Raw genomic sequence first — 112,090 nt, 5'->3', positions numbered from 1 at the left:
GTTCCGGGTTCCTTCCCTCCCCCCGAGGGCATGGCGGGGGCGACGGATCTCGGCCCTGTTCCCCGCGTTCACGTTCGTGCACGGGCAGGGGATGCCCCTTCGAACGGGGACCATAGCGGGTGACCGCGCCGCAGCGGAATGGTGTGAACCACGCCGCCCCGCCAACGGCCGCTGTCATATGCCGCGTTTGCTACCGCAGTTGGACAGGCCGAAGACGCCGCGAGGATGACGAACGTCACGTCTGCGGGGGTACGGCCGCATGATCCACGTGCGATGGGTCACGTGGCCGGTGTCACGGGGCCGTCGGAACCCGCGGCCCCTTGTCTCGGTCCGTGGCCGGATCGGGCCGTACGACGCCCAGGATCGGCATCGAACCTGCCCCGGCGAGCGTCACCGTCCGCCCCGGACGGGGCGCGTGCACCATCGTCCCGTCGCCCACGTACATGCCGACATGGCTCGCGTCGTCCCAGTAGATGATGAGGTCGCCGGGCCGCATGTCCTTGATGTCGACGCGCGTCAGCTGCTGCCACTGCTGCTGCGACGTGCGCGGGATGGCCCTGCCCGCCGACAGCCAGGCCTGAGAGGTGAGTCCGGAGCAGTCGAAGGTGTTCGGACCCTCCGCGCCCCACTGGTACGGCTTGCCGATCTGCGCGGTGGCGTACGCCACGGCCTTGCGGCCCTGCTCGGTCGCCTTGGCCGTGATGTCACCGAGGACGCCGGAGCTCAGCCAGCCGGCCTGGGCCCGGGCGGCGGCCTGCAGCTCCAGCCGGGCCAGTCGCTCCTTCTCCTCCTGCTCGAGCTCGGCCTCCAGCTTCTCGGCCGCCTCGATCTGCTTCTCGATGCGCTGCTGCGCCGCGGCCTTGACCTTGCGGCCCGCCTCCAGCTTCCGCATCTGCACCCGGGCGTCCTCGGCGTACTGCTCCAAGTCCTGCTGGGTACGGGTCATTTCCCCGATGAGCCCCTTGGTGGCGTGCTCGCCCTGGCGGACCCGTCCCGCGCCGTCGAGGAAGTCCTGCGGGTCGTCGCTCAGCACCAGGTGCGCCTCGGGAGGCAGCCCGCCGCCCCGGTACTGGGCGGCGGCCGCGGCGCCCGCGCGGTCCTTGAGGTCGGCCAGCTTCTCCCGGCCCTCGACGATTCTCTTCGCCAGCCGGACGACCTGGGCGGTCTGCAGCTTGGCCTTCTCCTCGGCGGCGTTGTACTCGTCGGTGGCCTTGGCGGCCGCGCGGTACAGCTTCTCGAGCTTCTTGCGGACCGCCTCGAGTTCCTTGTCGCTGGTGACCACGGTGACGCTCGCGGTCGCGCCCGGGTCCTGTGGGGGAGTGGGAGCCGCGAACGCCGTACCGGGCGCGGCCAGTACGGTCACCGCGCAGACCACGGTCACGGCCGCCGTCAGCACCCCGCGTTTGCCCGCCCCCATGCGTGCCACCCCCGCCTGGTTAATCGTCAGTAACTTTTCGCTGCCGGGTGGATGCTGCCATGTCGGAGCGCGAAACGACAGAGGGTGTGGACAACACCCCTTCCGTCACGGTGGTCCCCGTGCGACGGTCATCCCGCCCGTGTGACGTACGGTCGCGCGAGATCGTTCCCGGTCGGAGGGGGTGCGGGGCGGGCTGCCGGGTGCCCCGTGCGAGGGCCGTCACCAGTCCCTGGGCGCCAACGCCTCCCAGCGCACGGTGACTTCGCCCTGACGCCACCGCGCCGGCCCGTCCGTCACCGGCCAGCCGGCCGTGAGGTCCCGCACGGTCCGGATCCAGCGCTGCCGCGCGCCGTAGGCGGCGTAGGGCGCGGCGGCCGCCCAGGCGCGGTCGAAGTCGCGCAGGAAGGCGTGCACGGGCTCGCCGGGGACGTTGCGGTGGATGAGCGCCTTGGGCAGACGCTCCGCCAGGTCCGAGGGGCGGTCCAGGGAGCCCAGCCGAGTCGCGAAGGTGACCGTGCGCGGCCCCTCCGGGCCGAGCGCGACCCACACGTGCCGGCGTCCGATCTCGTCACAGGTCCCCTCGACCAGCAGCCCCCCGCGCGAGCCGGTCGCCGGGTCGGCCGGGGCCAGCCGCGCGCACAGCCGCCGCCAGACGGCGGCGACCTCCGCCTCGTCGTACTGGCGCAGCACGTTCGCGGCGCGAACCAGCAGCGGGCTGCCCGGCACGGGGATCTCGAAGCCCCCGCGCAGGAACACCAGCCCCTCGCGCTCGTACGGCCGTGCGGAGGCGACCCTGGCCGGGTCGATCTCGACGCCCGCCACCCGGGTGCGGGGCGCCACCGAACGCAGCCGGTGCAGCAGCTCCAGAGCGGTCCAGGGTGCGGCGCCGTAGCCGAGGTCGACGGCGAGCGGGTCGGCCGCCCGGCGCAGTTCGGCGCCGTGCGCGGCGGCGATCCAGCGGTCCATGCGGCGCAGCCGGTTCGGGTTGGTCGTGCCGCGCGTCACCGTGCCCACGGGGGCGGAGGCGGGGCGCGGTGTCATGAGGACGAGGGTACGGGGGTACCCGCACCCGGTTCGCGGCGCGTGCGCCGCACGGCCACGCATCGCGCAGTCGAACGGTTGAGCTACTCAAGGCAATGATTCGGTAAAGACAGCCATCGACGGCGCCACGCGGAAATGGGAACGCAACGTTCCGATGTTGACGTCGCCGAGGGAACTACGCCCTCTCTGAGCCGTGCACGCAGCGAGGAGGAACGCCACGTGAGCCAGTACATCGCGAGGCTCGGGCGGCGCTCCCCCGCCGCCCCGCCGCGGCTGCGGCTGCACCGCAGGCCACGCCGCGTGGCGATGCTCTCCGTGCACACCTCGCCGCTGCACCAGCCGGGCACCGGCGACGCCGGCGGCATGAACGTCTACATCGTGGAGCTCGCCCAGCGCCTGGCCGCGATCAACATCGAGGTGGAGATCTTCACCCGGGCGACCACGGCCGCCCTGCCGCCGGTCGTCGACCTCGCCCCCGGCGTCCTCGTCCGGCACGTCGACGCCGGCCCCTACGAGGGCCTCGCCAAGGAGGACCTGCCCGCCCAGCTGTGCGCCTTCACCCACGGCGTGATGCAGGCGTGGGCCGGAAACCGCCCAGGCCACTACGACCTGGTCCACTCGCACTACTGGCTCTCCGGCCACGTCGGCTGGCTGGCCGCCCAGCGCTGGGGCGTCCCCCTGGTGCACGCCATGCACACCATGGCCAAGGTCAAGAACGCCAACCTCGCCGACGGCGACACCCCCGAGCCCGCCGCCCGCGTCATCGGCGAGACCCAGATCGTCGCCGCCGCCGACCGGCTGATCGCCAACACGGCCGAGGAGGCCGACGAACTCGTCCGGCACTACGCAGCCGACCCCGGCAAGGTCGCCGTCGTCCACCCCGGCGTGAACCTCGGCCGCTTCCGCCCCGCCGACGGCCGCGCCGCCGCGCGCGCCCGCCTCGGCCTGCCCCCGGACGCGCTGATCCCGCTCTTCGCCGGCCGTATCCAGCCCCTCAAGGCCCCCGACGTGCTGCTGCGCGCGGTGGCCGTGCTGCTCGCCGAGCGGCCCGAGCTGCGCTCCCGCCTCTGCGTGCCCGTGGTCGGCGGTCCCAGCGGCAGCGGCCTCGCGAAGCCGGAGGGGCTGCAGAAGCTCGCCGCGCGGCTCGGCGTCGCCGACGTGGTCCACTTCCACCCGCCGGTCGGACAGGACCAGCTCGCGGACTGGTTCCGGGCGGCGTCCGTGCTGGTCATGCCGTCGTACAGCGAGTCGTTCGGCCTGGTCGCCATAGAGGCCCAGGCGTCCGGCACCCCGGTGCTCGCCGCCGCGGTGGGCGGCCTCCCGGTCGCCGTGCGGGACGGAGACACCGGCTTCCTCGTCCGGGGCCACGACCCGGCCGCGTACGCGCGCGTGCTGGAGGACTTCGCCGACCGGCCGGAGCTCGCCGCCCGGATGGGCGAGGCCGCCGCCCGGCACGCCCAGTCCTTCGGCTGGGACGCGGCGGCCGCCGCCACGGCCGACGTCTACACGGCCGCGACCCAGGCCCACCGCCGTCACGTACGCTCCCACCATGGCTGACAAGGCGGCGGAAGCAGAGCAGCGGGCGGCGCAGGTCATCGAGGGCGTGCTGAAGGACGCCGAGCTGGAGTGGGAGAGCCCCGCCTCCGGCACCTACGTGGTGAAACTTCCCGGCACCCGCAAACTGTCAACGACGGTCTCCCTGATCGTCGGCCGGCACACGCTGTCCCTCAACGCCTTCGTCATCCGCCACCCCGACGAGAACGAGTCCGGCGTCCACCGCTGGCTCCTGGAGCGCAACCTCAAGCTCTTCGGCGTGAGTTACGCCGTCGACCCGCTCGGCGACATCTACGTCAGCGGCCGGCTGCCGCTGCCCGCGGTCACCCCGGAGGGGGTCGACCAGCTGCTCGGCCAGGTGCTCGAGGCCGCCGACGGCAGCTTCAACACCCTGCTGGAACTGGGCTTCGCCTCCGCCATCCGCAAGGAGTACGAGTGGCGGGTGTCACGCGGCGAGTCCACCCGCAACCTCGACGCCTTCACCCACCTGCTGCAGCGCCCGTCGTCCGGTAACGACCCGGAGTGACCCCCACCAGCCGGCGGAAGTGCCGCGTGAGATGGGCCTGGTCGTAGAACCCGGTGTCCGCCGCCACGGCGCCCGGTGACCGTCCGTCCAGCAGCAGGCGCCGGGCCCGTCCGACCCGCCGGGACATCAGGTACTGGTGGGGTGCGATGCCGTACGCGCCGCTGAACGCCCGTACCAGATGGGCCGGGTGGGCCGACAGCACGGCGCCCGCCTCCACCAGCGTGAGCCCCTCGGCCACCCGCTCGTCGAGCAACTCCCGCAACCGCCGCGCGAGTACGGGATCCGGGCGGCGGGGCGCGGCGCCCTCCCGCGACCGCAGATGCTCCCGCAGCCGCTCCCCGACCAGCGTCAGCCGGCTTTCCGCCTCCAGCTCGTCCCCGGGCCGGACCAGCGCGGCGTGCACCTGCCCCACCCGCCGGCGCAGCAGCGGATCGCGCAGGTCGGGCCGGTCCACGGCGGCCCCGATGAGGTCGTCGCCGAGACGGCTGGAGTCCAGGTACAGCACCCGCTTGCGGAACCCGTCGGCCGTGGCGGGAGCGCCGTTGTGCGGCACGTGGGGCGGCAGCAGGGACACGGTGTCGTGCGGGGTGCCGTGCTCGTGCCGGTCGAGGTCGTACCGTACGGCGCCGTCGTCGACGATGAGCAGCGTCCAGGCGTCGTGGACGTGCATCGGATAGGCGTACTCGGTGAACCGGGCGTGGAACACCTCGACGACACCGGGGACGCGGGGCCGCCAGGCGGAGACCGTCGCCTGGGGCGCCGGGGCGGGAGCTGCCGGGGGGTGCGCCGCCTGGGAACGCGCAGCCTGGGAGGGCATGCAAACAACGTACAAGACGGCGGACGGCCCCGGGCGGCAGTCTCACGGCATGAGCACGAGCACCCGATTCGACACGAAGATCGCCGTCCTGCTGCGCGAGGATCTGGAGCCCTGGCAGCGCCTCAACGTGACCGCCTTCCTGGTCAGCGGCCTGGGCACCCGGATCCCCGAGCTGATCGGTGAGCCCTACGAGGACGCGGACGGCGTCGGCTACCTGCCGATGTTCCGTCAGCCGGTGCTGGTCTTCCAGGGCACCAAGGAGGTCCTGAAGGCGGCCCACGAGCGCGCCCTCGCGCGGGCCCTGCCCCGCGCGGTCTTCACCTCCGACCTCTTCGCCACCGGCCACGACGAGGCCAACCGCGCGGCGGTCCGCGCGGTCGGCACCACCGCCCTGGACCTGGTCGGCCTGGCCGTCCACGGCCCGCGCAACGCGGTGGACAAGACGCTGAAGGGGGCACGGATGCATCCGTGAGGACCGCCGCCCGCGGCGTCCGTGCGCGGAGGCCCTCACCCGGAGGCGTCCGTGCGCGCGTGCGGACGCGGAGGTGCGCGCGTGCGCCGGGGTCCGGGCCGTCCGCGTAGGCTTTTTCCGTGCCCGCACCCCGTCTGCATCGCGTCGCCGTCCTGGTGCTGGAGGGCGCGAAGCCGCTCGACGTGGGGATCCCCGCGCAGGTCTTCACGACCCGCGCGAGCATGCCGTACGAGGTACGGGTGTGCGGGGCGGCGCCCGGCCTGGTGGCCGGCGGCGACGGCCTCGCGTACGCCGTCTCCCACGGCCTGGGCGCGCTGGAATGGGCCGACATCGTCTTCGTGCCCGGGTACCGGTTCCCGGACCGGGAGGACCCGCCGCCCGCCGTCGTCGACGCGCTGATCGCCGCCCACGAGCGGGGCGCGCGGCTCGCCGCCATCTCCACCGGCGCCTTCGCGCTCGCCGCCACCGGCCTGCTCGACGGGCGGCGCGCCACCACGCACTGGCACTACACCCGGGCCCTCAAGGCCCGGCACCCACGCGTCCGGGTCGACGAGAACGTGCTGTTCGTCGACGAGGGCAGCGTGCTCACCTCGGCGGGCGCCGCCTCCGGCATCGACCTGTGCCTGCACATCCTGCGCGGCGACCTCGGCGTGGCCGCCTCCAACCACGCGGCCCGGCGGCTGGTGGCGGCGCCGTACCGCAGCGGCGGCCAGGCCCAGTACGTGCCGCGCAGCGTGCCCGAGCCGCTGGGCGAGCGGTTCGCCGCCACCCGGGAGTGGGCACTGCACCGGCTCGATGACCCGCTCACCCTGGACGTGCTGGCCCGGCAGGCGGGCGTCTCGCCGCGCACCTTCTCCCGGCGGTTCGTCGAGGAGACCGGCTACACGCCGATGCAGTGGGTGATGCGCGCCCGCGTCGACCTGGCCCGCGAACTGCTGGAGCGCTCGCAGCGCAGCGTCGAGCAGATCGCCGCCGACACCGGACTGGGCACCGGCGCCAATCTGCGGCTGCACTTCCAGCGCATCCTCGGCACCACGCCGAGCGAATACCGGCGCACGTTCACGCGGGGGGAGTAGCGGGGCCCTCGTCGGGGCTGGCGGGATACTTGTGAACCATGGCGATCGCGCCACTGTCACCGGCGTCGGCGGCGCGCGAGCCTGGGTGGTGAGAGGAAGGGACACCACTCATGACTCGCATCGCCATCAACGGATTCGGCCGCATCGGACGCAATGTGCTGCGCGCACTGCTGGAGCGCGACAGCGGCCTGGAGGTCGTCGCCGTCAACGACCTGACGGAGCCGGCCGCCCTCGCCCGGCTGCTCGCCTTCGACAGCACCGCCGGCCGCCTCGGGCGCCCGGTGACCGTGGACGGCGACACCCTCGTCGTCGACGGCCACCGGATCAAGGTGCTGGCCGAGCGCGAGCCTGCGCAGCTGCCGTGGGCCGCCCTGGACGTCGACCTCGTCCTGGAGGCCACCGGCCGCTTCACCTCGGCCAAGGCCGCCCGCGCCCACCTCGACGCCGGCGCGCGGAAGGTCCTGGTCAGCGCGCCCTCGGACGGCGCCGACGTCACGCTCGCGTACGGCGTGAACACCGACGCGTACGACCCGGACGTGCACACGATCGTCTCGAACGCCTCCTGCACCACCAACGCGCTCGCGCCGCTGGCCGCGGTCCTCGACGACCTCGCCGGCATCGAGCACGGGTTCATGACGACCGTGCACGCCTACACGCAGGAGCAGAACCTCCAGGACGGCCCGCACCGCGACCCGCGCCGCGCCCGTGCCGCAGGCGTGAACATCGTGCCCACCACGACCGGTGCCGCGAAGGCGATCGGCCTGGTGCTGCCGAACCTCGACGGCAAGCTGTCGGGCGACTCGATCCGCGTACCGGTGCCGGTGGGGTCGATCGTCGAGCTCAACACGACGGTCTCCCGTGACGTCACCCGCGACGAGGTGCTGGCCGCGTACCGCACCGCCGCGGAGGGCCCGCTGGCCGGCGTCCTGGAGTACTCGGAGGACCCGCTGGTGTCGTCGGACATCACCGGCAACCCCGCCTCGTCCATCTTCGACTCGGCCCTCACCCGCGTCGACGGCCGCCACGTCAAGGTGGTCGCCTGGTACGACAACGAGTGGGGCTTCTCGAACCGGGTGATCGACACCCTGCAGCTGCTGGCGCGGGGCTGAGCGCCCGGCCCGCCGAGCACGGAGGGCCGAGCCCCTACCGCGTGCGTGCCCCCTGTCCACGGTGTCCGTGAGCAGGGGGCGCGCCCGTGTGCGTCGGCGGGTGGTGCTCAGGGCGACCGGGCGTTCACGCGCGTCAGGTACAGCCTGCTGTACCGCGAACAGGGGTGCTTCCCTGCGCGACGCCGAACCCCCCGCTCCCTAGCGTGGAGAACGCGGAACGGATCCGCGAACCCGACCCAGGAGCAGCCGACATGACGACCTTCCAGCCCAAGGCGACCGACACCTCCGCCACCCACACGGCCCTCTGGGCCGTCGTGGCCGTCAGCGGCATCGCGAACCTCGTCGCGTCCGTCGCCCAGGCCCCCCTCGTGGTGAACCTGGCCACCGGCCTCCTCACCCTCGCCGCCCTCACCGCCCTCGGCATCCGCCACCTCCGCGCCCGCCAGTACCGCGCCTGAGCGGCGGCCCCGGCGTTCGGACAACCCCGCGGCCCGGCGTCACCTGAGTCCCTTCTGCGGCTCCCTGGCCACCCCGAGACCCTCAACACCCGGAACGTGTCGGCGACATGGCCGGCCGGCGCCCCCACCTGAGGCCCACGACGCCCGCTCGCGATGCGCGCGGTATTCCGTTCCTCGATTGTCCGTCGCATGCCATACGCTGCGTCTTCGGCAGCGTCCAACACCCGTTCGGGTGAGGGGGGACGCGCGGCCTTTCATCCTCATGTCCGGCGCGTACCGGACTTCTTCCTTGGGGGCACATCACTGTGCGCAGGCGCAGCATCGCGACCGCGACGGCACTCGCGGTCGTCCTCAGTTCCGCGGCTCTGGTGGGGGGCACGGCGGCACCGGCGGCGGCCGACTCCGCGAAGGTCCTTCCCGTGAGTTCCGTCAGCGACATGGTCGTCGACGGGGCACACCAGCGGGTCTACGTCTCCGACCCGACCGGCGGAAAGATCGTCGTCACCGACTACAACGGCACCGTCAGGGCCACACTCACGGGTCTGTCCGGGGTGTCCGGCCTGGCCGTGTCCGACGACGGCGGCCAGGTGTACGCCGCCGTGACGAAGGACGACCGGATCGTCTCGGTCGACACCACCACGTACACACAGACGGCGAGTTACCCGGTGGGCGCGGCGCCCGGCGACCTGGAGGTGGTGGACGGCCGCGTCTGGTTCGCCCACGGCGCGGACTTCGGCTCGCTGGACGTCTCCGGTCCCGAGCCCGTCGTGCACCTCGCCCGGCGGGGCGACGGCTTCTCCGGCACGAGCAGCATCCTGGCGTCCGACCCCGCCGTCCCGGGCACCCTGGTGGTCGGTGGCGGCAGTTACGTCGCCGTCTACGACGTCTCCGCCGACGCGGCCGCCCTGCGCGCCACGACGTACACGGGCAGCGGCGTGAAGCAGCTGGACCTGACGCCGGACGGCAAGCAGGTCCTCACCTCCTGGGGAGAGGGCTACGGCTACAGCCTCGGCGCCTACTCGGCCACCGACCTCACCGAGCAGCCGGGCTATCCCATCGAGGCCTACCCGAACGCCGTGCGCATCGCGCCCGACGGCAGCATCGCGGGCGGCAGCTTCTCCTGGTACGACCCCGACGTGCACATCCACCGCCCCGGCGACCCGGTGCCGGTGCGCGAGTACGACTTCCCGAACACGGGCAACAGCAGCGGCGCCGACACCCTCGTGGACGGGGCCCTGGCCTGGGCGCCGGACGCCAGCCGGGTCTTCGCCGTCTCGGTGAACACCTACGGCACCCACACCCTGCGCGCCCTGACCGACCCGACCAAGGAGGTGCCCGCCCTCAAGGTGTCGGCCCCGGCGAAGGCGGAGCGGGCCAAGAAGCTCACCGTCACCGGCAAGCTCACCTCCAAGACGCTCCCGCCCGCCGGGACCGCCCTGACGGTGACGCGCACCGACGTCGAGTCGCCCAAGGGCAGGGCGCTGGCCGCCGCGAGGACGAAGGCGGACGGCACCTTCTCCTTCACGGACACCCCGCCGGCCGGCGGCAGGGTCACCTACAAGGTCGCCTGGGCGGGCGACGCCACGCACGCCCCGGCCTCCGGCGCGGCCGCCGTGGAGGTCTCACGCAAGGCCACCTCGCTGACCCTGAACAACAACGGCAAGGTGTACGCGTACGGCAAGAAGGTCACCTTCACCGCGCACCTCGGCACGACGTACAAGAACCGCACCGTCTCGATCTACGCGGACCCCTTCGGTGCCGACAAGCCGAAGAGGCTGCTGAGGACCGGCAAGGTCAACTCCAAGGGCAACCTGTCGGCGACCGTCACCATGGGCCGTGACACCACCGTCAGCGCGGTCTTCGCGGGTGACGCCCGCTACGCCTCCAAGACGGTGAAGTCCACGGGTTACGCCCGGGTGAGCGTCTCCACCGGCGTCTCCAAGCACTACAGGACGGGCAAGATCGGCTCCACGAAGTACCACTACTTCCGCAAGAACACCGACCCCGTGTTCACCACGACCATGAGCTACTACAAGGGCCGCGCCCAGCGCCTGCAGCTCCAGGTCTGGTACGCGGGCGCCTGGCGCAGCACGGCCGCCGAGTACTTCGCCCTGAACAGCAAGGGCAAGTCGGTCGTACGCCTGGAGGCCCCGGGCGAGTCGGGCATCCGCGCCCGCATCCGCTCGTCGTACATCAACGGCTCCTCGGGCGACTCCGTCAACTCGACGACCCACGGCGCCTGGAAGTACTTCACGTTCACCCGGTGACCCGAGCGCGATGAGAACGCCTCCCACCCGCGCGGTACGCGCGGGTGGGAGGCGGCGTTGTTCGCCCGCCGGCCGTACCGCGCGATCCGCTAAGCAGCTGGTCGGCTCGCGGAGGCCACCGCTCCGACCCGTCCGGGACACCCCCCACTCTGCCGCGGCCGATCCGGCCGAAACACGACGCCCTGGCCATTTGATTGCCGAGGGTGCCGGGCGGCCAAGTACCCGAACTTCTTCCAAACTGACCGACCAGGTGGGGCAGAAGCTGCAGCAGATCGTGCGCCGCGGCAGTAGGCAACTGTGCGTCGGACAGTCGGGGGCGGCGGCCTGGAAGGCGTTTCTCCAGGCGGTGGTGTTGTGGCTCGTCGGCGGGGTGCGGGTTTACGGTCCCGGCGGCGTCAGCCCGAACCGCGCGATGACGTCCGGCAGCCAGTCCGGCCGGCCGAATTCGAGCCCGTACTTGGCCACGAGTGCCGGGATCGCGTCCGCGGACGGCGGCGGGCCGTCGGCGAGCATCTCGGCCATCTCGCGGAAGCAGTGTTCGAAACCGGCCGGGCTGATGATCTCGATCATGCGGGCAGGGACCGAGCCGGCGTTCCACATGGTGTGCAGCTCGCCGCGCGGCTTGGTGATGTAGCCGCCAGGGCCCAGCACGGCTTCACGGTCGCCTGAGCGGAAGCCGATCTCACCTTCGGTGACGATCGAGTACTCGTCCTCGCGGGTGTGCAGGTGCGGCGGCACCAGCGCGCCGACCGGGAACGGGTGCTCGACGACCGACAAGGCGCCGTTGGTATCGGCACCCCAGAGCTTGAAGACCACCCCGATGGAACCGAGGAAGCCCGCGGCGCCCTCGCCGGGGCGGACCACCGTAAGCGGAGGGACCAGTTCCTCGGTCATGACGATCACTCCTCTGACCGATTTCGAGAAACACTGGTGTCCTGCTTAAAAGTGTCCACCCCGGACGCCCTGGGTCGCATCCTGGCGACCTCGACGACGTACGCCTCGTCGGCCTGGGTGACCCGCCGCGGTCGGTCGCAGGACCACCGCGGCTCCAACGCGCCGGACCCCGGTCGTCGAACGGCAGCAACAAGCCCCCTACTCGCGAAAAATCCGCAAGCAGGGGGCCTGATCAGGACCGCTTACTTCTTCTTGCCCTGGTTCTTCACCGCTTCGATCGCCGCCGCGGCCGCCTCCGGGTCGAGGTACGTGCCGCCCGGGGTGACCGGCTTGAAGTCGGCGTCGAGCTCGTAGTACAGGGGGATGCCCGTCGGGATGTTCAGGCCCGCGATGTCGGCGTCCGAGATGCCGTCCAGGTGCTTGACCAGCGCGCGCAGGCTGTTGCCGTGGGCGGCGACCAGGACCGTGCGGCCGGTGAGCAGGTCCGGGACGATCGAGTCGAACCAGTACGGCAGCATCCGGACGACGACGTCCTTCAGGCACTCCGTCTGCGGACGCAGCTCCGGCGGGAGGGTCGCGTAGCGCGGGTCGGAGAACTGGGAGTACTCGGCGTCGTTGTCCAGCGCCGGCGGCGGGGTGTCGTAGGAGCGGCGCCAGAGCATGAACTGCTCCTCGCCGAACTCCGCGAGCGTCTGCGCCTTGTCCTTGCCCTGGAGGGCGCCGTAGTGACGCTCGTTCAGGCGCCAGCTGCGGCTGACCGGGATCCACAGGCGGTCCGCGGCCTCCAGCGCGAGCTGCGCCGTGCGGATCGCGCGCTTCTGGAGGGAGGTGTGGAGCACGTCGGGCAGCAGGCCGGCGTCCTTGAGCAGCTCGCCGCCGCGCGTCGCCTCCTTCTCGCCCTTCGGGGTGAGGTTGACGTCCACCCAGCCGGTGAACAGGTTCTTCTCGTTCCACTCGCTCTCGCCGTGGCGGAGGAGGATCAGCTTGTACGGTGCGTCGGCCATGTGTCCGAGCGTAATAGACGCCCCACACGCCCCGCGCGCCCTGCCCGCCTGGCGGACGGTTGACGGGATCTGTTAATTGAGTGGCCCTCGCGGGCCCCGTCTTCGTAAGTTGTGCCCGCTGCTTCAGCCGCTTACATCACCCGCATCGCTCGCACCACTCACACGTCATCCCGGGCCGGCCCGGGCGCCTTGGGGGGCCACACATGTCAGTCACCGGAGTCAGGCGGGCCGTACGCGAGTCCGTCTCGGGGCTTCCCAGCGCGTTCTGGTGGTTGTGGACCAGCACCCTGGTCAACCGGCTCGGTGCCTTCGTCGCCACCTTCATGGCGCTCTACCTCACCCTCGACCGCGGTTACTCCGCCTCCTACGCCGGTCTCGTCGTTGCGCTCCACGGCCTCGGCGGCGTCATCTCGTCCCTCGTCGCGGGCGTCATGACCGACCGGCTCGGACGCCGGCCCACCCTGCTCGTCGCCCAGACCGCGACCGCCCTGTCCGTCGCCCTGCTCGGCTTCGTGCACCACCCCGTCGCCATCGCGGCCGTCGCCTTCCTCGTCGGCATGGCGGCCAACGCCTCCCGGCCGGCCGTGCAGGCGATGATGGCGGACATCGTGCGGCCGGAGGACCGTATCCGGGCCTTCTCCCTCAACTACTGGGCCATCAACCTCGGCTTCGCGATCTCCTCCGTGGGAGCCGGGTTCATCGCCGAGGTCAGCTACCTCGCCGGGTTCCTGATCGAGGCGGGGATGACGCTGGTCTGCGCCGTCCTCGTCTTCATGAAGCTGCCGGAGTCCCGGCCGGAGAAGCAGCCCGCCGGCCCTGACGGCGCGGAGGACGCCGTCTCCCTGGGGACGGTGCTGCGCGACGGCCGCTACATGGGCGTCGTCGGACTGTCCTTCCTCATCGCCGTGGTCTTCCAGCAGGGCTATTTGGGACTACCGGTCGCCATGGGCGAGGCCGGGTTCACCCCCGCCGACTTCGGCATGGCCATCGCCGTCAACGGCGTGCTGATCGTCGTCCTGCAGCTTCCCGTCACACGGTTCATCGAGCACCGCGACCCGCGACGGCTGCTGATCGCCTCCTCGCTGCTGGCCGGGTACGGCTTCGGGCTCACCGCCTTCGCCGGGTCGGTCGGCGTCTTCGCCCTCACCGTCTGCGTGTGGACGCTGGCCGAGATCGTCAACGCGCCCACCCAGACGGGGCTCGTCGTACGGCTCTCCCCGGTGCACGGACGCGGGCGCTACCAGGGCATGTACACCATGTCCTGGGCGGTGGCCTCGCTCGTCGCCCCGCTGATGTCCGGGTTCGTCATCGACCGCTGGGGCGCCGCGTGGCTGTGGGGCACGTGCGCCGTCGTCGGGACGGTGGCCGGCCTCGGGTACGGGCTGCTGATGCGCGGGCTGCCCGACGAAACGAGCACCGAACGCACCGAGCGGGTGCGGCAGCCGGCGGACACGGTGAAGCGGTCCACGGACGCGGCCACCCGTACGGTCCCGGAGAGCAGCGCCTCCTGACCCCTCCCCTTCCTCCTCTCCGTCACGCCGAGGGCCCCGGCCGCCGTCACCGGCGCCGGGGCCCTCCTGCGGACTGACTCAGCCGCACTGGCACGGGCTGCCCGACTGGCACCCGCAGCCGCACCCCGAACCGCAGCCGCAGGCCGCGATCAGGGTGAGGTTCCTGACCTCGGCGGGTTGCTCGGTCTCGCGCTCCTGCGTGGGGTCGGGCGTCGTGCCGGGGGATTCGGCCATGGGTCCCTCCTCGGGGCTGGGGCCTGCGCACACCTCTCCCCATTGCACGCCCCGCCCGCCGGGCGCATCAACGGCGCATCGGGGGCGGCGGAAGCTCACCCGCGCCCCCGGCCGGCCCCCGCGCCCCCGCCCACCGCGCGCGCCCCCAGCACCCGCGCCTCCACCGCCCGGGCCTCCGGGCTCCCCGCCCACAGACCCGCCCGCGGTGGGACCTCAGCCGGCCTCCACCCCCGGCACCGGAGCGATCTCCGGCTTCAGGTCCGCCTGGATCTCGTCCGCGTGCTCGCCGGTGACCAGGTACACCACCCGCTTGGCCACGGACACCGCGTGGTCCGCGAAGCGCTCGTAGTAGCGGCCGAGCAGGGTGACGTCGACCGCCGTCTCGATGCCGTGCTTCCAGCGGTCGTCCATCAGGTGCTGGAAGAGGGTGCGGTGCAGCAGGTCCATCGCGTCGTCGTCCTGCTCCAGCTGGAGCGCCAGGTCGACGTCCTTGGTGATGATCACCTCGGCCGCTTTCGCCATCAGACGCTGCGCGAGCTGGCCCATCTCCAGGATCGTGGCGTGCAGGTCCCGCGGCACCCCCCGGTCCGGGTAGCGCAGCCGGGCCAGCTTCGCCACGTGCTGGGCGAGGTCGCCGGAGCGCTCGAGGTCCGCCGACATCCGCAGCGAGGTGACCACGATCCGCAGGTCGGTGGCCACCGGCTGCTGGCGGGCCAGCAGGGCGATGGCCCGCGCCTCCAGGTCGTGCTGCAGCTCGTCGACCTTCTGGTCGGCCTCGATCACGCTCTCCGCCAGCTTGAGATCGGCGTCGAGGATGGCGGTCGTGGCGCGTCCGATCGCCGATCCGACCAGCCGGGCCATCTCCACCAGACCGTCGCCGATCGAATCCAGTTCCTCGTGGTACGCGTCCCGCATCGGAATTCCTCTCGTGCGTCTGTGTCCGGGCTGTCCGGGTCCGGGCTCTACGGGGCCTGGGTCCCACCCACGCTCCCACGGTCCGTGGTCCACGCGTCCGGTTCCGTCACCCGGAATGAACCGGCCCTGGCCTGTAGGTGAACTCTGGGCGACGAGTGTCCGAGGTCGCCCGCCGACCGCTGTGGGTACCGCTCGCGCCATGCCTAACCTGGACGCATGGACGTGAACGCGGCGGTCGCCGCAGCGGCAGCGATCGCCGGGCTGCTTACCGGTGTCATCGCCATGCTGGCGTTCCGCGTCAGCGAACGCGAACAGCGCCGCCCCACGCGCACCTCCCTGCACACGGACGCGGTGCTTCCGCCGGGGGTCGACACCGTGCTGTCCGTGCTGCGCTCGTCCGCCGTGGTCCTCGACGAGGCCGACGGCGTGGTGAAGGCCAGCTCCGCCGCGTACGCCCTCGGGCTGGTCCGGGGCGGCAAGCTCGCCGTGGAGCCGATGCTGAAGATGGCCCGGGACACCCGGCGGGACGGCGAGATACGGCAGGTCGAGCTGGACCTGCCGCGCCGGGGCACCGGGCGCGGCGAGGCTCTCGCGGTGTCCGCGCGGGTGGCGCCGCTCGGCTCCCGGCTGGTGCTGCTGCTGGTGGAGGACCTCACCGAGGCCCGCCGTATCGAGGCGGTCCGGCGGGACTTCGTCGCCAACGTCAGCCATGAGCTCAAGACCCCGGTCGGCGCGCTGTCGCTGCTGTCCGAGGCAGTGATGGACGCCTCCGACGACCCGGAGGCCGTGCAGCGGTTCGCCGGGCGCATGCAGATCGAGGCGACCCGGCTGACCAACCTGGTGCAGGAGCTCATCGACCTCTCCCGGGTGCAGAACGACGACCCGCTGGAGGACGCCGAACCGGTCCGGGTCGACGAACTGGTCGCCGAGGCCGTTGACCGCTGCCGGCACGCGGCGGGCACCAAGGAGATCACCATGGCTGCCGCCGGCGCCGCCGACCTGCGGGTCTGGGGCAACCGGGGGCAGCTCGCCGCCGCGCTCGGCAACCTCGTCGAGAACGCGGTCAACTACTCACCCGCCCGCACCCGCGTGGGCATCGCGGTCCGTTCGGTCGCGCAGCCCGGCGGGGACCTGATCGAGATCGCCGTGACCGACCAGGGCATCGGCATCTCCGACAAGGACAAGGAGCGCGTCTTCGAGCGCTTCTACCGCGTCGACCCCGCCCGCTCCCGTGCCACCGGCGGCACGGGGCTGGGCCTCGCGATCGTGAAGCACGTGGCCGCCTCGCACGGCGGGGAAGTCACGGTGTGGAGCGCCGAGGGCCAGGGCTCCACCTTCACCCTGCGGCTGCCCGAGGCGCGTGCGCCCCGCGGCCGGCGGCCGTCCGAGCGGGACGACACCGAGGGCCTCGACGGCGAGGCAGCCGGGATGTCCCACCCCTCCCCCCACGCGTCCGATCCATCCGCGTACGAAACGCTTCCCTCCCCGGAGGTCCTTCCGTGACCCGAGTGCTCGTCGTCGAGGACGAGGAGTCCTTCTCCGACGCCCTGTCGTACATGCTCCGCAAGGAGGGCTTCGAGGTCGCCGTGGCGACCACCGGGCCCGACGGACTCGACGAGTTCGACCGAAACGGCGCCGACCTCGTCCTCCTCGACCTGATGCTGCCCGGCCTGCCGGGCACCGAGGTGTGCCGCCAGCTGCGCGGCCGCTCCAACGTTCCCGTGATCATGGTGACCGCCAAGGACAGCGAGATCGACAAGGTGGTCGGCCTGGAGATAGGCGCCGACGACTACGTCACCAAGCCGTTCTCCTCGCGCGAGCTGGTCGCCCGCATCCGCGCGGTGCTGCGCCGCCGCGGCGAGCCCGAGGAGACCGCCCCGGCGGCCCTGGAGGCAGGCCCCGTGCGGATGGACGTCGACCGGCACGTGGTGACCGTCGGCGGCACCAAGGTCGACCTGCCGCTGAAGGAGTTCGACCTGCTGGAGATGCTGCTGCGCAACGCCGGTCGGGTGCTGACCCGGATGCAGCTCATCGACCGGGTGTGGGGCGCGGACTACGTGGGCGACACCAAGACCCTCGACGTCCACGTCAAGCGCCTGCGCGCCAAGATAGAGCCGGACCCGGGGGCGCCCCGCTACCTGGTGACGGTGCGGGGGCTGGGCTACAAGTTCGAGCCGTAGGCCGCCGCGGCGTCCGTGTGACACGCCGAAGGGCGGGACCCGGCCGGGTCCCGCCCTTCGGCGTGTCGTGTGCGCGTACGGCAGCTCAGTGGCCGGAGGACTCCTGGCTCGCGGAGGCGGCGTCGGAGGGGGTGCCGGCCGGGGCTCCGGACTCCGTGGACCCGTCGCCGGAGGTCTCGTCGCCGGCGGTCTCGCCCTCGGCCTCACCGGTGGCGCCGTCGGCCGGCTCGCCGGAGTTCTCCGCCGACGGGGAGGCGGAGGCGCCCGCGGCGGGGGCCTGGCTCGGACCCCAGCTCTCGAAGAAGTTCTCGGCCGGGAAGACGATCGCCCGCAGGCTGACCTCGCCGGTCTCGCTGAAGGTGAAGGTGATCTTCTGCGCGTTGCCGTCCTGGACGGCCTCGCGGCTGCTGGGCAGGACGGCGGAGGCGTTGCCCTCGCCGCCGAGGATCAGACGGCCGCCGGCCGGGACGACGAGGTCGCCGCCCTCGGCGGGGGTCAGCTCGGCGGTCTTGCCGGTGCCGGGGACGGTGACCGACTCGAGCGTCTGGTCCTTGTCGCCCGAGTTGAAGAGCGTGGCGGAGACGACGGCGGGGCCGGTCGACTCCAGGTCGGGCTGGGTGATGACGGTGGCGTTCTGCACCTGGATGTCGCCGACCGTCGTCGCCGCGTTGTCCGGCTTGATCTGCAGCGTCTGGGCGTTGTTGCCGGCCGCGCACGCGGAGAGCGCGGTGATCGAGAACGCGATGGCGGCGGCGGCGAGGGCGCCGCGTCGAAGGCTGCTGCTCACGGCGGCGGCAACTCCTTGACTCGAGCGTGCGGTGGCGACCGGGTGAAGCCGCCCTAAGTGTCTGTCAGCGGCCTCAGATTACCGAGCCGCCCGCAGGCGGCTGCACCCGGCCCTCCCCACGCCTACCCGGGTCGGGGCCGCGCGGCGTGCCCGCGCGCCCGATGTCACCCGATCACCCGGGTCATGGTCGTGGATCACGCGTCGCTCCTCGGATCCCCTCGCGGGTCGCGGTCGCCGCGCGCACCGGTCCGCCGACGGGGTGCCGCCCCGCCGGTCACGGAAGCCTCAGGTGACCCGGGGTAAACACGCGCCACTTCCGTCCGGACCGACGCGTGATTCACGCGAGCGCGCATTTCGGTGAAGGAATGGGGAGGCCCCGGTAATTGATCACCGGCCGTTGATCCTCACACCGTGTGATCAATTCCGGAATCGACCGGAACCGGCTCGGCTCACCGAACGGAGTAGCGGAAGTCGCGCATCTGGAACCGGACATATGGGTAAGTTCGACCGCTCGTGTGGGGCTCCGGATGGGTGTAGCGTGCGCGTTTCGCTTGCCCCGGAGAGCCGCTCCGACCTGCGAATACCTGCTTCCGCCAGCCGTCCGAAGCACGTTCCTGTCGCTGTTGTCAAGCCCCGAGAATGGCCCTGACCTGCGAAAACGCCATTCAGAAGACGCCGTATCCGTGTTACCCTGGATAGCCACGGAAGGGGTACCTGTCACATGACGTTCAAGGTTGGCGACACCGTGGTCTATCCCCATCATGGGGCCGCGCTGATCGAGGCAATCGAAACTCGCCAGATCAAAGGCGTGGACAAGACCTACTTGGTGCTGAAGGTCGCCCAGGGTGACCTGACGGTACGTGTGCCAGCGGACAATGCGGAGTTCGTCGGCGTGCGTGATGTGGTCGGTCAGGACGGGCTGGACCGGGTCTTCGAGGTGCTGCGCGCGCCGTACGCCGAGGAGCCCACGAACTGGTCCCGTCGTTACAAGGCAAATCTCGAGAAGCTCGCCTCGGGTGATGTCATCAAGGTCGCGGAAGTCGTGCGTGACCTGTGGCGCCGTGAGCGGGAGCGCGGACTCTCCGCCGGTGAGAAGCGCATGCTCGCGAAGGCGCGTCAGATTCTGGTCAGCGAGCTGGCGCTCGCCGAGAACACCAACGAGGACAAGGCCGAGGCGCTACTCGACGAGGTTCTCGCCTCCTGAGTCCTCCGAGTCGAGGCTCCGCCCGCCGCGTGGTCACACCGGCCGTCGGAGCAGCACTCAGAGCACTCAGCACATCGAAATGCCGCGGTGCCCGATGACGTCCATGACGTCGCCGGGCGCTGCGGCATGTTCGTACCCGGACACCGTACGTAGGCTGCACTTGCGCCGTGATGGGGAATGTGTCATCACTCACGTCCCCACCCCGGCGTGCCGGGCCCGGGCGGTCGGACTCGACCAGAGTCACGGAAGGGGCTGGTCAAGGCGTCACGCCCGGCACTTTCCCCGCTCCGGGAGCGGGGCACGCCCAGGCCATACCCACGTAGGCCGAGCCCACAAACCTGACAGGAACCATGTCTGACGATCCGCTCCAGCCGCCCTCGCCGAACCCCGCATCCGGCCGTCCGGCCGTCCGGACAGCGGCCGTCATCCCGGCCGCGGGCCGGGGTGTGCGGCTCGGACCCGGTGCTCCCAAGGCACTGCGCGCCCTCGGCGGCACGCCCATGCTCGTGCACGCGGTGCGCGCGATGGCCGACTCCCGCGCCGTCTCCCTGGTCGTCGTCGTGGCGCCGCCCGACGGCGCGGCCGAGGTCACGTCGCTGCTGGACGCGCACGCGCTGCCCGAGCGCACCGACGTGCTCGTCGTCCCCGGCGGCGAGAGCCGACAGGAGTCGGTGAAGCTCGGCCTGGACGCGCTGCCCGAGGGCTACGACATCGTCCTGGTCCACGACGCGGCCCGCCCGCTGGTCCCGGTGGACACCGTCGACGCGGTCGTGGAGGCCGTACGGGACGGCGCGCCCGCCGTGGTGCCGGCGCTGCCGCTCGCCGATACCGTCAAGCAGGTCGAACCGGCTGCCGCGCCCGGCGACCCGGAGCCGGTGGTCGCCACCCCCGACCGGTCCCTGCTGCGGGCGGTGCAGACCCCGCAGGGCTTCGACCGGGCCACCCTCGTGCGCGCCCACGAGACCGTGAAGCACGACGTCACCGACGACGCCGGCATGGTCGAGCAGCTCGGCCTGACCGTCGTCGCCGTTCCCGGGCACGAGGAGGCCTTCAAGGTCACCCGCCCCCTCGACCTGGTCCTCGCCGAGGCGGTCCTGGCCCGCAGGAGGCTCAACGATGGCTTCTGAGCCGTACCCGCTGCCGCAGGTCGGCATCGGCACCGACATCCACGCCTTCGAGGACGGCCGCGAGCTGTGGTGCGCCGGACTGAAGTGGGAGGGGGAGGGGCCCGGGCTCGCCGGACATTCCGACGCGGACGTCGTCGCGCACGCCGCCTGCAACGCCCTGTTCTCCGCCGCCGGCCTCGGTGACCTGGGACAGCACTTCGGCACCGGCCGTCCCGAGTGGTCCGGTGCCTCGGGCGTCACCCTGCTGACCGAGGCCGCGCGCATCGTCCGCGCGGCCGGCTTCCGCATCGGCAACGTCGCCGTGCAGGTCGTCGGCCCCCGCCCGAAGATCGGCAAGCGCCGGGAGGAGGCCCAGAAGATCCTCTCCGAGGCGGCGGGCGCCCCGGTCTCCGTCTCCGGCGCCACCACCGACGGCCTGGGCTTCCCGGGCAGGAACGAGGGCCTGATGGCGGTGGCGACGGCGCTGGTCGTGCGATCGGGGTGACGGGCCGCCCCCAGGGCGCGGGGAACCGCGCGACCGACCCCACCGGGCCCGCACGTGACATGTGTCCCCGAAACAAAGCGGTGCGCACCGCGCACACCCCCGCGCCTACTACCCTGGTGTCGTGACTATTCGCCTGTACGACACCAGCGCCCGGCAGATTCGTGACTTCACCCCGCTCCGGCCGGGTTGCGTCTCGATCTACCTGTGTGGTGCCACCGTGCAGGCGGCACCCCACATCGGGCACATCCGCTCGGGTCTGAACTTCGACATCATGCGCCGCTGGTTCGCCTACCGCGGCCTGGACGTGACGTTCGTCAGGAACGTCACCGACATCGACGACAAGATCATCACCAAGTCCGCCGAGCAGGGCCGCCCCTGGTGGTCCATCGGCTACGAGAACGAGCGGGCCTTCAGCGACGGCTACCGCGCCCTCGGCTGCCTGCCGCCCACCTACGAGCCGCGCGCCACCGGCCACATCACCGAGATGGTCGAGATGATGCGCGGCCTGATCGAGCGCGGGCACGCCTACGAGGCCGACGGCAACGTGTACTTCGCCGTCACCTCGTTCCCGGACTACCTGAAGCTGTCCAACCAGGAGCTGGACAACCTGCTCCAGCCCTCGGCCGACGGCGAGACCGGCAAGCGGGACCCGCGGGACTTCGCCATGTGGAAGGCGGCCAAGCCCGGCGAGCCGAGCTGGGAGACGCCGTGGGGCCGCGGGCGCCCGGGCTGGCACCTGGAGTGCTCGGCCATGGCGCACAAGTACCTCGGCACCGCCTTCGACATCCACGGCGGCGGCCTCGACCTGATCTTCCCGCACCACGAGAACGAGATCGCCCAGGCCCAGGCCTACGGCGACGAGTTCGCCCGGTACTGGGTGCACAACGCCTGGGTCACCATGAGCGGCGAGAAGATGTCGAAGTCGCTCGGCAACTCGGTGCTGGTCAGCGAGATGGTCAAGCGCTGGCGGCCCATCGTGCTGCGCTACTACCTGGGCACCCCGCACTACCGCTCGATGATCGAGTACAGCGAGGAGGCCCTGCGCGAGGCCGAGTCCGCGTTCGCGCGGATCGAGGGCTTCGTGCAGCGCGTGGTGGAGAAGGCCGGCGGCGTCGTCGAACCGGCCGCCGAGGTGCCGCCCGCGTTCGCCGAGGCGATGGACGACGACCTGGGCGTCCCGCAGGCGCTGGCCGTCGTGCACACCGCCGTCCGGCAGGGCAACAGCGCGCTGGCCGCCGACGACAAGGAGGAGGCGGTCGCCCGGCTCGCCGAGGTCCGCGCCATGCTCGGCGTGCTCGGCCTCGACCCGCTGGACCCGCACTGGGCCGGCGACGGCGACCGCGGGGACGACCTGCACGGCGTCGTCGACACCCTGGTCCGCATGGTCCTCGACCAGCGCGAGGCCGCCCGGGCCCGCAAGGACTGGCCCACCGCGGACGCCATCCGCGACCAGCTCAACCAGTCCGGGCTCGTCATCGAGGACGGCCCGCAGGGTCCGCGCTGGACCCTCGGTCCCCGCTGACGGCCCCACCGGGGACCCGGCGCCCGCAAGATCGAGTGTGCCGTCCGGGCCTTCGGGCGGCACACTGCACAGGCACACCCACAGACACACACGCAGGCGCGCCCACGGACGGGACGCACCGCACACGACTTCACGGAGACGGATACCTCATGGCCGCGAACAACCGCCGCATGTCCGGCAAGAAGGGCGCGCAGGTCGGCAGTGGCGGCCAGCGACGCCGGGGCCTGGAAGGCAAAGGCCCGACCCCGCCCGCCGAGATGCGCAAGGGGCACGCCAAGCAGCGCGCCGCCCAGGCGAAGGCCCGGCGCGTCACGGGCCGCACCCAGCAGCGTCGGGGCGGCGGCCGTTCCACGTCCGAGCTGGTCGTCGGCCGCAACCCGGTCGTCGAGGCGCTGCGCGAGGGCGTGCCCGCCTCCACGCTGTACGTCCAGCAGTTCATCGACAACGACGAGCGGGTGCGCGAGGCGCTGCAGCTCGTGGCCGAGCGCGGCGGCATCAACCTCATGGAGGCGCCGCGCCCGGAGCTGGACCGCATGACCAACGGCCTGAACCACCAGGGCCTGGTGCTCCAGGTCCCGCCGTACGAGTACGCGCACCCCGAGGACCTCGTCGCGAACGCCCACGACGACGGCGAGGACCCGCTGATCGTCGCCCTCGACGGGGTCACCGACCCGCGCAACCTCGGAGCGGTCGTCCGCTCCGTCTCCGCCTTCGGCGGCCACGGCGTGCTCGTGCCGGAGCGGCGCGCGGCCGGCATGACCGCCGGTGCCTGGAAGACGTCGGCGGGGGCGGCCGCGCGCACGCCCGTCGCCCGCGCCACCAACCTCACCCGGGCGCTGGAGGCGTACAAGAAGGCCGGGATCACCGTCGTCGGTCTGGCCGCCGACGGGGAGGCCGAGCTGAGCGCCCTGGAGGTGCTGGACGGGCCGGTCGTCGTCGTGGTCGGCAGCGAGGGCAAGGGACTGTCGCGGCTGGTCGGCGAGACCTGTGACGTGCGGGTGCGGATCCCGATGCCGGGCGGCGCGGAGTCGCTCAACGCCGGTGTCGCGGCGGGCATCGTGCTGTACGAGGCGGCGCGCCGCCGGAGCTGAACACATGTGCGGCTTCGTCACCCGCATGGAGGATTCCGGACGGTCCGGACCGGCTTGACGCGGTCCGGACACATCTGGCCGGTCAAGGCAGTGTCCTAACGCCTTGTCACTCGGTTAGATGAGTGTGGACACCAGAACACCCCGCACACCCACGGGGGACCGCTCGTCGGGACTCGACGACGCTCCCGCGCTGAGCATGGTGAAGGTGCCGAGCGATCCGGCGCAGGTCATCGTCAATCACGCCAGCTTCCGCGTGCAGCTGGGCGTCTCGGCGCGGCACGCCCAATCGCCGCGGATCGCACGGCACCTGAGTGCCGCCGAGGACACCGCCCGGATCCCCGTCGTCACCACCGTGGGCGCGGGACCGACCGCGCCGCGCCGCCGTCCCGTCGTGTGGAGCGGCAGGTCCGCCCCCGACGACACCGGCGCCCACCGGCTGCTCCAGGCCGTACGGCACGGCGGCGTCCGCCACGCCGACGAGCTCACCGACTCCGGCGGCACCCGGGTCATCCCCCAGCCGGGCGTCGGACACGACGGGTACGGCAGGTACGACGACGACACCCAGCCGCTGGAGAGCCCGTTCGTCGGCGCCCAGCGCCGCCACCCCGACGGACCGCTGCTGCCGCCGATGCGCACGGTCGGCAGCGCCTACGACGAGGACGACGGGGTCTTCGACGAGTCCGGGTCCGAGGAGCGGCACGAGGGCACCGGCCGGCGCGCGCGGCGCCACGGCGACGACCCGGCGCGGCACGCGTACTACCCCGGGCGCCGGATGAACCTGGGCGTCGTCCTGCTTCCCCTGCGCGTCTTCCTCGGCGGCATCTCCGTCTACGCCGGGATGAGCAAGCTCTGCGACCCGCTGTACTTCGAGGGCGGCCCGCGCGGGTCCATGGTGAAGTGGCTGCACAGCCTGCACCCGTGGGACGTCGCCGAGCCGCTGCGCCAGTTCGCCCTCGCGCACCCCGTCGGCACCGGGCTGGCCATCGCCTTCGCCCAGGTCGTCGTCGGTGTCCTGACCGTCCTCGGCTGCTGGCAGCGCCTGGCCGCCGGTGCCGGGGCCCTGCTGTCGGCGGCGCTGCTGGTCACCGTCAGCTGGAAGAGCGTGCCCGCCTACGAGACGCCCGACATCATCTTCCTCGCCGCCTGGTCACCGCTGATCATCGCGGGCGCCCCCGTCTACTCCGTCGACGGCAGCCTCGCGGGCCGGGCCTGGCGGCGGCTCGGGCCCCGCGCGGACATCTGGGACCTGCGGCGCTACGTGCTCCGGCGCGGGGCGCTCGTCACGTTCGTGGTCTGCGGCTTCAGCATGCTGGTCGGCGCGCTGCTCGGCGGTGCCGTCCGGGACGCCGACCGGGTCGTCGTGCCGGGCCCCGGCGAGGCGCCCCGCAACGAGCTGCCCGGCTCGCCGCTGCCGCAGGAGTCCGGTGAGCGGAAGAAGGACGAGAAGCGGACGCCGTCCGCGTCGACCTCGCCCACGCAGGGCGCCACGTCCGGCTCGGCGAGCCCGTCGGCCGGGACCAGCAGCACCCCCGGCGCGACCCAGGGCGCGGGCACCACGACGGGGGCGCCCACCCAGACCCAGGGCAGCACCGGACAGGCCCCGCCGCAGCAGTCCTCCCCGGAGGGTGACGCACCGTCCACCACCACCGGCCCGACCTCGGGCGGCGGTGACGGCTCCGGCGGGAGCGGTGGCGACGGCTCGGGCGGGGACGGCGACGGCTCCTCCGGCAGGCCGGGGCTGGTCGGCGGCCTGCTGGGGTAGGCGGACGCCCGGCAGCGGCACGAAGGGGCCCGTACGTCATGACGTACGGGCCCCTTGGTGTGTCAGGGGGTCGGCTCACCGGCTCACGGGCTTCGGCGGTTCAACGGCCCTGTGAGGCGAGCTCCTTGGCGGCCTCGGTGAGGTCCTTGGCGGTGTCGATGGCACGCCAGTAGGAGCCCTGCGGGATGGTGAAGCCGGCCAGCCGGCGCTCGCGCGCGAGGTGCGGGAACGTGGTGCGCTCGTGGTCCCCGCGCTCCGGGAGCAGGCCGGCGAACTCGGGGGAGAAGACGTAGACGCCCGCGTTGATCTCGAACGTCGACGGCGGGGCCTCGATGAAGTCGGTGATCAGGCCGAAGCCGTCGGTGCGTACGGCGCCCCAGGGGAGGCGCGGGCGGGCCAGGGCGACGGTGGCGACGGCGTCCCGCTCGGTGTGGAAGTCGGCCATGTCGCGCAGCGAGAAGCGCGTCCAGATGTCGCCGTTGGTGGCGAACCAGGGGCGGTCCGGGTGCGGGAGGCGGGCGGCGGCGTACTTCAGGCCGCCGCCGCGGCCGAGGGGTTCCGTCTCGACGACGGTGGTGACGGAGACGGGCAGGTCGGTGCTGTCCAGCCACTTCTCCAGCACCTCGGCGAGGTGGCCGCAGGAGACGACGACGTCGGTGACGCCCTCCTCGGCGAGCCAGGTGAGCTGGTGGCCGATGATCGGGGTTCCCGTGCCGGGGATCTCGACCATCGGCTTGGGCCGGTCGTCGGTGTACGGACGGAGCCGGGAGCCCTGGCCGCCTGCCAGGACTACGGCTTGCGTGGGGCGGGACACGGCACGGGGATCGGTCATGCCCGCACTTTACGCGGCCGGGGGCCGCGGACCGTGGGCAGTCCCGGAGCCCGCCCACGGCGGTGTCGCCGGGCTCACGCCCCGGGCGCCCCGGGTGGGCACCCCCGCCGCCCTTGAGGGCCCCGACTGCGGCCGGTCGCGTCCGGCGGCGGGGCGGGGCGGGGCGGGCCGGGTGCGGCTGCGGGGAGCGGGCGTCGGCTGTGGTCCGGGTGCGGTGGTCGCGTGGCCGGGCGGGGACGGGTCGGCGTGGGCCGTACGGGGTCGCGTGGGGGGCGGTGTTCGCGCGGGTCGCGCTTGCGGCGGTGTCGGTGGCCGTCTCACCGGTGCCGGGGCATCCCCGCCGCTGTGTTCCGCGGGCGTCGGGTGTGGCCTGGCGGGGGCAGGGTGTGGCTGAGTGCGGCCCGCTCGTGGGGGCGGGTCCAGCGGTCGGCAGGGCGGGGTGTGCGGGGACGCTCAACTGCTGGCCTGAGGTGGGCACATGGGGCATGCCGGGTGGCATGCGCCCTTCGCGCCGCAGGCCGCAGATCGCGGACGCGCCCGAGCTGCCTGTGGTGGGCAGGCCGGCCACCGGTGCCGTGAGGTGGCGGCCCGTTGTGTGCCGCGTGCGGTGGCTGCCGTGCCGTGTGCCCGGGTGAACGCTCCCGCCGGCGTGGGTGCGGACGGGGGCCGGCTGGTCGCGTCCGGGTGGGGGTGGCCGTGAGGCAGCCGGTGGGCGGGGGCGTCCGGCGCCGGCGGGTGGTTCCGTCGTGCTCGCGGAGCGGGGGCGGGTCAGTTGTTGGCTGTCACCACTCCTGCCGCGAAGGACGTGTCGCAGACCGGGCGGGAGTAGGACTGCGCCTTGGTGGGGCCGTAGACGCGGACCGCGGCCTTGCCCAGCGAACGGGCGATGGAGGCGCAGTGCCTGGCCAGGGACGGGCGGTCGTTCACCGCCTGCTGGAGCTGGGTCAGGGCGGCGCCCGGGTTCTTCTTCTGGAGCTCCATCAGGAGTTGGTCCCGCAGGACGTCCTGGGGCGCGCGGGCGGCCGCCCGCGACGAGGCGCCGGCGGCGGACGTGTCCGCGGCGGTGAGCACCGGACTCGAGGGATTTCCCGACCAGTTGACCCGCGCGACCGCGAGGGTCCCGGACAGCACCAGGACGACGGGCAGGACGAGGGCGAGGGAGCGGCCGATCCGGCGGGCGGGGCCCCGGCCGCGTCGCGTCTGAGGGTTCATGGAGTGCGTCACGCGTGTGAGGGTAGCGTCCGGTAGCCGAGGTGAAACATTCCGTCACCGTTACGGGGGACGGGGAACGCAAAGTTCCGCACACCGTGTTGACGAACGGGGTCGAATTGCCCGAATTGCCGGGGTATTTGTCGACAACGCGAGGGGCCCCGCAGCGCGCTGCGGGGCCCCTCGGCGTCAACCTGCTCAGTCGGACAGGCGCGCACCCGTCGAGGTGGAGAACACGTGGGTCTCGCCGGAGCGCGGCACGACGTGCAGCGTGCTGCCCTTCTCCGGCACCTCACGGCCGCCGACGCGGACCACGAGGTCCTTCGACTCGCCGCCGATCTGCGCGGTGCCGTAGACGAAGGCGTCGGAGCCCAGCTCCTCCACGACGTTCACGGTGACCGCGACGCCCTGGTCGGACTCGGCACCGGCGACGTCGAAGTGCTCGGGGCGGACGCCCACGGTGACGGTCTTGTCGCTGGTCGCGGAGAGCGCGTCACGCTGCACCGGCACCACCGAGTTGCCGAACTTCACACCGCCGTCGGCGACCGGGACCTCGACCAGGTTCATGGCCGGGGAGCCGATGAAGCCGGCGACGAAGAGGTTCGCGGGCTTGTCGTACATGTTGCGCGGGGTGTCGACCTGCTGGAGCAGACCGTCCTTGAGCACCGCGACGCGGTCACCCATGGTGAGGGCCTCGACCTGGTCGTGGGTGACGTAGACGGTGGTGATGCCCAGGCGGCGCTGCAGCGACGCGATCTGCGTACGGGTGGACACACGGAGCTTGGCGTCCAGGTTGGACAGCGGCTCGTCCATGAGGAACACCTGCGGCTCACGCACGATGGCGCGGCCCATCGCCACACGCTGGCGCTGACCACCGGAGAGCGCCTTCGGCTTGCGGTCCAGGTACTCGGTCAGGTCGAGGATCTTCGCGGCCTCCTCGACCTTCTGCCGGATCTCCGCCTTGTTGACGCCGGCGATCTTGAGCGCGAAGCCCATGTTGTCGGCGACCGTCATGTGCGGGTAGAGCGCGTAGTTCTGGAACACCATGGCGATGTCCCGGTCCTTCGGCGGCAGGTGCGTGACGTCGCGGTCGCCGATGCGGATGGCGCCGCCGTTGACGTCCTCAAGCCCCGCGAGCATGCGGAGCGAGGTGGACTTGCCGCAACCGGACGGGCCGACCAGGACGAGGAACTCGCCGTCCGCGATCTCGATGTCCAGGGCGTCGACGGCGGGCTTGGTGGAACCCGGGTAGACCCGGGTCGCCTTGTCGAACGTGACAGTGGCCATGTGAATGGTCCCCTTCTACCGGCAGGAACGTGCCGGACGATCCGAGTAGGAAGGTGATGCCACGACGGGTGTTCCGTTGTGGTGTGGTCCACGCGAGTGAACTGGTTCAGGACGGTACCTGGCGTTCACCTGCTTGTCAGCAGATTCCGGGCTGTGAATTTCGCGGAAACTTTCGATCCTGTTCGTAGCGGTCCGCCAGTACCGCCACCGCCGCGGCGACCGCCCGCCGCAGTCCCGGCGGGCCCAGCACCTCCGCCTCCACGCCGAGCCGCAGCAGGTCGCCCGTGGCCACCGCCTCCGACTCCACCGGCAGCTCCACCTCCACCCAGCCCTCCGTGTCCGGCGGCCCCGCCTCCTCGAGCGCCCGCGCCCCCGCCGCCCCGAACTGCATCGGCAGCAGCTTCCGCCCGCGCGGGGAGAGCCGCAGCCGCGCCGTGTCCTGCCGCAGCGCCGCCTCCAGCCTCCGGGACGTCTCCGCCCAGTACCCGGCCAGGTCGAACCCGGCGGGCCGGGTGAACTTCTCGCCGGTCTCGGCCACCTCCCGGAACCGCGACACCCGGTAGCTGCGCAGCGCGTCGTCCGCGAGCGCGACCAGGTACCAGATGCCGCCCTTCAGCACGAGCCCCAGCGGACGCACCTCCCGCGCGCCCTCCCCGCGCCAGCGTTCGTAGCGGGTCCGCAGCACCCGCCGCTCCCACACCGCCCGCGCGACCACCTCCAGGTACGGCACCGGGTCTGCGTCCCGGAACCAGGCCGGCGCGTCCAGGTGGAACCGCTCGCGCACCCGCCGGGCCTGCTCCGCCGGCGCACCCGGCAGCGCCGCCTCCACCTTCAGCTGGGCGCTCGCCAGGACGGCCCCGAGTCCCAGCTCCCCGGCCGGTCCGGGCAGTCCCGCGAGCACCAGGGAACCGGCCTCCGCGTCGGTCAGCCCGGTGAGCCGCGTCCGGTAGCCCTCCACCAGACGGAAGCCGCCCCGCGGACCGCGTTCGGTGCGCACCGGCACCCCGGCGGCGCCGAGCGCCTCGACGTCCCGGTAGACGGTGCGCACCGACACCTCCAGCACGGCGGCGAGTTCGGGCGCGGTCATCCGCCCGCGGTTCTGCAGCAGCAGGAGCAGGGTGAGAAGCCGGTCGGCGCGCATGCGGCCCATTGTCCGGCCGTACCTGACAGAAGATGTCAGGTACGGCCGGAAAGGTGGGAGGCACGACGTCGACCGACCACGGAAGGGAACACCCATGCCCGTCACCGAGACCACCGGCCACTTCACCTTCGCCGACTGGAAGGAGAACCCGGTCTCCCCGGAGGACTCCTTCCCCCGGCTCGCGCACGCCACGGTGACCAACGCCTTCACCGGCGGCATCGAGGCCGAGGCCACCGTCTGCGACTACGCGATCGCCTACGGGTCCGGCACCACCGGCACCTTCGCCGGGATGGAGCTCGTCACCGGCCGCCTCGACGGCCGGGCCGGCACCTTCGTGCTGGAGGAGCGGGGGCGCTTCGACAGCGACGGCACCGTGCACTGCGCCTTCGAGGTGGTCGAAGGCTCCGGCACCGGGGAGCTGACGGGGCTGCGCGGCACGGGCGGCTTCACCTACCGGCACGGCGAGACGAAGGTGCCGTACACCTTCGCCTACGAGGTGACGCGCTCCTGAATCACGTGCGTGGCCCGGCGAAACCGGCACTGTGTACAGTGGACCGCGCTTCGCGCGCGCCGCGCGTCGCCTCCTTAGCTCAGATGGTCAGAGCAGCTGTCTTGTAAACAGCAGGTCGTCGGTTCGAATCCGACAGGGGGCTCCGGCAACGCCCCGGGCCGGTCTCTCCCCGGCCCGGGTTTCTTCATGCCCTCCGTCACGCCGTACGGCCGCGCAGGCGGCGGGCGATCTCCAGGTCCGCGTCGTCCAGGGGGCGGCATTCCTCGGTCTCCCACAGGCAGTTCTGCAGCACCCGCCCGTACGTCCACGCCCGGCCCCGCGCCCGGTCCAGGCCCAGCACCTCGGTCATCGCGTCGAAGCGCCACTGGACGTCGTCGGGGTCGAAGTTGTTGGCCAGGGCGGGCCACAGGTCGAAGCCGGGGTCGCCGGCCAGCGGCTTGGGGTCGATGGCCAGCCAGGGCGCCCGGTCGGCGGCGAGGACGTTCTCGTCGTGCAGGTCCCAGTGCAGCAGGCGGTCGCCCGGTTCGTCCGCGACCTCGCGCACGGCGGCGGCGCAGTCGGCCACGAGGCGGCGGTTCTCGGGGTCCGGGATGCGCTCCAGCACGGCGGGCGTGCGCTCCAGCATGGACGCGGCGATGTCCCCGAGGCGGCGCATGCCCGCGGGAGCCGGGGTGGTGTGCAGATGGGCCAGGAGCCGCGCGATCACCAGGACGCCCTCGTGCACGTCCGGCCGGTGGGCGAGCATCCGGGAGGAGTCGAGGCGCTCCAGCAGCATGGTGCCGGTCGGCTCGTCGTGGTCGAGCAGGCGGACCGCCCCGTCGCCGTTCCACAGGCGCAGGGCGACCGGCTCGCCCTCGCTCTCGTGGTCGCGGATCTGGAGCTTCAGCACCGCCGGCGTGCCGTCGGCGCGGTCGACCGGGAGGACGAGGGCGCTCACGCCGTGCATGGGCGCCCCGGCCAGGCGCAGTTCCCAGCGGTCCAGGAAACCGGCGGCGAGGTCCGGCAGGGCGGCGATGAAGGCCCGGCCGGCCTCCTTGTTGAACTTGACCTGTGACTCGGCGAGTTCCGCGGGGATGTCGATCACACCTGGCACGGTAGTGCCGTACGGGGGCCCGGCGCGCCCGGTTTCCCGGGCGCCGCACGGCCGCTACGGCTCCAGGACGACCTTGCCGGTCGTCGCCCGGTTCTCCAGGGCCCGGTGGGCGTCGGCGGCGCGGGCGAGCGGGAAGCGGTGCACGGCGGGGGTGAGCCGGCCCGCGGCCGCCTCGGCGAGGGAGCGGGACTCCAGCGTGCGCATCGGGTCGGGGCCGCCTGCCCGGCGCATCATCGCGGGGCCGAGGACGTTCACCGAGACGCCCTCCACGAGGTACGGGCTGTCGCTGCGGACGCCCTGCGACGACCAGCCGAACACCACGTGCCGGCCGCCGGGTGCCAGCAGCCCGACCAGCGTGCGGGCCACGTCACCGCCCACGCCGTCGTACACGACGGTCACCTTGCCCCGGTGGCCCTCCAGCCGCGCGGGCCAGTCCGGGGCGGTGTAGTCGACGGCGAGCCCGGCGCCGCCCCGAGCCACCAGGGCCGTCTTCTCCGGTCCGCCGGCGAGACCGATCACGGTCGCGCCCGCGTTCCGGGCGTACTGCACGAGGAGGGTGCCGAGACCGCCCGCGGCGGCCGGTACGGCGACCACGTCGCCCGGGCCCGGCTCGGCGAACCGCACGATCCCCATCGCCGTACGGCCCGTGCCGATCATGGCGACGGCCTCGGCGAAGTCCAGGCGCTCCGGGACCTCGTGCAGCCGCCCGGCGTCGGCGACCGCCAGCTCGGCGTAGCCTCCGGGGGCGAAACCGAGGTGGGTGACGACCCGCTTGCCGAGCCAGTCGGCGGGGGTGCCCGGGCCGAGCGCCTCGACCACTCCGGCGATCTCACGGCCGGGGATCGTCGGCAGCTCGGCCGGCGCGGGGCCGGGGCCCCGCATGCCCTCGCGCAGGGCCGTGTCGAGGAGGTGCACCCCGGCCGCCCGGGCGGCGACACGGACCTGGCCCGGGCCCGGCACCGGGTCCTCGACCCGCTCGTACGTGAGGTTCCCGGCGGGGCCGAAGGCGTGCAGTCGTACGGCGTGCATGGTGATCCCCCAGGGGCGGTCGCGGGGCGCCCGGTGCGCCGCCGTGACCTCCACGGTGTGACCTCAAGCGTGCTTGAGGTCAAGTGTCGTCCGGCCGAGGACGAGGGAGACGGCCGTCAGGGCGCTGGAGAAGGACACCTCGGAGAGCACGCCCGGCGCGGCGACCCGGTCACCGGCGAGGAAGACACCGTCCCCGCGGTCGACGGCGGGCCGGTCGCGCCAGGTGGTGCCGGGCGGGTCGACGGCTCCGGTACGGCCGTCCGCCAGCGCCTCGCGCCGCCAGGTGACCCGCTCCCGCCATCCCGGGAACGCCAGATCCAGCAGCTCCTCCGCGCGGGCGGTGCCGTCGGCCTTCGAAGCGTCCGGGGCGACGGGGATCTGACCCTGGATCAGCTGTTCGCCGGCCGGGGCGAGGGTGGGGTCCTGCGCGGTGAACCGCTCCAGCCAGCCGGGCGCGTCGAGGTCGGACACGGCGAACGCGTCGCCGCGCCGGGTGCGCAGCGCCAGGTCGACCAGGACGGTACGGCCGCTCGGCCAGGTCAGCGAGGGGTCGCCGAGGAGGCGGCGGGCGGCCTCCAGGGAGGTGGCGACGACCACCGGGGCGCCGGTGGGCACGGTGTCGACGCGGGACAGCGTCTCGATCCGCACCCCCAGGTTCCACGCGCGGGCGGCCATCCTGTCGATCAGCGCGCCCCAGCCGCCGCGCGGGTAGTGCGCCTCCGGCGGCAGCCTGGTGGCCCGGCGCAGCCGCTCGTGCACGAACGCGGCGGACAGCGAGCCGGGGTCGTGGTGGAACAGCGCGACGGCCGAGTAGTGCGCGGCGGCCCGCGCGCCCTCCTCACCGGCGATCCCGGTGGCCCAGGTGAGAAAGTCGGCGTCGACCGGTGCCCGCAGGCCCGGCCGCAGCAGCTTCAGCATCGCGAGCGGCGGGGTGCGGCGCAGTGCGCCCCGGTGGCGCAACCGCAGCCGGGCCGCCTCGCGGGGCGGCAGCGGGGCGAGCGGGTCGAGGAGGCCGCGGCGGCGCAGCCAGGTCCAGTGCGGTCCGCCGTTGTAGAGGGCGTGCGGGCCCTCGTTGGTGCGGTAGGGGCCGTCGGCGGTGCGGGCGCGGCCACCCAGGGTGTGGTGGGCTTCGTACAGGGTGACCTTGGCGCCCGCCTCGGCGGCGGAGACGGCCGCGGTGAGACCGGCGAAGCCGCCGCCGACGACGGTGATGCGGTGCATGGCTGGGTTCTCCCTCGGTCGGGCTCGGTCGGGTGCCGGGGCGGGCGTGCTCCGGCCCTCGTATCCAGGACGCCGGACGGGCGCCGGATGTGACACGCGGGTCGTTCTCGCAGGCCGGGCCGGTTGTCAGTGGCGGGGTGCAGCATGGGCGGCATGGTGCGTGGAGCGGCGGGCGATGCGAAGGTCCGGGCGGCGCGGCGGCCGGAGCTGAGGCTGCCCGCGCTGGAGCGGTACGACGGGGGAGGGCTGGAGCCGGACGGCGACTACGACGGGCTGGAGTTCGACGGCGCGGACCTCGCCGGGCAGGACGGGGGAGGGGCCCGTTTCATGGACTGCGCGCTGCGGGGGTGCGCGCTGGACGAGGCGCGGCTGTCCCGGGCGCGGGTGCTGGACTCGGTGCTCAGCGGGGTCCGGGGGGTGGGCACCGACCTCGCCCGGGCGACCCTGCGGGACGTCGAGCTGACCGACGCGCGGCTCGGCGGCACCCAGCTGCACGGGGCGTCGCTGGAGCGGGTCGTGGTCCGGGGCGGGAAGATCGACTTCCTGAATCTGCGCGCGGCCGTGCTCAAGGACGTGGTCTTCGAGGGCTGCGTGCTGGTGGAGCCGGACTTCGGCGGGGCCCGGCTGGAGCGCGTGGAGTTCGCCGACTGCACGCTGAAGGGCGTGGACCTCTCCGGCGCCGTGCTGAAGGACGTCGACCTCAGACGCGCCTCCTCGCTGGAGATCGCGCGCGGGGTGGACCGGCTGTCCGGGGCGGTGATCAGCACGGGCCAGCTGCTGGACCTGGCCCCCTTCCTGGCGGCGGAGCTGGGGATCGCCGTGGAGGGGTGAGCGGAGCCGGCTCCGGTTCCTCGTGTTCGACGTGGCCTGTCCGGCCGTCTTCGGGCCGGATCACCGACGCATCGTGGAGGCCCGGAGCTGATCGAACGCGTCGACCGCTTTGATCCGTGGTGCCGCGGGGGCCCGGGGGCCGTCAGGAGAGGCGGGGGTAGCGGGACTGGAGGGTCCAGACGGCCGGGTTCTCGCCGAGGTCGTCGTGCAGGTCGGTCAGGTCGGCCAGCAGGTCGTGCAGGAAGTCGCGGGCCTCGCGGCGCAGTTCGGCGTGGGAGAAGGTCAGCGGGGGCTCGGACGCCGGCAGCCACTCCGCCTCGATGTCCACCCAGCCGAAGCGGCGCTCGAACAGCAGCCGGTCGGTGGACTCGGTGAAGTCCAGCTCGGCGTGCTGCGGCCGCGAGGCGCGCGAGCCCGCCGGGTCCCGGTCGACGCGCTCCACGATGTCGCACAGCGCCCACGCGAAGTCGAGCACCGGCACCCATCCCCAGGCTGTGGACAGCTCCCGGTCCGACTCGGTGTCGGCGAGGTAGACGTCACCGCAGAACAGGTCGTGCCGCAGGGCGTGGACGTCCGCGCGGCGGTAGTCGGTCTGCGGGGGGTCGGGGAAGCGGTTGGAGAGGGCGTAACCGATGTCGAGCACGTGGGTGATGGTGTCACGCTCCGGCGACCCGCCCGCCATAGGATCCCGACGTGCGCACCCCCCGCCCCCGCCGCAGCATCGCCGCCGCCCTGCTCGCGGTGGCCCTGACCGCGTGCGGGAGCGGCTCCGAGCCCGAGGGGGCCGGCGGATCCGGTGCCGGCGACCCGTACTTCCCCGAGGCGGGCAACGGCGGCTACGACGTCACCCACTACGACCTCGACCTCGCCTACGCCCCCGGCGACCGCCGCCTCACCGGCACCGCGGCGATCGACGCCCGGGCCACCGAGGACCTCACCGCCCTGAATCTTGACCTCCAGGGCCTCGACGTCGACGCCGTCACCGTCGACGGCGCCGCCGCCCGCTGGAGCCGCGAGGGCCAGGAACTGACCGTCCGGCCGCGCGACGCACTCGACCGGGACGCCCGCTTCCGCGTCGTCGTCCACTACTCCGGCACCCCCGAGACCGTCACCGACCCCGATGGTTCGGAGGAGGGCTGGCTGCGCACCGCCGACGGCGCGCTGGCGCTGGGCCAGCCGGTGGGCTCGATGGCCTGGTTCCCCGGCAACCACCACCCCTCCGACAAGGCCACCTACGCCCTGGCCGTCACGGTCCCCGAAGGGCTGCGGGCGGTGTCCAACGGGGAGCCGGCCGGCGAGGAGACGAAGGACGGCCGCACGACGTTCCGCTGGCGCACCGCCGAACCGATGGCGAGCTACCTGGCGACCGTGGCGATCGGCCGGTACGACGTCCACCGCGGCGAGACGCCCGGCGGGCTGCCGGTGTTCACGGCCGTCGACCCCCGCCAGGCGGCGGCGGGCCGCGCGACCGTGGACCTGCTCCCGGACGTCGTGGAGTGGGCGCAGCGGCGGTTCGGGCCGTACCCCTTCTCCTCCACGGGCGTCATCGTCGAACGCCCGGGGGACGCCGGGTACGCGCTGGAGACGCAGAACCGTCCCGTCTTCCCCGGCGCCCCCGACACGGCCCTGCTGGTCCACGAGATCGCCCACCAGTGGTACGGCGACTCCGTCACTCCGGCGACCTGGCGGGACATGTGGCTCAACGAGGGCTTCGCGACGTACGCGCAGTGGCTGTGGGAGGAGGACCACGGCGGCGACAGCGCGCAGCGCACCTTCGACCGCCTGTACGCCGGCTCGTACTTCCCGGACGCGGGGACCAACGCGGCGGTGTGGTCCTTCCCGCCCGCCGACCCGCCGGACGCGGCGCACGTCTCCGCCACCCCCGTCTACTGGCGGGGCGCGATGGTTCTGCACATGGTCCGCCGGACCGCCGGTGACGACGCCTTCGGCCGGCTGCTGCGCGGCTGGGCGGCGGAGCACCGGCACGGCAACGCGGACACCGGCGACTTCACGCGGTACGTCGAGGAGTCGGTGCCGGACAAGGACTTCTCCCGGGTCTGGGAGGAGTGGCTGTACGGGAGCGGGCGGCCGGCGGACGCGTCCTAGGCCGGGTCCGGGCCCGGAGCGGGGCCGGAGGCGGGGTCCGGTGCCGTGGCGGGGGCGGTGAGCGGTTTGCGCAGGACCGTGCACGGGCGCCCGAGGCGGTGGTCCCGGCGGTGGTCGACCGCCGTGTAACCGAGGGCGGTCCAGAAGGCCAGGCCCGTGGTGTTGTCGTCCAGCACGGCGAGGCGTACGGCGGTACGGCCGGCCGTGCGCAGGCGGTCCTCGACGAGTTCCGCGAGGCGGCGGCCGTGGCCCCGGCCGTGCAGGCTCGCGTCCACCATCAGCAGACCGATCCACGGATCGGGGTCGGCGGGGTCGGGGTGGACCGCGAGGGTGACGGCGATCCCGACGAGGAGCCCCTCGCCGCGGGCCAGCAGGACTTCCGTGTGCGGGTCGGCCAGCTCCCGGGCGAGCTCGGCGGCCACCTGCTCGGGCCGGATGCCGTACGGGTCGGGGAAGTCGCCGCTGAGGGCGTGGAAGACGTGGTTGGAGGCGTACAGGGCGGTGATCTCGGTCAGCACGGGGCCGGGGAGGTCACCGTCCGGGGACGGGCGCAGAGGGTCGAGGAACACGGGGGCAACGTAGCGCGCGGTGGGGCGGGCACGGCGGAGCCCCCGCCCGGCCGGTCGCGGGGCGGGGGCTCCGTCAGGTCGGTCGCGGGGCGACCGTCAGACGTTCACGCCGAAATCCTGGGCGATGCCCACGAGGCCCGAGGCGTAGCCCTGGCCGACCGCGCGGAACTTCCACTCCGCGCCGTTGCGGTAGAGCTCGCCGAAGACCATGGCGGTCTCGGTGGCGGCGTCCTCCGACAGGTCGTAGCGCGCGATCTCGGCGCCGCCGGCCTGGTTGACGATACGGATGTACGCGTTGCGCACCTGGCCGAAGTTCTGGCTGCGGTTCTCGGCGTCGTAGATCGAGACCGGGAAGACGATCTTGTCGACGTCGGCCGGGAGGGCCGCCAGGTTGACGTTGATCGCCTCGTCGTCGCCCTCGCCCTCACCGGTGCGGTTGTCACCGGTGTGGACGATGGTGTTGTCCGGGGTCTGCTTGTTGTTGAAGAAGACGAAGTGGGCGTCCGAGTAGACCTTGCCCTGCGTGTTGACCGCGATCGCCGACGCGTCGAGGTCGAAGTCCGTTCCCGTGGTGGTGCGGACGTCCCAGCCGAGGCCCACGGTGACGGCGGTCAGGCCCGGAGCCTCCTTGGTGAGCGAGACGTTGCCACCCTTGGACAGGCTTACAGCCATTGTTGGGAGTCCCTTCCCTCGTTTGCGTACGGCTATGAAGCTACAGCTACCACCTTGAACGCCGGAGGGGGTGCGCGAGGTTCCGGGTCTCTTTACTTTCTTTACCCGACTGCGGATATTCGGGTGACGTGGCCGGTGCGGGCGCGGGAACCTGTATGTCATGTCCGGTCCCTATGTCGTACGCGGCTCCGTCTCCCTGCCCGAGGCCGAGCTCATGTGGCGTTTCTCCAGGTCGTCAGGGCCCGGCGGGCAGCATGTGAACACCAGCGACACCCAGGTCGAACTGCGGTTCGACCTCGCCCGGACCGAGGGGCTGCCCGAGGTGTGGAAGCAGCGGGCGCTGGAGCGGCTGGCGGGGCGGCTGCACGACGGGGTGGTCACCGTGCGGGCGTCGGAGCACCGGTCGCAGTGGCGGAACCGGGAGGCGGCGGCGGTGCGGCTGGCCGCGTTGCTGGCGGAGGCGACGGCGCCGCCGCCGCGGCCGCGGAGGGCCACGCGGGTGCCGCGGGGGATCAACGAGCGGCGGCTCAGGGAGAAGAAGCGGCGGTCGGAGACCAAGCGGGGGCGCTCCGCGCGGGACTGGTAGGGGGGCGCCCCCTGTGGTCACCTGCGGGTGGGTGGGGGTTGTTCGCGCAGTTCCCCGCGCCCCTTGGGGGGTTTGGACCGTGGGTCCCTGCGGGCCGGTGGGGGCTTGGCGCGCGGTTCCCCGCGCCCCTTCGGGGCGCGTTCCTACAGAGGCAGGACGCCCACGTGCTCCTCGTCGACCTTCTCGTCCGTCTTCTCGAAGCCCAGGGTGAGGTAGAAATTCTCCGGGCCGTGTTCGCCGGGGTGCCAGGTGACGTGGAGGGTCTTCGTGCCGCGGCGGCGTAGTTCTTCCGCCACCGCCTCCACCGCGAAGCGGCCGTAGCCCTTGCCCTGTTCGTCCGCCGCGATGTTCAGGCGCCACAGGCCGGAGCGGATGTCGGTGCCGTCGTCGCGCCAGTCGATGTCGAGGAACGCCATCACGAAGCCGACCACGCGGTCGCCGTCGACGATCAGGCGGGGCCACGCGGCCCGGGGGCGGACGTACGCCTCCGCGAGGGAGTCGGCCACCGGGTGGACCGCGAACTCCTGCTCCGGGCGGACCCGCAGGGCGAGGGCGGCCTCGAGGTTCGCCGGTGTGAGCTCTTCGAGGCGCGGGGCCCTGATGGTCGTCATGCGTGGAGGGTAGGCGGGGAGAACGGCGGCGGTAAAAGGGATTTCGGAAGCGCTCAGCCCAACTGGCGGTAACGGCCCCGGAAGTAGGCGAGCGGGCCGCCCTCCGCGCTCGGCACGGCGGCCGTCATCACACGGCCGATCACCAGCGTGTGGTCGCCGGCCCGCACCCGCTGTTCGGTACGGCACTCCAGCGTCGCCAGCGCGCCGCCCACCAGCGGGGCCCCGGTGTGCTCGCCGCGCCGGTAAGGGATGTCCGCGAACAGCAGACGGTCACTGACCCGGCCCTTCATCGAGAAACGCCCCGCGATGTGGCGCTGGCTCTCGGACAGCACCGACACCGCCCACAGCGGCTGCTCCTCGAGCAGCTCGTCCATGCGGGAGCCCTCGCGCAGACTGACCAGCACCAGCGGCGGGTCCAGGGAGACCGACAGGAACGCGGTCGCGGTCATGCCGACGTCCTCGCCGGCCGGCGCCCCGGGGTCGTCCGGGTCCAGCGGCGGCTCCATGGCGGTCACCAGGACCACTCCGGCGGCCAGGCGGGACATGGCGGCACGGAACTCGTCGTTGCTCACCCCCTCAGCATGCAGGGCGGCGGACGGAACGGTGATCGGGACGGGGGCGGCGGGAGTGTTCAGCACACCGGGAACGCTAATCTCCGCTTCACGGGCACCGCATCGGACCCTGGCCCGAACCAGGACCTAGGACCAGCGGCCGATCCGGGCACGAATCATGCACAATCACCACACAATCCGCGTCACGGATATGGGCCGGGATACCGCGCGTAGATCACGCAATTGTTCACGTTTAGCTGTGACTTGAGTCACAAGGGGCAATAATTGTTGACCCTGTGTACCGGGTGAGCAGCGCGCTGTGATTCAGTGGCGGGGAAGCTGCTGCGACGATACGCCGAAGATGACCCTTGATGCGCTGCGAGGTCTCGGGGGGAGGGCGAGGATGGAGACCGAGTCGGAACCCTACGTCCGTCTGGCATCCCTGCGACAACTCCACCGGGCCATGGCCGACATGAACACGGCCCGCAGCCTGGCGGACACGTTGCAGACGGTCGCCGACGGCGTCGTGGGCGCCCTCGGGTACGAGCTGGCCTGCGTCAATCTCGTACGCCCCGACGGCGATCTCGTGGTCGCCGCCCTCGCCGGGAACGCGGCCGCCGAGGCCCTCATCACCGGCCGGGTCGGCTCGCGTGACTCCTGGGAGCGCCGGCTCACCATGGGTGAGCGCTGGGGCGACCTGATCTTCATACCGCACACCGAGGGCTGGGTCCTCGACGACGACGACGTCCCGCAGTGGTACACCGACGGCCCCGCTCCCCGCTTCGAGGACGAGTGGCACCCCGCCGACCGCCTCTTCGCCCCCATGTACGCGCCCGGGCCGCAGGGCGGCGGCACCTCCGGCGAGCTGGTCGGCGTGCTCTCCGTCGACCGCCCGCGCAACGGCCGCAGGCCCGGCGCCTGGGGCCGCGAGGCCCTGCAGATGTACGCCTTCCAGGCCGCCATCGCCATCAGCAACGCCCGGCTGCGCTCCAACATGCAGCGCGCCCTGGTCCGCCTGGAGCGCGAGCAGCAGGCGCTGCGGGCCAGCGAGGAGAGCTTCCGGCAGGCCTTCGAGTACGCGCCGTCCGGCATGGCCATCGCCGAGATGGGCGGCGACCAGCACGGCCGCATCCTGCGTACCAACGACGCCCTGTGCCGCCTGCTTGGCCGCCCCGCCTCCGCGATGCGCCGCTACTCCTTCTCCGACCTGGTCCACCCCGAGGACATAAGCACCCTGCTGCGTACCTCCGCGGAGGGCGGCCGGGCGGAGCTGCGACTGTGCCGCCGCGACGGCAGCTACGTCTGGGTCTCCCTGCGCAACTCCGTCGTCGCCGACGCCGCCGACGGGCCGCGCTTCCTGCTCACCCACGTCGAGGACATCGAGGAGCGCAAGCGCCGCGAGCTCCAGCTCGCCCACCGCGCCTCCCACGACTCGCTCACCGGACTGCCGAACTCCGCCGAACTGCGCGCCCGGCTCTCCTCCCGGCTGTGCCGGCAGCAGCCGCACACGCTGCCCGCCGCCGTGGACTCCATGGAGCCCTACGAGTCCTTCGACTCCCACGACGCCTACGGCCCGCCCGCCTTCGACCGGGGGCACGACTTCGACTTCCCGCCCGGCAGCGACGACTACGACGGCTACGACCACCATGTGCACACCGTCGCGCCCGCCGCGGACGCCGACGACGGCACCAAGGGGCTCGCGGTGCTCTTCTGCGACCTCGACGGCTTCAAGTCGATCAACGACCGCTTCGGGCACAACGCGGGCGACGCGGTGCTCATCGAGGTCGCCCGCCGGCTCAGCAACGGCGTGCGGGACGGCGACACCGTGGCCCGGCTCGGCGGTGACGAATTCGTCATCCTCGCCGACGGCCTCGGCCGGGCCGACGCACAGGACCTCGCGGTGCGGCTGCGCAACGAGATCATCCAGCCCATCCGGGCCGAGGGGCGGGCCGTCCGGGTGGGGGCCAGCTTCGGCATCGGGTGGGCCCACTGCGGGATGACGGCCGACGAAGTATTGAAATCGGCCGACGAACGGATGTACGTCGAGAAACGATCTCGTCCCAAACAGCACCGGCGTGCCGGCTGACGTGCAGGTCGGCCGATTGATGCGGTCCGCATCACCCTTTCGGGTCAGAGAGACCGGGTAGGCTCGCCTTCTCCGCACACGTACGCACCCGATCCGCAGCTAGGAGCACAGGGGATGACGCCCGGCAACAACGGCGCGAGCACGCCCGAGGACGACGACCCGTTCGGCTACCTGTACGCCGACGGGCAGGCCAACGGAGCCCAGCCGCCGTCCGGGGGTTACGGCTACCCGAACTCGGTCAACCGGGTGCGGCCGGTCGGGACCCGCCAGTACGGCCAGCCGGGCCCCGCCCCGCAGGCACCGCCCCAGCAGGGCGCCTACGGCCAGCCCAACACCCACTACGCCGCCCCGGAGACGCTGCCGGGCAGCGCGCCCACCGCGCACTCCCCGCAGCCGTCGCACGGCGGGGGCGGCCGGGGCCGCGGCCCGAACACCAAGGGGCTGCTGATCGGCGCGATCGCCGTGGTCGCCGCGGTCGTGATCGGCATCGGCGTCGCCATGATCAGCGGTGACGACGACGACAAGGGCGGCGACGAGGCGGGCCCCACCCCGACCGCCACCCAGGACACCGGCAAGCCGAGCCCTTCGTCCTCGGAGGACGACAAGGGCGAGGACGAGGTGAAGCTGCCCACCATCGACGCCAAGGCTCTCCGTCTCGGCGGAGGAGCGACCCTCGCGTCGGACTTCGAGGGCGCGAAGGCCGACGGCGGCGTCTACGTCACCGGCTTCAACCAGGTCGGCGCGAAGGTCACCTGGACCGTCAGCGGCGTCAAGGCCGGCAACTACCGCTTCTACGTGCAGTACGGCATCCCCGGTGAGGACGCCGACGCGACCGTCGTGGTCAACGGCAAGGCCGAGAGCCGCCCGCTGAACATGAAGAACTTCGGCGACACTCCTAAGGGCGACTGGGAGAAGGGCTGGAAGGAAACCTGGGCCAACGTGAACCTCAACGACGGCACCAACACCATCGAGCTGACCTGCGCCGAGGGCAACAAGTGCAACGCCGTCCTCGACCAGTTCTGGCTCGCGGAGCCGGAGTAGCGGGGCACGGCCCTCAGGCCGCCGTGGCCACGCCCGTGACCGTGACCGTGGTCAGGAACTCCTCGTAGGTTCCCCGGTCGAAGTCGCCGGCCGTGGGGGAGAGGACCGTGGCCGCCGAGAGGGCCGTGGCGCGGGTCAGGCGGTCGGGCCAGGGGCGGTGCTCCACCAGGGCGGACAGGAGGCCGGCGACGGCCGAGTCGCCCGCGCCGGTCGGGTTGCCGGCCAGGCGGGCCGGCGGGGTCGCGCGCCAGTGGCCCTCCGGGGTCACCGCGAGCAGGCCCTCCGCGCCCAGTGAGGCGACGACCGCGCGGGCCCCGCGCCGGCGGGCGTCCTGGGTGGCGCGCAACGGCTCGTGGAACCCGGTCAGTTCGGCCAGTTCGCCGGCGTTCGGTTTGATGATGTCGGGCCGGCCCGCCACTCCTCGGCGCAGCGCCGTCCCGCTCGTGTCGAGCAGCACCGGGACCCGGGCCGCGCGGGCCGTGCGGACCAGCCCCGCGTACGCGCCCACCGGGACGCCCGGGGGCAGGCTGCCGCACAGGGCAACCGCGGAGGCGGACGCCAGCAGGTCGTCGTAGACCTCCTGGAAGGCGGACCACTCGGCGTGGGTGATGTCCGGGCCGGGCTCGTTGAGGTGGGTGGTGGCGCCCGTGCGCTCGTCGGCCAGCGTCACCGTGCGCCGGGTGGTGCCGGAGATCGGGACCAGGGCGTCCGTGAGGCGCGGGACGTCCGTGAGGCGGTCGCGCAGGACGCGTCCCGTCAGGCCGCCGGAGAAGCCCGTGACGGTCACCTCGTGGCCGAGCGCGGCCAGCACCCGCGCGACGTTGACGCCCTTGCCACCGGGCCGTTCCAGCACCTCGGACACCCGGTGGGAGGCTCCCGCCCGCAGGGACGGGACGCGATAGGTGACGTCGAGAGCGGTGTTCAGCGTGACCGTGAGAATCACCGGGCCGACCTCCCCCTCTTGCCTGCCTTCCATGGGCCCCTGGGGTCACGATCATGCCAAAAGGAAGGCGGTCGGCCCACCCCCAGGACCGGCCACCCTGCGCCGATCCCGGGGACGGATCAGGCCAGTTGGGGAGCGACCACCCATTCTCCCCGGCGCATCACGCCCACCAGGGCGAAGGCGTCGTCCAGCACGACCAGGTCGGCGTCCTTGCCGGGTTCCAGCGAGCCGATGCGGTCGTCCAGACCCAGCAGCCGCGCCGGGTTGGCGGAGATCGCCGCGACGACGTCCTCCACCGGCAGCTTGTCCACCGTCACCGCCCGCCTGAAGGCGCGGTCCAGGGTGAGCGTGGAGCCGGCGATCGAGTTGCCCTCGACCAGCCGCGCCACCCCGTCCGCGACCTCGACCTCCAGCGGGCCGAGCATGTAGCGGCCGTCGCCGAAGCCGGCCGCGTCCATCGCGTCGGTGATGAAGGCGACCCGCTCACGGCCCGCGTGGTGGAAGGCCAGTTGCAGCGCGGCCGGGTGCAGGTGCGTGCCGTCGTTGATCAGCTCGACGGTGACCCGCTCGTCCTCCAGCAGCGCGGTGATCGGGCCGGGGGCGCGGTGGCCGAGCGGCGGCATCGCGTTGAAGAGGTGGGTGGCGACGGTCGCGCCCGCGTCGACGGCGGCGAGCGTCTGCTCGTAGGTCGCGTCGGTGTGGCCCACGGCCGCGATCACCCCGTGCTCGACGAGCAGCCGTACGGAGTCCAGGCCGCCCGGGAGCTCGGTCGCCAGGGTCATCATGCGGGCGTGGCCGTGGGCCGCGTCGATCAGCTTGCGGACCTCGGCCGGGTCGGGGTCGCGCAGCAGGCTCTCGTCGTGCGCGCCCTTGCGGCACGGGGAGATGAACGGCCCCTCGAAGTGGATGCCGGCGATGTCGCCCTGCTGGGCCAGCTCCGCCAGCATCCCGGCGTGCCGGGCGAGGAAGTCCAGGTCGCCGGTGACGGCGGAGGCGACCAGCGTGGTGGTGCCGTGCAGGCGGTGGGTGCGGACGCCCTGGAGGACGTCCTCGGCGTCGCCGCCGGCGAAGGACGCCCCGCCGCCGCCGTGGTTGTGGAGGTCGACGAAGCCGGGGACCAGCCAGTGACCGCGCAGGTCGACCGTCCCGGCCGTGTCGGACGTCCCGGCCGTCGTCGTCGGGCCGGGGGCCGTGGCCGCGATGCGCGTGCCCTCGACGGTCACGCTTCCGCCGTCCACGGTCCCGGTGGGCAGGACCACCCGGGCACCGGTGAGAACCTTGGTGGGGGCCATCAGGTGGTTACCTCCGAGGGGTCAGTGGTCTCGATCGAGGGGTCGGTGGTCTCGATCAGGTCCCAGGCGAGAAGCCCCGCGCCCAGGCATCCGGCGGTGTCCCCGAGAGCCGCGGGGACCAGGGACGGGAGCTTCTGGAAGGTGACCCGCCGTCGGACGGCCTCCCGCAGCGGTGTGAACAAGGTTTCCCCCGCCTCGGCGAGCCCGCCACCGATGATCAGCGTGCGGGGGTCCAGCAGGGTGAGCGCGGTGACCAGGCCGTCGGCGAGCGCGTCCACCGCGTCCTGCCACACCCGCACGGCGCGGGCGTCCCCCGACTCCACGGCCTTGGCGCAGTCCGCCGCGTCCGCGCCCGGGTCGCCGCAGGCCGCCGCCCACGCCTGGCTCACGGCCGACGCGGACGCGAACCGCTCCAGACAGCCGCGCTGACCGCAGGGACACGCGGTGCCGCCGGGCCGTACGACGATGTGGCCGATCTCGCCCGCGAAGCCGTGCGCCCCGGCCTCGACCCGGCCGTCGATGCCGATGGCGCCCGCGATGCCGGTGCCGAGCGGGACGAACAGGAAGCGGTCGGCGCCGCGCCCCGCCCCGATCCGGCCCTCGGCCAGGCCGCCGGTGCGCACGTCGTGGCCGAGCGCCACGGGGACGCCGCCGAGCCGCTCGGTGAGCAGGGCGCGCAGCGGGACGTCCCGCCAGCCGAGGTTCGCCGCGAAGGCGGCGATGCCCTCCGCCTCGTCGACGATGCCGGGGACGGCGACCCCGGCGGCCGACGCCGGTACGCCGAGTTCGCGGATGCCGTGGGCGCGGAGGTCCGCCGCGAAGCCGAGGATGCCCTCGACGACCGCGTCCGGGCCGCGCTCGCGGCCGGTGGGGCGACGGGCCTGGTGCAGCAGCTCGCCGCCCGCCCCGACCAGGGCGGCCTTCATCCCGGTGCCGCCCACGTCGAGGGCGATGACATGTTTCACGGGGAACAGTGTGGCCCGCGGACCCGCGAGAGGTCTAGTCCACTCACGTGGTGTAGACCTTAATCCGGTTATCGGAACAGCGGACGGCGCTCGGCGCCGGGCAGGAGAGAGCACGTGCAGCGGCGGGTCAGGACAAGGACGATCGCGGCGGTGTCCGCGCTGGGACTGGCAGCGGTCCTCGGCGGATGCGGGGTCGGCGGCGAATCCTCCGACGTGACCCTCACCCTGGTCGCCGCCGACTACGGCAACGGCGCGGCGGACAGTTCCAAGAAGTACTGGGCCGACCTGGTCGACCGTTACGAGTCCGGCCACCCGGGGGTGACCGTCGACGTCAGCGTCTACTCGTGGAACGACGTCGACCGCAAGGTCAAGGAGATGGTCGACGCCGGCGACCCGCCGGACATGGCACAGATCGGCGCGTACGCCGACTACGCCTCGCAGGGCCTGCTCTACCAGGCCGGTGACCTGCTCTCCATCCCCGTCCAGGCGGACTTCCTCTCGCAGCTCTCCACCGCGGGCGAGGTCAACAGCGTGCAGTACGGCATGCCGTTCGGCGCGTCCACGCGGATGCTGTTCTACAACAAGGAGCTGTTCAAGGAGGCCGGGCTCACCCCGCCGACGACCTGGGACGAGCTGGCCGAGTGCGCCGAGGCCCTCAAGGCGCGCGGGGTGACCTACCCCTACGCGCTGCCGCTCGGACCGGAGGAGGCGCAGGCCGAGACCATGCAGTGGATGCTGAGCGGCGACGGCGGCTACACCGACGTCGGCGGCACCTACGGCATCGACTCCACCGAGAACGTCGAGACCTTCAGCTGGCTGCGGGACGAACTGGTCGGCAAGGGCCTCACCGGGCCCGTCGCGCCGGGCAAGCTGAACCGGGCCAAGGCGTTCGAGGCGTTCGCCGCCGGTGAGGTCGGCATGCTCAACGGGCATCCCTCGCTGATGGAGATGGCGGAGAAGAAGGGCGTGAAGTACGGCATGGTGCCGACGCCGGGGGCCGACGGCCCGACGTCCTCCACACTCGGCGTCGCCGACTGGATGACGGCGTTCGAGAAGAACGGGCACCGCGACGAGATCGGGGACTTCCTCGACTTCGTCTACAGCGAGCAGAACGTGGTCGCCTTCTCCCGTGAGTACGACCTGATGCCGGTCACCAACTCCGCGTCGCGGGCCATGTCGTCGTCCGGGCAGGACAAGGAACTCAAGCCGTTCATCGACCAGTTGCCGCTCTCGGAGCTGTACCCGGTGGGCAAGACCTCGTGGGCGGCCGTGAACGCCGAGATCAAGAAGCGGATCGGCGAGGCCGTGGAGCCGAACGGCAGCCCGGCGGGCGTGCTGGGCGGGCTGCAGGCGACGGCCGTACGGGCGGAGAACGCGGGGTAGCCTGCCGGCATGGGTGACGGTGAGGAGCTGGGGCGCCTCGAGCGGGACGTGCTCGCGCTGGAGCGGCGGGGGGCCGTGTCGCCGGGGGCGAAGGAGCGGGTGATCCGGGAGGAGCTGGGGTTGGTGCCTGTGCGGTACTACCAGCTGCTGAACGCGTTGCTGGACGATCCTCGGGCGCTGGCCCACGACCCCGTGACGGTGAACCGCCTGCGGCGGATCCGCGAGGCCCGGCGCGCCGAGCGGTGACGGTGCCGTTCGCGGGGCTCCGCCCCGGACCCCGCTCCTCAAACGCCGGAGGGGCTGATTTCAGCCCGTCCGGCGTTTGAGGACGAGGCCCGCCAGGGCCGACGGGGGGTCGGGGGGCGCAGCCCCCAGGGACAGCAACCCCTCAGGGCATCAGCCCTGCCAGTGCCCGCAGCAGGCGGACCACGCCCGACGGGCCGTCGACCACCAGGTCGGCCCGTTCGCGGAGCTCCGCGACCTCCTCGCTGCCGCTGCACACCAAAAGCCCCGGCGTGCCGGAAGCCCGCAGCTTGTCGACGGCCGTGAACGCGGCCAGGTCGCCCAGGTCGTCACCGGCGTAGAGAACGGACTCCGCCCCGATCTCCCGCGCGTACTCCAGCAGCGCGACCCCCTTGTCCATGCCCGGCGGCCGCAGTTCCAGGACCATGCGGCCGGGCTCGACGACCAGGCCGTGCCGGGTCGCGAGACCGGTGAGCGGCTCGCGCAGGGCCTCGAAGGCGGCCTGCGGATCGGCGGCCCTGCGGGTGTGGACGGCGACCGCCCGCCCCTTCTCCTCGATCCAGGTGCCCTGCCAGGCACCCACCTGGTCCAGCAGCCCCGGCAGCTCCGCGCGGGCGGCGGCGACGCCGGGGTGCGGGGCGGGCGCGGTGACCGTGCCGGTGACGGCGTCCCAGCGCTCGGCGCCGTAGTGGCCCAGCACCACCAGGTGCTCCAGACCGGGCACGCCCGCGAAGCCCCCGTGGCGCACGGCGACGCCCGGCGGGCGGCCGGTGACGACCGCGACCGCCGCCACCTTCGGGGCGAGCGCGGCGAGCGCGGGCACCGCGTCCGGGTGCGCGCGGGCCTGCTCCGGATCGGCGACGATCGGCGCGAGGGTCCCGTCGAAGTCGAGCCCGATCAGCGCCTTGCCAGGACGGGCGAGCAGCGCGTCCAGTCCGTCCCGCCCGGCCTGCGTGGCGGGTGTCGGCAGGGCGTCGGGGTCCGTGGAATCCGTGTGACTGGCCATACGCCCAACCTATCCGGGCACGCCCCGTGTCACGCCTCGCGCAGCGCCTCCAACTGGTCCAGGAACCAGCGCGCCGGGGGCAGCGCGGTCGCCGCCGCGGCCAGGCGCTTGCTGCGCTCGGTGCGGTCCTCCGGGCGCATCGACAGGGCCTCGTGCAGCGCCCCGGCGGTCTCCACGACGTCGTACGGGTTGACGGTGATCGCGTCGTCGCCCAGCTCCTCGTGGGCGCCGGCCTCCCGGGACAGCACGAGCGCACAACCCGTGTCGGAGACCACCGGGACCTCCTTGGCGACCAGGTTCATGCCGTCGCGGATGGGGTTGACCAGGGCGACGTCGGCCAGCCGGTAGGCGGCCAGCGAGCGTGCGAAGTCGTCCTTGACGTGCAGCACGACCGGACGCCAGCCCGGGGTGCCGTACCGCTCGTTGATCTCGTCGGCGAGCCGCTGCACCTCGGCGGTGTAGTCGCGGTAGACGGCGAGGTCCTGCCGGGAGGGATAGGCGAAGGCCACGTGCACCACGCGTTCGCGCCACTCGGGGCGGTCGTCCAGCAGCTGCCGGTACGCCAGCAGGCCGCGCACGATGTTCTTGGACAGCTCGGTGCGGTCCACCCGGACGATCGTCCGGCGCCCCTCGCCGATCTCCTCCTTCAGCGCGGCCATCCGCTCGTCCACGTCCGCCTCGTGGGAGCGGGCGCGCAGGAAGTCCGCGTCGGCGCCCAGGCCGTGCACCCCGATGCGGGTGTCGCCCGGCCCGCCCGCGAAGCGCTCGCAGCACGCGGTGAACGCGTCCGCCCAGCGGCGGGTGAGGAAGCCGAGCCGGTCGGCGCCGAGCATCCCCTGCAGCACCTGGCGCGCGATGTCGTCGGGCAGCATCGCGAAGTACTCCGGCGGCGCCCACGGCGTGTGCGAGAAGTGGCCGATGCGCAGGTCGGGGCGGAGTTCGCGGAGCATCCCGGGGACCAGGGTGAGGTGGTAGTCCTGCACCAGCACCGCCGCGCCCTCGGCCGCCTCCTCGGCCAGCGCCTCGGCGAACGCCCGGTTGTAGGTCTCGTAGGAGGCCCACTGCCGGCGGAACTCCGCGCCGAAGACGGGCTCCAGCGGGGTCTGGTACAGCATGTGGTGCACGAACCACAGCACCGAGTTCGCGATGCCGTTGTACGCGTCCGCGTGCACGTCCGCGGGGACGTCCAGCATCCGCACGCCGTCCTCGCCCACCCCGCGCCGCACGGCCTCGCGGTCGCCGTCGGACAGCGCCGAGCACACCCACAGCGCACCCGCCTCAGGACCGATCGCGGAGAGGCCGGACACCAGTCCGCCGCCACCCCGCTTGGCCCGCAGCGAACCGTCGTCCGCCACCTCGTACGACACCGGCCCCCGGTTGGAGGCGACCAGCACCTGAGCTGCACCGAAGCTTGAAGCCATACGCCTCAACCTAGCCCGGCCCCCCGGGCCTCAAACGTGCCGGTGCGTCACACCGGCCGGCGACGGCCTGGGTCGGGCCACCCGGCCCCGGCCGGCATCAGGCCACCCGGCGCGCCCGGTACTCCTCGATCTCCGTCATCGGCGGCCGTTCCTCCGTGTCCACCGAGTACGTGCGGGGCTCGAAGGCGTCCCCGGCCCGCTCGAACTGGGTCAGCGAAGGGCGCAGCAGATGGCCGCGGGCCAGCCGCAGCTGCGCGGTGCGGTAGATTGCGGCGGCCATCCGGCCGAGCGCCTGGCCGTCCTGGTGCCGGTGCTTGCGCACCCCGACGTCCACCTGCGCCAGGGCGTCCAGGCCCACCAGGTGCAGGGCGTCGACCAGCATGCCCAGCTCGACGCCGTACCCGACGGGGAACGGGAGCTGCTCCAGCAGGCCGCGGCGGGCCGCGTACTCGCCGCCCAGCGGCTGGACGAAACCGGCCAGCTGCGGCCAGTGCATGTTGAGCAGCGGGCGGGCCATCAGCTCCGTGACCCGGCCGCCCTGCCCGGCCGCCGCGCCGGGGGCGGTCCCGTCGGCCAGGGTCAGGGGGCGGTCGTACATGGCCTTGACCAGCTGGAGGTCGGGGTCGGTGAGCAGCGGGCCGACGACGCCGGTGACGAAGTCGGAGGAGAAGTCCCTGAGGTCGGCGTCGACGAAGCAGACGATGTCGCCGCGGGTGACCAGCAGCGACCGCCACAGCACTTCACCCTTGCCGGGCACGGCCGGTATGCGGGGCAGGATCGAGTCCCGGTGCACCACCCGCGCGCCGGCCGCCGCGGCCGCCTCGGCGGTGCGGTCGGTGGAGCCGGAGTCCACCACCACGACCTCGTCGACCAGCGGGGCCTGGAGCACCAGGTCGTGCCGGACGACCGAGACGATCTCGCCGACCGTGGCCTCCTCGTTGAGCGCGGGCAGCACCACGCTCACGGTCTGCCCCGAGGCCCGTTTCGCCGCCAGGATCCGGTGCAGGGGCCGGTCGGCGAGCGACCAGGAGCGCTCGATCAGCCAGCGCTCGACTTCTTCCAGCACGGTCCGGGCTCCTCACTGGCCGGTGATCCATCTCGGGGTTCGGACGGCTCCCTCCGCCGTCCGGGCCTTCGGTTACAGTCTTGAACAACGCCAGCGACCCTCGCATGCCGGGGTCGCCGGGCGCACAACTGAACACCGCTCATCCAGAGGGGCAGAGGGATACGGCCCGATGAAGCCCCGGCAACCCTCCAGTCGGTTCCTGTCACGCGGACGTGGCGAGGCTCCCGGCTAGGGAAGGTGCCAAATCCGTCTCACGGCGAGATGCGTCGTGAGGAAGATGAGGAGAAAGGGCCTCGCCTCCATGGCTGTGCAGACTTTTGCAAGCACCACCGACTCCGCGAACACCGTCGACCTCGGCCCCGCCGCCGCGCTGTCCTGTCGCGAGTGCGGCCACCGCGTGCCCCTCGGCCCGGTCTTCGCCTGCGAGGAGTGTTTCGGCCCGCTGGAGATCGCCTACGACTTCTCGGATTACGACACCGAAGATCTCCGCAAGCGCATCGAGGCGGGCCCCGCGAACATCTGGCGCTATGCGCCGCTGCTGCCCGTCCCCGCGGACGTGGCGACCAAGCCCAACCTGAACCCGGGCTGGACCAAGCTCGTGCAGGCCGACAACCTGGCCCGCGAGCTGGGCGTCACCGGCGGCCTCTACGTCAAGGACGACTCCGGCAACCCCACGCACTCCTTCAAGGACCGCGTCGTGGCCCAGGCCCTGGAGGCCGCGCGCGCCTTCGGCTTCACCACGCTCTCCTGCTCCTCCACCGGCAACCTGGCCGGCGCGGTCGGCGCCGCCGCCGCCCGGGCCGGCTTCCGCTCCTGCGTGTTCATCCCGCACGACCTGGAGCAGGGCAAGATCGTCATGGCCGCCGTCTACGGCGGCGAGCTCGTCGGCATCGAGGGCAACTACGACGACGTGAACCGTTTCTGCTCCGAGCTGATCGGCGACCCGGCCGGCGAGGGCTGGGGCTTCGTCAACGTCAACCTGCGGCCGTACTACGCCGAGGGCTCCAAGACCCTCGCGTACGAGGTCTGCGAGCAGCTCGGCTGGCGGCTACCGGACCAGATCGTGGTCCCGATCGCCTCCGGCTCGCAGCTCACGAAGATCGACAAAGGTCTGCAGGAGCTGATCAAGCTCGGGCTCGTCGAGGACCGGCCGTACAAGATCTTCGGCGCGCAGGCCGAGGGCTGCTCGCCGGTGTCCACGGCGTACAAGGCGGGGCACGACGTGGTCCGCCCGCAGAAGCCGAACACGATCGCCAAGTCGCTGGCGATCGGCAACCCGGCGGACGGGCCGTACGTCCTGGACATCGCGCGTCGCACGGGCGGTGCGGTGGAGGACGTCACGGACGCGCAGGTGGTCGAGGCGATCAAGCTGCTGGCGCGGACGGAGGGGATCTTCGCGGAGACCGCGGGCGGGGTCACGGTCGGCGTGACGAAGAAGCTGATCGAGAGCGGGACGCTTGATCCGTCCCTCACGACGGTCGTGCTCAACACCGGGGACGGTCTGAAGACGTTGGACGCGGTGGCGGGGACCGGGCTGACCGCGACGATCCGGCCCAGCCTTGAGTCGTTCCGTGAGGCCGGGCTCGTCTAGAGCCCTTCTCACCGTTCCCGTCCGCGACCAGTCCCCTGGGTTCTCATCCTGACCGGAGGTTCCAAGTGAGCGTTACCGTCCGTATTCCTACCATTCTGCGCACCTACACCGGTGGCCAGGCCGAGGTCGCCGCCGAGGGCGGGACCCTCGGCGAGGTCATCAAGGACCTGGAGAGGAACCACACCGGCATCGCCGCCCGGGTCCTGGACGACCAGGGCAAGCTGCGCCGGTTCGTCAACGTCTACGTGAACGACGACGACGTGCGGTTCGAGCAGGGCCTCGAGACGGCCACCCCGGACGGGGCCGGCGTGTCGATCATCCCGGCGGTCGCCGGAGGCTGATCATTACCTTCGGTAATGACGGTTACCGAGCGTTTGCGGCATTGCCCCTTCCGTGAGAGATGCGGAGGGGGCAATTCCATGGGATTGAGCGCGGTAGAGTTGGGGAACGCGCTCCCGATCCATTGATCGAGAACCCTGAATTCCTGCCGCCGACCCGACTGGATGTAGCCAAAGTGCGGGCTCCTTTCGCGGCATTTGCCTCCTTCGCCCGGCCCGACTTGCCCTGAATTCTGGCGAATTCTTGCCACATTCCGGACCGGTGGCGTCCAGATTTCTCGTCCGATTGACCTGTTGCAGACGGCAGTTGGACAGATACATTCAGCCGCGGTCGACGCGTTCCGGCGCACGCCCCCAACCGTTGGGGGGTGAGGTCTGACCCGGGTCCGCGAAGTGTGGATCTGTGCAAGGGCCAGTAATAGGGGAGTTAGGCATGGCTCAGGGCACCGTCAAGTGGTTCAACGCGGAGAAGGGGTACGGCTTCATCGCGGTCGACGGTGGTGCGGATGTTTTCGTCCACTACAGCGCCATCCAGATGGACGGCTACCGCACCCTTGAAGAGGGCCAGCGGGTCGAGTTCGAGATCTCGCAGGGTCAGAAGGGCCCGCAGGCCGACATGGTTCGCGTCACCGCCTGAACGCGCTACCAGCCGCACGCACATCTTCTGCCGGTGAAGGGCCCGCACCTCTCGGGGTGCGGGCCCTTCGTCGTGCCCGCAACCCCGGGGCCGCGCCCGTGGCGGCGCTCGAAGCCCGCTAGGGGCGCGACAGGCGAGTGCGCCGTGCGCGCCGTGTTCGCGCGCGGCTGAGAGCGGCCCCGAGTCCTTGGTACGCCTGGGCCGAACCGCCCCGAAGAGTCCGCCCGCCACGACGCCGCATCGCGAGCGTGCCTTGCACTCTCAGGGGTCGAGTGCTAATCATTGGCGTTAGCACTCTGAAGGTGAGAGTGACAACGAAGGACCGGGTCGGTGAGGCCCGCCAGGTCACGTGGGGCAAGGAACCACACGGCCGGCGAGCCGTCCGTCGCGGGCGCGGGCGCGGTCCGAAGGAATCACCCCCAGTCCTGGAGGGACCACTTCACATGGCCAAGATCATCGCGTTCGACGAGGAGGCGCGGCGCGGCCTCGAGCGCGGCATGAACCAGCTCGCGGACGCCGTGAAGGTGACGCTCGGCCCCAAGGGCCGCAACGTCGTCCTCGAGAAGAAGTGGGGCGCCCCCACGATCACCAACGATGGTGTCTCCATCGCCAAGGAGATCGAGCTCGAGGACCCGTACGAGAAGATCGGCGCCGAGCTGGTCAAGGAAGTCGCCAAGAAGACGGACGACGTCGCAGGTGACGGTACGACCACCGCGACCGTTCTCGCCCAGGCCCTGGTCAAGGAGGGCCTGCGCAACGTCGCCGCCGGCGCCAACCCGATGGCCCTGAAGCGCGGTATCGAGAAGGCCGTCGAGGCCGTCTCCGCCGCCCTGCTGGAGCAGGCGAAGGATGTCGAGACCAAGGAGCAGATCGCTTCCACGGCCTCCATCTCCGCCGCTGACGTCCAGATCGGTGAGCTCATCGCCGAGGCCATGGACAAGGTCGGCAAGGAAGGCGTCATCACCGTCGAGGAGTCCCAGACCTTCGGTCTGGAGCTGGAGCTCACCGAGGGTATGCGCTTCGACAAGGGCTACATCTCGGCGTACTTCGCCACCGACATGGAGCGTATGGAGGCCGTCCTCGACGACCCGTACATCCTGATCGCCAACTCCAAGATCTCCAGCGTAAAGGACCTGCTCCCGCTCCTGGAGAAGGTCATGCAGTCGGGCAAGCCGCTGCTGATCATCGCCGAGGACGTCGAGGGCGAGGCCCTGTCGACCCTGGTGGTCAACAAGATCCGCGGCACCTTCAAGTCCGTCGCCGTCAAGGCCCCGGGCTTCGGCGACCGCCGCAAGGCGATGCTGCAGGACATCGGCATCCTCACCGGCGGCGAGGTCATCTCCGAGGAGGTCGGCCTCAAGCTGGAGAACGCCACCATCGACCTGCTGGGCAAGGCCCGCAAGGTGGTCATCACCAAGGACGAGACCACCATCGTCGACGGTGCCGGCTCCGCCGACCAGGTCCAGGGCCGCGTGAACCAGATCCGCGCCGAGATCGAGAACAGCGACTCGGACTACGACCGCGAGAAGCTGCAGGAGCGCCTGGCGAAGCTCGCCGGCGGTGTCGCGGTCATCAAGGCCGGTGCCGCCACCGAGGTGGAGCTCAAGGAGCGCAAGCACCGCATCGAGGACGCCGTGCGCAACGCCAAGGCGGCCGTCGAGGAGGGCATCGTCGCCGGTGGTGGCGTGGCCCTGCTGCAGGCCTCCCAGGTGTTCGAGAAGCTGGAGCTCGAGGGTGACGAGGCGACCGGTGCCAACGCCGTGAAGCTCGCCCTGGAGGCCCCGCTGAAGCAGATCGCCGTCAACGGTGGTCTCGAAGGCGGCGTCGTCGTGGAGAAGGTCCGCAACCTCACGGTCGGCCACGGTCTGAACGCCGCGACCGGCGAGTACGTCGACATGATCGCCGAAGGCATCATCGACCCGGCGAAGGTGACCCGTTCCGCGCTGCAGAACGCCGCCTCCATCGCCGCGCTGTTCCTCACCACCGAGGCCGTCATCGCCGACAAGCCGGAGAAGGCCGCGGCCCCGGCCGGCGGCGGCATGCCGGGCGGTGACATGGACTTCTGAGCCTGACCCGTCAGGTTCGGACCCGTCCGACGGTCCGAAGGGCGGCACTCCCCGTACGCGGGGGTGCCGCCCTTCGGCGTGTCCGGATGCCGCCGGAGTGACCGGTGTCACGGCGATGAACGGGAGCGGGGCGGGAATGGCGGAGCGTGCGTGGCGGTTCGAGCACGGTGAGTGCATACATGCACGTACACATACCCTCCAGTATCGCGAGGAGCCCCCACCGATGACCGTCGCCGCCTCCGAAGCCACCGGCCGTGCCGCCGACATCCTGGCCCGCCCGGTCGCCCTCAACGGGCTGACCGTGCCGAACCGCCTCGTCATGGCGCCCATGACCCGTCAGTTCTCGCCGGGTGGTGTGCCGGGGGAGGACGTCGTGTCGTACTACGCCCGCCGGGCCGCCGCCGGGATCGGTCTGATCGTCACCGAGGGCACCTACGTCGACCATCCGTCCGCGGGCATCAGCGACCGGATCCCCCGGTTCCACGGTGAGGAGCAGCTCGCGGGCTGGGCGAAGGTCGCCGAGGCCGTGCACGCGGCCGGGGGCCGGATCATGCCGCAGCTGTGGCACGTCGGCATGGTGCGCGAGCAGGGGCAGCCGCCGTTCCCCGAGGCGCCGGCGGTCGGTCCTTCGGGCCTGCGCCTGGACGGCACCGAGGGTGGCACGGCCATGACCCAGGCCGACATCGACGCGGTCGTCGCCGCGTTCGCCGAGGCGGCCGCCGCCGCGGAGCGCATCGGCTTCGACGGCGTGGAGCTGCACGGCGCCCACGGCTACCTCATCGACCAGTTCCTGTGGGCCGGCACCAACCGCCGTACCGACGCCTACGGCGGTGACCCGGTGGCCCGCACCCGGTTCGCCGTCGAGATCGTGCAGGCGGTGCGCTCGGCCGTGTCGCCCGGCTTCCCGGTGGTCTTCCGCTTCTCGCAGTGGAAGGCCGACCACTACGGCGCCCGGCTCGCCGAGACCCCGCAGGAACTGGAGGCGGTCCTCGCCCCGCTGGCGACGGCCGGTGTCGACGCCTTCCACGCGTCCACGCGCCGCTACTGGCTCCCCGAGTTCGACGGCTCCGACCTTAACCTGGCCGGCTGGGCGCGCAAGCTGACCGGGCGGCCCACCGTCACCGTCGGCTCGGTCGGCCTGGAGTTCGGGCGCGCCTTCCTGGGCGAGGGGGCCGGGCTGCGCGGGATCGACGACCTGCTCGACCGTCTGGAGCGCGACGAGTTCGACATGGTCGCGGTGGGCCGCGCGGTCCTCCAGGACCCCGCGTGGGCGGCGAAGGTCCTGGCCGGCCGCTTCGACGAACTGAAGGCGTACGACGCGGCGTCGCTCACGTCGCTGAGCTGAGCGAGCCGACGTGAGCCGAGCCGAGCCGACGTGAGCCGAGCCGGCGTGAGCTGAAACGCGGGTCGGCGGGACGACCGGCCGGAAGCGACCTGAACCGGGTTCGGCCGGTGCCGGGCGCGGTGTCCCCTTGCTGGGGGGCACCGCGCCTTTTTCTCGCGCGGTGCGTGCCGGGCGGTGCATGTCATGCGACTGTCACGTCGTTTTCATTTGCTTGCGTCAATCAAGGGACTTAAAGTTGCCTGAGTCAAGCAGAGCTGACTCATCCGGAGAACTCCTTCATGTCCGACGCGCCCGAAAGATCCGTCACGACCGGCACCGCCGAGCCGCCCAGGACGGGTGCCGTGGTCCCCGTCCTGGCATTCGGCGGCATCGTGGTCTCGCTGATGCAGACCCTGGTCATCCCGATCGTGGGACAGCTGCCGCGGTACCTGAACGCCTCGGCGTCGGACACCGCCTGGGCCATCACCGCCACGCTGCTGGCCGCCGCCGTCGCCACCCCGATGATGGGCCGGCTCGGCGACATGTACGGCAAGCGCCGCATGCTGCTGGTCAGCATGGCCATGCTGGTCGTCGGCTCCGTCGTCGCCGGGTTCAGCGACACCCTGACCCCGATGATCGTCGGCCGTGCCCTCCAGGGTCTGTCCTCCGGCGTCATCCCGCTGGGCATCAGCATCCTGCGTGACGAACTCCCGGCGGAGCGGCTCGGCTCGGCGACCGCGATGATCAGCGCCTCGCTCGGCGTCGGCGGCGCGCTCGGTCTGCCCGTCGCCGCGCTGATCGCCGACAACTTCGACTGGCACGCGCTGTTCTGGACCTCCGCCGCGCTCGGCGTGGTCGCGCTCGTCCTGGTCCTCGCGCTGGTGCCCGAGTCGAAGGTGCGGACCGGCGGACGCTTCGACCTGGTGGGCGCGGCCGGTATGGCAGCCGGACTGATCTGCCTGCTGCTGGCGATCTCCAAGGGCGGGGACTGGGGCTGGTCCAGCGGCACCACGCTCGGCCTGTTCGCCGCGTCCGTCGTCGTCCTGATCGCCTGGGGATTCTTCGAACTGCGCACCGAGCGCCCGTTGGTGGACCTGCGCACCACGGCCCGTCCCCAGGTGCTGGTCACCAACCTCGCCTCCGTGGCGATCGGCTTCGCGATGTTCTCCATGTCGCTGGTCATCCCGCAGGTGCTGCAGCTGCCCGAGCAGACCGGCTACGGTCTCGGCCAGTCCCTGCTGAGCGCCGGTCTGGTCATGGCCCCGTCCGGCCTGGTGATGATGGCGCTGGCCCCGGTCTCGGCGCTGGTCTCCCGGGCCCGGGGGCCGAAGGTGACGCTGATGATCGGCGCGCTGATCGTGGCCGCCGGCTACGGGCTGAACGTCGCGCTGATGAGCGAGGTCTGGCACTTCGTGCTGGCGTCCTGCGTCATCGGCGCCGGCATCGGCTTCTGCTACGGCGCCATGCCCACGCTGATCATGGGTGCCGTGCCCGCCTCCGAGACGGGGGCCGCCAACAGCCTCAACACCCTGATGCGCTCCATCGGCACCTCCGTGGCGAGCGCCGTCGCCGGTGTCGTCCTGGCGCAGATGACCACGCGGTTCGGTCCGTACGCGCTGCCGTCCGAGGACGCGTTCCGCACGGTCCTCGCGCTCGGTGCCGGCGCGGCGCTGCTGGGCTTCGTCGTCGCCGCGTTCATCCCGAAGCAGCGGGGGTCAGCCGAGGCGGAGGCGCCGGTCGCCGAGGGCGGCGCACCGGAGGCCGCGGAACCCGCCAAGGCGTAACGCCCGGTGTGGTGGGCGAACGGCGGCCGCCGTCCCGCAGACCCCGGGACGGCGGCCGCCGTGTGCCGTGGCCGCGGCTCACGGGGCCGTGCGGACCGGTGGCCTCAGAGGTTCCCCATCGGTTCGATGTCGACGCGGACCGGGGTGCCCCAGACGCGCAGCACCTCGTAGTCGGTGAACTCGTGCACGATCCGGTACGCCATCGCCGCGTGGGGTCCGCGCCGCTGGGCCGCGACGAACAGCTCCGCCTCGTGCCGGTCCCGGCGCGGGGTCCCGCACAGCTGCCACGCCTGGCCGTTCCACAGCTCCGGCAGCCAGCGCTGCTGCGGCTGCGGGCGGTCGCCGCGCACCCCGTAGCGGGAGGGCGCCGGGTCGGCGGGGCGGGCCTGCGGGGCGGGACCGTTGAACTCGGCGCGGCGGGCGGCGCGGCGCCGGGTCTCGCAGAGCAGGCACAGGTCCGGGGCGCTCTCGTCGACCGGTCCGGTGGGATGCTCGGCGCAGCGGGTGCTGGGCGCGGCCGTGGTGACGCTGTCCTCCAGCAGGTCCAGCGCCCGCCGCAGGTCGGCCCGTACCTCGTGCAGCCGGCCGTCCGTGGTGTCGGCGGACAGGGCCTCGCCGTGCTCACCGAGCACGCGCAGGGCCCGGCCCAGGGCGGTGAGCTGTGCGTGGTTCATGGTGGATTCTCCGGGTGGGGGACTGCTCCAGTATCCCAGCGCCGGGCGGTCAGCTCCCCGCGGCCGCCAGCGCCGCCCGCAGATGGCCGTCGGCTTCGTCGAGCAGCCGGGCGGCCGTCGGCCCGTCCACCCCGGCCAGCAGCACCAGGATCGCGTGCTTGACCTCGCCGTCCGTGGCGGCCAGGGCCCGCTCCACGGCGGCGTCGTCCGCGCCCGTGACCTGGGCGACGATGCGGCGGGAGCGGGCGCGCAGCTTCTCGTTGGAGGCGCGCACGTCGACCATCAGGTTCCCGTAGGTCTTGCCGAGGCGGATCATCGTGATCGTCGACAGCATGTTCAGTACGAGCTTCTGTGCCGTGCCCGCCTTGAGGCGGGTGGAGCCGGTGAGGAACTCCGGGCCGACGACGACCTCGATGCCGTGCTCGGCCGCCGCCGCGAGCGCGCTGCCCCGGTTGCAGGACAGCCCCACGGTGAGCGCGCCCCGCTCGCGGGCGTACGTCACGGCGCCGACCGCGTAGGGGGTGCGGCCGGAGGCGGAGATGCCGACCACCGTGTCGTCGGCGGTGAGGCCCAGCGCGTCCAGGTCGGCCTCGGCCAGCTCGGGGGAGTCCTCGGCGCCCTCGACCGACGTGACCATCGCGTCCGGGCCGCCCGCGATCAGGCCGACGACCCGCGCCGGGTCGGTGTTGAAGGTGGGCGGGCACTCGGAGGCGTCCAGCACGCCCAGCCGTCCCGCGGTGCCCGCGCCGGCGTAGACCAGACGCCCGCCGCGGGCCATCCGCTCCGCCACGGCGTCGATGGCGGCGGCGATCGCCGGCACCTGCTCGGCCACGGCACCCGCGACCGTGGCGTCCTCGGCGTTCATCAGCCGCGCGATCTCGGGCGTGGGCAGCCGGTCGACGTCCGCCAGCTCCGGCCGGAACGCCTCGGTGGTCAGGGTCTCCAGCTGGGAGCGCAGATCACGGTCATGGGAGGTGGAGGTCATGGGCGGTGTCTTTCGGTCTGGGTCCTGGCGGCACACGGACGGGCGGGGCGGGGGCGCGCGGCCGGCCACGGGCAGCCGCGGCCGGGTACGGGCGCGGGTGTCCTCACGGACTCCTGCGGCCCGCCCGGTGCCGGTGCGCCAGCGCCTCGTACGAGGCCGACAGGGCCGGCGCGGCCGCTTCGTAGGTCCGCTGGGCGACGCCGACGAACAGGCAGTCCACGACGAGCAGTTGGCCCGTCCGGGAGGACATCGCGGCCGGGCGCAGCTCGCTCTCGCGGGCCGTGGACGTGGTCAGGACGTGGTCGGCGTACTGCGTGACGGGGCTGTCGGGACGGCCGGTGACCGCGACCGTCGTGGCGCCGCGCTCGAAGGCCACCCGGAGCGGCTCGATGACGTCCCCGGTCGAACCGGAGTGGGTGATCGCGATCGCCACGTCGCCGGAGCGCAGCTGCACCGCGTTGGTGACGGCGAGGTGCGGGTCGCTGTGGGCGTGCGCCATCAGACCTATGCGCAGCAGCTTCTGGGTGAGATCCTGGGCCACCAGCCCCGACGCGCCGACGCCGTACACATCGGTGCGGCGGGCGCCCGCGAGGGCGGTCACGGCGGCTGCGAGCTGGACGGTGTCCAGCCCGGCGGCGGTGTCGGCGAGGGTCTGCTGCTCGTCGTAGGCGAGTTTGGCCACGACGTCGGCGATGGGGTCGTCCACCGCGATGTCCGTGGTGATGGCGGGGGCGCGCCCCGACTGCTGCTGGGCGGCGAGACCGGCCAGGGCGAGCCGCAGGTCGCGGTAGCCCGGGTAGCCGAGCAGGCGGGCGGTGCGGACGACGGTGGCCTCGCTGGTGCCGGTCAGCTCGGCGAGGCCGGTGACCGTGAGCGCCGCGCAGCCGGCCGGGTCGGCGGCGACGGCCTCGGCGACGCGCTGCATGGAGCGGGTCATCGACGGGGCCAGCGTGCGCACCTTGGCCGCGAGGGCGGCGGGCGCGGGCGGGGCGGGCGGAGCACCGGCCGAACCACTCCCGAAAATTTCCTTCACGTCATTGGTCACAAAATGAAAGATATTTTCGCCCCGGGGTCCGGGTCAAGAGTGCGCACAATGGAGGACATGCACCCCGAGCGTGAACCCGGCACCCCTCCGGTCGGCCATCTGGAACAAGCGTTGCACGCGGCACGGGCCCTCGTGCTGGCCGATCTGGTCGCCCGCGGGGTCGCCGAGGCGGACGTGGTGTCCCTGGTCGAGGACTCCGTCTCGCACCGCCGCTGGTGGGTCGAACAGTGGCCGGAGGGCGCCGGTTTCCTGGCCGGCCTGGTCGCCCAGGACGTGCAGGACGCCCTGCTGGAGCGGTACGGACGCTGGCCGCTCTGCCCGGTGTGCCGCAGTGGCGACCCGCACGCGCTGGAGATCGAGCCGGAACTGGGCCCGGACCCGCACTGGGTGTGCCACAAGGCGGGCGTGAAGGTCGCGGCGGTCGGCGGACTGGGCGAGGCGGACCCCTCGTGACCCTGTACATTGACCCGCCCACCTGGCCGGGGCACGGCCGCCTGTGGTCGCACCTGGTGAGCGACGTCTCCTACGCGGAACTGCACCTCTTCGCCGACGGCCTGGGCGTGCCGCGCCGCGCCTTCGAGCGGGACCACTACGACATCCCCGCGCACCGGTACGCCGACGCGGTGCGCGCGGGCGCGGTCGAGGTCAGCAGCCGTGAGGTGGTGCGGCTGCTGCACGGGGCGGGGCTGCGGCGGCGCAAGGGCGCCTGGCGGACGGGCCTTCCGGGCTAGGTCAGGCGCGCAGTTCGTAGGTGATGCGGCCCTCCCGCCGGGAGACCTCGGTGAAGCCGGCGCGGGTGACGACCTTCTGCGAGGGCACGTTCCCCTCCTCGACGACGGCCACCACGGTGTCCGCCGCCTCCTGGCCGAGCGCCCACGCCGACAGGGTGCGCAGCGCCTCGGTCGCGTAGCCGCTCCCGCGCGCGTCCACGACGAGGTCGTAGCCGATCTCCACCCGGCCTTCGGCGTCGGGGACACCGTGGAACCCCATCGCGCCCACCGCCCGGTCGTCCTCCCGCCGCACCAGTACGTACATGCCCCACTCCGGCGCGAACGCGCCGTCCTCGTACTGCTTGACCGTGATTCCGGAGCCCACCCGGGTGCCGTCGGCGGGCGCACCGCCCGCCCAGGTGAAGCCGCCGTCGCCCGCCACGGACAGGTCCGCCGCGACGGCCGGGGTGACGCCCTCCAGGGTGAGCCGCTCCGAGCGGAGCACGGGGTTGTTGCTCCAGCGCCACGCGGTGACCGGTTCCCGCCCGGGCAGCTCGCCCCGGCCCGTCGCCCACAGCAGCGTCGGCCTGGGTGCGGGGCCCGGCCTCACCTGCGGGAAGATCCGGGTCAGCACGAACGCGCAGAGTCCGGCGGGCGGTTCGTACGCCACGCCCAGCCCTTCGGCCATGTCGTGGGTGTGCAGCAGCACCTCGGCCACACCCATCGCGGCGAAACCCTCGCGGTTCGCGTGCCGGAAGGGATACGGGTGGAAGGCGCGCACGGCACGGGGGGTGGTGCGGACGGCGGCGGCGAGGAGGGCGCCGGTGGTGGCGATCACCTGGAGCACCCCGCCGTTGTCGGCCGGGTCCAGGCCGTCGCCGCCGCCGTCCAGGGTGATGTCGAAGGGCACGTACGCGTCCTGCGCCCGGCCCGCCAGCTGGCCCGCGTACGAGATCAGATCGCTCGCGACGTGCACCGCCGTGTCCCGGCAGCTCCAGTCGAGCCGGCCCGCCCGCACCGTCGTCCAGTCACGGCCGGCGACCGCCCCCAGTGCCGCCACGCAGTGCGCGACGGCTTCCTCCACCTGTTCCGCTCCCGATTCATGCATGACGGGGAGGCTAGGCGGAGGGCGGGGGCGGGGTCGACAGCATTTCCAGCTCCCCGCGCAGGTTGTAGCGGGCGGTGGCCTCCCAGTGCTCCTGGCCGTACGGGGTGCGGAAGAGGCGCCGCAGGCCGAGGAGTTGGCGCAGGATGTCGGCGCGGCCCTCGCGGAAGGCGTCGCCGGGCACGAAGTGGTACTCCTCGCGGACGGCGGCGGTGTAGGCGGCGTACACCGACGGCGCGGCGGCGAGGACCGCGAGGTCGGCGTCGCACAGCACCTGGCCGTCGCGGTCGTCGTCGTCGGGGTCGTGCGTCACGGTGAGCCGCACCAGGCGGGCCACCTCCTCGGCCTTCTCCTCGGACACCCCGGCCTCGGGGAGCGCCCGTTCGGCGAGGCGGGCGGACCGCTCCTCGTTCTCCGACCGGTCCGGCAGGTACACGGCGTCGTGGAACCACGCGGCAAGCCGCACCAGGTCGGGATCGTCGGCGTACTCCGCCAGCTCGTCGACCCGGTCCAGCACGGCGGTGAGGTGGTCGAGCGTGTGGTAGCGCCGCTGCGGCTCCTGCCAGCGCCCGATCAGGTTGTCGGCGTACGGTGACGGATCCGGCCCGTCCGCGGACCCGCGGGCCCCTTCCAGCGCACGGGCGAAACGGGCACGCAGGGTGTCGGTGTCGGCCATGGAGCCATTGTTTCCCGTGCGCGCCCCGGGTGTCACAACCGCGGCTCCGCCCGCACCGTCTTCCCCGGCCCGCCGTCCGCGCGCGGCACCGCGCACACCCGGCTCGCGAGCCGCGACACCAGCCACAGCCCCCGCGGCCGGTCTCCGCCTCCGGGTGGCGGGGCGGGCGCGGTGCCTTCGCCGTGACGCCGGCCGCGTGGTCGGCGTTCGTCGCGCACGCGCGCCAAAGGTGCTGACGAGTACCGACGCGCCGTCACGGCAGCCGTTCCACGCGGGCGACGCCGCCCGTCTCCAGGGCGGTCCACAGGGCGCCGTCGGGCCCCACGGTGATGCCGTGGGGTTCGGAGGCCGGGTCGGGGAGGGCGTGTTCGGTGATCTCGCCGTCCTCCGTGACCCGGCCGACGCGGCCCGTACCCCACTCCGTGAACCAGCACTCCCCGTCGGCCGCCGCGACGACGGCGTGCGGTGTGGCCGCGCGGTCGGGGAGGGGGAACTCCGTGATCCGGCCGTCCGTCGACATCCTCCCGATCCGGCCCGCCAGGATCTCGGTGAACCAGAGCGCCCTGCCGTCCGCGGCGATGCCGACCGGCCCGGCGGCCTCGGTGGGCAAGGGGTGCACGGCGGTGTCGCCGTCCGGGGTGAGGCGCCCGATCGCGTTCGCGCCGTTCAGGGTGAACCACAGCGCGCCGTCCGGCCCCGTCGTGATCGCGGAGGGGAAGCCGCCCTCGACCGGGAGGGCGAACCTGGTGACCTCCCCGTCGACGGTGATCCGGCCGATACGGTCGCCGGCCGTCTCCGTGAACCACAGCGCGCCGTCCGGCCCGGCCGTGATGCCGTACGGCCCGCCGTCGGGCGTCGGCAGGGAGAAGGACGTCACCTGGCCGTCGACCGTGACGCGGCCGATCCGGTGGTCCTGGAGGCGGGTGAACCACAGCGCGCCGTCCGGTCCGGGCGCGATGACCGTGGGACGGCAGCCGGCCGGGTCCAGGGCGTACTCCGTGAACGCGCCGTCGAGGGTGAGGCGGGCGACGCTTCCGCGGTGCACCAGGGTGAGCCACAGGGCGCCGTCGGGACCGGCCGTGATGCCGTAGGGCCCGGCCTTCTCGTCCGTGAGACGGAACGCGCTGACGGAGGGGGTACGAGGGGACGGCACATCAACTCCCGGAGGGACGGTCACCCCTGGCACCCTGGCCGGGCGGGAGGCCCGGCGCAACCGCATTCCGTCTCCCGGCGCGCCGTGGATGCCGGCCATGAGGCCACCGACGGAACGGCCGATAACGGCTGGTGCCGGTGATCTTCCGCTGAGTAGGGTGACCCGCCGGAGCGCGAACCGCCGCCCGCACACCGCCCCGGCGGCCCCCGACCCGAAGGAGACCGTACGTAGTGAGCAGCCAGGTGCAACCGACGTTCGTCCTGGTCCACGGGGCCTTCGCCAACTCCTTCTCCTTCGCGCCGCTCCAGGCCGAACTCGGCCTCCTCGGGCACCGTTCGGTCGCCGTCGACCTGCCCGGCCACGGCTTCGGGGCCACCTACACCCGCGCCTACCAGGCACCGCAGGACCCCGAAGGGCTCGCCACCGCGCCCGGCGCGATCAAGGGGGTGACGCTCGCCGACAACGCCGCGCACCTGATCGGGGTCCTGGAGCGGGCCCGGCGGAACGGCCCGGTGATCCTCGTCTCGCACAGCCGGGGCGGCGTCACGGCCACCGCCGCGGCCAACGCGCGGCCCGACCTGATCGACCGCGTCGTCTACGTCTCCGCCTGGTGCCCGGTCGCGCTCGACGTGGGCGACTACTACGCCGAGCCCGAGATGGCCGAGGTCGACGCCGCCTCGCTGGCCCTGGCCGCGGCCGGGAACCCCGCCGAACTCGGCCTGCTCCGCGTCAACTTCCGCACCGCGGACCCGGCCGCCCTCGCGGCGCTCAAGGCGGCCTTCCTCGCCGACGGCACCGACGAGGAGTTCCTGACCTTCCTGAACACCTTCCAGCCCGACGAGAACCTGGACGTCGGCACCTCCGCCGACCGGGCGCAGGCCGCGACCTGGGGCCGGATCCCGAAGACGTACGTCCGCCTGGCCGACGACACGAGCATGCCGCTGCCCCTGCAGGACCGGCTGATCCGCGAGGGCGACGAGCTGACGCCGGACAACCCCTACGACGTCCGCACGCTGCCGGGCAGCCACCTGAAGTGGCTGGTCGACCCGGCGCCGGCGGCCCGCCTCCTGGGCGAACTCGCGGACCTCACCACCTCGTCCGCCCGACGTCCCTCGGCCTGGGGGTGACTCCCGCGGCCGTTGCGGAGCGATTCCCGTCCCGGCGGCGGCGCAGGCCCTAGCGTGGACGGCATGACGACTCCTGCGGATGTGCACGAGGTACGGGACCCCGAACTGCCGGGACGGCTGCTGGGCGTCGAGCGGGACGCGCTGCTTCCGTTGTTGCGGGGGAGGGGCGAGGACGACTTCGCGTTGCCGGTGGCGGCGTGTCCGGGCTGGACGGTCCGGGACCTGCTGGCGCACTGCTCGGCGGCGCTGTCCCGGGTGGTGGAGAGCCGGTACGACAAGGACGTGTTCTCGCCCGAGTGCAACGAACGGGACATCGCCGAGCGGGCCGGCTGGAGCAACGCGAAGGTCCTCGACGAGCTGGAACGCGGGATGACCGAGGCGGGGCCGGTCATCGCCGAGGCGGGCGGGCGGCTCGACGGGGTCGCGCTCGGCGAGTGGGTGCACGCCGGGGACGTACGGGCCGCGTTCGGGGAGCCGGGCGCGTACGCGGGCGCGGGGCTGCCGTTCGCGCTCGCCCTGCTGGCCCAGGTCACCGGTGCGCGGGGGCATCTGCCGCTGCACGCCGACCTCGACGACGTCGACGAACCGCTGCGGCTGGGCGTCGTCTCCGGGGAGCGGCCGCCCGCGCGCTTCATCGGCGACGCGCCGACCCTGGTACGGCTGTACGCCGGACGCCCGGTGGACGGGGTCTCGTACGAGCTCGCCGGGGCGCAGGCGGCGGAGCTGAACATCTTCGGCTGACCGGCGGGTGGGGAACCGCGGGCCGGGGACCGGGCGTAGGCTTGGATTGGACTAGACCTGTAGGAGCCGACCCGAGCCGACGAATGGGGCCCCATGAGCAAGCGTGCAGTCCTGGAGGTGATCGCCCTCGACGTCGAGGACGCCGTCGCCGCCCAGGCCGGAGGTGCGGACCGTCTCGAGCTGGTCACCGACATGGCGGCGGACGGGCTGACGCCGGCGGCGGCGACGGTGGCGGGGATCCGCGCGGCCGTGGACATCCCGGTACGGGTCATGCTGCGGCTGGCGGACGGTTTCGCGGCGGGGGCCCACGAACGCCTGGTCGCGGCGGCGTGCGAGATGCGGGAGGCGGGGGCGGAGGAGTTCGTCCTCGGCTTCCTCGACCCCGACGGCGAGGTGGACCTGGCGGCGGTGGAGCGGGTCGCCCGCGAGCTGGAGGGGTGCCGGTGGACGTTCCACCGAGCCATCGACCACGCGGCCGACCGTGACGCCCTGCGCAAGCAGCTCGCGGACTTCCCCGGCCTGGACACGTACCTGACCGCCGGCTCGGCGGCGGGCGTGGACACGGGCCTTCCGGTCCTCCTCGCGGAGGCGGACCGGTGCGGTGAGCCCGGCTACGGGCAGCAACTGCTGGTGGGCGGCGGCCTCCGCCTGGACCACGTACCGGGCCTGCGGGACGCGGGCGTGGACGCCTTCCACATCGGCGGCGCGGCCCGCCCGGACGGCTGGACCGGCCCGGTCTCGGCGGAGGCGGTGGCCCGGTGGCGGGGGGTTCTGGGGGAGTGAGGCCCCTCTGACGCCGGGCGGGGGCGGTTTCCGCAGCCCGGCGTTCGCGGGGCGCCGTCCGCGCCCACCCGTGCCGCCCTGCGGCACGACTGCCCGCGGGAAGCGGGAAGCGGGAGTCGGGCCGCCGTTCGGGGTGCGGTGTTCCGGTGACGTCGCCGCTTACGTCAGCTGGGCCGGCAGGGGGGTCGTGTGGGTGATGATCAAGCCGGAGACCGCTCGGGTCAGGGTGACGTAGAGGCGGCGGAGGCCGGTGCGTTCGTCGGGTTCGGCGTCCACCACCGCCTGGGGCTCGTCGAGGAGGACGTAGTCGTACTCCAGGCCCTTCGCCAGGGACGCGGGGACCAGGGTGAGGCGGGTGGACTCCGTCGTCTCCTCGCCGGGGGAGACGTGGGTCAGGCCCGCCGCCCTGAGGGCCTCGGCCAGTTCCGGTACGCGGAGGTCCGCCGCGATCAGGCCCACCGAGCCCTCACGGGACAGCAGTTCACGGCACGCGGCGACGACGTCGTCCGGGCCCTCGGAGCGGCGTACCTCGAAGAAGCCCGGGTTCTCGCGGATCGACGCGACCGGGGTGAGACCCGGGGCGATGTGCGGGAGCAGCCGGGACGCGTACGTGATGACGTCCGTCGGGACACGGAAACCGGCCGTCAGCTCCTCGACGACCGCGTCCTGCTTGCCCAGATGGGACAGGGCCTCCTCCCAGCTGCGCGTCGCCCACGGGGTGGTGCCCTGCGCCAGGTCGCCCAGCACGGTCGCCGAACCGGTCGTGCAGCGCCGCCCCACCGCCCGGTACTGCATGGGGGAGAGGTCCTGCGCCTCGTCGAGGACGACATGACCGAGGGAAGGGGTGCGCCGGATCAGGTCCGCCGCCTCGTCGATCAGCACCGCGTCCGCGGCCGACCACGTCGCCGACTTCACCGAACGGGCCGGCTTTGCCCGGAGGACCGCCTTCTGCTCCTCCTCGTCGAGCAGCCCTTCCGCGTTCTCCGCCAGGAACTCCGCGTCGCCCAGCAGCCGCAGCACCAGCTTCGCCGGGTCCACGGCCGGCCAGACCGCCTTCACGGCGGCCTTCACCGCCGCGTTGCGCGCCACCGCGTCCTGCACCCGGTCGTCCGGCGCCTCGCCCGCCCGCTCCATCTGCACCAGCACCGCGTGCGCGATCCGCTGCGGCAGCGCCTCACGGGCGGCGCCGTAGCGGATGTCCCGGTCCAGCAACTGCCGCACGATCTCCTCGAGTTCGTACGCCGGGACACGCCAGCGGCGTGATCCGCGCACGACCACCACCGGCTCGGCGGGCATGGTGACGTGGGAGTACAGCGCCCGCCGCAGCACCTCCGCCATGCGGGCGTCGCCCTTGACCACCGCCGCCGTCGCGTCGTCCGTCCCGCGCACCTCGACGTGCGCCACCAGGTCGTCCACCGTGGCCTGGGCGACGGTGAGTTCGCCCAGCGCGGGGAGCACCTGCTCGATGTAGTGCAGGAACGACCGGTTCGGCCCGACGACCAGCGTGCCGGTGCGGGCCAGGCGCTCACGGTGGGCGTACAGCAGGTACGCGACGCGGTGCAGGCCGACCGCCGTCTTCCCGGTGCCGGGGCCGCCCTGCACGCACACGCTGCCCGACAGCCCGGACCGTACGATCTCGTCCTGCTCCGGCTGGATCGTCGCGACGATGTCCCGCATCGGGCCGACGCGCGGACGCTCGATCTCGCGCTGGAGCAGCTTGCTGGTGGTGGCCGCCTCGGCCGGGTCGGAGAGGTGCTCGTCCTCGTACGCGGTGAGGTCGCCGCCGGTGTAGCCGAAGCGGCGGCGCAGCGCGACGTCCATCGGGTCCTTCTTGGACGCCCGGTAGAACGGCTGCGACACCGGCGCACGCCAGTCGATCACCATCGGGTCGCCGTCCGCGTCGTGCACATGGCGGCGCCCGATGTAGAAGAGCTCTCCCTCCGCGCCCTCGGCCTGTTCCGCGCCGGGGGCGTGCAGGTAGTCGAGGCGGCCGAAGAACAGCGGGGTGTCGCTGAGGTCGGCCAGTGCCTTGATCCGCTCCCCGATCTGGTGCTCCAGCACCGACGCGTTCACCCAGTTGGCCGTGACGTCGCGGATGTCGAGTGCCTCGGCGTCCTCCCGCATGGCGCGCAGGGCGGAGCGGGAGGCGGCGAGGTGGGAGCGTTCGCGGGCCAGGGGGTCGTCGGCCGGGGTGCCGGCGGGGCCGTCCAATGGCTCGTCTACGGGCGTGGACGCGGACAAGAGGGTGCCTCCGGGAACGTGCTGCGGGTGTGCTGCGACGATGCCGGCCGGTTTCCGTCCGGGCGGCGGCGCTCCATCGGGGGAGGCGGGGGAAGCGGCGATTCTAGGCCGTGGGGCGGGGGCCGTCCAAACGGATTTCCGCGCGCCCCGGACGACCGTCCGCGCGCCCCGGACGACGCCCCGCGCCGCCGGACACCCCGTGCCGCGCCGGCTCCGTCGCGCGCCGCGCCTGCTGCGTCGTCAGGGACGCCAGCAGCGCCAGCCGCTCGGCGTCCTCGCTGCCCGGCGCCGCGTGGTAGGCCGCGAGCATCAGCCCGTCCGGGCCGTCGACGTCCAGCTTGGACAGGGTCAGGCTCAGCTCCCCGACCTGCGGGTGGTTCATCCGGATCGGCTTGTCGACGACCGGCCGCACGTCGTGGCGGGCCCACAGCTTGCGGAACTCGGCGCTCGCCAGCGACAGCTCCCCGACGAGCCGCACCACGCGCGGGTCGTCGACGTCGGACCCGAGCCGCCGCCGGAAGACGGCCACGCACTGGGCCGCCGTGTGCGACCAGTCCGCGTGCAGATCCCGCTCGGCCGGGTCGAGGAAGAACGACCGCAGCCGGTTCTCGCCCACCCGCACGGACGGCACCAGCGCGGACGCGAGCGGGTTGACCGCGATCACGTCGAGGGTCCGGTCCGTCACGAACGCCGGCAGCCCGACCGACTGCAGCAGCTGCGCCGTGGCCGGCGGGACGGCCGGGCGCCGGGACGGGCGGCGGCGGGCCCGGGGCCGGGGCGCGGCGAGCTGGTGGAGGTACGCGGCGGCGGTGTCGTCGAGCAGCAGCACCCGGGCGAGCGCGTCGAGGACCTGCGCCGAGGGGTTGCGGTCGCGGCCCTGCTCCAGCCGCAGGTAGTAGTCGGAGCTGATGCCGGCGAGCAGGGCGACCTCTTCACGGCGCAGCCCCGGCACCCGGCGTATTCCGTGAACCGGCAGGCCCATGTCGGCCGGTGTCACCAGCTCCCGGCGCGCCCGGAGATAGTCACCGAGCCGGTTCTCCTCAGACATGGGTTCCATCGTAGGCGCGCGGAGCGTTCCGTCCCTGGTCCTGTCACTCCCAGGATCGCCGGGGAACTGGGCGGGACGCCGGCCGCGGCGCACGGTGGGGGGCATGACCACCGCGACCACTTCCGACAGCACTCCGACGCCCACGCTCCCCGGCGGCACCTGGACGATGGGCGACCTGACCGTCACCCGGTTCGGGTACGGCGCCATGCAGCTCGCGGGGCCGGGCGTGATGGGGCCGCCCGCCGATCACGACGGCGCCCTCGCCGTGCTGCGCGAGGCCGTGCGCCTCGGCATCACCCACATCGACACCGCCGACGCCTACGGCCCGCACGTCACCAACCGGCTGATCCGTGAGGCCCTGCACCCCTACCCCGGCCCGCTGCACGTCGTCACCAAGGTCGGCGCGCACCGGGACGCCGACGGCGGCTGGCCCCCGGCCCGCGAGCCCGACGACCTGCGCCGCGCCGTGGACGCCAACCTGGAGACCCTCGGCGTCGACACGCTGGACCTGGTGAACCTGCGGCTCGGCGACGCCACGGGACCGCGTCCCGGCTCGCTCGCCACGGCGTACGAGACCCTCGTCGAGCTCCAGGAGCAGGGCCTGATCCGGCACCTCGGCCTGAGCAACGCGACCCCTGAGCAGATCGCCGAGGCGGAGACCATCGCCCCGTTCGTCTGCGTGCAGAACCTCTACAACCTCGCCCACCGGCAGGACGACGACCTCGTCGACCGGCTCGCCGGACAGGGCGTCGCCTACGTGCCGTTCTTCCCGCTCGGCGGGTTCACCCCGCTGCAGTCCGCGACGCTCTCGGCCGTGGCCGAGCGGCGTGGGGTCCGACCGATGGCGGTCGCCCTGGCCTGGCTGCTGCGGCGCTCGCCGAACATCCTGCTGATCCCGGGCACGTCGTCGGTGGCGCACCTGCGGGAGAACGTCGCCGGTGCGAGCCTGGACCTGACCGAGGAGGACCTGGCCGCCCTGGACACGATCGGCCGCTGAACGGCTGCGGACCGCCCGGTGCGGGGGAGCAACCCCTGGGTCCGAGGGAACACCCCTGGTGGGTCCGAGGGAACACCCCTGGTGGGTCCGAGGGAACACCCCTAGGGGTGACCCCGTCCTGCCTGAGAGGGACGGCTCGTTCCGCAGGCGTACGCGGCGGCCCGGCGGATCGGTCCCCTGGGCCGATGCCGGTACGGGGGCACGCGAGCAACCATGGACACATGAGCGCAGCCACCGTCCACCCCACCGGTCCGCCGGTCCGCCCGAGCGGCGCCACCCCGGTCGAGGGCAGTCACCCGCACCGCGTCGGTGACGCCCTGCGCGCCGTGAAGGTGTTCCTCGGCGCGGCCTTCGACGTGATCCTTCTCGGCGAGTACGGCCAGGAGGCGGGCGTCCGCCGCCGGTAGACGTCCCTTGCCCTCCGGGACCGCCGTCCGCCCTAGTCCTCCCGCCCCCGCGAGCGGTCCGCGTCCGTGCCGGCCGTGTGCGATTCCGCGCCCTCGGCGTCGGGCGCCGGCTGCCCGAGCAACAGGTCACGCGCCTCCTCCGCGGCGCGGATCATGGTCGTGGAGACGAAGTCGAGGAAGCGCGCGGCGTTCTCCAGGCGTGTGGCGGCCGGTGTTCCGGGCCCCATGACGTCGACACCCTCCCGTGAGGTCACCGCGATCTGCGCGGTGGAACGCGCGCTGGCGACCATCGACTGATACCAGATGTCCTCGTCGAAGCCGTAGCGCTCACGGCGCCCCTCGTCGCGGAAGCGGCGGACGAGGTCCTGGCTCTCCAGGAACGCGACGGCCTTCGAGACGGACGCCGGGCTGACCCGGAGCCGCTCGGCCAGCTCGGCGGCGGTGAGACTGCCGGAGTCGCTGAGCGTGAGGCAGGCCATGACCCTGGCCATCATCCTGGGCGTGCCCGACGCTATGAAGACGGTGGTGAGCGTCTCCTCGTAGGCGCGCACGGCCTCCGGGTCGCGTCCGTACCGGTCCGGCGCCGCCTTCTGCCCCCGGGCGGCGGCCCGTGTGCGCCGGTGGGCGCGGCGCTCGGCGGCGCGCTGGGCCAGTTCCGCGCGGTAGGCGGTGGGGCCGCCGTTGCGCATCACCTCGCGGGTGACCGTCGACGTGGGGCGGTCCAGGCGGCGCGCGATCTCCGCGTACGCCAGCCCGTCGGCCAGCCCCGACGCGATCCGCTGCCGCTCCTGCTGGGTCAGCCTGCCTCCCGGCACGTGCTTCTCCTCCGCCGTTCGCCCGATGGGGCTCCAGCGTAGCGTTCGACGGCTTTCCATTGCAACGCACTCCTCCTCATTGTTGCGTTATCTCGCAGAACAGTGCAACGAAATAGTGCTGTTGAGCTGGTCCTTAGGGATATCAACGCAACAAGTACGTTGCCACTGCTGTGAATGCAACGTAGCGTTTTCGATGTCAGAAACACGTTGCAACGCAAAGGAGCCCGCGATGCGGACCGACTCCCCTCTCGCCGTCGCGGCGAGCGGAGTGCGCAAGTCCTACGGCGACAAGGTCGTCCTCGACGGCGTCGACCTCGCCGTCGAGGAAGGCACGGTCTTCTCCCTGCTCGGGCCGAACGGCGCGGGCAAGACCACGATCGTCAAGATCCTCTCCACGCTCGTCGGCGCGGACGCGGGCGACGTTCGGGTGGGCGGTCACGACCTCGCCGCCGACCCGCAGGCCGTACGGGCCTCGATCGGCGTCACCGGCCAGTTCTCCGCGGTCGACGGCCTGATCACCGGCGAGGAGAACATGCTCCTGATGGCCGACCTGCACCACCTGTCCCGCCGCGAGGGCCGGCGGGTCGCCGCCGAACTGCTGGAGCGCTTCGACCTCGCCGACGCGGCGAAGAAGCCCGCCGCCACCTACTCGGGCGGCATGAAGCGCCGTCTCGACATCGCCATGACCCTGGTCGGCTCCCCGCGGATCATCTTCCTCGACGAGCCCACCACCGGACTCGACCCCCGCTCCCGCCACACCATGTGGGGCATCATCCGCGAGCTGGTCACCGGCGGTGTGACCGTCTTCCTCACCACGCAGTACCTGGAGGAGGCCGACCAGCTCGCCCACCGCATCGCCGTGCTCCACGACGGACGGATCGCCGCCGAGGGCACCGCGGAGGAACTGAAACGGATCGTCCCCGGCGGACACGTCCGGCTCCGCTTCACCGACCCGGCCGGCTACCGGTCCGCCGCCGCCGTCCTGCCCGGCGCCGCCCCCGACGACGCCTCACTCACCCTGCGCATCCCCAGCGGCGGCAGCCAGCGCGAACTGCGCGCCGTCCTGGACCGGCTCGACTCCGCCGGCGTGGAGGCGGACGAGCTGACCGTGCACACCCCCGACCTCGACGACGTCTTCTTCGCCCTGACCGAAGGTGCCGCCGTCCCCGCCCCGTCCGCCGCCCCCTCGAAGGAGACCGTCCGATGACCGCCCTCCAGACTCCCGCCCGCCCGGGCCGCCTCTCCCTCGCCCTGCGCGACTCGTCCACGATGGTGCGCCGCAACCTGCTGCACGCGCGGCGCTACCCGTCCCTCACGCTCAACCTGCTGCTCACGCCGGTCATGCTGCTCCTGCTCTTCGTGTACGTCTTCGGCGACGTGATGAGCGCCGGACTCGGCGGCGGCGGCCGGTCCGCGTACGTCGCCTACCTGGTGCCGGGCCTGCTGCTGATGACCATCGGCTCCACCGCCATCGGCACCGCGGTCTCCGTGTCGATGGACATGACCGAGGGGATCGTCTCCCGCTTCCGCACCATGGCCATCCACCGCGGCTCGGTGCTCGTCGGGCACGTCGTCGGCAGTGTGCTGAAGGCGGTCCTGAGCGTGGTCGTCGTGGGCGCGGTGGCCGTGGCGATCGGCTTCCGCTCCACGGACGCCACGGCGCTGGAGTGGCTGGCCGCCTTCGGCCTGCTGGTGCTGTTCGCCACGGCGCTCACCTGGATCGCGGTCGGTATGGGCCTCGGCGCCCCGAACGCCGAGGCCGCCAGCAACAACGCCACCCCGCTGATCCTGCTGCCGCTGCTGTCCAGCGCCTTCGTCCCGGTCGACGGGATGCCGGGCTGGTTCCGGCCGGTCGCCGAGTACCAGCCGTTCACGCCGGCCATCGAGACCCTGCGCGGGCTGCTGCTGGGCAGCGAGATCGGCCACAACGGGTGGCTGGCGCTCGGCTGGTGCGTGGCCCTGACGGTGCTCGGCTACTTCTGGTCGACGGCCTCCTTCGCCCGCGACCCGAAGTGAGGCTCACGCCCCTGGAAGTGAGGCGCCCGCCAGTCGAGGTGAGTACGTGTACACCCGCGCGGTTGAGTAGCGGCCCCGGTGCGATCGTCGCCCGGGGCCGCTTCACTGGCCGTATGAGTCACCACGGCGCCCTCGCTCCCGCCCCGCCGGACCGGCAGTACCGGGCCGAGCGTGACACCCGCGCGTGGGTGGCGCCCGCCGTCGCCACCGTGCTCGGGGTGATGCTGGCGCCGCTCGCGCTGCTGTTCGGGGCACTGTCCGTCATGGCGACGGACAGTTGCGGCCCCGACGACTGCTCGCCGGCCCTGACGACCGCCCTGGACGTCGTCCACGGCACCCTGTTCCTCGGCGGCATCCTCGCGGTGGCCGCCTGCGCCGCCTCCTGGCTGCTGCCGTGGACCCGCCGCTGGGCGGTCGCCCGCGTCTGGCTGGCCGGACTGTCGCTGCTGCCCTGGCTGTGCGTCCTCGCGCTGGTGTTCCACCTGCCCGAGGGATGACGCGGGGCAGCTGACGGGTCAGCTGTCCGCGAGGAGCTCGTCCGCGTCCATGATCCGGTAGGCGTACCCCTGCTCGGCCAGGAACCGCTGGCGGTGCGCCGCGAAGTCCTGGTCGATGGTGTCGCGGGCGACCACGGAGTAGAAGTGCGCCTGGTGCCCGTCCGCCTTCGGCCGCAGCACCCGGCCGAGCCGCTGCGCCTCCTCCTGCCGCGACCCGAAGGTGCCGGACACCTGCACGGCGACCGTCGCCTCCGGCAGGTCGATCGAGAAGTTCGCGACCTTCGACACCACCAGCACGCTCAGCTCGCCCTGCCGGAACGCCTCGAACAGCTTCTCCCGCTGGGCGTTGGACGTCTCGCCCTTGATGACCGGCGCGTCCAGGTGCTCGCCCAGTTCGTCGAGCTGGTCGATGTACTGCCCGATGACCAGGATCTGCTGCCCGGCGAACCGGCGGACGATCGCCTCCGTCACCTTCTGCTTGGTGGCGGTCGTCGAGCAGAAGCGGTACTTCTCCTCCTGCTCGGCCGTCGCGTACGCCAGCCGCTCGGAGTCGGTGAGGTTCACCCGGACCTCGACGCAGTCGGCCGGGGCGATGTAGCCCTGCGCCTCGATCTCCTTCCACGGCGCGTCGAACCGCTTCGGGCCGATCAGCGAGAAGACGTCCGACTCGCGGCCGTCCTCACGGACCAGGGTCGCCGTCAGGCCGAGCCGGCGCCGGGCCTGGAGGTCGGCGGTGAACTTGAAGACGGGCGCGGGCAGCAGATGCACCTCGTCGTAGACGATCAGACCCCAGTCCCGGGAGTCGAACAGCTCCAGGTGGGGGTAGATGCCCTTCCGCTTCGTCGTCAGCACCTGGTAGGTGGCGATGGTGACGGGGCGGATCTCCTTCTTCGTGCCGCTGTACTCGCCGATCTCGTCCTCGGTGAGCGACGTCCGCTTCACCAGCTCGTGCTTCCACTGCCGGGCCGAGACCGTGTTGGTGACGAGGATCAGCGTGGTGGACTTCGCCTGCGCCATCGCGCCCGCGCCGACCAGCGTCTTGCCGGCGCCGCAGGGCAGGACGACCACGCCGGAGCCGCCGTGCCAGAAGTTCTCCACGGCCTGCTTCTGGTACGGGCGCAGCGCCCAGCCGTCCTCGGCCAGCTCGATCGGGTGCGCCTCGCCGTCCACGTACCCGGCGAGGTCCTCGGCCGGCCAGCCCAGCTTCAGCAGGGTCTGCTTGATCTGCCCGCGCTCCGAGGGGTGCACCAGGACCGTGTCCGGGTCGATCCGGGCGCCGACGAGCGGGGCGACGCGCTTGGAGCGCAGTACCTCCTCGAGGACCGGGCGGTCGGTGGTGGTGAGGACGAGCCCGTGCGCGGGGTGCTTGACCAGGCTGAGCCGGCCGTAGCGGTCCATGGTGTCGGCGATGTCGACGAGCAGAGCGTGCGGCACCGGGTAGCGGCTGTACTGCACCAGCGCGTCCACGACCTGCTCGGCGTCGTGGCCGGCGGCGCGCGCGTTCCACAGGCCGAGCGGGGTCACGCGGTAGGTGTGGATGTGTTCGGGGGCCCGTTCCAGTTCGGCGAACGGCGCGATGACGCGACGGCAGTCGTCGGCCTGCTCGTGGTCGACCTCGAGGAGCAGAGTTTTGTCGGACTGGACGATGAGCGGACCATTCACGCGCGGCTGCCTTTCTGCGACGGGCTCGGCACGGGCACTGCACGGCCAAACGTCCAGTTTGCCTGATGGCATTCCACACCGTTCCCCGAAGCGCCCCTCAGGCGCGCGGGGAACGGCGCGATCAACCGTGACGAACCCGCACGTACCCGCCCGCCGTATCACTCCGCCAGTTCTGCGACACCCGTGATCCGGTGGAGGGGATACGTCCGCACCTCGTCGGCCGTGTGGTCGTACGCAGTGACGAACCCGCCCTCGACCCGGATCGGGGCGATGACCCGCTGACTGGCGGCCCCCTCCGCGTTGACGTACCCGATCCACAGGGTGTCGTTGGTGAGCACGGCGGCCTGAAGGGTGGCCAGGGTGTCCGCGGCGGTGGTGCGGGGCAGCTCGCCCGGCGCCGCGCCCGCCGCATCGCCGCCGACCGGCTTGCGCGGCGCCGTGGCGGCGAGATCGCCCGCGCGGACGGCGCGGATCGCGGCCGCCAGCAGGGTGTCGTCCGGGACGGGCGGACCGTCCGGCACCGGCTCCGGAGGCGTGCGCGGGGGCGTGCGGCGGGCGTCGGCGCGGGCGATCAGCACGTCGCCCTCGGCGGACTCGGCGGCCGGTGCGAACCCCATCGCGCGCAGCCCCTCCAGCAGCCCCGCCGGGTCGGTCCGCGCGGCCAGCACGGTCGGGGCGAGCCGGCGCAGGCCCAGCCCGTCGGCCCGCTTGTCGGCCATGATCTCGTTGAGCACCGCGTCGTCGTCGCAGCGCACGTACGCCGAGGCGGCGCCCACCCGCAGATGCCCGTGCCGGCGGGCCACGTCATCGATGAGGTAGGCCAGCGGCTGCGGCACCGGGGTGCGGGACCGCGCGGCGAGGAAGGCGTGCAGGTCGGCGGCCGACTGCCCGGCGTCCAGGGCGCGCCGTACCGAGCCGGGCGTGAACCGGTAGACGGTCGCGCCACCCTTCGACTCCACGTCCGCGAGGACCCCCAGCATGTCCGCGAGCGGCCGCTCCAGCGGGCCCGGCGCGACCGCCGTCAGGTCGGCCTGGAGCAGCACGTGGTCCAGCGGCTCGGGCAGCAGGGGCTCCAGCAGCCGGCCGGCGGCCGCGGCGGCGGCGGCCTGCTCGGCGGGGGAGAGGGCGGGGGGCGGCGGGGCCGGCCGGTGGTGCACGGGCAGCTTGTCGCCCGGACCCGTGGGCTCCGTCTCCTTCGGACGGCGGGGCGCGGGCGCGCCGATCAGCGCGCGTCCGTGGGCGGCGAGGGCGCCGCGCCCGGTGACGCCCAGCATCTCGGCCTCGGCGAGTGTCCAGCGGGCCAGCCGCGACCGCAGGTCGTCGCCGTCCCCGCCGGTGTCACGCCCGCCGTCGGCCGGATACCCCGGCGCGCCGTGACCGCCCGTGCCCGCGCGGAACGCCGTCCCCCGCGTCCCCTCGGCGGGCTGCCCCTGCGCCCTGCGGGCGCCCGCCGGAGCCGCCCGCCGGCGCGCACCACCGCGGGGCCGCTCCCAGCGCAGCCGGGCCAGCACCGACTCGGCGGCGGGCGCGGCCCCCTCCGGGAGCGCCGCCAGCAGGGTCAGCACCCGGTGCCGTACCTCCGGGGCGGCCGAGCGGTCCAGGCCCGGACCGAGCGCGGACAGCGTGCGGTCCTTGGCGTCCCGCTCCCCGACCAGGCCCGGAGTACGGGTCGCCGCGAGCCACGCCGTGGCCAGCCGCGCCCACCGCTCCCCGGCGGGCCGCTCCAGCCACTCGTCGTACGCCGGGGTCGCCGCGTACCGCTCGTCGGCCTCCCCGTCGGACGCCAGCAGCCCCGCCGCGTAGGCCAGTTCGACCCAGAAGGCGGCCACCGGCTCGGTCACGTCCAGGGCCACGGCGGTCCGCTTGAGGTCCCGCACGCTCAGCCCGCCGGCCCGCAGCACCGCCGGACCGCCCTCGTGCCAGTCCTTCAGCAGCTCCTCGACCGTCGCCAGCGCCGTGTACGCCTGCCCGGCGGCCGTCGCGTCCACCACCTGGGGGCGGTGCGCGGTGGCCGCCTCCACGGGCGGCGGCACCGGTTCCGTCGTGCGGTGCGCCCGTCCGGCGCGCAGCCGCAGCGCCACCTCGCGCGGCAGCACCACCGTGCCGGGCGCCGTCGGCAGCAGCAGCCCCCGGTCGAGCAGCCAGCGCAGCCGGGCCGCCGGCTCGGCGGTGACCTGCCCGTACGGCGGCCCCCACACCAGCCGCTCCAGCACCTCCACCGACTCGCTCGGCGCCTGGTCGAGCAGTGCGGACATCCGCTCCGGGTCGTTGAAGAGACCGGTCAGCGCGGCCACGGCGGAGACCGGGTCGTGCGTCGACGGCAGCCCGGCCGTCGCCACGATCTCCTGGATCCGGCCCGGCGACATCCCCGCGGTCGCCTCCCGCACGGTGGGGCCAAGACCGGTCGGCGACGGATGCTGCGGGGACGGCGACAGCAGCTCGCGGGCGGTGCGGACCAGCCGCAGCCGGTCGTCGGGGCCCCACACCAGGGCCTGTTCGCGCAGCACGCCGAGGGCGTGCGGCAGCGCGGCGGCCACCGCCGGGTCGCCGTCGTCGCCGGCCAGCAGCCCGAGCAGCTCGTCGTACGCCGCCGGGTCCGGCGCCACCGCGAGCGCCTGCGCGGTCTGCAGCGTGAACCGGTCCAGGTGCTCCAGCGCGCGGACCACCGAGGCGCGCGTGCCCGCGCGGGTGGCGAGCTGGGTGAGGTCCGTGGGCACGGGCGTGATGAGATCCGGCCGGCTGCGCAGGAGCGCGGCCAGGGAGACGTCGTCGCGCCCCCGGAGCGCCTCGGCGAGGGATCGGGGGGCCGCCGCGGGGTTCTCCTCGGTGCTCATCCGCCTCACGTTAGCGGGTGGGTACGTCCGTGGCGTGCCGGGAGTTGGGTCGGCCCGCCGCAGTCGCGATACCGTCGGCCGACGGTGTCCCGACGCATCCGTCCCGGAGGGGACTTCGTGGGTATCGAGAGTGATCAGGTCGTCTACGAGTATCTGAGCCGCGTCGGCGACGTGGCGCAGCAGCGGCAGTTGCCGTCGGCGGCGCGGATGCGGCTGGTCGCGGAGCTGCGCGACGAGATCGACCGGCGCCGCGCGAAGGCCGTGGTCGATTCGCCCGCCGCCGTCCGCCGCATCATCGCCCGCATGGGCACGCCGACCGAGGTGGTCGCCGCGGCGGAGGATTCCCCCGGTGCCGTCCCGGGCGCGTCGGAGCAGTCCGCGGCCGTGCCGGTGCAGCGGGAGCCGGAGCGGGGGGCGAAGGCGGGTGGCGCCACGTCCGGTGACGCGAAGTCCGGTGGCGCCAAGTTTGGTGGGGGAAGGGGCGGTGGCGTGCTGCGCCGGGTCGTGCCCCGGCCCCGCCCGTCCGCGCCGCCGCCCGCGCCCGCCGACGTGCCGTCACCGCCGCACCGGGCCGGTTCGGACGAGCTCGGCGACAGCGCGACCCAGCCCGACTGGTGGCGGGTGGACAACAGCCCGTTCGGGGCCGGCGACGAGGTGCCGGGCTTCGTGGGGGGCGTGGAGATCCCCGAGCTCCTCAAGCCGCCGCCGTCGGCGCGGGAGAAGCCCGCCTCCGAGGCGGCTCCCGGCGAGCCGGGCGCCCCGGCCGCTGCCGCCGACGGGGCCGAGGCGGCTCCCGCGGTCCGGCGCCGCCGCCTGGTGCGCCTGCCGTCCGGCCGCTGGAGCAACCCCCTGCTGCTGGTCGCCGCCGCCTCCCTGGTCGTGGGCGCGGTGCTGGGCAACTGGTTCGCCCTGATCCTCGGCTGGCTCATCGCCTACGCCTCCCGCCGGCTCACCCGCGCGGAGGTCAAGGCGGCGGTGGTCGTCCTCCCCGGCCTGTCCCTCGTCGGCGGGATCGTGTGGATCTGGGGGCGGACGGCGGGGCGCTGGGGCGGGCCGATCGCCGAGGGGCAGATGAACGCGGCCCTCGCCGAGACCTGGCCGTGGGTCATCCGCACGGCGGCGATCACCTCGGCGCTGTTCCTCTTGTGGCGGTCCCAACGCGAACGGTGAGGCGTGTTGCCGGTGCCGGGGGGCGTTTGCGCAGCCCGGCGCCGACGGGATGGCTCCGCTTGAGCGGGGGACGGCCATCGCCCTGGGGGCACCCCCAGGCCCTTAAGGCACTGGGGGAGGCACGACTGCCCGCGGAGGGCGGGGCGGCGCCTTTCAGGGGCGCGGGGAACTGCGCGACCGGCCAGGTGCGGCCGGCACCCGGCGTGCGACGGCTCCCGGCACCCTGGGCGGCCGTCGCGGCCACTGCGCAGCCCCACGCTGGCAGGGATGCCGTCGCGCCCGCCCCCCACCCTGGGCTCCGCTCGAGTGGGGGACCGCCATCGCCCTGGGGGCACCCCCAGGCCCTTAAGGCACTGGGGGAGGCACGACTGCCCGCGGAGGGCGGGGCGGCGCCTTCAGGGGCGCGGGGAACTGCGCGACCGGCCAGGTGCGGCCGGCACCCGGCGTGCGACGGCTCCCGGCACCCTGGGCGGCCGTCGCGGCCACTGCGCAGCCCCACGCTGGCAGGGATGCCGTCGCGCCCGCCCTCCCCCACCCTGGGCTCCGCTCGAGCGGGGGACGGCCATCGCCCTGGGGGCACCTCCCAGGCCCTTAAGGCACTGGGGGAGGCACGACTTGCCTGCGGAGTGCGAGGGCTCGCCGCCACGGACACGCCACTGCCCGCGGCTGGCGGAGTCGTCCGTCGGTCACCCGGGCCCGGGTCGGGGGCGAGGGCGGTGGCGGACAATGGCGGGATGGTCAACACGAACATCCCCGCCGCGCCCACCGTCGGGTTCGATCTCGACATGACGCTCATCGACTCCCGGCCCGGGATCCGGGCCTGTTACCAGGCGCTCGCCGCGCGGACCGGGACGTACGTCGACGCCGATCTCGCCGTCAGCCGGCTCGGGCCGCCGCTGGTGGAGGAGCTGGTGAACTGGTTCCCGGCCGAGCGGGTCGAGGAGACGGCCGAGCTGTACCGGGCGATGTACCCGGAGTACGCGATCACGCCCACGCTCGCGATGTCCGGCGCCCGGGAGGCGATAGCCGCCGTGCGGGCGCGCGGCGGGCGGGCGATCGTGGTCACCGCGAAGTACGAGCCCAACGCCAAGCTGCACCTCGCGCACCTCGGCATCGAGCCGGACGCCGTGATCGGCGACCTGTGGGCCGAACAGAAGGCGCTGGCGCTGCGCGAACACGGCGCGTCGGTGTACGTCGGCGACCACACGGGCGACGTGCGCGGCGCGCGCACCGCGGGCGCGGTGTCGGTCGCCGTCGCCACCGGCCCGTGCGACGCCGCCGAACTGCGGGAGGCCGGCGCGGACACCGTTCTCGCGGACCTGACGGAATTCCCCCGCTGGTTTTCGGACTACTGCTCGGACAACTGACCGGAAACGGCGCTCGCCCGCGCCCGGCGCCGCCCCGCGGCGGCGGAACGCAGCACGCCCGCCCCGGCGATGAGGAATCCGACGCCCATGAGCATGCTCAATCCGAACATGTACGTCGGAAAGGGCGTCGTCCCGAGGAACAGCGGGGCCACCGTGACCAGAGTGGCCACGGCGCCGACGAAGAAGACGATGGCGCCGGCACGGACCAGGCCGTCACCGGGCGCAGCGGAATTCGCTTGGGTTTTGTCACGCACCGGACCAGGGTAGTTCCCTGCGCGAGGGAACACCCCGGTGACGTCTTGTCACCGGCCTGAAGACCATTAGCCTTGGTACCGGCGGGTCATCGGGCCCGCCCGAGTGCTATCAAGAGCCGTTTTCCGATGCAGTTTTCCCGACGAGTACGAGGGCGAGGACAGACGTGCCTACCGGCAAGGTCAAGTGGTTCAACGGTGAGAAGGGCTTCGGCTTTCTCTCCCGTGACGACGGCGGTGACGTCTTCGTGCATTCCTCGGTCCTCCCCGCCGGAGTCGAGGCCCTGAAGCCGGGGCAGCGCGTGGAGTTCGGCGTGGTCGCCGGACAGCGCGGCGACCAGGCCCTCTCCCTGACCATCCTGGACCCGACCCCGTCGGTCGCGGCCGCCCAGCGCAAGAAGCCCGACGAACTGGCCTCCATCGTGCAGGACCTCACGACCCTGCTGGAGAACATCACGCCGTCGCTGGAGCGGGGCCGCTACCCCGACCGCGCGGCCGGCAAGAAGATCGCCGGACTGCTCCGCGCGGTCGCCGACCAGCTCGACGTCTAGACCGCCGTCAGGGGAACCGCAGCGCGTCCGGGCCGAGGGGCGGAACCAGCCCTTCGGCCGCCGCGCGCGTGAGCAGCCCGCGTACGGCCGCGTAGCCGTCCTCGCCGAGGTCGGCGGTGAACTCGTTGACGTACAGCCCGATGTGCTGGTCGGCGACGGCCGGGTCCATCTCCTGCGCGTGCTCCATGACGTACGGCCGCGACGCCTCCGGGTCGTCCCAGGCCGTTCGCACGGATGTGCGGATCGCGTCCGCGAGCCGGGTCAGCGTCTCCGCGCCGAGCGAGCGCCGGGCGAGGATCGCGCCCAGCGGGATCGGCAGCCCCGTGGTGTCCTCCCAGTGCTCGCCCATGTCCGCGAGCTTGTGCAGCCCGTAGTTCCGGTACGTGAAGCGCGCCTCGTGGATGACGAGGCCCGCGTCGACCTTCCCGTCCCGCACGGCGGGCATGATCTCGTGGAACGGCATCACCACGATCTCCCCGACGCCGCCGGGCACCACGTCCGCCGCCCACAGCCGGAACAGCAGGTACGCCGTCGACTTCTCGCTCGGCACCGCGACCGTCCGCCCTGTGAGGTCCACACCGGCCTCGCGGGTCAGCACCAGCGGCCCGCAGCCCCGGCCCAGCGCGCCCCCGCAGGGCAGCAGCGCGTACTCGTCGAGGACGTACGGCAGGACCGCGTACGACACCTTCAGCACGTCCAGTTCGCCGCGCTCGGCCATGCCGTTGGTGATGTCGATGTCGGCGAAGGTGACGTCGAGGGCGGGCGCGCCGGGGACGCGGCCGTGGGCGAGGGCGTCGAAGACGAAGGTGTCGTTCGGGCAGGGCGAGTAGGCGATCCGCAGCTGCTGCTGCTCAACGGTGGTCATGCCGGTTCCAACTCTCCAATACGGGCGCGAGCTTCCCGAAGCCCTCGGTGAGGGCGGCCAGGGCGTCGCCGATGCGCCAGGCGGCGCGGTCGCGCGGGCCGACGGGGTTCGACACCGCCCGCACCTCAAGCACGGGCACGCCGTGCGCGGCGGCGGCCTCGGCGACGCCGAAGCCCTCCATGGCCTCGGCGAGCGCACGCGGATGGCGGGCGCGCAGCGCGTCGGCGCGGGCGGCGGTGCCGGTCACCGTCGACACGGTGAGCACCGTCCCGGTGCGTGCGCCGGAAGCGGTGGCGGCGGCCCGGACCAGGGTCTCGGGCGGGCGGTGGGTGACGGTGCCGAAGCCGAGGTCGGTGACCGGCAGGAAGCCGTCGGCCGTCTCGGCACCCAGATCGGCCGCGGTGATCTCGTCGGCGACGACGAGGGACCCGAGGGGCGCGTGCGGCGCGAAGCCGCCGGCGATCCCCGCGGAGACGACCAGGCCGTAGGGCCGGCCGTCGAGGGCGGCGGCGGTCAGCGCGGCGGCCGTGGACGCGGCGGCGAGCGCAGGACCGACCCCGGCGGCGAGCACGTCGGTGCCCCCGCCGGTCCGGTGCACGACCGCGCCGGGCAGCCCGGCCTCCCGCACCGGCCCCGGGAACGCCTCGGCCACCGCGTCCCGCTCGACGGGGACCGCGGTGGCCACGAGAACGCGTACGAGGGACGTGATCAGTCCTCGTCCTTCTTCAGCCGGAAGGACCACAGACCCGTCGCCTCGTCCTCGCCCTCCTTGACCGACACCAGGGTCGAGTCGCCCTGGGCGCCGTACTGGGCGTTGAAGAACACGCTGCCGGGGATGGCCTGGTAGGTCTTCTTGGTGGACTCGACGAGCGGCTGCCCGTTCAGCAGGATCGTCCAGCCGTTGTCGGCGATGTCCGGGTCGACGCCGAAACGGACGGTCTCCGTGGGGTCGACCTTGATCTCGTCGATGCCCTTGTCCTGGAGGCACTTGTTCAGGGTCTCGGTGGTCAGGGCCTTGCCCTCGCCACCACAGGTCGCCTCGGAACTCACCGAGTCGCTGCCCACCGTGACGGTGGAGATCGGCGTCGGCTTGTCGCAGGCGGCCAGGACGAGCAGTCCGGCGGATACGGCGCCGGCGGCGGCGACGGCGCGGCGGCGTCGCACAGCGGATTGCAACGTGGTCATGGCCGAAGGCTATCGGGCAGGTGTGCCCCGCCCGCCACGTGGGGTACGGCGTGGCCCCTGGTTACGCCACACGCGGCCGCCCGGCGTGGCCCTGCCGCGCCGAACGGAGCAGCCCGCGGACGGTGGTCAGCCAGCCCGTGGCGACGATCGCCGCGCCCACCGCCAGCCCCAGACGGCCGATCAGCGGCATCGCGATGCCGACCGCGCCGCCCAGCACCCACGCCATCTGGAGCAGCGTCTCCGACCGGGCGAAGGCGGACGTCCGCACCTGTTCGGGCACGTCCCGCTGGATCAGCGCGTCCAGCGACAGCTTGGCCAGCGCCTGCGCGAACCCGGCGACGGCCGCGAGACACGCCACGAGCACCGCGCCGAAGAACACCGCAGCCGTGATCGCCGCGCCCAGCACCACCGCCACCACCGTCACGATGATGATCTCCGGCGCGCGGGACCGCAGCCCCGCCCCGACCGCCGTGCCCAGCGCGTTGCCCGCGCCGGCCGCCACGCCCACGATGCCCAGCGACACCGCCGCGCTCTGCCCGGTCATCGGGTGCTCGCGCAGCAGGAACGCCAGGAAGAAGATCAGGAAGCCGGTGAGGCAGCGGATCGAGGCGTTGGCGGCCAGCGCGTGGGTGACGGCCGGGCCGACCGTGCGCAGCCCCGGTTTCTCCGTCTTGCGGTGCGGGCCGTGCAGATGCTGGTCGTCGGCGGCCAGCAGCGCCACGCTCTCGCCCTTGGCGGAGTCCACCTTGGGTGGCAGCCGGAACGACAGCAGCATCCCCGTCACGAACAGCACGAACGCCCCGTACAGCGGCCAGCGGGGCCCGACCTGCTGCAGCCCCGCGCCGATCGGGGCGGCGATCCCGGTCGCCAGCAGCCCGCCCAGGGTGACCCGGGAGTTCGCCTTCACCAGGGAGAAGGCGGGTGGCAGCAGCCTGGGCACGACCGCGCTTCTGACCACCCCGTACGCCTTGGAGGCCACCAGCACGCCCAGCGCGGCCGGGTACAGCTCGAGACCGCCGCTGACCACGGCACCGGACAGCACCAGCGCGAGCAGCGCCCGGGCGAGCATCGCGCCCGCCATGGCCGCCCGGCGGCCGTGCGGCAGCTTGTCGAGGAGCGGGCCGACGACGGGGGCGAGGAGGGTGAACGGCGCCATCGTGATCGCCAGGTACAGGGCGACGCGCCCGCGCGCCTCGTCGGTCGGGACGGAGAAGAACACGGTGGACGCCAGCGCCACGGTGATCATCACGTCGCCCGCGCCGTTCACCCCGTGCAGTTCGATCAGCTTGCCGAGGCCCGACTCGCCGGCGCCGTGCGCGTGGGTCACCTTGCGGATGCCCCGAGCGGTTCTGGTCACCGGGAACCGCAGGGCCCTGCCGAACGCGCGGAGACGGCCGCCCGCCCGGACCGAACCGAGGCGGCGGCCGCGTCCCTTGCCCTCTTGGGGCCCACCGGTTCCGGTGGCGCCCTGGGGTGTCCTCGCGGTGGCCACGACGTCATAGTGCCCCGAGATGGCGGTGCGTAGTGCAGTAACACCGGGGACGGGGTCCGCCGTGCCGCTGTACGGCCGAACGCGCCGGTGTGCGCGGAGGCCGCCCGGGACGCCCCCCGCCGCCCGGATTGACCGGCGCGCGCCGTTCCGTAACAACCGTCGGTGTAGGCCCAGCGCACGCGAGCAGGTAGCGTGCCTATCTCAGCCATCCCGCAGAATGGATGGTGGCGCGCCCGAGCACGTTGCGGCGCGGACGTCGACGCGGTCCCCCGGTCCGCTCCGTCCGCCCCCCGCGCTGGGAGTGGCGCACTCGTGAGACGGCGTAGGAGAGAAGCGATACCTGTGAGCGCAGCGACAACGCGAAGCCGCACCCCCGACCGTCTGTGCGCCGAGGCCGTCGACCTCGCCCGCGCCGCAGCCGAGGAGGCCGCCGCGCCCGGGGTCGTGGGTGAGCACGAGGGGCTGGTCTCCGAGGGCGACCGCGTCGTCACGCACTTCTTCGGGTGCCGCGAGCTCGGCTACCGCGGCTGGCGGTGGGCCGTCACCGTCGCCCGCGCCTCCCGCGCCAAGATCGTCACGGTCGACGAGGCCGTGCTGCTGCCCGGACCCGACGCGGTCCTCGCGCCCGAGTGGGTGCCGTGGAGCGAGCGGCTGCGCCCCGGCGACATGGGCCCGGGCGACCTGCTGCCCACCGACGCGGACGACCTGCGGCTGGAGCCGGGCTACACCGGTGAGGACGAGCCGCCGCCGAACTCGGCGCTGACCGGCGACCTCGCGGACCTGGCGGAGGCCGAGGACGCGGAGGTCACCGAAGGCACCCCGGCCGAGCAGGCCGTCGCCCCGTCCCGCGGCTCCATCGCGGCGCTCGCCGAGGAACTGGGCATGCGCCGCGCCCGGGTCCTGTCCCGCTACGGCCTGCACGCCGCCGCCGACCGCTGGGAGGAGGCGTTCGGCGCCAAGACCCCGATGGCCCAGGCGGCCCCCGCGTCCTGCGACTCGTGCGGCTTCCTCGCCCCGATCGGCGGCTCGCTGGGCCAGGCGTTCGGTGTCTGCGCCAACGAGTTCTCCCCGGCCGACGGCCGCGTGGTCTCCCTGGCCTACGGCTGCGGCGGCCACTCGGAGGCCGCGGTCATGCCGAAGCCCCCGCAGCCGGCCCCGCCGGTCATCGACGAGACCCGCGTCGACCCCTTCCCCCTCCGCCCGTCCCCGGACTCCGGCTCGGTCCCGGCCACGGAGGACACGACCTCGGCGGACCTGGGGCACTCGTAACGGGAGGCGGGTGACGACGCCGCTCACCGGCGTCGCCACCCGCCTGTCATCTCACGCGCCGGCCACGACTTCCTCGGCCCTCGAGGCCGTGACGGCCTCCCGGAGTTCTCGCTCGGCAAGGCGCCGACGGCACCGGAGCATCAGGTCCCAGGTTCCGGTGCAGTGGCGGTGGTCGGGCCGGTCCGCCGGGCGTACGCCGTGAGACGGGTGGCGAAGTCGCGCGTCAGGGTGCGGAGTTCGGGTGGGCCGTCGATGACGAAGGGGCGGTCCAGGGCGGCCAGGGTGGGTGGGAGCCAGCCCAGGTGTTCCGCGTGGATCTCCACCCGTTGCCAGCCGGGCTGGTCGTCCGTGAGGGTCGCGACCGTCGCGGGCAGGTGCGTGCGGAGGTGTTCGAACGTTGCCCGGACGCGCAGGGTCACCTCGTAGCGGTACGCGGCCGTCGCGAAGCCCGTCACCACGCGGGCCGCCGGGTCCGGGCCCTCGGGCACCTCGAAGGAGCCCGGCAGGGTGCGTGCGTCCGCGATGCGGTCGAGGCGGAACGTGCGGTCCTCGTTGCGGTCCGCGTCCCTGCCGGTCACGTACCACCGGCCCGCGTGCGCCACGATCCCGTACGGATGCAGGCTGCGGTCGCTGCGGCGTCCCTCGCGGTCGGTGTACCTGACGGAGACGGGCCGGCGGTGGTGCACCGCGTCGGCCAGGGTGAGCAGGACGCCCGCGTCCGGGCTCGCGAAGTCCCCGGGCTGCTCGGTGAACGACAGGGACTCCAGCAGGATGTCCAGCCGCCGGGCCAGGTGCCGGGGGAGCACCCGCCGGACCTTCGCCGCCGCCGTCTCGTTCGCCGTGCGCTGCGCCGTCGTCAGCCCCGCCCTGCGTCCGGCCACCAGGCCGAGCAGCACGGCCAGCGCCTCCTCGTCGCCGAACATCAGCGGGGGCACCCGGTAACCGGGTCCGAGCCGGTACCCGCCGTAACGTCCGCGTACCGATTCCACCGGCACGTCCAGGTCGATCAGCTGCTCCACGTACCGCCGCACGGTCCGCCCGTCGACGCCGAGCCGGCCGGCCAGTTCGGCCACCGTCCGGGTGCCCCCGGACTGCAGCAGTTCCAGCAGGGTCAGCACACGGGCGGCGGGTCGGGGCACAGGCACGAAGATACCGCGTATACCGGGCCGATTCTGTCCGCTATTGCCCCTAGCGTCGGCCGTGCACGCCTTCCGTACGGCTGAGGAGTTCCCCCATGCAGTTCGCATCCGTCCGCATCATCACCGCCGACGTGGCACGCCTTGTCGCGTTCTACGAGCGGGCCCTTGGCGTGTCCGCGACCTGGGCCACGGAGCACTTCGCCGAGGTCAGGACCGACGGCGCCACCCTCGCGATCGCCGGTACCGCCACCGTCCCGATGTTCGCGCCCGGCTCCGCCCGCCCGGCGGCCAACCACAGCGCGGTCATCGAGTTCCACGTCGACGACGTGGACCGCGTCCACAAGGAACTGGGCGACTTCCTCACCGACGTCGTCAGCGGCCCCGCCACCATGCCCTGGGGCAACCGCTCCCTGCTGTTCCGCGACCCTGACGGCAACCTCGTCAACTTCTTCACCCGCTGACCTCGTAGGAGCACCCACCGTGTGTGTCCGGTCACTGTCCGGAGGCTGTCCGTAGCCGTCGGTGCCGTGCCCGCCGTTGACGCGGGTAGGGCGCCGGGGTGCGTCACGGACGGATCCGAGGGAGAGGTGCGGCATGACGGCGGTGGAGGCGGAGCCGGGTCGGCACGACGACGAGGCGGACGAGCCGGGCTGGGAGGTCGACCCGGACGACGAGTGGGGCGTCGCGGTCATCACGACCGTGGGGCGCCAGCTGAGGCTGCGCCGCGAGGCGGCGGGCCTCCGGGTGCCGGACTTCGGGCGGGCCGTGGGCTACGGCGAGGACATGATCTACAAGATCGAGGCCGGCAAGCGGATCCCTCGCCAGGAGTTCCTGGCGAGGGCGGACGAGGTGCTGGGGGCGGGGGGTCTGCTGTCCGCCGCATGGGAGGACGTGAAGAAGGTCCGCTATCCCAAGAAGGTACGCGCGCTCGCGAAGTTGGAGGCGCAGGCGGTGGAGATCGGCATCTATGAGAGCCACAGCGTCCACGGCCTGCTCCAGACGCCTGAGCACGCGAAGGCTTTGTTCGAGGCCATGCAGCCGCCGTACTCGTCGGACGAGGTGGAGCGCATGGTCGCGGCGCGGGTCGCCCGGGCGTCGGTCTTTGACCGCTCGCCCGCGCCCGCGCTCAGTTTCGTTCTGGAAGAGGCGGCTCTGCGGCGTCCCATCGGGGGCAGAATGGTGCAACGACGGCAGCTGGAACGCCTGTTGGAGGTGGGCCGACTGCGCAACGTGATGCTTCAGGTCATGCCGTTGGACTGCGAGTCGCACTCCGGAATGGACGGCAGGATCGAGCTGCTGAAGTTCGCGGACGGGACGGCGGTGGGCCGCTCCGACGGTGCGTTCTGTGGTCGGCCGACAACTGAGCTGAAACACCTGCGTGTTCTCGAGCTGCGGTATGCAACCATCCGAGCCCAGGCGCTCTCTCCGCGCGAAACGCTGACCTTCATCGGACAACTGCTGGGAGAAACATGAGCAGCGAGCTCAACTGGTTCAAGAGCAGCTACAGCAGCGGCAACGACGGCAACTCCTGCGTCGAACTCGCCCTCACCCCCCGCATCGTGCACGTCCGGGACTCCAAGGACACCGCGGGCCCCCGACTGGCCTTCGCCTCGACCGCGTGGGCGCGTTTCCTTCCCTACGTGCAGCAGGGCTGAATGCACGACGAACCCCCGAGGCCGGCCTGGGGCCGGCCTCGAGGGCGCGTGCGGGGTGCGTTGCGGGGCTCGGATCAGAGGGAGACGCCGTGGCCGCGCAGGAAGGTCGCCGGGTTGACGGCGGAGCCGTAGTTCGGGGTGGTGCGGATCTCGAAGTGCAGGTGGGGACCGCTGGAGTTGCCGGTGTTGCCGGACAGGGCGATCTTCTGGCCGGTCTTGACGACCTGGCCGACCTTCACGTGCACGGACGACAGGTGGGCGTACTGGGAGTACGTCTTGCTGCCGTGCTTGATCACGATGGCGTTGCCGTACGCGGGGCCGTCACCGGCGCCGTTGCCGCCGGCCTTGACGACGGTGCCGCCGTGGGCGGCCATCACCGGGGTGCCGGTCGGGACGGCGTAGTCCTGGCCGGAGTGCTTGTGGGCCCACATGCCGCCGTTCTGCGCGAAGCTCGCCGACAGCTTGTAGTTCTTGACCGGGGAGACCCAGGACGGGGTGCTCTTCTTGGCGGCCTGGGTCGCCTTCTTCACTGCCGAGGCCTTCACGGCCTGCGTCTTCGCGGCCTCGGCCTGCGCGGCGGCCTGCGCCTGGACCGGGGTGGCGGTCGGCGCGGAGTTGCCGGAGGCGGCGACCGCGACTCCGGCTCCCAGGACGGCCGTGGAGCCCAGACCGGCGGCCAGGACGGCGGCGCGGGTGCGGGTGGCGGTCGTACGGGGGAAACGGGAGATGACGCGCTCGAACATCGAAACCTCATGGGGGAGGGGACGGGGGAATGCCATCCGCGGAACAGGTCCGTGCCGCGCTGGCTGTTCCTTGGTAACCGGCACCGCCCAAAAGCCGCAAAGGTGTGACCTACGACGAAACCTCGTAGATCCGGCATGAGATGCACGTCTCTTGACGGAGCACCCTCTACGGGGAGAAACCCCCCTTTCAAGGTGATCGATCAGCCTTGTGCGGCATATGTCCGATTTCAAATCGGGCGTTTCTTCACTATTCCGCGTAGTACACCCGGCGGGCCCTGTGGAGCATGTCACCGGGCGCCCTTCAGGAATGTGGCGTGGGTCTCCGGCCGTCCCCCGGATTCAGCCGCCGAACAGCTCCAGCGAGAGCCAGAGCGCCACCGTCGACGCCACGAGCGCGGCCGGAACGGTCGCCAGCCCCAGCAGGGTGAAGCGCCGCAGGCTCACCTCGTGGTCGTGGCGGTGGGCGATCCGGCGCCACAGCAGGGTGGCCAGCGAGCCCGCGTAGGTGAGGTTCGGGCCGATGTTCACGCCGAGCAGGACCGCGAGGACCGCGCCGGGGCCGGACGGAGCGGCCAGCGGGACCAGGGCGAGGACGGCGGGCAGGTTGTTGATCAGGTTCGCCAGCAGGGCCGCGAGACCGGCGACGGCCAGCAGGGGGAGCAGGCCCGTGCCGTCGGGCAGGACCGCGTCGAGCGCGTCGTCCAGGCCGTGGTCCAGGACCGCCCGGACCACCACGCCCAGGGCCAGCACGAACGCCAGGAACGGCAGGTCGGCGGCGCGCAGCAGCCGCAGGGGACCGGTGCGGCGGCGGGCCAGGGCCCGCACCGCCATCACGGCCGCGCCGGCCGCCGCCGCCCACGCCGGGTCGGCGCCCACCGCGGACGCCACGGCGAACCCGGCGAGCGTGGCCGCCACCGTGACCAGGGCGAACAGCGGCACCTCCACCCGCTCGTCCGCCGTGTCCGGTGCGGTCGGCTCCGCCGCGAGGTCGACGGCGAAGAAACGGCGGAAGACGACGTACTCCACGGCGATGGCCGCCAGCCACGGCAGGAGCATCAGCAGCGCGAAGCGGGTGAAGGTCAGCCCGGTGGCGGTGAAGGCGAGCAGGTTGGTCAGGTTCGACACCGGCAGCAGCAGGGACGCCGTGTTCGACAGGTGCGCGCCCGCGTAGACGTGCGGGGCGGGCCGGGCGCCCATGCGGGTCGCCGTCGCGAAGACCACCGGCGTCAGCAGCACCACCGTGGCGTCCAGGCTGAGCACCGCCGTGATCAGCGAGGCGAGCGCGAACACCGCGCCGAGCAGCCGGCGCGGGCGGTGGCGGGACCAGCGGGCCATCCAGGTCCCGCACGCGTGGAAGAGACCTTCCTCGTCGCACAGCTTGGCGAGCACCAGGACGGCGGCGAGGAAACCGATCACCGGCCCGAGCCGCACGGCCTCCTCCCGCACCGCCTCCCAGGTGATCGCGCCCGTCGCGATCACGACTCCGGCGGCGGGCACCGCGAACGCCGCCTCCGGCCAGCGGAAGGGACGGACGACGGCACACACCAGCACCACGGCCAGCGCGGCGACGGACAGCGATTCGAGCAACACAGTGCTGATCATCCACATGATGCGGTGCCCCGCGGACACCGCGTCCCCGGGATGTCGCGGAGCGGTACCTTCGACCTCACGCAGATCAGGGCCCGATGAGGAGAGTCAACGTGAGCAAGTTCGTGCGGCCCGCCGCCGAAGGTGCCGACCCGTTCGGTACGGCGCGTCTGCGGCGCGGGGTCCTGGACGCCTGGGCCACCAGTCCGGCCCGTTTCCGTGAGGACGCCAACGCCGAGGAGGACCTCGTCCTCGGCGGGTACCGGGACCGGCTCGTCGTCGAGCTCGCGCAGAACGCCGCCGACGCCGCCGCCCGTGCCGGCGTGCCCGGCCGGCTGCGGCTCACCCTGCGCGACGGCGTGCTGGTCGCCGCCAACACCGGCGCCCCGCTGGACGCGGCCGGAGTCGAGTCGCTGTCCACGCTGCGGGCCTCCGCCAAGCGGGACGCGCCCGACCGGGCCGTCGGACGGTTCGGCGTCGGCTTCGCGGCCGTGCTCGCCGTCACCGACGAACCCGCCGTCGTCGGCCGGCACGGCGGGGTGCGCTGGTCGCTCGCCGAGGCGCGGGACCTCGCGCGGGACACCGCCAGGCACGGCCCCGGCCTCGGTGACGAGATCCGCCGCCGCGACGGGCACGTACCGCTGCTGCGGCTGCCGTTCGCCGCCGAGGGCACCGCCCCCGACCCGTACGACACGGCCGTCATCCTGCCGCTGCGCGACACCGCCGCAGCCGACCTCGCCGAGCGGCTGCTGCACGCCGTCGACGACGCCCTGCTGCTTGCCCTGCCCGGCCTGGAGGAGGTCGTCGTCGAGATCGGCGACGACACGCCCCGCACGATGCGCCGCGGCACCGACGGCGAGCTGACCGTGGTGACGGACTCCCGCGACGGCACCACCCGCTGGCGCACCGCCACCGCGCACGGCGGCCTCGCCCCCGAACTGCTCGCCGACCGGCCCGTCGAGGAGCGGCTGAGGCCGCACTGGTCGGTCACCTGGGCCGTCCCCGTCGACACCGACGGCGGCCCCGCCCGCCCGCGCACCGCCCCCGTCGTGCACGCGCCCACGCCCAGCGACGAGCCGCTCGGCGTGCCCGCCCTGCTCATCGCCTCCCTGCCGCTGGACTCCACCCGCCGGCATGCCGCCCCGGGCCCGCTCACCGACTTCCTCGTGCAGCGCGCCGCCGACGCCTACGCCGGACTCCTCGCCGCATGGCGTCCGGTGGGCACCGGCGTCATCGGCCTGGTGCCGGGGCCCCTCGGCAAGGGCGAGCTGGACGGCGCCCTGCGCGCCGCGGTCCTGGAGCGGCTGCCGCGCACCGCCTTCCTCCCGCCCGCCGCCGTACCCGTCGCCGACGACGACTCCGAACTGCCCGAGGCGCTGCGGCCCAGGGACGCCGAGATCGTCGAGGGGGCGGGCGCCGACACCGTACGGGTGCTGGCCGAGGTACTGCCCACGCTGCTGCCCGCGGGGCTGGAACGGCGCGTGGAGCTGCGCACGCTCGGGGTGGCCCGGGTGCCGCTCACCGACGCGGTCGACCGGCTCGCCGGCCTGGAGAAGTCCCCCGACTGGTGGCGGCGGCTGTACGACAGCCTCGCCGGGGTCGACCCGGACCGCCTGTCGGGGCTGCCGGTACCGCTGGCCGACGGCCGGACGACCATCGGGCCGCGGCAGGTGCTGCTGCCCACGCCCGACGCGGCCCTGGACGCCGAGCTGCTGGCCCGGCTCGGCCTGAAGGTCGCCCACCCCGACGCCGCCCACCCGCTGCTGGAGAAGCTGGGCGCGCTGCCGGCCACTCCGCGCGCCGTGCTCACCACCCCGCAGGTGCGGGCCGCCGTCGCCGCGTCCCTCGACGACGAGGGCGCGGTGAACTGGGAGGAGGACGCCCCGGACGCCGAGGAACTCGCCGACACCGTGCTGGGGCTGGTGCGTGACGCCGGGCTGGACCCCGGCGACGAGCCCTGGCTGGGCGCGCTCGCCCTGCCCGACGAGGACGGCGAACTGTCCCCGGCCTGCGAACTCGTCTTCCCCGGCGGTCCGTTCGCGCAGGTCATGCGGGAGGGGGAGCTGGCCGCGGTGGACGCGGAGCAGGCCGAACGGTGGGGCGAGCAGCCGCTGGCCGCGTGCGGGGTGCTGGTGGACTTCGCGCTGGTGCGGGCCACGGACGTGGTGCTCGACCCGGACGAGCTGGAGCCCCGCGAGAGCGACTACGCCGAACCGGACGACCCGGGGCTGCTGGACGCCGTGGACGTGTGGGCCGAGGACATCCTCGACCGCTTCCCCGACGCGCCCGTGCCGCCGGTCGCCACCGAGATCGTCGCCGTGCGCGACCTGGACCTGGTGGACGACGACCACTGGCCGCGGGCGCTGGCCCTGCTGTCCCGGCCGCCGCTGCGGGACGCCCTGGTCGAGCCGGTACGCATCCTGCTGCACGACGGCACCCACGAGGTCGTGCGGCCGTACACCGCGTGGTGGCTGCGCGGCCACCCCGTGCTGGGCGGACGCCGCCCGGCCGGACTGCGCGCCGCGGGCGGCGACCCGCTGCTGCGCGGGCTGTACGACGAGGCGGACGCGGCCGGCTTCGACGACGAGCAGGTGCTGCACGCGCTGGGCGTCCGCACGTCGGTCGCCGCGCTGCTGGACGAGCCGGGCGGGGCGGCGGAGCTGCTGGAGCGGCTCGCCGACCCGGACCGGCCGGTCACGGCGGCCCAGTTGCACGGCCTGTACGGGGCGCTGGCGGAGCTGGACCCGGAGCAGGTGACCCTGCCGGACGAGCTGCGCGCGGTGACCGACGGGCGGGTGGAGGTGGTGGACGCCGCCGACGCGGTGGTCGTCGACTCGCCCGACCTGCTGCCGTTCACCTCCGGGGTGCCGCTGCTGCCGGTGCGGCCGGCGCGGGCCGCGGAGCTGGCGGAGCTGTTCCAGGTGCGGCGGCTGAGCGAGTCCGTCACCGGGCGGGTGGACTCCGAGGGCACGGAGCACGAGGTGCCGGAGGCGGTGCGGGTGCTGCTGGGGGCGGGCACCCCGGCCGTCTACGTGGAGCACGAGGAGCTCGTCGTCGACGGCGTGGAGATCGACTGGCGGCTCACCGACGACGGGGTGCTGCACGTGGCGACGCTGGAGGGGGTCGCCGCGGGTCTCGCCTGGGCGGCGGGGCAATGGCCGCGGCGCTTCGAGGTGGGGGCGCTGCTGGAGGATCCGTCCCGCACGGAGGAACTGGCCCGCGACCGCTGGTTCGACTGACCCCCCGAGGGCTCCGCCCCGGACCGCGCTCCTCGAACGCCGGAGGGGCTGATGTCCCTCACGGTTCCGTCGGGGTGGCGCCCGAGCCCTCCGACTCAAGCTGTTCCAGCTCCCGCGCCAGGCTCTCGGCGTCGTACGGGCCCGTGTGGCGGCGGTTGCCGATGAAGAACGTGGGGGCGCCCTGGACGCCGCTGGCCTCGGCGCTGGCGGCGTCCCGGCGCACCCGCTCGGCCGCCCAGTCGGACTCGAGGTCCTTCAGGAACCTCTCCATGTCGAGTCCGAGGTCGATGGCGTAGACGACGGTGTCCTCGTACTCCAGCTCGTCCTGGTGCTTGTAGAGCAGGTCGTGCATGTCCCAGAAGTGGCCCTGCGCGTCCGCGGCGACGGCCGCCCGCGCGGCCAGCTCGGCGTGCGGGTGCACGTCGGGCAGGGGCAGGTGCCGGAACACGTACCGGAACCGGTCGCCGAAGCGGTTCCGCAGTTCCTTGGTGACGCCGGTGGCGCGGGCGCAGAAGGGGCACTCGAAGTCGCCGTACTCCACGAGCGTCAGGGGCGCGTCGACGGGGCCGAGGATGTGGTCCGTCTCGGGGTCGACCAGGCGGTCCAGGTAGCGGGGCAGGTCCGCGTCCGTCTGCCCGCCGAGGACGGTGGAGAGCCGGAACACCAGCCCGCCAACCAGCGTGGCGATCAGCGCCGCGAGCAGCACGCCGACGGTCGCCCGGGCCAGGAGCTCCGCGTCGTCCTCGAAGGCGAGCCCGGCGATCAGCAGGGACACGGTGAACCCGATGCCGGACAGGGCCGCGCCGCCCAGCACGTGGCCCTCTCCTACCCCTCCGGGCAGCCGGCCGAGCCCGAACCGGGTGCCGAGCCGGGCGCCGCCCCAGATGCCGATGAGCTTGCCGGCGACGAGCCCCAGCACCACGGCCCAGGTGAGGGCGGAGCCGAGCGCGTCGGTGAGGACCCCGTCGCGCAGGTCGACGCCGGCGTTGGCCAGCGCGAACACCGGGACGACGACGTAGCTCGACCAGGGGTGGAGGTACATCTGCAGCCGCTCGTTGACCGAGACGGCCTTCTGGAGCCCCTTGCGTGCCGTCTTGCCCACGTCGGCGCGGGGTGACTGGCGGAACGCGCGGAACAGCCGCACCGCCTGGGCCACACCCTCGCGGGACGGTTCGCGGGCGGGGATGAGGAGACCGCCGAGCATGCCGGCGATGGAGGCGTGCAGACCGGCCTGCAGCGTGGCCCACCACATCACCAGCACGATCAGCACGTACGGGACGGCCCGCCAGACGTCGAAGCGGGACAGCGACGACAGGATCGCGCCGAGCACCAGGGCGGCTACCAGCTCCGGCACCTGGATGCTGCCGGAGTAGACGACTCCGATGACGGTGACGGCGACGATGTCGTCGATGACCGTGATGGCCAGCAGGAAGATCCGCAGTTGGGTGACGAAGCGGGGGCCCACCACGGCGAGCGCGCCCAGCAGGAACGCCGTGTCGGTGCCGATGACGATGCCCCAGCCGTTCGCGGCGTCCGTGCCGGGCGCGATCAGCAGGTAGAGGGCGACGGGCACGAGCATGCCGCCGACGCCTGCGAGTCCCGGGATCATGATCCGGCGGCGGTCGTTCAGCGAGCCGACGGACAGCTCGTAGCGGACCTCCAGGCCGATGACGAAGAAGAACAGCGCCATCAGCCCGTCGTTGACCCAGTGCGCCAGGTCCATCGACAGATCCGCGTTGCCGATCGCAACGGACGCCTCCGTGTGCCACAGCGAGAAGTACGACTCCGACCAGGGCGAGTTCGCCCACACGAGGGCCACCGCCACGGCGAACAGCATCAGCCCGGAACTGCCCGCCTCGGTCGCCAGGAAGTTGCGCACCGGCGCGGCCAGCTGGGCCGCGAGCTCACCCCTGCTCGACCGGGACTGGGACTCCTCGGACTTCTTCCCGGGCAGCTTCATGAGGTCTTCCGTCTCCGATCCCTGCGGCGGCAGCCTCCATCGTCACTCACATACCGCGCATACCGCCCGGCCACCGGAGTCGCCCGCCGCTCAAATCTCCGCGCTTCGCCTCACCATTCACACAGGTGGCGTACGCCGTCGAGGGGAGTGGGACGGGTCTGCCGGGGCCGGTCAGACGGGGAAGCGGCGGTCCACCCAGCGCCAGAGGATCTCCAGGACCGCCGACGTGACCGCCGCGATGGCGACCGCCGTCCACGGCATCGTCATGCCGACCAGGCGCAGGGCGAAGAAGTCCTGGAGCCAGGGCACCGCGAGGACCAGCAGGAAGGCCCCGGCCATCGCCGCCACCAGGGCGACGCGCCACCAGGTGTAGGGGCGGGCGATGATCGCCAGTACCCAGATGGAGATCAGGAACAGGGTCAGCGTCGCCGCGCTCGTCTCCGCGCCCAGCGCGCCGGCCCCGCTGTAGTGCTGCCGGGCCAGCAGATACGTCGCGAAGGTGGCCAGCCCGGCCAGCACCCCGCCCGGGATCGCGTACCGCATGACCCGCTTCACGAAGTTCGGCCGCGCCCGCTCCTTGTTGGGGGCGAGGGCCAGGAAGAAGGCGGGGACGCCGATGGTCAGCGTGGACAGCAGGGTCAGATGGCGCGGCAGGAACGGGTACTCCACCTGCGACGCCACCACCAGCACCGCCAGCAGCACCGAGTACACCGTCTTCACCAGGAACAGCGTGGCGACCCGGGTGATGTTGCCGATCACCCGCCGGCCCTCGGCGACCACCGACGGCAGCGTGGCGAAGCTGTTGTTCAGCAGCACGATCTGCGCGACCGCCCGAGTGGCCTCCGAACCGGAGCCCATCGCCACGCCGATGTCCGCGTCCTTCAGCGCCAGCACGTCGTTCACGCCGTCCCCGGTCATCGCGACCGTGTGGCCCTTCGACTGCAGCGCGCCGACCATGTTCCGCTTCTGCTGGGGCGTGACCCGCCCGAACACCGTGCCCTCGTCCAGCGCGTCGGCCATGGCGTCCGGCTCGGCCGGCAGTTTGCGCGCGTCCACCGTCGTACCGGACAGGCCCAGCTTGGCGGCGACCGCCCCGACCGACACCGCGTTGTCGCCGGAGATCACCTTGGCGCGGACGTTCTGCTCGTCGAAGTAGCGCAGGGTGTCGGCGGCGTCCGGGCGCAGCCGCTGCTCCAGCACCACCAGTGCCACCGCCCGCACGCCGTCCACGGCGGCCGGGTCGTCGACCTCCGCGCCGTCGCGGGCGCGGGCGAGCAGCAGCACCCGCAGGCCCTGGCGGTTCATCCGCTCCGTCTCGTCCAGCGCCGGGTCGTCGTGGGGGAGCAGTACGTCCGGCGCCCCGAGCAGCCAGCTGACGGGCCGGCCGTCGCCCTCGTCGAGGGTGGCGCCGCTGTACTTGCGGGCCGAGGAGAAGGGCAGCGTGTCGGTGAGGCGCCAGTCGGTGGTGTCCGGGTACGCCTCGATGACCGCCTGCAGGGAGGCGTTGGGGCGGGGGTCCGCCGAGCCCAGCTCGCCCAGCACCTTGCGTACGTACGTCTCGTCGGCGTCGCCCAGCACCCGCAGCTCGGTGACGTCCATGCCGCCCTCGGTCAGCGTGCCGGTCTTGTCCAGGCACACCGTGTCGACCCGGGCCAGGCCCTCGATCGCCGGCAGCTCCTGCACCAGGCACTGCTTGCGGCCCAGCCGGATCACCCCGATGGCGAAGGCGACCGAGGTGAGCAGCACCAGCCCCTCGGGGACCATCGGCACGATCCCGCCGACCGTGCGGGCGATGGAGTCCTTCAGCTCGTTGTCCTCGACCACCAGCTGGCTGATGACCAGGCCGATCGCGGTCGGCACCATCATCCACGTGACGTACTTGAGGATGATGGAGATGCCGCTGCGCAGCTCGGAGTGGACCAGGGTGAAACGGGATGCCTCCTCGGCCAGCTGCGCCGCGTAGGCCTCGCGGCCCACCCGGGTGGCCTGGAAGGAGCCGCCGCCCGCGACGACGAAGCTGCCGGACATGACCTGGTCCCCGGGCTGCTTCACCACGGGGTCGGCCTCACCGGTGAGCAGCGACTCGTCGATCTCCAGGCCGTCCGCCTCGACGCACACCCCGTCGACGACGGCCTTGTCCCCCGGCCCGATCTCGATCAGGTCGTCCAGCACGATCTGCGAGGTGCCGATCTCGGCGGCCACCCCGTCCCGGCGCACCGTGGGTTTCGCCTCGCCGATCAGCGCGAGGGAGTCCAGCGTCTTCTTCGCCCGCCACTCCTGGATGATCCCGATGCCGGTGTTGGCGAGGATCACGTAACCGAACAGGCTGTCCTGGAAGGGCGCGACGATCAGCATGATCACCCAGAGCACGCCGATGATCGCGTTGAACCGGGTGAAGACGTTCGCGCGGACGATCTCAGTGATCGACCGGCTGCTGCGCACGGGTACGTCGTTGACCTGTCCGCGCGCCACCCGCTCGGCCACTTCCGCCGACGTGAGCCCGGTCACCGGCGACGTGGCCGTGACGGGCTGGACGGCATCGGTACGGTCGCCCGCGTCGAGATGCGTCATGCAATCGACAGTACGTGCGGAGTCTGCGCTTCACCCACCGGAGCGGGGAAGATCCGACCAGGGGAGGACGGCCGTCGTACCGGGGTCGTACCGCAGTGGTGGCGGCCTCAACTCCGGGTGCTACACGGTGAGTTGGCGCGATTCAGTCGGCGTGCGCGCTCGAGGTGTGGCCGGGGCCGGTATCGGCCGCCCCGGTCTGCGCCCGCTTGATCGCGGCGTCGCGCCTGCGGACGTACCAGATGCCGATGAAGCCGAGGCCGCCGCCGGCCAGGCAGGTCCACAGCCACCAGGTGTGCCCGTGGTCGTCGAACCAGCCGTAGAACGGCAGCTGCACCAGGAAGAGGACGAACCAGACGATCGTGCCGCCGGTGATGGTGGCGACCACGGGGCCCTCCAGGGGCTCCGGCGCCTCGTGCTTGGGGGTCCACTTCGCCATGCGGACAGCTTACGAGGGGCGGCGGGTGCCCGGTCGCCCGCAGGGGGCGGGAGAGGCGATGGCAGGAGGGCGGGAGGGGTGATGGCGCGGGAATCACACCCGCCGCCCCGGGTCTACGCGCGGAGATGGCTTCGACGACGTTATATGTTCATACTGAATTCGTTTGCCTCTGACCGCTTTTATTCGTAGAAAACACCAAAGGCCCGGCTCCGGGGGGAGCCCGCCGGTGATGAGGTCTCTGCACATGTCCACGTCGGCCCCCGCCAAGGCGCCCGTCCCCGAGCAGCCGGGGTCCGGAGCCGCGTCCGGCGCCCTCGACCGCTACTTCCGGATCTCCGAGCGCGGCAGCACGCTGTCGCGCGAGGTCCGTGGCGGTTTCGCCACCTTCTTCGCGATGGCCTACATCATCGTGCTGAACCCGATCATCCTGGGCAGCGCGAAGGACGCGTTCGGCAACCAGCTGGACAACGGCCAGCTGGTCACCGCGACCGCCCTGACCGCGGCGTTCACCACGCTGCTCATGGGCGTCATCGGCAACGTCCCGATCGCGCTGGCCGCCGGACTCGGCGTGAACTCGGTGGTCGCCCTCCAGCTCGCGCCCCGCATGTCCTGGCCGGACGCGATGGGCATGGTGGTGCTGGCCGGTTTCGTGGTGATGATCCTGGTCGCCACGGGCCTGCGCGAGCGCGTGATGAACGCCGTGCCCTACGGGCTGCGCAAGGCCATCGCCATCGGTATCGGCCTGTTCATCATGCTGATCGGGCTGGTCGACTCCGGTTTCGTCTCCCGCATCCCGGACGCCGCCCAGACCACCGTCCCGCTCCAGCTCGGCGCGGACGGCCACCTCAACGGCTGGCCGGTCCTCGTCTTCGTGCTCGGCGCGCTGCTCACGCTGGCGCTCATCGTGCGCAAGGTGCCCGGCGCGATCCTCATCTCGATCGTCACGATGACCGTCGTCGCGGTCGTGATCAACGCCGTCGCCGACGTGCCCTCCTGGGGCCTGACCGCGCCCGACTGGCCCGGCAACCCGGTGGCCACCCCCGACTTCGGCCTCATCGGACAGGTCAGCCTGTTCGGCGGATTCTCCGAGGTGGGCGTGCTGACGGGCGTCCTGTTCGTCTTCACCGTGCTGCTGTCGTGCTTCTTCGACGCGATGGGCACGATCATGGGCGTCTCGGACGAGGCCAAACTGACCGACGGCGAGGGCCAGATGCCCGGCATCAACAAGGTGCTGTTCATCGACGGTGTCGCGGTCGCCGCGGGCGGCGCCAGCTCCGCCTCGGCCACCACCGCGTTCGTGGAGTCCACGGCCGGAGTCGGCGAGGGCGCGCGCACCGGCTTCGCCAACGTCGTGACCGGCGGACTGTTCGCCCTGGCGCTGTTCCTCACGCCCGTCGCCACCATGGTCCCGTCCCAGGCGGCCACCCCCGCGCTGCTCGCGGTGGGCTTCCTGATCCTGGCCGGCTCCATCAGGGAGATCGACTGGGCGGACCACACGATCGCCATCCCGGCCTTCGTGACGATGGTGATGATGCCGTTCACCTACTCGATCACCAACGGCATCGGCATGGGCTTCCTCACCTTCGTGGCGCTGCGTCTGGCGGCCGGCCGCGGCCGGGAGGTCCCGAAGGCGATGTACGTGGTGGCGGCGGTCTTCGCCTTCTACTACCTGCTGCCGGCGCTGGGTCTGACCTGATCCACGCCGGGGGAGAACGGGCTCCGCGAAGGGGCCCGGGGTGCGGGCTCAGGTGACCCGTAGAACTTCTCCGTCTCCTCGACGGCGGTACGGAACCGCTGGTCGAAGTCATCGCGCATGAGCGTCCGGACGACATAGTCCTGGACGCTCATGCCGCGTTTGGCGGCATGGTCGCGGAGCCGTTCGAGCAGTTCATGGTCTATCCGCAGGCTGAGCACGTCGGTCCCCATGCCCTGAGCGTCGCCGCACCCCAGGGTGCGGCGCGTGACCTTTCGCGCTTCGATCACTCATATGGGTGATCTCGCCCCCCGGGTGTCTTGATTTTCCCCGGGGTGTCTTGATTTCGGCGGGCACGTTCCTGCGCAAGTCCGGCCGCCGGTGGGCGGACCGGCGGGTGGGACGGGAGTGGCGGGACTCACGGCGGGGGCCGACGTACCCGGTGGTTCTTAGCGAGAGTAATGAGTTACGCTAAAGAACATGCCGGACCTCAGCCATGGCGACGACGCAGCCGCCGTGAACGCCCTTCGCTCCGCCGTGATGCGTCTGTCCCGTCGGCTCAAGCACCAGCGCGTCGACGAGTCGCTCAGCCCCACCGAGATGTCGGTGCTCGGCACCCTGGCCCGCTGCGGCAGTGCCACCCCGGGCGAGCTCGCCCGCAAGGAGCACGTCCAGCCGCCGTCGATGACCCGCATCGTGGCGCTGCTGGAGGCCAAGGGACTCGTCCGGCTGGAGCCGCACCCCGACGACCGCCGCCAGAAGGTCGTCACGCAGACCGAGCGGGCCGAGGCGATGCTCGAGGAGAGCCGTCGCAAGCGGAACGCGTTCCTCGCCACGCTGGTCGAGGAGCTGGACGAGGACGAGTGGGCCACCCTGCGCGCCGCCGCCCCCGTGCTGGAGAAACTGGCGCACATCTGACCCCCGCAGCAACAGGAGGCGAACCTTTTGAGTACGGGATCCGGAGCAGCTTCCGCCCCCGCACCTGACCCCTACGACACGAAGACCGCCCTCGACGCGCCGCGCAGGAACTCGATGTTCTCCTCGCTGAGGATCAGGAACTACCGCCTGTTCTTCCTCGGCCAGGTGGTCTCCAACATCGGCACCTGGATGCAGCGCATCGCCCAGGACTGGCTGGTGCTCAGCCTCACCGGCTCCTCGGCCGCCGTCGGCATCACCACGGCCCTGCAGTTCCTGCCGATGCTGCTGTTCGGCCTGTACGGCGGTGTCCTCGTCGACCGGCTGCGCAAGCGGCCCACCCTGATGGTCACCCAGTCCGCGATGGCCCTCACGTCCCTCGCGCTCGCCGTCCTCACCCTGACCGGCATGGTCGAGGTCTGGCACATCTACGTCGCCGCCCTCGCCCTCGGTTTCGCGACCGTCGTCGACAACCCGGCCCGCCAGTCCTTCGTGTCCGAGCTGGTCGGCCCCGGCCAGCTGCAGAACGCGGTCAGCCTGAACTCCGCGAACTTCCAGTCCGCCCGGCTGGTCGGCCCCGCCGTCGCGGGCCTGCTGATCACCGGCGTCGGCACCGGCTGGGCGTTCCTGCTGAACGGCCTGTCCTTCGTCGCGCCGCTGACCGGCCTGATGCTGATGCGCACCCGTGAGCTGCACCCCGTGGAGCGCGCGCCGCGCGGCAAGGGACAGCTCCGCGAGGGCCTGCGCTACGTGGCCGGACGGCCCGACCTGGTCTGGCCGATCGTGCTGGTCGGCTTCATGGGCACCTTCGCCTTCAACTTCCCCGTCTACCTGTCGGCCTTCGCCGACGACGTGTTCCACGGGGGCGCGGGCGTCTACAGCATGTTCAACACGCTGATGGCGGTCGGCTCCGTCTCCGGAGCCCTGCTCGCCGCCCGGCGCGGCACGGCCCGGCTACGGCTGCTGATCATGGCCGCGCTGGCCTTCGGCGCGCTGGAGATCCTCGCCGCGGCGTCGCCGGAGCTGTGGATGTTCGCGCTGATCATGGTGCCGCTGGGGCTGGTCTCGATGACGGTCAACGTCACCACCAACACCAGCCTGCAGATGTCCACCGATCCGTCGGTGCGCGGCCGGGTCATGGCCCTCTACATGATGGTCTTCCTCGGCGGCGCCCCCGTCGGCGCCCCGATCGTCGGCTGGGTCACCGACACCTACGGTGCCCGCGTCGGCTTCGCGGCCGGCGGCGCCATCGCGATGACCGCGGCGGCCGTCATCGGCCTGATCCTGGCCCGGGCCGGCGGCCTGCGCCTGTCCTTCGGCTGGAACCACGGCCACCCGCGCGTCCGCTTCGTCCCCCGCGACCACACCAAGGCCCTGGCCCCGGCGGCGTGAGCCGCCGGGCCGGGCCGCCCGGCCCGGCGGCGTGAGCCGCCGGGCCGGGCCGCCCGGCCGCCGTCAGCCGCGTGGAAAGTCGTCGGTCTTGAGGACGAGACCGACGCCCGTCCTGGTCAGGTCGATCTCGATGCCGAAGCCGAAGCACGCACTGCCGTGGTACTTCCCGTCCGTCGGCAGCGTGTGCAGGTGCCACTCACCGCTGTACGGATCGACGATCAAGTAGACCGGCACACCGGCGGCGGCGTAGGCATCCTTCTTCGGCCCGTAGTCGTTGTCCGCGGTCTTCTGCGAGATCACCTCGGCGACGAAGACGACATCCTCGCAACGCCACCGCCCCTTGCCGTCCTGGGTCGCTCCCTCGGCCAGCAGGGTCACGTCGGAGGCGAAGCCGTTGAGGTGACCCGGGTAGTCGATGCGGACGTCGGACTTGAGGCGCTTGCGCGGGTACTTCGCACGCAGTTGATCGTAGATGTCCGCAATGATGTCCCAGTGAGTGTCCCGCTGCGGCGTCATGAAGATGTGCCCCCCGACGATCTCTGCCTTGTAACCCTCGGGGATGGGCATCTTCTCCAGCCACTCGAACATCATGTCGAGCGTGAGTTCGTCGCCGCTCTCGGCCATCTCGATCCTGTCTTCGAGGACGGTCATCGTGGCGCTCCTCCCCGGCCGACGCTCGATGCGTACAGCCGCGCAGTACAACGATACGCACGGTGACCAGGGCACGCGGGACACTGGAGACATGAGACTCTTCGCCGCCGTGTTGCCGCCCGCGGGTGTGGTCCGGGAGCTCGCCGTCGCGGTGGACGGGCTGCGGGAGCTGGACGGGGCCGGCGCCCTGCGGTGGACCGAGCAGGCCGGGTGGCACTTCACGCTCGCGTTCTACGGCGAGGTGGACGAGGAGACCGTGCCGGAACTCACCGCGCGGCTGGGACGGGCCGCGTACCGCACCGAGCCGTTCCGGCTCGCGCTGGCGGGCGGCGGCCAGTTCGGCCGGGGACGGGCGCTGTGGACCGGCGCGGCGGGCGACCTGCGGACGATGCGACTGCTGGCCGAGCGGTCCGAGGCGGCCGGGCGCAAGGCGGGCGTGGCGATGGACGAGCACCGGCACTACACGGCCCACCTGACCGTGGCCCGCAGCCGGGACGCCGTGGACGTACGGCCGTACCTCACGGCGCTGGAGGAGTTCCGCAGCCGCAGCTGGACCGTGGAGGAGCTGGTGCTGGTGCGCAGCCACCTGCCCAGGTCGGGTGTTCCGGGCGAACAGCCCCGCTACGAGGCGGTCGCCCGACAGGCACTCGGCGCGGCCGGTTAGGCTCGACGGCGTGGACCCGAAGACCCGGAACCGGATCATGGCCGGTGCGCTCGTGATGATGTTCGTCGTGGTGGCTCTGGCGGCGGCGCTCGGAAGGTAGCGCCGCCGCCCGTCACCGCGCGCCCGCCGCTACCAGGCGAAGGCCTCCGGGGACGGCCCCGGACCCGGGAAGATCTCGTCCAGCGAGGCCAGCAGCTCCTCGCTCAGCTCCAGCTCCACCGCGCGCAGCGCCGAGTCGAGCTGCTCCCGCGTCCGGGGGCCGACGATCGGACCGGTCACCCCGGGGCGGGTGAGCAGCCAGGCCAGCGCCGCCTCGCCCGGCTCGACCCCGTGCTTCTCCAGCAGGTCCTCGTACGCCTGGATCTGCTTGCGGGCGACGGGGTCGGCCAGGGTGTCCGCGGCCCGTCCGGAGGCGCGGCGGCCGCCCTGGGCCTCCTTCTTGATGACCCCGCCCAGCAGACCGCCGTGCAGCGGCGACCAGGGGATGACCCCCAGCCCGTAGTCCTGCGCGGCCGGGACGACCTCCATCTCGGCGCGCCGCTCGGCGAGGTTGTACAGGCACTGCTCGCTGACCAGGCCGATGGTCCCGCCACGCCGGGCGGCGATCTCGTTGGCCTGCGCGATCTTGTAGCCGGGGAAGTTGGACGACCCGACGTAGAGGATCTTGCCCTGCTGGATCAGGACGTCGATCGCCTGCCAGATCTCCTCGAAGGGCGTCGACCGGTCGACGTGGTGGAACTGGTACAGGTCGATGTAGTCGGTCCCCAGCCGCTTCAGCGAGGCGTCGACCGCCCGCCGGATGTTCACCGCGGACAGCTTGTCGTGGTTGGGCCACGCTTCGCCGTCGGCGCCCATGTTGCCGTACACCTTGGTCGCGAGGACGACCTTGTCGCGGCGGCCCTCGCCCTTGGCGAACCAGCTGCCGATGATGCTTTCGGTACGGCCCTTGTTCTCGCCCCAGCCGTAGACGTTGGCGGTGTCGAAGAAGTTGATGCCGGCGTCGAGGGCCGCGTCCATGATGGCGTGGCTGTCGGGTTCGTCGGTCTGCGGACCGAAGTTCATCGTCCCGAGGACGAGCCGGCTGACCTTGAGTCCTGTGCGTCCGAGCTGCGTGTACCTCATGGGTGTCAAGCCAACGTCTTGGAGTGCGCTCCATGCAAGCGCTTCACGCGTCAGGACGGCTCGTCAGGACGGCTCGTCAGGACGGCTTGTACGGGCCGCCCAGGCCCCACTCCTGCCACATCGCCTCGGCGAACGCCCCCGCGATCTTGTGCTCGCCGCTCTCGTTGGGGTGCGTGCCGTCGTAGGTGTCCGTGTGGAAGTCGTACGTCGCCGGGGGCGGGACGAGCAGGATCGGCGAGCCCGGCTCGTCCAGCTCGGCGGCCGTCTCCGCCAGCAGGGCGTTGAACCGCGCGACCTGCCCGGCGAACGTCTCGTCGGCCTCCACCCGGATGTTGCGGACCACCGGCATCACCGCCATGCGCACCCGTGGACGGGCCCCGCGCGCCCCGGCGACGAACGCGCGCACGTTGTCCGCGGTCTGCTCGGCGTTGGTGTAGAAGCCCAGGTCGATCAGGCCCAGCGACACCAGCAGCACGTCCGCCCGGCAGGAGCGCACGGCGTCACCGATCAGCGGGGCCATGTGGCACCAGCCCTCGCCCCAGCCGGCCAGGTGGGCCCGGGGGAACTCCGGGTCGGCGTACGCGTACGAGGTGGGGGCGTCCGCCGTCGGGTCGTGCAGCGTCTCGCGCGGGCCGACCAGCGTGAAGGGCTCGCCGTACGCGGTGCACAGGTGCTGCCACAGCCGGTAGCGCCAGGTGTGTTCACCCGCGCTCCCGATCGTCATCGAGTCACCTACGGGCATGAACCTGAGCACCCGGTCATCATGGTGGATCAGCGCGTCGGCCGCGATGTGAGCCGGGACACCCGCACGGGCGGGGCCCGGCTGATGGCAGTCTTGGCTCATGCGCCGACCCTTCGCCCTGCTCGCCGCGACCCTCCTGACGGCCGCGCTCGCCGTGCCCGCCTCCGCCGCCGACACCGACGACGGGAACGAGGGGTTCACCATCAACGACCCGCGCATCACCGAGTCCAGCGGACTCGCCGCCTCCCGCCTGCACCCCGGCGTCTACTGGACCCACAACGACAGCGACGACGGCCCTTACCTGTACGCCGTCGACAGCAGGACCGGTGACACCGTCGCCCGCCTCACCCTGACCGGCATCGGTACGCCCCGGGACGTCGAGGCGATCTCCGTCGGCCCCGGCAACCGCCTCTTCGTCGGTGACATCGGCGACAACCTCGGCGGCACCTGGCCGTACGTGTGGATCTACGAACTCCCCGAGCCCGAGAAGCTCCAGGACGCCACCGTGCAGGCCACCCAGTACGTCGTGAAGTACTCCGACGGGCCCCGGGACGCCGAGGCGATGGTCGTGCACCCGAAGACCGGCCGGGTGTACATCGTCGACAAGCACGAGGACGGCGGACATCTCTACGAGGGTCCCGCGAAGCTCTCGCCGTCCGGCGACAACGTGTTCAGGCCCGTCGCCCCGGTCGACCTCTGGACGACCGACGCCGCGCTCTCCCCGGACGGCCGGGACCTCGCCGTGCGCGGCTACTTCGGCGGCATCCACTACGCCTGGAACGGCGGCAAGCTGGAGCGCAAGGGGCGGCTGAGCGTGCCGCTCCAGGGGCAGGGCGAGTCGGTTACCTTCTCGGCCGACGGCACGCGGCTGCTGTTCGGCAGCGAGGGCGAGCAGAGCGGGGTGGTGAGCCGTCCGGCTCCCGGCGCGGACGAGGACGGGCCCGGCGGCGGATCCGGCCGACGCGCGGACGGCGACGGCGGCGCCTCCGGCGACGACGGGAGCGGTGACTCCGTGAAGGTCGGGGGAGCCGTGGCGGTCGCGCTCGTCGTGGCGGCGTTCTTCGGGCTCAGCCGACGCCGGCGCAAGGGCTGAACCGGGCCGTCAGCGCCGCGGTCCGGCCGCGCGCCGGGCGACGTGCACCTCCAGGCCGTCCAGGATGCGCTGGAGCCCGAACTCGAAGTGGTCGAAGCCGGAGGCGAAGGTGTCCTCCGAGAGCGCGGCCATGACGGGATAGCGGCCGCTGTTCATCGCCTTCTCCAGGGCGGGCCGCTGGGCCTCCCAGAACTCCGCGTCCGTCAGCCCGGAGCTGTGTTCGGCCTGCTCCTGGTACAGCTGCGTCCGGGCCGCCCCGACCACGTACCCGTCGATCATGACGATCACCGACAGCAGCTCGGGGTCGGACAGGCCCATCGGCTTGATCCGGGAGAACACCTTCTCCATGCCGTCCAGGGCGCTCGGGCCGAGGATCGGGCGGGACTGGTTGACCTCCAGCAGCCAGGGATGGCGCCGGTAGAGGGCGAGCGTGGCCCGGCCCAGCGCCTCCAGGGCGGACCGCCAGCCGCCGTCGCCGAGGTCCGCGGGGTTCTCCGACGGGCGCTGCACGCGGTCCAGCATCAGGTCGAGCAGTTCGGCCTTGCCGGGCACGTAGCGGTACAGGGACATCGTGCCGGTGCCCAGCTCCGTGGCGATCCTGCGCATCGACAGGGCGCCGATGCCGTCCCGGTCGGCGACCTCGATCGCCGCCTCCACGATCCGCTCCAGGGTCAGCCCCGGCTTCGGACCCCGGCTGGGCCGCTGCCCGGTGCCCCAGAGCAGGTCGAGGGTGCGCGCGATGTCGCCGCTGCCGCTGGTCTCCGTACCGCTTCCGCCGCTGCTCATGCGGGCAGTGTAGATCCGCGCCCGAAAACTGGGTACGACGTACGCGTAATCGGGTACGGTGTACCCGGTTTCTGGAAGGGGGACCCATGAAGGACGACGGGTACGCGGTGCGGGCCGAAGGGCTGGAGAAGCGGTACGGCGAGAAGCGCGCCCTGCACGGCTTCGACCTCACCGTGCGGGCGGGCACGGTGCACGGACTGCTGGGACCGAACGGCGCGGGCAAGACCACCGCCGTGCGGATCCTGTCGACGCTGATCCGGCTCGACGGCGGGCGGGCGACCGTGGCCGGGCTGGACGTGGCGCGGCAGGCCCGGGAGGTGCGGGCGCGGATCGGTCTCACCGGGCAGTACGCGGCGGTGGACGAGGTGCTCACCGGGCGGCAGAACCTGGAGATGTTCGGCAGGCTGTTCCACCTCGGCGGGCGGCGCGCCAGGGCGCGGGCGGCGGAGCTGCTGGAGCGGTTCGACCTGACCGACGCCGCCGACAAGGGCGTCGGCGACTACAGCGGTGGCATGCGGCGCCGGCTGGACCTGGCGGCGTCGATGATCCTGACGCCGGCCGTGCTGTTCCTGGACGAGCCGACGACGGGGCTCGACCCGCGCAGCCGGGGCGAAGTCTGGGACTCCGTACGGGCATTGGTGGCGGGCGGCACGACCGTGCTGCTGACCACGCAGTATCTGGAGGAGGCCGACCGGCTGGCCTCCCGGATCACCGTCATCGACCGGGGCCGGTCCATCGCCGACGACACCCCGGACGGGCTGAAGAACCGCGTCGGCGGCGACCGTGTCGAGGTCGTCGTGGCCGAACGGTCCGACATTCCGCGGGTGGTGAAGGTGGTCGCCCGGGTCACCGACGGTGAACCCGAGTCGGACGAGACCGAGTTGCGGGTGCACGCCCCCGTGACCGACCGGGTGGGCGCGCTGACGGACGTCGCCCGCACCCTCCAGGACGAGGGCGTCCGGGTCGAGGACATCGGGCTGCGCAGGCCCAGCCTCGACGACGTCTTCCTGCGCCTGACCGGACACCGCACGGAGACGACGCAGAAGGAGGCGGCCGTATGAGCGCGCTCGACCTGACCGGACCGGCCGGACACGGCCGCATCTACTGGGCGCTCGCGGACTGCTGGAACGTCGTCCGCCGTGGCCTCAC

107 protein-coding genes, 1 tRNA gene, 1 pseudogene and 1 riboswitch (1 of these 110 cut by a window edge) are annotated in these 112,090 nt (G+C 72.8%); of the genes and pseudogenes, 56 read left to right on the top strand and 53 right to left on the bottom strand.

Annotated features, from left to right (window positions below):
• Window positions 1-292 precede the first annotated feature (292 nt).
• Window positions 293-1,417 (bottom strand): C40 family peptidase, encoded by a 1,125-nt coding sequence (locus F3L20_RS30280; protein WP_150156992.1) that lies wholly within the window; start codon window positions 1,415-1,417, stop codon window positions 293-295.
• 219 nt (window positions 1,418-1,636) lie between these two features.
• On the bottom strand, window positions 1,637-2,458 hold the full coding sequence (locus F3L20_RS30275) for a class I SAM-dependent methyltransferase (protein WP_150156991.1): 822 nt from the start codon (window positions 2,456-2,458) through the stop codon (window positions 1,637-1,639).
• Window positions 2,459-2,677: 219 nt separating this feature from the next.
• Between F3L20_RS30275 and mshA the strand changes: the two genes are divergently transcribed.
• Both mshA and F3L20_RS30265 read left to right on the top strand, forming a co-directional pair.
• The gene (gene mshA, locus F3L20_RS30270) at window positions 2,678-4,015 is read left to right on the top strand and encodes a D-inositol-3-phosphate glycosyltransferase (RefSeq protein WP_150156990.1); all 1,338 of its coding nucleotides are present in this window, start codon (window positions 2,678-2,680) and stop codon (window positions 4,013-4,015) included.
• Window positions 4,008-4,538, top strand: a complete 531-nt coding sequence (locus tag F3L20_RS30265) for a YbjN domain-containing protein (protein WP_150156989.1) — start codon at window positions 4,008-4,010, stop codon at window positions 4,536-4,538. Before mshA ends, F3L20_RS30265 begins: the two co-directional genes overlap by 8 nt.
• Here the strand turns inward: F3L20_RS30265 and F3L20_RS30260 are convergent.
• Window positions 4,492-5,355, bottom strand: a complete 864-nt coding sequence (locus F3L20_RS30260; protein ID WP_150156988.1) for an AraC family transcriptional regulator — start codon at window positions 5,353-5,355, stop codon at window positions 4,492-4,494. The two genes, F3L20_RS30265 and F3L20_RS30260, sit on opposite strands and share 47 nt — an antisense overlap.
• 49 nt (window positions 5,356-5,404) lie before the next feature.
• Here F3L20_RS30260 and F3L20_RS30255 point away from each other — a divergent pair, with 49 nt between their 5' ends.
• The 5 genes from F3L20_RS30255 (at window position 5,405) to F3L20_RS30235 (ending at window position 10,737) form a co-directional block, all read left to right on the top strand.
• A complete protein-coding gene (locus F3L20_RS30255; RefSeq protein WP_150156987.1) occupies window positions 5,405-5,827 on the top strand; it encodes a DUF2000 domain-containing protein in 423 nt (140 codons plus the stop codon).
• 119 nt (window positions 5,828-5,946) lie between these two features.
• Window positions 5,947-6,903, top strand: coding sequence for a GlxA family transcriptional regulator (locus F3L20_RS30250; RefSeq protein WP_150156986.1), 957 nt, complete (start codon window positions 5,947-5,949; stop codon window positions 6,901-6,903).
• 110 nt (window positions 6,904-7,013) lie between these two features.
• Window positions 7,014-8,012, top strand: coding sequence for a type I glyceraldehyde-3-phosphate dehydrogenase (gene gap / locus F3L20_RS30245; RefSeq protein ID WP_150156985.1), 999 nt, complete (start codon window positions 7,014-7,016; stop codon window positions 8,010-8,012).
• 251 nt (window positions 8,013-8,263) lie between these two features.
• Entirely contained in the window at window positions 8,264-8,470 is a 207-nt protein-coding gene (locus tag F3L20_RS30240) for a hypothetical protein (RefSeq protein WP_150156984.1), read from the top strand.
• A 419-nt stretch (window positions 8,471-8,889) separates the two neighbouring features.
• Window positions 8,890-10,737 (top strand): Ig-like domain repeat protein, encoded by a 1,848-nt coding sequence (locus tag F3L20_RS30235; RefSeq protein WP_346768038.1) that lies wholly within the window; start codon window positions 8,890-8,892, stop codon window positions 10,735-10,737.
• A 378-nt stretch (window positions 10,738-11,115) separates the two neighbouring features.
• Here the strand turns inward: F3L20_RS30235 and F3L20_RS30230 are convergent, their stop codons facing one another.
• Entirely contained in the window at window positions 11,116-11,631 is a 516-nt protein-coding gene (locus tag F3L20_RS30230) for a cupin domain-containing protein (RefSeq protein WP_150156982.1), read from the bottom strand.
• A 242-nt stretch (window positions 11,632-11,873) separates the two neighbouring features.
• Entirely contained in the window at window positions 11,874-12,635 is a 762-nt protein-coding gene (locus tag F3L20_RS30225) for a phosphoglyceromutase (RefSeq protein ID WP_150156981.1), read from the bottom strand.
• 203 nt (window positions 12,636-12,838) lie between these two features.
• Between F3L20_RS30225 and F3L20_RS30220 the strand changes: the two genes are divergently transcribed.
• Window positions 12,839-14,146, top strand: coding sequence for an MDR family MFS transporter (locus F3L20_RS30220; RefSeq protein ID WP_240810789.1), 1,308 nt, complete (start codon window positions 12,839-12,841; stop codon window positions 14,144-14,146).
• A 78-nt stretch (window positions 14,147-14,224) separates the two neighbouring features.
• Here the strand turns inward: F3L20_RS30220 and F3L20_RS34180 are convergent, their stop codons facing one another.
• Window positions 14,225-14,380 (bottom strand): hypothetical protein, encoded by a 156-nt coding sequence (locus F3L20_RS34180; protein WP_006133908.1) that lies wholly within the window; start codon window positions 14,378-14,380, stop codon window positions 14,225-14,227.
• 213 nt (window positions 14,381-14,593) lie between these two features.
• Window positions 14,594-15,295, bottom strand: coding sequence for a phosphate signaling complex protein PhoU (gene phoU, locus F3L20_RS30215; protein ID WP_150156980.1), 702 nt, complete (start codon window positions 15,293-15,295; stop codon window positions 14,594-14,596).
• 216 nt (window positions 15,296-15,511) lie between these two features.
• On the opposite strand from phoU, the gene F3L20_RS30210 reads away from it, so the two are divergent.
• Together F3L20_RS30210 and F3L20_RS30205 are read left to right on the top strand one after the other, a co-directional pair.
• Complete coding sequence (locus F3L20_RS30210; RefSeq protein WP_150156979.1) at window positions 15,512-16,798, top strand: sensor histidine kinase; 1,287 nt, start codon at window positions 15,512-15,514, stop codon at window positions 16,796-16,798.
• Window positions 16,795-17,475 (top strand): response regulator transcription factor, encoded by a 681-nt coding sequence (locus tag F3L20_RS30205; protein WP_024884117.1) that lies wholly within the window; start codon window positions 16,795-16,797, stop codon window positions 17,473-17,475. The genes F3L20_RS30210 and F3L20_RS30205 overlap by 4 nt, the downstream gene beginning before the upstream one ends.
• 85 nt (window positions 17,476-17,560) lie before the next feature.
• On the opposite strand, the gene F3L20_RS30200 is transcribed toward F3L20_RS30205, so the two are convergent.
• The gene (locus tag F3L20_RS30200; RefSeq protein ID WP_150156978.1) at window positions 17,561-18,262 is read right to left on the bottom strand and encodes a copper chaperone PCu(A)C; all 702 of its coding nucleotides are present in this window, start codon (window positions 18,260-18,262) and stop codon (window positions 17,561-17,563) included.
• A gap of 721 nt (window positions 18,263-18,983) precedes the next feature.
• On the opposite strand from F3L20_RS30200, the gene F3L20_RS30190 reads away from it, so the two are divergent.
• From F3L20_RS30190 to F3L20_RS30160, 6 genes are all read left to right on the top strand, one after another.
• Window positions 18,984-19,466 carry a CarD family transcriptional regulator gene (locus tag F3L20_RS30190; protein ID WP_003953493.1) on the top strand — a complete coding sequence of 161 codons (483 nt, stop codon included), beginning with the start codon at window positions 18,984-18,986 and terminating at the stop codon, window positions 19,464-19,466.
• Window positions 19,467-19,816: 350 nt separating this feature from the next.
• A complete protein-coding gene (ispD, locus tag F3L20_RS30180) occupies window positions 19,817-20,593 on the top strand; it encodes a 2-C-methyl-D-erythritol 4-phosphate cytidylyltransferase (protein ID WP_150156977.1) in 777 nt (258 codons plus the stop codon).
• Window positions 20,583-21,077 (top strand): 2-C-methyl-D-erythritol 2,4-cyclodiphosphate synthase, encoded by a 495-nt coding sequence (ispF, locus tag F3L20_RS30175; RefSeq protein ID WP_150156976.1) that lies wholly within the window; start codon window positions 20,583-20,585, stop codon window positions 21,075-21,077. Before ispD ends, ispF begins: the two co-directional genes overlap by 11 nt.
• Before the next feature lie 121 nt (window positions 21,078-21,198).
• Window positions 21,199-22,599, top strand: coding sequence for a cysteine--tRNA ligase (gene cysS / locus F3L20_RS30170; protein WP_150156975.1), 1,401 nt, complete (start codon window positions 21,199-21,201; stop codon window positions 22,597-22,599).
• A 149-nt stretch (window positions 22,600-22,748) separates the two neighbouring features.
• On the top strand, window positions 22,749-23,690 hold the full coding sequence (gene rlmB / locus F3L20_RS30165) for a 23S rRNA (guanosine(2251)-2'-O)-methyltransferase RlmB (protein ID WP_150156974.1): 942 nt from the start codon (window positions 22,749-22,751) through the stop codon (window positions 23,688-23,690).
• A gap of 118 nt (window positions 23,691-23,808) precedes the next feature.
• Window positions 23,809-25,452: a DoxX family membrane protein gene (locus tag F3L20_RS30160; RefSeq protein ID WP_167534641.1), complete on the top strand. Its 1,644-nt coding sequence runs from the start codon at window positions 23,809-23,811 to the stop codon at window positions 25,450-25,452.
• 100 nt (window positions 25,453-25,552) lie between these two features.
• On the opposite strand, the gene F3L20_RS30155 is transcribed toward F3L20_RS30160, so the two are convergent.
• From F3L20_RS30155 to F3L20_RS30140, 4 genes are all read right to left on the bottom strand, one after another.
• Window positions 25,553-26,284, bottom strand: coding sequence for a nucleotidyltransferase family protein (locus tag F3L20_RS30155; RefSeq protein WP_150156973.1), 732 nt, complete (start codon window positions 26,282-26,284; stop codon window positions 25,553-25,555).
• 768 nt (window positions 26,285-27,052) lie between these two features.
• Window positions 27,053-27,508, bottom strand: a complete 456-nt coding sequence (locus F3L20_RS30150) for a hypothetical protein (RefSeq protein ID WP_150156972.1) — start codon at window positions 27,506-27,508, stop codon at window positions 27,053-27,055.
• A gap of 183 nt (window positions 27,509-27,691) precedes the next feature.
• The gene (locus F3L20_RS30145; protein WP_150156971.1) at window positions 27,692-28,780 is read right to left on the bottom strand and encodes an ABC transporter ATP-binding protein; all 1,089 of its coding nucleotides are present in this window, start codon (window positions 28,778-28,780) and stop codon (window positions 27,692-27,694) included.
• A 136-nt stretch (window positions 28,781-28,916) separates the two neighbouring features.
• Window positions 28,917-29,921: a helix-turn-helix transcriptional regulator gene (locus tag F3L20_RS30140; RefSeq protein WP_206338836.1), complete on the bottom strand. Its 1,005-nt coding sequence runs from the start codon at window positions 29,919-29,921 to the stop codon at window positions 28,917-28,919.
• A 94-nt stretch (window positions 29,922-30,015) separates the two neighbouring features.
• On the opposite strand from F3L20_RS30140, the gene F3L20_RS30135 reads away from it, so the two are divergent.
• Together F3L20_RS30135 and F3L20_RS30130 are read left to right on the top strand one after the other, a co-directional pair.
• Window positions 30,016-30,432, top strand: a complete 417-nt coding sequence (locus F3L20_RS30135) for a DUF3224 domain-containing protein (RefSeq protein WP_150156969.1) — start codon at window positions 30,016-30,018, stop codon at window positions 30,430-30,432.
• 68 nt (window positions 30,433-30,500) lie between these two features.
• Window positions 30,501-30,574 (top strand) — tRNA-Thr (locus F3L20_RS30130).
• Between the two features lie 54 nt (window positions 30,575-30,628).
• Here the strand turns inward: F3L20_RS30130 and F3L20_RS30125 are convergent.
• From F3L20_RS30125 to F3L20_RS30115, 3 genes are all read right to left on the bottom strand, one after another.
• Window positions 30,629-31,525 (bottom strand): aminoglycoside phosphotransferase family protein, encoded by an 897-nt coding sequence (locus F3L20_RS30125; protein WP_382685510.1) that lies wholly within the window; start codon window positions 31,523-31,525, stop codon window positions 30,629-30,631.
• Window positions 31,526-31,579: 54 nt separating this feature from the next.
• Window positions 31,580-32,554, bottom strand: coding sequence for a zinc-binding dehydrogenase (locus F3L20_RS30120; protein WP_150157549.1), 975 nt, complete (start codon window positions 32,552-32,554; stop codon window positions 31,580-31,582).
• Between the two features lie 63 nt (window positions 32,555-32,617).
• Window positions 32,618-33,775, bottom strand: a complete 1,158-nt coding sequence (locus F3L20_RS30115; RefSeq protein WP_150156967.1) for an FAD-dependent oxidoreductase — start codon at window positions 33,773-33,775, stop codon at window positions 32,618-32,620.
• A gap of 153 nt (window positions 33,776-33,928) precedes the next feature.
• Between F3L20_RS30115 and F3L20_RS30110 the strand changes: the two genes are divergently transcribed.
• On the top strand, window positions 33,929-34,606 hold the full coding sequence (locus tag F3L20_RS30110) for a pentapeptide repeat-containing protein (protein ID WP_150156966.1): 678 nt from the start codon (window positions 33,929-33,931) through the stop codon (window positions 34,604-34,606).
• A 142-nt stretch (window positions 34,607-34,748) separates the two neighbouring features.
• Here the strand turns inward: F3L20_RS30110 and F3L20_RS30105 are convergent, their stop codons facing one another.
• Window positions 34,749-35,249: a hypothetical protein gene (locus F3L20_RS30105; RefSeq protein WP_150156965.1), complete on the bottom strand. Its 501-nt coding sequence runs from the start codon at window positions 35,247-35,249 to the stop codon at window positions 34,749-34,751.
• A 50-nt stretch (window positions 35,250-35,299) separates the two neighbouring features.
• On the opposite strand from F3L20_RS30105, the gene F3L20_RS30100 reads away from it, so the two are divergent.
• Window positions 35,300-36,712 (top strand): M1 family metallopeptidase, encoded by a 1,413-nt coding sequence (locus tag F3L20_RS30100; protein ID WP_150156964.1) that lies wholly within the window; start codon window positions 35,300-35,302, stop codon window positions 36,710-36,712.
• Here the strand turns inward: F3L20_RS30100 and F3L20_RS30095 are convergent.
• Complete coding sequence (locus tag F3L20_RS30095; RefSeq protein WP_150156963.1) at window positions 36,709-37,281, bottom strand: GNAT family N-acetyltransferase; 573 nt, start codon at window positions 37,279-37,281, stop codon at window positions 36,709-36,711. The two genes, F3L20_RS30100 and F3L20_RS30095, sit on opposite strands and share 4 nt — an antisense overlap.
• 96 nt (window positions 37,282-37,377) lie before the next feature.
• Window positions 37,378-37,953 carry a TerD family protein gene (locus tag F3L20_RS30090; RefSeq protein WP_033276109.1) on the bottom strand — a complete coding sequence of 192 codons (576 nt, stop codon included), beginning with the start codon at window positions 37,951-37,953 and terminating at the stop codon, window positions 37,378-37,380.
• A gap of 160 nt (window positions 37,954-38,113) precedes the next feature.
• Here F3L20_RS30090 and arfB point away from each other — a divergent pair, with 160 nt between their 5' ends.
• Window positions 38,114-38,539 carry an alternative ribosome rescue aminoacyl-tRNA hydrolase ArfB gene (arfB, locus tag F3L20_RS30085; protein WP_382685523.1) on the top strand — a complete coding sequence of 142 codons (426 nt, stop codon included), beginning with the start codon at window positions 38,114-38,116 and terminating at the stop codon, window positions 38,537-38,539.
• Window positions 38,540-38,682: 143 nt separating this feature from the next.
• On the opposite strand, the gene F3L20_RS30080 is transcribed toward arfB, so the two are convergent.
• Window positions 38,683-39,150, bottom strand: a complete 468-nt coding sequence (locus F3L20_RS30080; protein ID WP_150156961.1) for a GNAT family N-acetyltransferase — start codon at window positions 39,148-39,150, stop codon at window positions 38,683-38,685.
• Between the two features lie 53 nt (window positions 39,151-39,203).
• On the bottom strand, window positions 39,204-39,788 hold the full coding sequence (locus tag F3L20_RS30075) for a flavin reductase family protein (RefSeq protein WP_150156960.1): 585 nt from the start codon (window positions 39,786-39,788) through the stop codon (window positions 39,204-39,206).
• Between the two features lie 316 nt (window positions 39,789-40,104).
• Between F3L20_RS30075 and cdgB the strand changes: the two genes are divergently transcribed.
• Window positions 40,105-41,787, top strand: a complete 1,683-nt coding sequence (gene cdgB / locus F3L20_RS30070) for a diguanylate cyclase CdgB (protein ID WP_150156959.1) — start codon at window positions 40,105-40,107, stop codon at window positions 41,785-41,787.
• A 114-nt stretch (window positions 41,788-41,901) separates the two neighbouring features.
• Window positions 41,902-42,828, top strand: coding sequence for a carbohydrate-binding protein (locus tag F3L20_RS30065; RefSeq protein ID WP_150156958.1), 927 nt, complete (start codon window positions 41,902-41,904; stop codon window positions 42,826-42,828).
• 13 nt (window positions 42,829-42,841) lie between these two features.
• On the opposite strand, the gene F3L20_RS30060 is transcribed toward F3L20_RS30065, so the two are convergent.
• The 3 genes from F3L20_RS30060 to F3L20_RS30050 all read right to left on the bottom strand — a co-directional run bounded on the left by F3L20_RS30060 (window position 42,842) and on the right by F3L20_RS30050 (window position 46,028).
• The gene (locus tag F3L20_RS30060) at window positions 42,842-43,771 is read right to left on the bottom strand and encodes a 1-phosphofructokinase family hexose kinase (RefSeq protein WP_150157548.1); all 930 of its coding nucleotides are present in this window, start codon (window positions 43,769-43,771) and stop codon (window positions 42,842-42,844) included.
• 119 nt (window positions 43,772-43,890) lie between these two features.
• On the bottom strand, window positions 43,891-45,063 hold the full coding sequence (nagA, locus tag F3L20_RS30055) for an N-acetylglucosamine-6-phosphate deacetylase (RefSeq protein WP_150156957.1): 1,173 nt from the start codon (window positions 45,061-45,063) through the stop codon (window positions 43,891-43,893).
• The gene (locus F3L20_RS30050) at window positions 45,063-46,028 is read right to left on the bottom strand and encodes an ROK family protein (protein ID WP_150156956.1); all 966 of its coding nucleotides are present in this window, start codon (window positions 46,026-46,028) and stop codon (window positions 45,063-45,065) included. The genes nagA and F3L20_RS30050 overlap by 1 nt, the downstream gene beginning before the upstream one ends.
• Window positions 46,029-46,142: 114 nt before the next feature.
• Here F3L20_RS30050 and F3L20_RS30045 point away from each other — a divergent pair, with 114 nt between their 5' ends.
• Both F3L20_RS30045 and F3L20_RS30040 read left to right on the top strand, forming a co-directional pair.
• Window positions 46,143-47,411: an ABC transporter substrate-binding protein gene (locus tag F3L20_RS30045; protein ID WP_150156955.1), complete on the top strand. Its 1,269-nt coding sequence runs from the start codon at window positions 46,143-46,145 to the stop codon at window positions 47,409-47,411.
• A 9-nt stretch (window positions 47,412-47,420) separates the two neighbouring features.
• Window positions 47,421-47,657: a DUF3263 domain-containing protein gene (locus tag F3L20_RS30040; RefSeq protein WP_145826719.1), complete on the top strand. Its 237-nt coding sequence runs from the start codon at window positions 47,421-47,423 to the stop codon at window positions 47,655-47,657.
• 142 nt (window positions 47,658-47,799) lie between these two features.
• Here F3L20_RS30040 and otsB read toward each other — a convergent pair whose 3' ends face one another.
• The 3 genes from otsB to F3L20_RS30025 all read right to left on the bottom strand — a co-directional run bounded on the left by otsB (window position 47,800) and on the right by F3L20_RS30025 (window position 51,147).
• On the bottom strand, window positions 47,800-48,660 hold the full coding sequence (gene otsB / locus F3L20_RS30035; RefSeq protein WP_150156954.1) for a trehalose-phosphatase: 861 nt from the start codon (window positions 48,658-48,660) through the stop codon (window positions 47,800-47,802).
• A 29-nt stretch (window positions 48,661-48,689) separates the two neighbouring features.
• Window positions 48,690-50,081: an alpha,alpha-trehalose-phosphate synthase (UDP-forming) gene (locus F3L20_RS30030; RefSeq protein WP_150156953.1), complete on the bottom strand. Its 1,392-nt coding sequence runs from the start codon at window positions 50,079-50,081 to the stop codon at window positions 48,690-48,692.
• A 97-nt stretch (window positions 50,082-50,178) separates the two neighbouring features.
• Complete coding sequence (locus F3L20_RS30025) at window positions 50,179-51,147, bottom strand: glucosyl-3-phosphoglycerate synthase (protein ID WP_150156952.1); 969 nt, start codon at window positions 51,145-51,147, stop codon at window positions 50,179-50,181.
• Between the two features lie 136 nt (window positions 51,148-51,283).
• A riboswitch (SAM riboswitch) is annotated at window positions 51,284-51,431 on the top strand.
• A 17-nt stretch (window positions 51,432-51,448) separates the two neighbouring features.
• Here F3L20_RS30025 and thrC point away from each other — a divergent pair.
• The 6 genes from thrC to F3L20_RS29995 all read left to right on the top strand — a co-directional run bounded on the left by thrC (window position 51,449) and on the right by F3L20_RS29995 (window position 58,887).
• The gene (gene thrC, locus F3L20_RS30020) at window positions 51,449-52,738 is read left to right on the top strand and encodes a threonine synthase (protein ID WP_150156951.1); all 1,290 of its coding nucleotides are present in this window, start codon (window positions 51,449-51,451) and stop codon (window positions 52,736-52,738) included.
• Between the two features lie 65 nt (window positions 52,739-52,803).
• The gene (locus tag F3L20_RS30015) at window positions 52,804-53,079 is read left to right on the top strand and encodes a MoaD/ThiS family protein (protein ID WP_150156950.1); all 276 of its coding nucleotides are present in this window, start codon (window positions 52,804-52,806) and stop codon (window positions 53,077-53,079) included.
• A 430-nt stretch (window positions 53,080-53,509) separates the two neighbouring features.
• The gene (locus tag F3L20_RS30010) at window positions 53,510-53,713 is read left to right on the top strand and encodes a cold-shock protein (RefSeq protein ID WP_004986573.1); all 204 of its coding nucleotides are present in this window, start codon (window positions 53,510-53,512) and stop codon (window positions 53,711-53,713) included.
• Between the two features lie 443 nt (window positions 53,714-54,156).
• Window positions 54,157-55,779, top strand: coding sequence for a chaperonin GroEL (gene groL, locus F3L20_RS30005; protein WP_150156949.1), 1,623 nt, complete (start codon window positions 54,157-54,159; stop codon window positions 55,777-55,779).
• Window positions 55,780-56,002: 223 nt separating this feature from the next.
• Window positions 56,003-57,124: an NADH:flavin oxidoreductase gene (locus F3L20_RS30000; protein WP_150156948.1), complete on the top strand. Its 1,122-nt coding sequence runs from the start codon at window positions 56,003-56,005 to the stop codon at window positions 57,122-57,124.
• 278 nt (window positions 57,125-57,402) lie between these two features.
• A complete protein-coding gene (locus F3L20_RS29995; protein WP_150156947.1) occupies window positions 57,403-58,887 on the top strand; it encodes an MFS transporter in 1,485 nt (494 codons plus the stop codon).
• A 104-nt stretch (window positions 58,888-58,991) separates the two neighbouring features.
• On the opposite strand, the gene F3L20_RS29990 is transcribed toward F3L20_RS29995, so the two are convergent.
• From F3L20_RS29990 to F3L20_RS29980, 3 genes are all read right to left on the bottom strand, one after another.
• The gene (locus F3L20_RS29990) at window positions 58,992-59,561 is read right to left on the bottom strand and encodes a hypothetical protein (RefSeq protein ID WP_024884155.1); all 570 of its coding nucleotides are present in this window, start codon (window positions 59,559-59,561) and stop codon (window positions 58,992-58,994) included.
• A gap of 49 nt (window positions 59,562-59,610) precedes the next feature.
• Complete coding sequence (gene murQ, locus F3L20_RS29985; RefSeq protein WP_150156946.1) at window positions 59,611-60,546, bottom strand: N-acetylmuramic acid 6-phosphate etherase; 936 nt, start codon at window positions 60,544-60,546, stop codon at window positions 59,611-59,613.
• 103 nt (window positions 60,547-60,649) lie between these two features.
• A complete protein-coding gene (locus F3L20_RS29980; protein ID WP_145826730.1) occupies window positions 60,650-61,591 on the bottom strand; it encodes a MurR/RpiR family transcriptional regulator in 942 nt (313 codons plus the stop codon).
• Between the two features lie 57 nt (window positions 61,592-61,648).
• Between F3L20_RS29980 and F3L20_RS29975 the strand changes: the two genes are divergently transcribed.
• Together F3L20_RS29975 and F3L20_RS29970 are read left to right on the top strand one after the other, a co-directional pair.
• Complete coding sequence (locus F3L20_RS29975) at window positions 61,649-62,044, top strand: hypothetical protein (protein WP_150156945.1); 396 nt, start codon at window positions 61,649-61,651, stop codon at window positions 62,042-62,044.
• Window positions 62,041-62,322 carry a DUF4031 domain-containing protein gene (locus F3L20_RS29970; RefSeq protein ID WP_150156944.1) on the top strand — a complete coding sequence of 94 codons (282 nt, stop codon included), beginning with the start codon at window positions 62,041-62,043 and terminating at the stop codon, window positions 62,320-62,322. The genes F3L20_RS29975 and F3L20_RS29970 overlap by 4 nt, the downstream gene beginning before the upstream one ends.
• 1 nt (window position 62,323) lies before the next feature.
• On the opposite strand, the gene F3L20_RS29965 is transcribed toward F3L20_RS29970, so the two are convergent.
• The 3 genes from F3L20_RS29965 to F3L20_RS29955 form a co-directional block, all read right to left on the bottom strand.
• A complete protein-coding gene (locus F3L20_RS29965) occupies window positions 62,324-63,385 on the bottom strand; it encodes a GNAT family N-acetyltransferase (RefSeq protein WP_206338946.1) in 1,062 nt (353 codons plus the stop codon).
• A 34-nt stretch (window positions 63,386-63,419) separates the two neighbouring features.
• Window positions 63,420-64,082, bottom strand: a complete 663-nt coding sequence (locus tag F3L20_RS29960) for an HD domain-containing protein (protein ID WP_150156942.1) — start codon at window positions 64,080-64,082, stop codon at window positions 63,420-63,422.
• A gap of 253 nt (window positions 64,083-64,335) precedes the next feature.
• Window positions 64,336-65,235, bottom strand: coding sequence for a Vgb family protein (locus F3L20_RS29955; protein WP_150156941.1), 900 nt, complete (start codon window positions 65,233-65,235; stop codon window positions 64,336-64,338).
• Window positions 65,236-65,465: 230 nt separating this feature from the next.
• On the opposite strand from F3L20_RS29955, the gene F3L20_RS29950 reads away from it, so the two are divergent.
• The 3 genes from F3L20_RS29950 to F3L20_RS29940 all read left to right on the top strand — a co-directional run bounded on the left by F3L20_RS29950 (window position 65,466) and on the right by F3L20_RS29940 (window position 67,886).
• On the top strand, window positions 65,466-66,362 hold the full coding sequence (locus tag F3L20_RS29950; protein WP_150156940.1) for an alpha/beta hydrolase: 897 nt from the start codon (window positions 65,466-65,468) through the stop codon (window positions 66,360-66,362).
• A 63-nt stretch (window positions 66,363-66,425) separates the two neighbouring features.
• Window positions 66,426-67,103 (top strand): maleylpyruvate isomerase family mycothiol-dependent enzyme, encoded by a 678-nt coding sequence (locus F3L20_RS29945; protein ID WP_150156939.1) that lies wholly within the window; start codon window positions 66,426-66,428, stop codon window positions 67,101-67,103.
• Window positions 67,104-67,196: 93 nt separating this feature from the next.
• Window positions 67,197-67,886, top strand: coding sequence for a copper homeostasis protein CutC (locus F3L20_RS29940; RefSeq protein WP_150156938.1), 690 nt, complete (start codon window positions 67,197-67,199; stop codon window positions 67,884-67,886).
• Between the two features lie 159 nt (window positions 67,887-68,045).
• Here the strand turns inward: F3L20_RS29940 and F3L20_RS29935 are convergent, their stop codons facing one another.
• Window positions 68,046-70,127 carry a HelD family protein gene (locus F3L20_RS29935; protein WP_150156937.1) on the bottom strand — a complete coding sequence of 694 codons (2,082 nt, stop codon included), beginning with the start codon at window positions 70,125-70,127 and terminating at the stop codon, window positions 68,046-68,048.
• Between the two features lie 103 nt (window positions 70,128-70,230).
• Window positions 70,231-71,184: a helix-turn-helix domain-containing protein gene (locus tag F3L20_RS29930; protein WP_240810788.1), complete on the bottom strand. Its 954-nt coding sequence runs from the start codon at window positions 71,182-71,184 to the stop codon at window positions 70,231-70,233.
• A 94-nt stretch (window positions 71,185-71,278) separates the two neighbouring features.
• On the opposite strand from F3L20_RS29930, the gene F3L20_RS29925 reads away from it, so the two are divergent.
• Window positions 71,279-72,172 (top strand): aldo/keto reductase family oxidoreductase, encoded by an 894-nt coding sequence (locus tag F3L20_RS29925; RefSeq protein WP_150156935.1) that lies wholly within the window; start codon window positions 71,279-71,281, stop codon window positions 72,170-72,172.
• A 221-nt stretch (window positions 72,173-72,393) separates the two neighbouring features.
• Window positions 72,394-72,579 carry a hypothetical protein gene (locus F3L20_RS29920; RefSeq protein ID WP_145826742.1) on the top strand — a complete coding sequence of 62 codons (186 nt, stop codon included), beginning with the start codon at window positions 72,394-72,396 and terminating at the stop codon, window positions 72,577-72,579.
• A 32-nt stretch (window positions 72,580-72,611) separates the two neighbouring features.
• Here the strand turns inward: F3L20_RS29920 and F3L20_RS29915 are convergent, their stop codons facing one another.
• Complete coding sequence (locus F3L20_RS29915; protein ID WP_240810787.1) at window positions 72,612-73,394, bottom strand: GbsR/MarR family transcriptional regulator; 783 nt, start codon at window positions 73,392-73,394, stop codon at window positions 72,612-72,614.
• Between the two features lie 193 nt (window positions 73,395-73,587).
• Between F3L20_RS29915 and F3L20_RS29910 the strand changes: the two genes are divergently transcribed.
• From F3L20_RS29910 to F3L20_RS29900, 3 genes are all read left to right on the top strand, one after another.
• A complete protein-coding gene (locus F3L20_RS29910; protein ID WP_382685569.1) occupies window positions 73,588-74,601 on the top strand; it encodes an ATP-binding cassette domain-containing protein in 1,014 nt (337 codons plus the stop codon).
• Entirely contained in the window at window positions 74,598-75,410 is an 813-nt protein-coding gene (locus F3L20_RS29905) for an ABC transporter permease (protein ID WP_150156932.1), read from the top strand. Before F3L20_RS29910 ends, F3L20_RS29905 begins: the two co-directional genes overlap by 4 nt.
• A 113-nt stretch (window positions 75,411-75,523) precedes the next feature.
• Entirely contained in the window at window positions 75,524-75,907 is a 384-nt protein-coding gene (locus F3L20_RS29900; RefSeq protein WP_150156931.1) for a hypothetical protein, read from the top strand.
• Window positions 75,908-75,925: 18 nt separating this feature from the next.
• Here the strand turns inward: F3L20_RS29900 and F3L20_RS29895 are convergent, their stop codons facing one another.
• Both F3L20_RS29895 and F3L20_RS29890 read right to left on the bottom strand, forming a co-directional pair.
• A complete protein-coding gene (locus F3L20_RS29895; RefSeq protein WP_145826746.1) occupies window positions 75,926-77,569 on the bottom strand; it encodes a DNA repair helicase XPB in 1,644 nt (547 codons plus the stop codon).
• Window positions 77,570-77,727: 158 nt separating this feature from the next.
• Entirely contained in the window at window positions 77,728-80,403 is a 2,676-nt protein-coding gene (locus F3L20_RS29890) for a helicase C-terminal domain-containing protein (RefSeq protein WP_150156930.1), read from the bottom strand.
• Between the two features lie 117 nt (window positions 80,404-80,520).
• Between F3L20_RS29890 and F3L20_RS29885 the strand changes: the two genes are divergently transcribed.
• The gene (locus tag F3L20_RS29885; protein WP_150156929.1) at window positions 80,521-81,573 is read left to right on the top strand and encodes a hypothetical protein; all 1,053 of its coding nucleotides are present in this window, start codon (window positions 80,521-80,523) and stop codon (window positions 81,571-81,573) included.
• A 734-nt stretch (window positions 81,574-82,307) separates the two neighbouring features.
• A complete protein-coding gene (locus tag F3L20_RS29880; RefSeq protein ID WP_150156928.1) occupies window positions 82,308-82,940 on the top strand; it encodes an HAD family hydrolase in 633 nt (210 codons plus the stop codon).
• Here F3L20_RS29880 and F3L20_RS29875 read toward each other — a convergent pair.
• Window positions 82,922-83,194 (bottom strand): hypothetical protein, encoded by a 273-nt coding sequence (locus F3L20_RS29875; protein WP_024884182.1) that lies wholly within the window; start codon window positions 83,192-83,194, stop codon window positions 82,922-82,924. The genes F3L20_RS29880 and F3L20_RS29875 overlap by 19 nt on opposite strands.
• A gap of 164 nt (window positions 83,195-83,358) precedes the next feature.
• Between F3L20_RS29875 and F3L20_RS35345 the strand changes: the two genes are divergently transcribed.
• Window positions 83,359-83,742: a cold-shock protein gene (locus tag F3L20_RS35345; protein ID WP_145826750.1), complete on the top strand. Its 384-nt coding sequence runs from the start codon at window positions 83,359-83,361 to the stop codon at window positions 83,740-83,742.
• Between the two features lie 7 nt (window positions 83,743-83,749).
• Here the strand turns inward: F3L20_RS35345 and F3L20_RS29865 are convergent, their stop codons facing one another.
• The 4 genes from F3L20_RS29865 to F3L20_RS29850 all read right to left on the bottom strand — a co-directional run bounded on the left by F3L20_RS29865 (window position 83,750) and on the right by F3L20_RS29850 (window position 87,284).
• Complete coding sequence (locus F3L20_RS29865; protein WP_150156927.1) at window positions 83,750-84,607, bottom strand: 1,4-dihydroxy-6-naphthoate synthase; 858 nt, start codon at window positions 84,605-84,607, stop codon at window positions 83,750-83,752.
• Window positions 84,594-85,292 (bottom strand): futalosine hydrolase, encoded by a 699-nt coding sequence (locus tag F3L20_RS29860; protein ID WP_150156926.1) that lies wholly within the window; start codon window positions 85,290-85,292, stop codon window positions 84,594-84,596. The genes F3L20_RS29865 and F3L20_RS29860 overlap by 14 nt, the downstream gene beginning before the upstream one ends.
• A gap of 23 nt (window positions 85,293-85,315) precedes the next feature.
• A complete protein-coding gene (locus F3L20_RS29855; RefSeq protein WP_145827021.1) occupies window positions 85,316-85,771 on the bottom strand; it encodes a DUF2771 domain-containing protein in 456 nt (151 codons plus the stop codon).
• Window positions 85,772-85,853: 82 nt separating this feature from the next.
• Entirely contained in the window at window positions 85,854-87,284 is a 1,431-nt protein-coding gene (locus tag F3L20_RS29850; RefSeq protein ID WP_150156925.1) for an MFS transporter, read from the bottom strand.
• Between the two features lie 342 nt (window positions 87,285-87,626).
• On the opposite strand from F3L20_RS29850, the gene F3L20_RS29845 reads away from it, so the two are divergent.
• Window positions 87,627-88,553 carry a DUF3027 domain-containing protein gene (locus tag F3L20_RS29845; RefSeq protein ID WP_150156924.1) on the top strand — a complete coding sequence of 309 codons (927 nt, stop codon included), beginning with the start codon at window positions 87,627-87,629 and terminating at the stop codon, window positions 88,551-88,553.
• Window positions 88,554-88,693: 140 nt separating this feature from the next.
• Here F3L20_RS29845 and F3L20_RS29840 read toward each other — a convergent pair whose 3' ends face one another.
• Window positions 88,694-89,692 (bottom strand): helix-turn-helix transcriptional regulator, encoded by a 999-nt coding sequence (locus F3L20_RS29840; RefSeq protein WP_150156923.1) that lies wholly within the window; start codon window positions 89,690-89,692, stop codon window positions 88,694-88,696.
• Window positions 89,693-89,787: 95 nt separating this feature from the next.
• Between F3L20_RS29840 and F3L20_RS29835 the strand changes: the two genes are divergently transcribed.
• The 3 genes from F3L20_RS29835 (at window position 89,788) to F3L20_RS29825 (ending at window position 91,347) form a co-directional block, all read left to right on the top strand.
• Window positions 89,788-90,153 carry a VOC family protein gene (locus F3L20_RS29835; RefSeq protein ID WP_150156922.1) on the top strand — a complete coding sequence of 122 codons (366 nt, stop codon included), beginning with the start codon at window positions 89,788-89,790 and terminating at the stop codon, window positions 90,151-90,153.
• 133 nt (window positions 90,154-90,286) lie between these two features.
• Complete coding sequence (locus tag F3L20_RS29830; RefSeq protein ID WP_150156921.1) at window positions 90,287-91,165, top strand: helix-turn-helix domain-containing protein; 879 nt, start codon at window positions 90,287-90,289, stop codon at window positions 91,163-91,165.
• The gene (locus F3L20_RS29825; RefSeq protein WP_150156920.1) at window positions 91,162-91,347 is read left to right on the top strand and encodes a DUF397 domain-containing protein; all 186 of its coding nucleotides are present in this window, start codon (window positions 91,162-91,164) and stop codon (window positions 91,345-91,347) included. Before F3L20_RS29830 ends, F3L20_RS29825 begins: the two co-directional genes overlap by 4 nt.
• Before the next feature lie 74 nt (window positions 91,348-91,421).
• Here the strand turns inward: F3L20_RS29825 and F3L20_RS29820 are convergent, their stop codons facing one another.
• Complete coding sequence (locus F3L20_RS29820; protein ID WP_150156919.1) at window positions 91,422-92,090, bottom strand: M23 family metallopeptidase; 669 nt, start codon at window positions 92,088-92,090, stop codon at window positions 91,422-91,424.
• Window positions 92,091-92,429: 339 nt separating this feature from the next.
• Window positions 92,430-93,692: an SLC13 family permease gene (locus F3L20_RS29815; RefSeq protein WP_206338835.1), complete on the bottom strand. Its 1,263-nt coding sequence runs from the start codon at window positions 93,690-93,692 to the stop codon at window positions 92,430-92,432.
• Window positions 93,693-93,790: 98 nt separating this feature from the next.
• Here F3L20_RS29815 and F3L20_RS29810 point away from each other — a divergent pair, with 98 nt between their 5' ends.
• The gene (locus tag F3L20_RS29810) at window positions 93,791-96,916 is read left to right on the top strand and encodes a sacsin N-terminal ATP-binding-like domain-containing protein (RefSeq protein WP_150156918.1); all 3,126 of its coding nucleotides are present in this window, start codon (window positions 93,791-93,793) and stop codon (window positions 96,914-96,916) included.
• A 58-nt stretch (window positions 96,917-96,974) separates the two neighbouring features.
• Here F3L20_RS29810 and nhaA read toward each other — a convergent pair whose 3' ends face one another.
• The 3 genes from nhaA to F3L20_RS29795 form a co-directional block, all read right to left on the bottom strand.
• On the bottom strand, window positions 96,975-98,876 hold the full coding sequence (nhaA, locus tag F3L20_RS29805; protein WP_206338834.1) for a Na+/H+ antiporter NhaA: 1,902 nt from the start codon (window positions 98,874-98,876) through the stop codon (window positions 96,975-96,977).
• Window positions 98,877-99,047: 171 nt separating this feature from the next.
• Entirely contained in the window at window positions 99,048-101,447 is a 2,400-nt protein-coding gene (locus tag F3L20_RS29800) for a cation-translocating P-type ATPase (protein WP_150156917.1), read from the bottom strand.
• A 142-nt stretch (window positions 101,448-101,589) separates the two neighbouring features.
• Complete coding sequence (locus F3L20_RS29795; protein WP_150156916.1) at window positions 101,590-101,883, bottom strand: DUF2530 domain-containing protein; 294 nt, start codon at window positions 101,881-101,883, stop codon at window positions 101,590-101,592.
• A gap of 244 nt (window positions 101,884-102,127) precedes the next feature.
• On the opposite strand from F3L20_RS29795, the gene F3L20_RS29790 reads away from it, so the two are divergent.
• Complete coding sequence (locus tag F3L20_RS29790; RefSeq protein ID WP_150157545.1) at window positions 102,128-103,579, top strand: NCS2 family permease; 1,452 nt, start codon at window positions 102,128-102,130, stop codon at window positions 103,577-103,579.
• Window positions 103,580-103,635: 56 nt separating this feature from the next.
• Here F3L20_RS29790 and F3L20_RS29785 read toward each other — a convergent pair.
• Window positions 103,636-103,809 (bottom strand): annotated as a pseudogene (locus tag F3L20_RS29785) (ribbon-helix-helix protein, CopG family); the annotation flags it as partial.
• Between the two features lie 247 nt (window positions 103,810-104,056).
• Between F3L20_RS29785 and F3L20_RS29780 the strand changes: the two are divergent.
• Both F3L20_RS29780 and F3L20_RS29775 read left to right on the top strand, forming a co-directional pair.
• Entirely contained in the window at window positions 104,057-104,494 is a 438-nt protein-coding gene (locus tag F3L20_RS29780) for a MarR family winged helix-turn-helix transcriptional regulator (RefSeq protein ID WP_019524522.1), read from the top strand.
• Window positions 104,495-104,521: 27 nt separating this feature from the next.
• Complete coding sequence (locus F3L20_RS29775; protein WP_150156915.1) at window positions 104,522-105,883, top strand: MFS transporter; 1,362 nt, start codon at window positions 104,522-104,524, stop codon at window positions 105,881-105,883.
• A gap of 63 nt (window positions 105,884-105,946) precedes the next feature.
• Here the strand turns inward: F3L20_RS29775 and F3L20_RS29770 are convergent, their stop codons facing one another.
• Window positions 105,947-106,534: a Uma2 family endonuclease gene (locus tag F3L20_RS29770; protein ID WP_150156914.1), complete on the bottom strand. Its 588-nt coding sequence runs from the start codon at window positions 106,532-106,534 to the stop codon at window positions 105,947-105,949.
• A 91-nt stretch (window positions 106,535-106,625) separates the two neighbouring features.
• Between F3L20_RS29770 and thpR the strand changes: the two genes are divergently transcribed.
• Complete coding sequence (gene thpR, locus F3L20_RS29765; protein ID WP_150156913.1) at window positions 106,626-107,198, top strand: RNA 2',3'-cyclic phosphodiesterase; 573 nt, start codon at window positions 106,626-106,628, stop codon at window positions 107,196-107,198.
• Window positions 107,199-107,327: 129 nt separating this feature from the next.
• Here thpR and F3L20_RS29760 read toward each other — a convergent pair whose 3' ends face one another.
• Both F3L20_RS29760 and F3L20_RS29755 read right to left on the bottom strand, forming a co-directional pair.
• Window positions 107,328-108,320, bottom strand: a complete 993-nt coding sequence (locus F3L20_RS29760; protein ID WP_150156912.1) for an aldo/keto reductase — start codon at window positions 108,318-108,320, stop codon at window positions 107,328-107,330.
• Between the two features lie 76 nt (window positions 108,321-108,396).
• On the bottom strand, window positions 108,397-109,074 hold the full coding sequence (locus F3L20_RS29755) for an SGNH/GDSL hydrolase family protein (protein WP_150157544.1): 678 nt from the start codon (window positions 109,072-109,074) through the stop codon (window positions 108,397-108,399).
• A gap of 88 nt (window positions 109,075-109,162) precedes the next feature.
• Between F3L20_RS29755 and F3L20_RS29750 the strand changes: the two genes are divergently transcribed.
• On the top strand, window positions 109,163-110,155 hold the full coding sequence (locus F3L20_RS29750; protein ID WP_150156911.1) for a WD40 repeat domain-containing protein: 993 nt from the start codon (window positions 109,163-109,165) through the stop codon (window positions 110,153-110,155).
• A 9-nt stretch (window positions 110,156-110,164) separates the two neighbouring features.
• On the opposite strand, the gene F3L20_RS29745 is transcribed toward F3L20_RS29750, so the two are convergent.
• On the bottom strand, window positions 110,165-110,941 hold the full coding sequence (locus F3L20_RS29745) for a TetR/AcrR family transcriptional regulator (RefSeq protein ID WP_150156910.1): 777 nt from the start codon (window positions 110,939-110,941) through the stop codon (window positions 110,165-110,167).
• Window positions 110,942-111,027: 86 nt separating this feature from the next.
• On the opposite strand from F3L20_RS29745, the gene F3L20_RS29740 reads away from it, so the two are divergent.
• Together F3L20_RS29740 and F3L20_RS29735 are read left to right on the top strand one after the other, a co-directional pair.
• Window positions 111,028-112,002, top strand: coding sequence for an ATP-binding cassette domain-containing protein (locus F3L20_RS29740; RefSeq protein ID WP_150156909.1), 975 nt, complete (start codon window positions 111,028-111,030; stop codon window positions 112,000-112,002).
• A protein-coding gene (locus tag F3L20_RS29735; RefSeq protein ID WP_150156908.1) for an ABC transporter permease crosses the window boundary here: on the top strand, window positions 111,999-112,090 show its 5' end (the start). The gene runs 730 nt beyond the window's last position; only the first 92 of its 822 coding nucleotides appear in the window; the start codon lies at window positions 111,999-112,001; the stop codon falls past the right edge of the window. The genes F3L20_RS29740 and F3L20_RS29735 overlap by 4 nt, the downstream gene beginning before the upstream one ends.

Source organism: Streptomyces tendae (assembly GCF_008632955.1).
GTDB lineage: Bacteria > Actinomycetota > Actinomycetes > Streptomycetales > Streptomycetaceae > Streptomyces.
Note: the sequence above shows the minus strand (reverse complement) of the source record. Positions and strands in the feature narration are given on the sequence as shown.

Bases quoted from the DNA above. Each gene is read 5' to 3' on its own strand.
- F3L20_RS30280 (WP_150156992.1), bottom strand. From the start codon at position 1,417: ATGGGGGCGGGCAAACGCGGGGTGCTGACGGCGGCCGTGACCGTGGTC.
- F3L20_RS30275 (WP_150156991.1), bottom strand. From the start codon at position 2,458: ATGACACCGCGCCCCGCCTCCGCCCCCGTGGGCACGGTGACGCGCGGC.
- F3L20_RS30265 (WP_150156989.1), top strand. From the start codon at position 4,008: ATGGCTGACAAGGCGGCGGAAGCAGAGCAGCGGGCGGCGCAGGTCATC.
- F3L20_RS30260 (WP_150156988.1), bottom strand. From the start codon at position 5,355: ATGCCCTCCCAGGCTGCGCGTTCCCAGGCGGCGCACCCCCCGGCAGCT.
- F3L20_RS30255 (WP_150156987.1), top strand. From the start codon at position 5,405: ATGAGCACGAGCACCCGATTCGACACGAAGATCGCCGTCCTGCTGCGC.
- gap (WP_150156985.1), top strand. From the start codon at position 7,014: ATGACTCGCATCGCCATCAACGGATTCGGCCGCATCGGACGCAATGTG.
- F3L20_RS30240 (WP_150156984.1), top strand. From the start codon at position 8,264: ATGACGACCTTCCAGCCCAAGGCGACCGACACCTCCGCCACCCACACG.
- F3L20_RS30230 (WP_150156982.1), bottom strand. From the start codon at position 11,631: ATGACCGAGGAACTGGTCCCTCCGCTTACGGTGGTCCGCCCCGGCGAG.
- F3L20_RS30225 (WP_150156981.1), bottom strand. From the start codon at position 12,635: ATGGCCGACGCACCGTACAAGCTGATCCTCCTCCGCCACGGCGAGAGC.
- F3L20_RS30220 (WP_240810789.1), top strand. From the start codon at position 12,839: ATGTCAGTCACCGGAGTCAGGCGGGCCGTACGCGAGTCCGTCTCGGGG.
- F3L20_RS34180 (WP_006133908.1), bottom strand. From the start codon at position 14,380: ATGGCCGAATCCCCCGGCACGACGCCCGACCCCACGCAGGAGCGCGAG.
- phoU (WP_150156980.1), bottom strand. From the start codon at position 15,295: ATGCGGGACGCGTACCACGAGGAACTGGATTCGATCGGCGACGGTCTG.
- F3L20_RS30210 (WP_150156979.1), top strand. From the start codon at position 15,512: ATGGACGTGAACGCGGCGGTCGCCGCAGCGGCAGCGATCGCCGGGCTG.
- F3L20_RS30190 (WP_003953493.1), top strand. From the start codon at position 18,984: ATGACGTTCAAGGTTGGCGACACCGTGGTCTATCCCCATCATGGGGCC.
- ispD (WP_150156977.1), top strand. From the start codon at position 19,817: ATGTCTGACGATCCGCTCCAGCCGCCCTCGCCGAACCCCGCATCCGGC.
- ispF (WP_150156976.1), top strand. From the start codon at position 20,583: ATGGCTTCTGAGCCGTACCCGCTGCCGCAGGTCGGCATCGGCACCGAC.
- rlmB (WP_150156974.1), top strand. From the start codon at position 22,749: ATGGCCGCGAACAACCGCCGCATGTCCGGCAAGAAGGGCGCGCAGGTC.
- F3L20_RS30160 (WP_167534641.1), top strand. From the start codon at position 23,809: ATGAGTGTGGACACCAGAACACCCCGCACACCCACGGGGGACCGCTCG.
- F3L20_RS30155 (WP_150156973.1), bottom strand. From the start codon at position 26,284: ATGACCGATCCCCGTGCCGTGTCCCGCCCCACGCAAGCCGTAGTCCTG.
- F3L20_RS30145 (WP_150156971.1), bottom strand. From the start codon at position 28,780: ATGGCCACTGTCACGTTCGACAAGGCGACCCGGGTCTACCCGGGTTCC.
- F3L20_RS30140 (WP_206338836.1), bottom strand. From the start codon at position 29,921: ATGCGCGCCGACCGGCTTCTCACCCTGCTCCTGCTGCTGCAGAACCGC.
- F3L20_RS30135 (WP_150156969.1), top strand. From the start codon at position 30,016: ATGCCCGTCACCGAGACCACCGGCCACTTCACCTTCGCCGACTGGAAG.
- F3L20_RS30120 (WP_150157549.1), bottom strand. From the start codon at position 32,554: ATGCACGCCGTACGACTGCACGCCTTCGGCCCCGCCGGGAACCTCACG.
- F3L20_RS30115 (WP_150156967.1), bottom strand. From the start codon at position 33,775: ATGCACCGCATCACCGTCGTCGGCGGCGGCTTCGCCGGTCTCACCGCG.
- F3L20_RS30110 (WP_150156966.1), top strand. From the start codon at position 33,929: ATGGTGCGTGGAGCGGCGGGCGATGCGAAGGTCCGGGCGGCGCGGCGG.
- F3L20_RS30090 (WP_033276109.1), bottom strand. From the start codon at position 37,953: ATGGCTGTAAGCCTGTCCAAGGGTGGCAACGTCTCGCTCACCAAGGAG.
- arfB (WP_382685523.1), top strand. From the start codon at position 38,114: ATGTCCGGTCCCTATGTCGTACGCGGCTCCGTCTCCCTGCCCGAGGCC.
- F3L20_RS30080 (WP_150156961.1), bottom strand. From the start codon at position 39,150: ATGACGACCATCAGGGCCCCGCGCCTCGAAGAGCTCACACCGGCGAAC.
- cdgB (WP_150156959.1), top strand. From the start codon at position 40,105: ATGGAGACCGAGTCGGAACCCTACGTCCGTCTGGCATCCCTGCGACAA.
- F3L20_RS30065 (WP_150156958.1), top strand. From the start codon at position 41,902: ATGACGCCCGGCAACAACGGCGCGAGCACGCCCGAGGACGACGACCCG.
- nagA (WP_150156957.1), bottom strand. From the start codon at position 45,063: ATGGCCCCCACCAAGGTTCTCACCGGTGCCCGGGTGGTCCTGCCCACC.
- F3L20_RS30040 (WP_145826719.1), top strand. From the start codon at position 47,421: ATGGGTGACGGTGAGGAGCTGGGGCGCCTCGAGCGGGACGTGCTCGCG.
- otsB (WP_150156954.1), bottom strand. From the start codon at position 48,660: ATGGCCAGTCACACGGATTCCACGGACCCCGACGCCCTGCCGACACCC.
- F3L20_RS30030 (WP_150156953.1), bottom strand. From the start codon at position 50,081: ATGGCTTCAAGCTTCGGTGCAGCTCAGGTGCTGGTCGCCTCCAACCGG.
- thrC (WP_150156951.1), top strand. From the start codon at position 51,449: ATGGCTGTGCAGACTTTTGCAAGCACCACCGACTCCGCGAACACCGTC.
- F3L20_RS30010 (WP_004986573.1), top strand. From the start codon at position 53,510: ATGGCTCAGGGCACCGTCAAGTGGTTCAACGCGGAGAAGGGGTACGGC.
- groL (WP_150156949.1), top strand. From the start codon at position 54,157: ATGGCCAAGATCATCGCGTTCGACGAGGAGGCGCGGCGCGGCCTCGAG.
- F3L20_RS30000 (WP_150156948.1), top strand. From the start codon at position 56,003: ATGACCGTCGCCGCCTCCGAAGCCACCGGCCGTGCCGCCGACATCCTG.
- F3L20_RS29995 (WP_150156947.1), top strand. From the start codon at position 57,403: ATGTCCGACGCGCCCGAAAGATCCGTCACGACCGGCACCGCCGAGCCG.
- F3L20_RS29990 (WP_024884155.1), bottom strand. From the start codon at position 59,561: ATGAACCACGCACAGCTCACCGCCCTGGGCCGGGCCCTGCGCGTGCTC.
- murQ (WP_150156946.1), bottom strand. From the start codon at position 60,546: ATGACCTCCACCTCCCATGACCGTGATCTGCGCTCCCAGCTGGAGACC.
- F3L20_RS29975 (WP_150156945.1), top strand. From the start codon at position 61,649: ATGCACCCCGAGCGTGAACCCGGCACCCCTCCGGTCGGCCATCTGGAA.
- F3L20_RS29960 (WP_150156942.1), bottom strand. From the start codon at position 64,082: ATGGCCGACACCGACACCCTGCGTGCCCGTTTCGCCCGTGCGCTGGAA.
- F3L20_RS29945 (WP_150156939.1), top strand. From the start codon at position 66,426: ATGACGACTCCTGCGGATGTGCACGAGGTACGGGACCCCGAACTGCCG.
- F3L20_RS29940 (WP_150156938.1), top strand. From the start codon at position 67,197: ATGAGCAAGCGTGCAGTCCTGGAGGTGATCGCCCTCGACGTCGAGGAC.
- F3L20_RS29930 (WP_240810788.1), bottom strand. From the start codon at position 71,184: ATGGAACCCATGTCTGAGGAGAACCGGCTCGGTGACTATCTCCGGGCG.
- F3L20_RS29925 (WP_150156935.1), top strand. From the start codon at position 71,279: ATGACCACCGCGACCACTTCCGACAGCACTCCGACGCCCACGCTCCCC.
- F3L20_RS29920 (WP_145826742.1), top strand. From the start codon at position 72,394: ATGAGCGCAGCCACCGTCCACCCCACCGGTCCGCCGGTCCGCCCGAGC.
- F3L20_RS29910 (WP_382685569.1), top strand. From the start codon at position 73,588: ATGTCAGAAACACGTTGCAACGCAAAGGAGCCCGCGATGCGGACCGAC.
- F3L20_RS29905 (WP_150156932.1), top strand. From the start codon at position 74,598: ATGACCGCCCTCCAGACTCCCGCCCGCCCGGGCCGCCTCTCCCTCGCC.
- F3L20_RS29900 (WP_150156931.1), top strand. From the start codon at position 75,524: ATGAGTCACCACGGCGCCCTCGCTCCCGCCCCGCCGGACCGGCAGTAC.
- F3L20_RS29890 (WP_150156930.1), bottom strand. From the start codon at position 80,403: ATGAGCACCGAGGAGAACCCCGCGGCGGCCCCCCGATCCCTCGCCGAG.
- F3L20_RS29880 (WP_150156928.1), top strand. From the start codon at position 82,308: ATGGTCAACACGAACATCCCCGCCGCGCCCACCGTCGGGTTCGATCTC.
- F3L20_RS29865 (WP_150156927.1), bottom strand. From the start codon at position 84,607: ATGACCACCGTTGAGCAGCAGCAGCTGCGGATCGCCTACTCGCCCTGC.
- F3L20_RS29835 (WP_150156922.1), top strand. From the start codon at position 89,788: ATGCAGTTCGCATCCGTCCGCATCATCACCGCCGACGTGGCACGCCTT.
- F3L20_RS29830 (WP_150156921.1), top strand. From the start codon at position 90,287: ATGACGGCGGTGGAGGCGGAGCCGGGTCGGCACGACGACGAGGCGGAC.
- F3L20_RS29825 (WP_150156920.1), top strand. From the start codon at position 91,162: ATGAGCAGCGAGCTCAACTGGTTCAAGAGCAGCTACAGCAGCGGCAAC.
- F3L20_RS29820 (WP_150156919.1), bottom strand. From the start codon at position 92,090: ATGTTCGAGCGCGTCATCTCCCGTTTCCCCCGTACGACCGCCACCCGC.
- F3L20_RS29815 (WP_206338835.1), bottom strand. From the start codon at position 93,692: ATGATCAGCACTGTGTTGCTCGAATCGCTGTCCGTCGCCGCGCTGGCC.
- nhaA (WP_206338834.1), bottom strand. From the start codon at position 98,876: ATGAAGCTGCCCGGGAAGAAGTCCGAGGAGTCCCAGTCCCGGTCGAGC.
- F3L20_RS29800 (WP_150156917.1), bottom strand. From the start codon at position 101,447: ATGACGCATCTCGACGCGGGCGACCGTACCGATGCCGTCCAGCCCGTC.
- F3L20_RS29795 (WP_150156916.1), bottom strand. From the start codon at position 101,883: ATGGCGAAGTGGACCCCCAAGCACGAGGCGCCGGAGCCCCTGGAGGGC.
- F3L20_RS29790 (WP_150157545.1), top strand. From the start codon at position 102,128: ATGTCCACGTCGGCCCCCGCCAAGGCGCCCGTCCCCGAGCAGCCGGGG.
- F3L20_RS29780 (WP_019524522.1), top strand. From the start codon at position 104,057: ATGCCGGACCTCAGCCATGGCGACGACGCAGCCGCCGTGAACGCCCTT.
- F3L20_RS29770 (WP_150156914.1), bottom strand. From the start codon at position 106,534: ATGACCGTCCTCGAAGACAGGATCGAGATGGCCGAGAGCGGCGACGAA.
- thpR (WP_150156913.1), top strand. From the start codon at position 106,626: ATGAGACTCTTCGCCGCCGTGTTGCCGCCCGCGGGTGTGGTCCGGGAG.
- F3L20_RS29760 (WP_150156912.1), bottom strand. From the start codon at position 108,320: ATGAGGTACACGCAGCTCGGACGCACAGGACTCAAGGTCAGCCGGCTC.
- F3L20_RS29750 (WP_150156911.1), top strand. From the start codon at position 109,163: ATGCGCCGACCCTTCGCCCTGCTCGCCGCGACCCTCCTGACGGCCGCG.
- F3L20_RS29745 (WP_150156910.1), bottom strand. From the start codon at position 110,941: ATGAGCAGCGGCGGAAGCGGTACGGAGACCAGCGGCAGCGGCGACATC.
- F3L20_RS29740 (WP_150156909.1), top strand. From the start codon at position 111,028: ATGAAGGACGACGGGTACGCGGTGCGGGCCGAAGGGCTGGAGAAGCGG.